Source organism: Streptomyces sp. NPDC090088 (assembly GCF_044747345.1).
Lineage (GTDB): Bacteria > Actinomycetota > Actinomycetes > Streptomycetales > Streptomycetaceae > Streptomyces.
Map to the genome: position 1 here is coordinate 168,007 of NZ_JBIVDZ010000002.1, position 112,814 is coordinate 280,820.

Genomic DNA, 112,814 nt, shown 5'->3' on the forward strand with positions numbered 1-112,814 from the left:
CCCTCTGCTCTGCCAGAGGTCGTGCCGGGGCTGCTGCAGCCAGCCAGCGTGCTCATGACCGCAACTGTTGCGCACGCCCACCGCGTGAACGTGCGTGTGTGTCGGTTGCTGCTCACTGTTCCCCCGGACGGACACATCGGTAAACGGTAGGAAATGACTTCAGAGGCTGCCCTGAACGATGACACCCCGGGGCGCTGGCGAACTCGATCGCTGGCTTCCTCGCTGTCAGTGGACACCCTGGATCAGTGGCTCAGTTCGGAAGCTTGGACGGGAGGTCGCACTTCGCGTCCTTGTGGGCCTGGCGGGCGAAGGAAGTGGCCAGGTCGATGAGCGCCTGGCGTGCTTCCTTGTCCGAGGCTACGAGTGGTTTCAGGGCGTCGGCGAAGACGGTCATGTTGTACTGGGCTTTGCTTGTCTTCTCGTGGGCGTAACAGGGAACCCAGATCGCGGCCACCTCGGTATTGGAGACGCCCTTGACCCCGGCATCGAAATAGGTGATCTTACCTCCGTTGTTCGGTGGGATATGCGTCTTTGCCCACTGTTGCCAAGGTGTGGCGGGACCTGCCTTGGCGTCGAGGGAGAAGAGGACTTGGTCGTTGTCTCCAGTGGTGATGCAGGAACTCCGGTAGCGCCAGTCCGGGTCCGGATTCCAGTTCTGGGTGAAGTCGTAATGGGCTGACCGGGCAAGTTTGGAGTTGAAGAGCCGAGCAGTCGCCTTCCGGTCGGGCACGTTTCGGCAGATGTCGTCAGCGCCGATGTGTCCGCGCTTCTCGAAGGCTCCGAGGAGGTAGGCGGTGAGCAGGGAAATAGCGGCAAGCGCAGCCACGCCTCCGTAGACGAAGGATTTTCGAAAACGCCTGCGTTGGGTCGGTTCCGTCAAGGCCGATCACCTCATCTCTGTTGAACTGAATGGAGAACTACTGGGCAGCACTGCTGTTTTTGATGAGACTGCTGGCGCTGTTGAAGCCCTTCCCTGCCTCGTCCCCCGCCCTGGACGCGGCTGCTTCGTCGCCGGTGGCGGCCTTGACGGACTCCTGGGTCGTCAGGATCGCCGAGTGCTGGATCTCATCCATGCGCTTTACGTTCTTGTAGACCTGCTCCTTCTCCTCGGAACCGTCGCCATCGAAGCCGTCGAGGATTCCGTTGAAGACCTCGCCCGCCGCCGTGCCGGCAAGCCCGCCCGCATAGACACCCGCCGGGCCGGTGAACGGCTCCATCGCAATGGATGTGGCGCTGCCGACCAATGAACCGCCCCACAGACTCACGTGATCCTTCCAGGCACCGTCCCGTGCGTTCGCGTCCGCGTCGTTCTTGTCGGCCTGGAAACGCTGACCATCGCCGATAACACCCTGGAACAGGCCGGTTTCATAGGCGATTTTGTCGATTGTGTCGCCAGTCGGCTGAGGATACGCATCCGGATGCTTCGCCTGTGCCTCCATCAACGCAGCCGCATATACGTGCTGGGAGACGTTCAGCCGGTCGTACCCTTCCTTGTTGCGGGATACCGCATGCAGGAACCGCGCAGCATCGTAGGTATCGATTTTGGCTGCGGCCCCAGGGGTTGGGTAAAGTTTTTCCCCGTACATGATGTCGCCGTCCAGACTGCGCTGCAGATCCGGCAAGTATTCAGCTGATATGTTCGCGAAGCTGTCCGAGAGGAAGGAATGGTCGAGGAGACGGTCCTGGTCCTCGGATACCGACTTGACCAGGGCGCTGAACAACTCGGCCTGCTGCTTCGAGTGTTTGATGTCCTCGGCCGTGGCCTGTTCGCCCGAGCGGTGGCCGGTGGTGGCGGCCTCCAGGGCGAGGCCCATCGAATTGAGGCCCGTCACGCTCTCCTTGCCCGGCTTGCTGTCGTCGGGCCACTTGCGGTCTTCGAAGAGGTACTTGAAGTTCGTCTCCGGCTTGCCGTCGTCGCCCTTCTGCTGCGCGGTGAAGAACTCGGTCGCGGCGGCGGGACTGTTGGCGAGTGCCTTCATGTAGCCGGTGAGCGGGTCGTTGCCCTCGTCGTTGCCGACGTGGTTGACCGTGCTCGTGGTGCCCCAGCCGGATGCGTAGGGCTGGTCGGCGCCGTCCAGGATCCGTTTGTCCTCCTTGACGAGCGCCGTTCCGTAGTTCACGAGGAACTTGTCGTCGTAGTCGCCGTACCGCATGAGGTTGCTCATGACGATGAAGCCCTCGGGGCCGCCGGAGTCGCCGGCCGGGGCGGGGCCGGGGTCGCGGATCGGCTTGCCGCCGATCGCGACCATGTCCTTCTTCCACTTCTGCATCGCCGGCGAATCGGAGTGGGTGGCCGCCGCCACGGTGAGACTCAGGTTCTTCTGCATCTCGTCGAGGTCGCCGGCGCGTGCGAAGTCGGAGGTCTCGCCGTATCCGGCAGGCCTGTCGAGGTTGCTCATCTCATCCCAGAGCTGAAGCGTCTTCCGCGCTCCGAGCGCCCCTACGACCTTCTCCGCGAAGGGGTACTCGTCGTAGTTCTGAGCGAAGAGTTCGTTCAGCTCGTCGAACTCCTCAGGGCTCAGGTCCTCGGGGTCCTTCTTCGCCAGCTCCGTAGCGCGCTTGGCGGCCTTGGCCGCCGCGGCGTTGGCGGAACGGCTGACCTTCCCCTCGTCGATCTGCACCATGCCCTTGAATCCTGGGTACGGATCGTCGTCCATGTTCATCGCCAGGTGGTAACGCCGCTTGAGCATGGGCAACTCGTCCTGCGCCCAGGACGCCACGCGCAGCACATCGGCCAGTTCCTGGGTGCCGATGCCGTAGTAGGCGAGCTGCGCCTTGTAGTAGGAGGCCCGGTCCTGCAAAGTCTCCTGATCGCGTCTTACGGAGTCGATCGTGCCCTTGAGCTTGTCCGGGTCGATCCCCGAGAAGACTCCGCTGCCGCTTCCCCCGTCGTCCGGGCGCATATCCAGTTCCCCGTTTTCCCTCGTGTCACTTCTGCCGTTCCTGGACGGACCGTCAGTACATGCGTCTGTTCCGGTTCATCGAAGTGGCTTCCTCCTGTGTGACCTTCTCCGGCATGCTGTCGATCTCGCGCTGGATGTCGTCCAGGACCGTGGCGATCCGAGTGCGTACCACCTTGCGGTGGCCGGCCGTGTCGTTGTGCCATTTGTCGGCGTTCTTGCCGACCCAGGACTTCGAGGAGTCCCGGCCGCCTTTGCCTACGTCCGTCACCGCCCTCTTGAAGGCGTCGACGAAGTCACCGCGCTCCTTCTCCAGCTGCGTCTTCAGCTTCTGCAACCGCTCCCGTTCCGGGTTGTCCACCTTTGGCTTGTCGCCGTCGGTTCCCATGCCCCTGCCCATCGCTGTGTCAGTGGTTGACGGCCTGGATCTCCTGGACCGTGATGTCCTGAGTGCTGCCGAAGGTGCCGTTGGGGAATGTTCCGCCGGCGTCTCCGGTGCCGGTCCAGGTGATTTCCCAGGTGATGGTGGCCCGGAGCTTGAAGGTGCCGTTGCCCGAGGAGCGGAGGTACTTGAGGCCGCAGGGCGGAATCTCGTCGGACTTGCCCTGGGCGTAGGGCTCGCCGATGGAATGGTCGGCGTTGATGACGCACTCGCCGGAGGTGGGGTAGGTCGCGGCATCCGGCGTGCCGGGTTCGAGCTTGAGGGAGAGGGGCTTCGCGGTGGTCGTGGACTGGAGGCTGAAGCCGGGGACGTTGATGGCCGCCGTGGCCTGGACCTCGTTGAAGACGGCCTTGTCGAGCCAGGCCCATGTCGGCAGGTTCACCTTGGTGACGGTCTCGGGCGCGAGGCTCACCTTGGTGTCGGGCAGCTGCATGTGCTGGTAGGCGAGGGCGGCGAGGATCTTAGGGTTGATGGCCTCTTCGTACCGGGCCGGTGGGGCTTCGCCGTTGTCGACCCAGAAGGGGAGGTCGTTGCACGAGCTCCGCTTGAGTACGTCCGGTTCGTCGGGATTCTCGACGGCGGCCCAGAACATCCCCTCGCCGTCCTTCTCGACGTTGTAGTCCTTGTACCCGGGGGTGTCGGTCCAGCCGTACTCGTCCTCGTAGTGGCGCTGCATCTCACCGATCGCCGCGCCCGCTGTGCCGCCCATGCCGGGCGTGTTCTTGGCGCTCTCGATCTGCTCGGACATCTTCTTCTTGAAGTCCTTGGCACCGAGGTAGGGGGCGTACCAGCAGGGCGGCGGGGTCCAGTTGACGTCGGAGGACGTGACGTTGCCGGTACTGCCGTCCTTGGTCACGGAGCCGGAGTACTGGATCTTGGCGGAGGCGTAGATGCCGGTGTCGTCAGGCCCGCCGGACTGCTCTGTGTCGGCGCCCTTGCCGGTGCCCACGCCCGTTGCCGCGTAGGCGGGCCCGGTGAGGGCGAGGGTGCTGAGAGCCAGCGCCAGTGCTGCGGTGGCGAGGAGCGGACGGCGTACTTCCTTCACCGGCACTTTGTCGCCTCCGTCTCGACGTACACCTTGGACGCCTGCCACAGGTCCGTACCCGTGGGGTACTTGACCATGATGATCTTGAAGTAGTCGAAGTCCTTGATGCTGGGATCGGTCTTGAGGACCTTCCCGCTCTTGGTCTCCTTGCCGTAGAACTTGCTCGAGTCCGAGCAGAACGCCACCTCCACTGACTTGCCGTCTGTGGTGGACCGTGTCGTGGCGTCGTAGTGGCGCCGGGTGCCGATGACCGTCCAGCCGCCTTTGATATAGGCGTTGATCTGCGTATCCGCGTACTTCAGTCCACCGTCGGTGGCATACGTGGCGACGGCTGCGTCCTTGGTCGTGCGCTTGTCGACGCCTCGGTAGATGGCGCGGAGGAAGTTCGCGGCATCGTCCATCGCCGCCGCCTCGTTCTTGTCCTTCGGCTTGCTCCAGTCGAAGACCAGGTTCATGTCCTTGGGCAGCGACACGTCCACACCGTCCGGCTTGTCCTCCGCCGGTGCTCCCGAAGCTGATGCCGATGCCGTCGGTGTCTTCGTTCCCTGGTCGACACCGGCGATCTTGTCCTTGTCGCTGGCCTTGTCGTCGCCGCTTCCGCAGGCGGTCAGCAGCAGTGATGCCGTTGCCGCCAGCGCGGCAGCGGCGGGCAAAGTACGGCGCTTCACAGTGAACTCCCCGTGAGAAAAAAGACCATTCAAGAGAGTCGACGGTATCGGGGAGGTTCTTGGTTTCGCCACAGCGAACTCCGCTGTGAATGGTGATAATTCTGGGCGCATGGGGTGCTTGGGAGTGTGACCTGCGTCCTGATCTTGCCTGAACGGGTGGCGGCCTCGGATGCCTTGAGACGCTGCGTCCGGGCTGTTGTGAGGTTTGAGTTCCGTTTCGCTATCGCGGTGCTGGGGAGGTGCGGTGGCCCTCCAGGCAGGGGGGCGTACGAGCGTGAGGCGGGCGCGCCGGAACGGAGGCCGGTGAGAACGGCAGTCGCTGCCCGCTGCCGGGGCGATGGGGAGGGGTAGCCAGTGGAGGATGCGAGGGGGGATTACGTCATGGGTGTTGACGCTCCTGGCCCGGCGAGGGTTCGTGCTTCGCGCGGTCGGGTGGTTGGCTCCGTTGGGTCCGATTCGCGTTGATGCCGTTGCGGGAAGCGCCGCCGGTGCGCACAAGACTCTCTACCGGGTTGCCTGAGCGAGCTAGGGTCAACTCGCTGCGGCCGTCGGGCGTGGTGGCTCTGCCGCTGTGTCCAAACCACTATCAGGAAGTCTCATGACTGACTCCTCGTTCAGCGACGACGCCCAGGTGGCGTCCTCCTCTGCTCGGTCGGCGCCGGGTGCCGGACAGCAACGCGGTCGAAGGCGGCTGATCGTGGGAGGCGTGGTGGTCGTGGCCGCCCTGCTCGCGGGCGGCGGGACCTGGTTGGCGACGAGGGGCGGTGGTGATGACTCCGGACAGGGTGCTCCGGTGGTGCCGACTGCCTTCGGCGACTATAAGGAGGCTAAGCCTCACGATACTGAATGGACCTCAATCGGCTCAGAATCAGTCAATACCGATATCAGCAAGGGGCAGGTCAACCTGACTTATCGGGGCTCTAGTGGGAAGGCTTTGATAATCCGCGTCAAATATGAGCCAGATGCCGCTTCTGCATCGAATGGGGCGAGTGAGGATTTTTACTCGATCTACGGTACTCGGATCGACCCGAATCAGGTCAAGACGTATCCGGCAGGTGCCGTTGGTGGGGAGATCCAGTGCGCGGACATCATTATTGTCAGGACCAAATTGACCACGTGCGGCTGGCACAACAGCACGACGGACGTCGCCTTGGCCCCCGTGCTCAATCACTACGAGGTTGTATCCGCCGAGGCGCCGTCAGACCTCCGTACTTTTATCAACGCGCTGCACATTGTGCCCTCGAAGTGAGTGCAGTGGACTCGCGCCAGTACAGTGACTTCCGCGAAGGTTAATCCGGGATATTCTGGAACATCTGAGATGTTGCGAATCCGCTGAGTTGCACCTTGGTGACCACTGCGTAATCCTGCAGCCATCGTGAATAAGCGTCCAGTTGCTGGGGGGTCATCTTGTCAAGGTCGTCCATTACCTCGCCTGTGGGCTTCAGGAAGTTTTCGGCGGGGCTCTTGATGTAATTCTTCGGGTCGCCTGTGTAGGTCGTGCCGCCCTTGCCGTGCGGCCCGATAGTGACCGGTTTGGTAAGGGTGGGGTCGAATCCTCCCTTCCAGCCGCTCGCCGGGTCAGCCGCGAGCTGCCCAAGCGCAAGGGACCGGTAACCACTGCGCCACGACGTGTCCAATTGGGCCTCGGACAGACTTTTGTACTTGTCTGCGAGCCCGCCCGGTGCCTCCTCGGGCTTGACACTCATCTGTTCCGCCAGCCAGTCCGTGAGCAGGCCCGTCGCGGAGTCACCGAGCCCGGCGAGCTGTTCCTTGCCCATGTCGGCGACGGCGGTGGTACCGCCGGTCGCGGCTGCCTTCACTCCGTCGACCGCCGTCTCGATCATCTGCTTGCGGAATTCGTTGACGTTCTCCGCCCAGGCCTCGGCGTCCCCCTGGATGGATCCCTTGGCGTAGGTGAAGGCCGTGCCGTACGCCTTCAGCATCAGGCCACGCTTGATGGCCAGGTAGTCGGTCGCATGGCTGTTCGTGCTGTCTGTGCGCACAAGTTGGTTGTCGATCTGCTTCCGGTACGACTCGAAGAGCGCACTCATCTCGCCCGCCGCCCGCGGATCCCTCGCCGCCTCGTTCATCATTGCCTGCCACATCGGCGCCCCCGCCTCCAGACCGAAGCGGGACGGATCCTGGCTGTTGAAGAATGCCTTCTCGTCCCACTTGGACGCCTTCTCGGCGAAGCCGCCTGTGGTCGCGTCGCCCATCCAGAATTTGTCGGCGACCGGGGAGGTGATTCCGTTCTCCAGGTCCTTCCAGTGCGAAGTGATCAGCTGTGAGTAGAAGTAGTCCACCCCCTCGATCGGGTGGAGGCTCTGCTCGTCGCCGTTCATGTGCTTGTAGTTGTCGAACATGAGGTGCGCGGTCAGTTTCTCGGCGAGGGCCTCGTTCGTCTGGCGGAGGTCGATGGTCGCCGAGTGCAGCACCTTGACGAGGGCGGCCGAGCGGGACTTGTCCCAGGAGCCGGCGGGGTTGTAAAGCATGGTCTGGACGGTGTCGTAGTCGTGGCTCATCCATTCGCCGGACGCCTCGGGGTTGGCGGCGATGGCGTTGAACAGCTGGGCGTAGTGGTCGGCTTCCCAGGGGTTCTTTCCGCTGCCGTTCATCCACTCGTTCTCGAAGGTCTTCTGGTCCTTCGAGAAGACCCGGTCGCCGAGTGCTACCAGGAAGTCCTTGTCGTAGGTCCCGCCGGCGAGAAGGGGCATCAGCCGGTCGGGGCGGAAGCCGCGCTGCGGGTCCATGGCGAACTTGTCGAACCACTTGCTCCAGGAAGCCTGCTTCTCCTGGGCGGTCTGACCTTCGAAAGCCACCTGGGTAAAGGTGCCGAGCGTCCTGGCGACGAGATTCCGATCGTGGGTCAACGCGTCCGGGTGCTTGTCGTAGTAGTCGTCGTAGGGATCGTCGTCCATCTCGTTGGACAACCACACCAGTTTGTCGGGTCCGAGCGTGCTGTAGAAGGCCTTGACGAAGTCGGCGTCGTCGGCATTCGCTTCCAGGGCGGCGAAGAGTTCCGCGGAGTCGCTGCCGCTGAAGTCCTTCTTGAACCGCTCCGCCAGCGCCTTGCCGTTGCGTTCGGCGGCCGCCTTCTGGCCGACCATGGCCTCGTCGATCGTCACCATCGCCGTGCCCTTGGGGGCGTTCGGATACGGCTTCCCGCCGTTGCCGTCGCCGGTGACGGCCAGGGCGAGGTGGTAGCGGCGGATCAGCAGGGGCACCTGGTCGTCCAGCCAGCCGCAGATGCCGAGCAGTTGGGACAACGGCTGTGTGTCGATGCCGTGCCGCTCGAAGCTCGACTTGATCCAGGTCACGCTCTGGCGCATCCGCTCCTTGTCCGACTTGACCGAGTCGATCATGCCGTTCAGCGCCTTGGAGTCGATCCCCGAGAACTCGCCCATGCTTCTCTCCCCGTTGGTGGTGCGTGTGCTGTCACCGCATGACCGGCGTCAGAAGCCCTGCAGATCCATGCGCATCATCTTGGCCTCGCCCGGGGTCACCTTCTCCGGGCACTTGGCGATCTCCGCGTCCACTGCCGGGATGAGCTTCTCCACCAGGAGCTTCATGTGCGACCGCCGACCCTCGAGGTCCTTGGTCCAGTCGCTGGCTGCCTTGCCTGCCCAGACCCTCTTGCTGTCCATGTCCTTGGCCGCGGTCTCAAGTTGCTTCTTCAGCATCTCGGTCTCCGCTCCGAGGCTGTTCTTGAGCCTCTTCAGGGAAGCCAGGTACGGATTCTCCACTTTCGGCTGGGCGTCTGGCTCTCCCACGGTCGTCCCTCCCGAAGTCGCTGCCGCACAGGCTGCGTTGCATGATGTCACGCAGGAACCGGGCCGGGCATGCAGCCCGGTGCGGCCGATTCGACCTCGGTGTTCGCCGTCCAGCGCGTGAGGGCCGAACGCACCCTGGTGCGGCCGCGGATCCGCATGCCTGGCCTGCCGCTCTCCGGTGGTTGTTTCAGGCGGTCACAGTCCACCCTGTATCCACTGTCGTCCTCAGGTTTGAGGGTTCGGCCGGGCGGCCGACCGCCCTTGGCGGACACGTCCGGTTTCCGCTTGTGAAGATGTCTTCACGGACTTCACGGACTTCACGGAGTCGCATCGGTCTCTCAAGGGGCTTGGTCCCGCGTCTGTCACTCATGGGATCATCCCTTGGTACGCCGACCATCTACCTCTGAGGACAAGCACTCATGCTGACCACGCGACGGAGGACGGCTGTGGCCGGCCTTCTTGCCGCTCTCGCCGTCTCGGTGACCGGTTGCAGCAGCGACTCCGGCAACAGCTCGGCGAACGACAAGATCAAGGGGGCGGACAGCAGCGAGTCGGCTTCCGTGTCGCCCTCTGCTTCCGCGTCGGCCGACAAGAACGCGCCGGGCTTCGACTTCCCGTCGGACATCACCGTGACCGTCGACCGGAAGGCGACGGGAGATGGTGTCAAGGACGCGGTTCTGCGTGACCTTGCGTACTCGGCCCAGGCTCGACTCGAGGCTTTCGCCAAGGGGAACGGGCAGACCGCCAATCTGAATCGCTACTTTGCCGGTTACGCCCGTACCTACTGGATCAACAGGGTCGCGGAGCTCAAGAAGGAAGGGCTGACCGTGACGGGGCACTATCGGTACTTCGATTTCGAGGTCACCGACATCGCCAACGGCAAGACCGCGGCGGCCCGTTACTGCGAGGACCAGAGCAAGGCGTACGGCAAGGTCATCAAGACTCAGAAGGTGCAGGTCACCAAGCCGAGCGACAAGGACTTCATCCTTAATACATTCCAGGTCGCGAAGGACTCGGCCGGCGACTGGCAGGTCACGCAGGAGAGCTGGAAGAAGGGCGACGCCTCGTGCGTACAGGGGTAGGCGCTCGAGTGGCTCGTCCCCTCCTGCGGGCAGCGGTTGTCAGCCTTGTCATTGCCCTTGGCGTGGGCACTCCGGCGTATGCGGGTGACCCCGTCCTCGGCGGCGACGAGGGCAACATCCAGCCGACGCCGTCCAACTCCGGCTCCGGCTCCGGCTCCGGCTCCGGTGGTAGCTCCGGAACCGGAACCATCGGCGCCCACATCCAGGTCCGTCAGAGCAAGACCGGCGGCTCCTCCAGCTCCACCGCCAAAGCCACGTCCTCGAACGCGAACTGGAAGCCACCGGTCTGCTGGTACGAGCCGATGTACACGCCTGAGGAGTACGAGGAGTTCATCAAGTCCGCGTACAAGGGTGCGCAGGAGCCGGCGGCGAGTTATGCGAAGAAGCGGGAGGAAGAGGACTACCACAAGGGCGACAAGGGCCTGTGGTGGCAGGTGCAGTTCCGTGACGACGCTTACAACGAGGCCTGCCCCGTCACCCCCGACAACTGGGAGATCTGGGTCCCGCAGGCCCAGCCGAAGCAGGACCCGCACCAGCTCACCCCGCAGACGCTCTCCGAACTCGCCTACAACTCGACCAAGTTGCCCACCCCGCCGGTGGAGCTGAGCCCCAAGGGCGACCGGCTCGTCGTGAACCTCGGTACGAGGGTCAAGCTCGACGGCGACTTCGACCGCGTCTGGACGACCGCGAGCATCGACTACAAGGGCGTCCAGATGGCCGCGACCACCGTCGCGACGCCCGTGGCTCTGCGGATCGACGCGGGAACGGCGGACGCGGACCCGCAGACCTGTACGTACGACCTGGTCAAGGGCGACAAGGGGTACACGGTCGACAGCAAGGACGCGGGCTGCAACGTGACGTACCTGAGGTCGTCGGGGAGCGGCACCTATCCCTTCAAGGCCGCCATCACCTGGAAGGTGACCTGGACGGATTCCGCCGACCCCGACGGACCGGCGCAACAGCCGGGCCTGCCGGACGGGTTGTCCACGTTCGAGCAGGATGTGGCGGTCCATGAGATCCAGTCGGTGAACCGGTAGCGGACGCCGGCGGGCGGAGGCGCCCGGAGCGGCCGGGACCCGTCCTGTCGTGGCATGTGTCGGTCACATCGATGTGAGTGATTCGTGCAGGCCTCACGGGCGGCCGGTGAGGGGAGGGAGCGGGGGTGGGGTGTGACGTGGGCGTTCTGGATTCGCCCGCGCACAGTCCAGACCCCGCCGATGTCCCCCTATTCCCAACAGGCCCACCCCACCCCGCCGTTGCAGATCGCAACGACGATTTCGGTGAGGTCAAGGTGTTCGGGCGCGCCTTGAGGGGCTTATGGGTGACTGATACGGTGCGATCGCTTGACACTCGCCCTGCGGCACAGTAATCGGCCGAGTCGGGGTGGTTCGTGTGGAGTGTCCGCTTTCACGGTGCTGAGGGCGTTGACAGTGTTTCAGGGTTCTTGACAGACGAAGTCTGGTTGTAACGGGGAGCGGTTGCGTGAAGATCCAAGAGCGTACGGGGGCGGGCGCCGGTCGTTCCGCCGGTCCGGCTCAGCCTTCGGTCGGTGACCGGCTTCCCACCGCCCCCCGGGAGCGCAAGCCCGCGCTGGCCGCGCTGGCGGTGCTGCTGATCCTGCTCGGCGCGCTGGGCGCGACGACGCTCGTGCTGCAGGCCGGCAACCGGATCGAGGTCGTCAAGGTCACCGAGGAGATCCCCGCCGGGTCCTCGGTGACCAACAGCAACGTGACCTCCGTGATGGTCGCGGCCGACGACAGCATCAACTACGTCAGGTGGTCCCAGCTCGCCGACCTGAAGAAGCTGAAGGCCATCAACACCATCCCGGCCGGGGCCGTCGCCGTCGGCGAGATGTTCGGCAGCGGGAGCGGGCTGGCCACCGGTAAGGCCACCGTCGGACTGGCCCTCAAGGAAGGCCAGTATCCGAACGGCCTCAAGGTCGGCGACACGGTCGCCGCCTACCGCGTCGTCACCAACAACTCCTCCTCGACCAGCGGTTCCTCCTCCTCTTCCTCCTCCGCGGACGACAGCGGCTCGCTGATCGTGGGCCAGGCCAAGGTCACCTCCGTGCCGTCCCCCAAGAGCGGCGACCTCGTCAGCAGCACCAACTACGCCATCACGCTCGCCGTCGACACCGACAAGGCGGCGGACCTGGCCCAGGCCGCGTCCAACGGCCAGGTAGCCCTGGTCAGCGTCCCCGGCAACGGCAACTAGAAGGCGGCCGACACCCCATGGCGCTCATCGCAATCGCCGCCGACAAGGGTTCCCCCGGCGTCACCACCGCGGCCGTCGCGCTGGCCGCGGTCTGGCCGCGTCGCGTGCTGCTGGCCGAGGCCGACCCGGCCGGCGGCGACCTGGTCTACCGCAGTGCCGCCGCGCACGGCGGACCACTGAATCCGAACACCGGGATGCTGTCCATCGCGGCCACGGCCCGGCGCGGGCTCGTGCCCGATCAACTCTGGGACCATGTGCAGCCGTTGAGCGGCGGTCTTGAGGTGCTCGTCGGGCTCGGTATCGCCGAGCACGCCGCCGGGCTCGCGGGGCTGTGGCCCACCCTCGGGCACGCCTTCGCCTCCCTCGCCGACTCCCCGAACGCCCCCGCCGACGTCATCGCCGACTGCGGGCGGATCAGCGGCGACACCCCGGCCGTGGAGATGTTCCCGCACGCCGCGCTCGTCCTGCTGGTCTCGCGCACCGAGCCCGAGGCGCTCGCCCGGGTCCGGGACCGGGCCGGGGCCCTCGCGCAGAAGCTGCACGGCGGTCCGCGCGGCGCCGCCGCCCTCGCCACCCCGCTGATCGGTGTCGTCCTGATCGCCGACCCGGCCGGCTCCGGCAAGCTGGTCAACCAGGTCAACGACATGCTCGTACACGCCCAGACCGGTGCGCGGGTGGTGGGGACCATCGCCGATGATCCGTCCGGCGCCGACCAGTTGGCCGGCCGCAAGCGCGGGCGGCTCGACAAGTCCCTGCTCATCCGCTCGGCCCGCAAGGTCACCGCCGACCTCCACCAGCAGTACGGCGCCGCCTGGTCCGTACCGAACCAGGCGCCCCACGCGGGGGCCGGCCGATGACCGCTGTCGACCACCAGTTGGTCAAGCGGTTCCGGCAGGACGCCGGCGACCGTATCGCCGAGCAGCGCCGCCAGGACCAGGCGTCCGGTGTGACGCCGATGTCCACCGAGGACGAACGGCAGTACGCCCGCGCGGTCATAGCCCAGATTCTGGAGGAGAACGCCCGCGCGGAGATCAACGCCGGGCGGACCCCGCTGGACGCGGAGACCGAGGAGCAGTACGCCGCCGCCGTGCACGCCGCGCTGTTCGGCGTGGGGCGGCTGCAGCCGCTGCTCGACAACCCGGAGGTCGAGAACATCGACATCAACGGGTGCGACCAGGTCTTCGTGGGCTACAGCGACGGCCGTGAGGTCAAGGCGGACCCGGTCGCCGAGACCGACGAGGAGCTCATCGAGCTGATCCAGGTGCTCGGCGCGTACTCGGGGCTGTCGTCCCGCCCGTTCGACTCCGCCAATCCGCAACTCGACCTGCGGCTGCCCGACGGCTCCCGGCTCTCCGCCGTCATGGACGTCACCCGGCGGCCCGCGCTCTCCATCCGTCGCGCCCGCATGGGCAAGGTCTTCATCTCCGACCTGGTCGGCAACGGCACGCTGACGCCCGAGGTCGCGCACTTCATGGCCTGCGCCGTCCGGGCCCGCAAGAACATCATGATCGCGGGGGCCACGAACGCCGGCAAGACGACGCTGCTGCGTGCGCTCGCCAATGAAATCCCGCCGCACGAGCGGCTCATCACCGTGGAGCGGGCCCTGGAGCTCGGGCTCGACACCTTCCACGATCTGCATCCCAACGTGGTGGCGTTCGAGGAGCGGCTGCCCAACTCCGAGGGCCAGGGCACCATCAGCATGGCGGAGCTGGTCCGGCGGTCCCTGCGTATGAACCCCTCCCGGGTCATCGTCGGCGAGGTCCTCGGCGACGAGATCGTCACCATGCTGAACGCGATGTCGCAGGGCAACGACGGGTCGCTGTCGACCATCCACGCCAACAGCTCCAGCGAAGTCTTCAACCGCATCTCGACGTACGCGCTCCAGGCCTCCGAGCGGCTGCCCATCGAGGCCAGCCAGATGCTGATCGCGGGCGCGGTGAACTTCGTCGTCTTCATCCAGCGGCGCAACGACTACCAGACCGGCGGCCGGCTCCAGCGCATGGTCACCTCGGTCCGCGAGGTCAACGGCGTCGACGGCCGGGTGCTGTCCAGCGAGGTCTTCGCGGAGGCACACGACGGCCGGGTCGTACCGCATGCGCCCATAGCCTGCCTGGAGGACCTGATGGCCTACGGCTACCAGCCGCACGGGGCGTGGGGGTGACGTGACATGAACCTGGACTCCCTGGGCTCCATGGGCGGGCTCTTCTCCACGTCGGTCCTCATCGCCCTCGGCTGCGGTGTCGCCGTCGGCGGCGGACTCGCGCTGCTGATCCTGGCGATCCGCGGCCTGCCCGCCAAGCTCGACCACGAGAAGCAGAAGGCCAACGAACGGGCCGCCGAGCTGATCCGGTTCGCCGGTCAGCGCGGTTCCCTCGCGGCCATCATCGGGCTGGTCGTGCTGCTGCTGACCCGCTGGGCGGTGGCCGGCCTCGCCGCCGGTGTCCTCGTCTTCTTCTGGGACAAGCTGTTCGGCGGCGCCGCCGAGGAGCGGGCCGCGATGAAGCGTGTGGAGGCGCTGGCCTCCTGGACGGAGTCGCTGCGCGACACGATCGCCGGCGCGGTCGGCCTGGAGCAGGCCATCCCCGCCTCGGCGCGGGCCGCGGCCCCGATCCTGCGGCCGCACCTCGACGCCCTCGTCGACCGGCTGCGCGCCCGCACCCCGCTGCCCGACGCGCTCCAGCACCTCGCCGACGAGATCAACGACGCGTCCGCCGACATCATCGTCGCCGCGCTCATCCTCAACGCCCGGCTGCGCGGCCCCGGTCTGCGCCAGGTGCTCGGCGCGCTCGCCAAGTCGGCCCGTGAAGAGGTCGACATGCGCCAGCGCGTGATGGCCCAGCGGGCGTCCACCCGGCGGTCGGTGCAGATCGTCGTCGCCGTGTCGGTGGCGTTCGTGCTCGGCCTCGCCGTGTTCAACCGCGACTTCGTGTCGCCGTACGGCACCGCCGTCGGCCAGCTCGTACTCGCCCTGGTCTGCGGGCTGTTCGCCCTCGGCTTCTGGTGGCTGCGCAAGCTGTCCACCATCGAGACCCCGGAACGGTTCCTGGTCCGCGACCAGTCCTCCGTGCAGTTCGTACGACCGCCCCGCACCGCACCCGGCGCGCCGGGCGCACCAGGCGCTCCCGGCGCACCGGGCCAGCAACAGCTCCCCACCGAGGACGGGGCCCGCCGATGAACCTCACGATGCCGATCGTCGTCGGCGTGATCCTGGGGCTGGGCGTCTACGCCCTGATCCGCGCCCTGATGCCGTCCAAGCGCAGCGCGGTCGCGCAGGTCGCCCGGATCGACGCGATGCGGGCGCGCGGCGCCGCCTACGAGTCGGCCCGGCAGACGCGGGACACCGGCCGGCTCGGCTCGCTGCGGGCCGAGGTCGGCGACCGGGTCGCCGAGTTCTACCGGCAGCAGGGCTGGGAACAGCGCTCGCTCCGCGCCGACCTCGCGGTGCTCGACCGCAGCTGGGAGAAGTTCCTGGCGACCAAGGTGCTGCTCGCGGCGGCCGGCCTGATCTTCGGCCCGTTCCTGTTCGCCGTCGTCTACACCATGGGCTTCGGGCACAGCCCGGTCATCCCGGTCTGGCTCTCCCTGGCCTGCGCGGCCCTGTTCTTCTTCCTGCCCGACCTGGAGGTACGACGGGACGCGGCCGAGAAGCGCCGGGACCTCCGGCGGGTCATCGGGGCCTACCTCGACCTGGTGTCGATGAGCCTGGCCGGCGGCCGCGGCCTGCCCGAGGCCCTGATGGCGGCCGCCGAGGTCTCCGACGGCTGGGCCAACCAGCGCATCCGCAACGCCCTCTCCGACGCCCGGATCACCGGCGTCAGCCAGTGGCAGGCGCTCGGCGCGCTCGGCGAGGAACTGGGTGTGGAGGAACTGAAGGACCTGTCGGCCTCGCTGGCCCTGGTCGCGGACGACGGCGCCAAGGTCCGCGAGTCCCTCGCCTCCCGCGCCGAGACCATGCGCCACCGCGAACTCGCCGAGATCGAGGGCAGCGCGGGCGAGAAGTCCCAGTCGATGCTCGTCGCCCAGCTGCTGCTGTGCGCCGGCTTCCTGGTCTTCCTGATCTTCCCGGCGGCGATGCGGGTGTTCCAGGTGAGCTGATGTTCTGTGCCTCGGGACGAGGCGAGAAGAGCTGAGACGAGCTGATTCGAGAACCTTCGCCAACTGCTGTATCGAGAGGACAAGCCATCATGAACCGACGGAACTTCAGCACCGGGATCCCGGCCATGGACTTCCTGGTCACCTTCCTGCAGGCCCGCGTGGAGCGCGCCCGCTCCGGCGAACTCGACCGCGGTGCCTCCGCCGTCGAGTGGGTCATCATCTCGGCGGTCGTGGTCGCGATCGTCGGCGTGGTGGCGGCCATCATCAACGCCGCCCTGAGCGACGGCGCCAACAAGGTCGGCAACTGCATCAAGGGCGCCAACGCCAGCGGAACCTGCTGATCGACGACGTACGTACGACGGGGGTGACGGGGATGCTGGTGGGCGTGAGCAGAGGTCTGCGCGGCTGGGTACGCCGCCGGGCGGCCGCCGCGCGCGGCGACTCGGGCGGCTCGGGAGACTCGGGGATGACCGCCATCGAGTTCGTGCTGCTCACCCCCGTCCTCTTCTTCATGATCTTCGCGACGGTGCAGTTCGCGTTGTACTTCTTCGCCGACCACGTGGCCCAGGCGGCGGCCCAGGCCGGCGCCCGCAAGGCCCGTGCCACCGCCGACGCGGAGCCCGGCGCCTGGCGCGGCGAGGCCCAGGACGTGGTCGACTCCTACATCAGCCAGCTCGGGCCGCAACTGGTCCTGTCGCCCGACGTGAAGACGATCCAGCCGGAGCAGAACACGGTCGGCGTCGAGATCTCGGCCCGCATCCCGACGGTTTTCCCGGGCCTGGACCTGACGGTGCACGCGCAGTCGTCGGGGCCGGTGGAGCGGTTCGTGGAGGATACGAACTAGATGTCCTCCCCGCGGAACGCCTCTCAGGCAAGAACTCCGGACGACCGGGGGCTGTCGACCATCGAGGTCGTCATCCTCGCCCCGGTCATGATCCTGTTCATCCTCGTCCTGGTCGCCTTCGGCCAACTCGTCGACGGGCGGGGCGCGATCGACGGTGCCGCGCGGGACGCGGCGCGCGCCGGGTCCATCCAGAAGGACCACGCCACGGCCATGTCGGAAGCGCAGAAGGCCGCCGATGCGGACCTGTCGGACGTCTGCTCCGGCCCGGTCTCCGTCGTACAGACCAGCCAGGGCTTCGAACCCGACAGCATCTTCACGGTCGAGGTGAGCTGCGAGGTGCGCGGTCTGGCCATGCTGGGCCTGGACATCCCGACGACGCTCACCGCGAGCTTCTCCTCACCGCTCGACCCGTTCCGGAGGGCCGCATGAGCCTTGCCGTGCTGCGTACTTGGTGGGCCGCGCGCCGGCTCCGTCTCGACGACCGGGGCTCGGGCGCCGGCGCGGTCATCATCTTCGCGCTGGTCTTCCTCTCCCTCTCCGCCTTCGTCATCGACGGCGGCCTGTCCATCTCCAAGCGCGAACGGGCCGCCGACATCGCGGAACAGGCCGCGCGTTACGCGGCGCAGGACATCGACACGGCCGCGCTCTACGAGGGGCAGGGCGGCGCGCCCATCAACTACCAGGACTGCGACGCCCGGGTGAAGACCTTCGCCCGCGAGATGGACATGTCCACCGCCGACATCGCCGGCACCCACTGTGTCGCCGCCGACCCTCAACGGGTGCAGGTCGAGGTCCAGTTGACGTACCAGCCGGTCCTCACGGGCATGTTCTACGGCGGTGCGATCGTGGTGCACGGGCAGGCGACCGCCGAGAACGAGGTCGGCTGAGGGTCACCCGTCCTTCTCCGAGGCGTGGTCCCGCTGTGCCGGGATCCGCGCGTCGGACTCGGACTCGGCTCCTCTGCCGCCTTTGCTCTTGCGGCCGTGGCCGTGGCCGTGGCCGTCGGTGTCGCTCGGCGGGGGCGGGGGCGGGCAGTCGTCGTCCGGCGGGGTGACCGGGTCGGTCGGCTCGGCGGGCGGGGTGTCCACGGGAGCCGGATCGGTGGGCTCGGCGGGCGGAGTGGGGTCCGCCGACTCTGCCGGGGGCGACGGAGGGGCCGGTTCGGTGGGTTCCGCCGGGGGAGTGGGATCCACGGGCTGCGACGGCGATGGTGACGGCGACGGCCCGGTCGTCTCGGGCGGCGCCGCGGTGCCGCCCCCGCCACCCGTGGAGGCACTTCCGCCGGGGACCGGCGTGGCCCCGGTCGTCTCCGACGGCCCGGACCCGACCGTACGCACCGGACCGGCCGCGCCCTCGGCCGTCCCCGCGCCGTCGCTCCCCTCCGCGACCGCCGCCGGCTCCGTCGTGGGGACGTCCGTCGGCACCGCCGGTGTCCCGGCCACCGGCACCTGGGCCACCGGCGCGTCCGCGACCGGAGTCCGCTGGGCGGGGACCGAGGAGGACCGGCCCGGGCCGAGGATGAGCACCAGCGCCGCCACGCCGACCACCATGGCGCCCGCCGCGACCACCACGGGCGCCTTCGTACCGCCGACGGTGGTGGCCCGCCGTACACCGTGCAGCAGCCCGCCTCCGCCGCCGCCCGCGCCGGCGTGCGCGCCCGCCGAGGCCCCGGCGGCCGTCAGGGTCAGCAGGAACTTCCCCGCCGCCCCGCCGACCGCGAACACCAGCAGGGCGGGACCGACCAGCGCGGGCAACCGGTCGTTGGCGCTCATCAGGGCCGCGAGCCGGGTCCGGCAGTCCTCGCAGGTGTCGACATGGCCGAGCAGCCGGTCGGACTGACGCTCCGTCGCGGCGCCGCGCACATACGCGGGCATCCGGCTCCAGTGGACCTGGCAGGCGGGATCGTCCGGGGCGCCGGTCTGGGTGCGCAGGAAGGCCTGCCGCATGCCCTCGCGGGCGCGGTGCAGGAGTACGGCGGTGGCGCCCTCCTTGGTGCCCAGCTGCGGCCCGATCTGCGCGAGCGGCTGTCCCTCCGCCTCCGCCAGCCACAGCGCCTTGACCCAGCGTTCGGGGAGTTGGGCCAGCACGCGCACGAGGAGGTCGACCGAGGAGACCTGCTCGGCGGGGTCGTCCCCGTGGCGGCCGGCCTCGGCGGGCTCGTCCTCGTGCGGATCCCGGGGCATCTCGCGGGGCGCCCCGCTCGCCGCGTACGCGAGATGCCGGACCGTCGTCGTCAGGTACGCCGACACGTTGTCGATCTCGTGTCCCTCGGCCAGCCGCCGCCACACCCTGAAGTGCGCCTCGGCGACCAGGTCTTCGGCGAGCCAGGCGTTCCTGGTGAGGGAGCGGGCGTACGCGACGAGACGCGGCTGCTGTTCCTCGTAGATCCGGGCGTAGGCGGTGGTGCTGATCACTGCAGAGGAACCGTCGTGCATGGCGGAACGCTCCAGTTGCCGGGCGTGGGGCGGGGAAAGGGTTTGTCAGGGTAGATGGCAAAACTTTCAAGCACAGTTTCAAGGGCATCAAGAAGTGACACAAGTCACTCAACTCGCGTGCGTTTCCCGCGTAATCAACCGGCCGCCGACTGCTCTCACTTATGCGACCACGCGCACGACCACTCGTATGACCACGCGCACGACCACCTGTAGGACCGCACCCCGGGAGAAGACCCGTGCCCATCACGCTCGAGCAGCCCACCGGCGCCCGCCTGCTCACCGCCGACGAGCAGGAGGTGGCGGTCCCCGCGACCCTCCGCTACACCTCGGCCGACCCGCAGGCCGTGCACTTCGTCTTCCCGCCGTGGATCTCCCTGGACGGCGAGGAGGTCACCTGGACCTTCGCGCGGGCCCTGCTGGAGGAGGGTCTGGAGACCCCCGCCGCCCTCGGCAACGTGCAGGTGCGGCCGTACGGCCCCTCGCGCACGGTCGTCGAACTCCGCGCGGAGGAAGGGGTGGCGGCGATCAGCTTCCCCACGTCGGTCCTCGCCCGTTTCCTGCTGTCGTCGCTGCGGGTCGGCGGCTGACGGGCGTGCGGGGGAGTGTGCGGAGTGTGTGGAGGGGTGGTGTGCGCGCCCGGCGGGACAACTCCTGTCATTCGGGTGTCCATTCGCGAAAGGGGGCAATCGGGGCGGCTGTTGGCCGCTCTCCCCTTCGACGCTGTCAGTCCCAGTCAATAGGATCGTCGGTGGGGGCTCGGTAGGCTCGTTGCGCCCCCGGCCCACCTCCTCCCCACACGACCCAGGACACCCGCCATGGCGCGACGCAGCACATCAAGCTCGACGGGAAGACCGGCGGGGAACCCGTCGGGTCCGCGGAACCGGACCCCGCAGCCGGTGCGGCTGCGTCGGCGTACGTTCGGGGACTTCGTCAAGGCGTTCCTCGCCTTCGTGGCGCTGCTCCTGCTCGTCGTCGGTGTCCCCGGCGCCCTCGCGGTCACCGTCGGCTGGCCCCTGCCGACCAGCGCGCCCAGCATGGACTGGCTGTCGCAGCCGATCGGCGTCGACACCTTCCTCAACACGCTGACGGTCATCGTCTGGCTGGCCTGGGCCCAGTTCACGGCCTGTGTGCTGGTCGAGGTCAAGGCGGCCCTCTCCGGCGTCGGCCTGCCCAGCCGGGTCCCCGGCGCCGGCCCCAGCCAGCTGCTCGCCCGGCAACTCGTCGCCGCGCTGCTGCTCCTCGGCGCCACCGCCGCCAGCTTCACCCCCGGCCTCTCGCAGCTCGGCCACAGCCTGGAGGGCAACCAGAAGGGCACGGTGGCCACCGCCCAGGCGACCCCCGGCATCCTCGCCCAGCAGCAGGAGCAGGCGAAGAGCACCGCCGCCGCCCTCGCCGAACAGGCCGGCCATGTCGCGGCCCAGGCGGAGCAGAGCGGCACCGGCGCGCACGGTGCGACGAAGTACTACCGGATCCAGCCGCCCGAGGGCCGCCACCACGACTCCCTGTGGGAGATAGCGCAGCGCCACCTCGGCGACGGCCGCCGGTACAAGGAGATCTACGAGCTCAACAAGGACCGCGTCCAGCCCGACGGCTCCCGGCTCTCCGAGGCCAGCCTCATCCGCCCCGGCTGGATCATGGAGATGCCCGGCGACGCCCACGGCGGCGAACTCGTCGAGAACCCCGACGCGCATGTCTCGCCGCACGTCCAGCAGCAGATCAGCGACTACGCCCGGACCGGCGACCACGCCCAGCGGCAGGGCGGGCAGCACGCGGGCGGGGACGGCGCCACCGCCCAGATCACCGTGCCCGCCCAGCGCCCCGCGGGCGACGGCGGTACGGCCGCGCACGCCCACGAAGCCGCCCACCAGACCTCCGGCGACTCCTCCTTCGGGCTGCCCGAGGCCCTCCTCGGCGCCCCCCTGCTCGCCGCCGGCCTGCTCGCCGCCCTCGGCCGCCGGCGCCGGCAGGCCCTGTGGCAGTCGGCACTCGGCGCCGTCGGCGGCCGTCGCGGCATGGAGCCGCCCACCCCGACCGGCGACGCCCAGGACGTCCAGGACGCCCTGCTGGTGGGCGCCGACCCGGAGGGCGTACGACTGCTCGACCGGTCGCTGCGCGGACTGGCCGCCGCCCTCGCCGCCGAGTCCCGGCACCTGCCCGTCGTCTACGCGGCCTGGCTCAGCCACGGCGATCTGCACCTCCAGCTCGCCCAGCCGTCCGGGAACCCGCCGGCGCCCTGGCAGCCCGGCCAGGACCCCACGTTCTGGACGCTGTCCCGCGCGGACGCCGCCCGCTACGAGGACACCGACACCGCCGCGCCGTACCCCGGCCTGGTCAGCCTCGGCACCATGGACGACTCACGGCTGCTGCTCAACCTGGAGGCCGTGCCCGGCATCGTCTCGCTGAGCGGCCGCGAGGCCGACCGGGCCGCCCTGTTCGCCTCGGTCGCCGCCGAACTCGCCACCAACGGCTGGTCGGACCGGATGACCATCACCCTCGTCGGCTTCGGCGCCGACCTCACCCCGCTCGCCCCGAACCGGCTGCGCCATCTCGACGACGTGGACGCGCTGTTCGAGACGATGGAGGCGGAGACCCGGCAGCGGCGCGGCGCGCTCGGCGCCGCCGGCCACGACTCGGTCCTCGTCGGCCGCACCGGCCCGGCCCAGCACACCCGTTGGGCTCCGCACCTGGTGCTGCTCGCCGGCCGGCCGTCCGCCGAGGACGCGCTGCGGCTCGCCGAACTCGCGGCCGACGCAAGCCGGCTGGGCATCGGCTACCTGGTCGGCACCGACACCGGCGACCTGCCCGGCGCCGCCTGGGCGATGGAGGTCACCCCGGAGGGCAAGCTCCTCGCCCCGCTCCTCGGCCTCGAACTCGACGCCCAGCTGCTGCCGGCCGTGCAGCAGCGCGCGGTCGTCGAGCTGTTCGTCGAGGCCGACCCCGAGCGCGACCCGGACGGGCCGACCAACGCGCCGCCGTTCCTCGTCGACATCAGCGAACAGGGCCGGCCGGCGGTGTACGCGCGGCTCGTCGGACCGTACGAGATCATCGGCCTCGACACCCCCGACGGCGAGCGCAGCGCCCTGCTCCACGAGGCCCTCGCCCTGCTCCTCCTGCACCGCGAGGGCGTGCACCCGCGCGTGCTGTCGTCCGCGCTGTGGCCGCGCGGGGTGACGGAGGACGTCCGTGACGCCCTCCTGGAGCGGCTGCGCGGCTGGCTGGGCACCGACCCCGACGGCAGCCCGCGGCTGCGGACCGACGCGACCGGCCGGCTCGTGCTCGCCAAGACCGTCGTCTCCGACCTGGACGTGCTGCGCTCCCTCTACCACGAGGCCACCCAGGGCAAGGGCGTCGACAGCCGCGCGGTCCGCGGCCGGCTTCTCACGGACGCGCTCGTCCTGGTCCGCGGTCCGCTGCTCGCCGACCGCGCGGAGGGCCGCTACCGCTGGCTCACCCACGAGATCATCGACGCCCAGCTGCCGCTCCTCGTCGCCGACATCGGCCTCGCCCTCTCCGCGTTCCACCTGGAGAAGGACCGTGCGGAGAAGGCGATCGAGGCGCTCGGCGCGGCCTTGAAGACCGCCGCGGCGGACGAGCGCCTCTGGAACGAGCTGCTGCGCGCCACGCACGCCACCGGCGACCCCGACCGGGTCCGCGCCCTCGCCGCCGACCTCATCGCCCGCAGCGGTGCCCGTGGCCTGCCCCCGCGCACCGAGGCCCTCCTCGACGAACTCCTCCCGACCTGGCGCGACGGCGCCGCCGCGACGGGATGACCGCCCTGGACGCCCTGGACCTCGCCCTGCCCGTCACCGCCGCCCTCTGGGGCGCGGCGACGGGCACCCTCCTGCCCCGCGCCGCCTACCGCTTCTCCACCCCGGCGGGCGAGCCCTGGCACACCCACTGCCCCACCGGCCACCCCCTCCGAAGCTGGCTCGGCCCCACCCCCTGCCCCGCCTGCCCAACCCCCACCCCAACCGAGGGCCCGACACCCACCGAACCCGCAGCCCCCGCCGACGCACCCACCGTCCCCGCACCCGCCGCCGACGAATCCGCTGCTCCCGCCGACGGCGAACCCGCAGCCGACGTCGCCGCACCCGCTGCCCCCACCGCCGCACCCGCCCCCGCCGCACCCGCCCCCGCCACCGCCGAACCCGCAGCCGCCGACGGCGAGGACGCCCCACAGGGGCCACCCGCACCCGACGACGAAAGTCGCACGGGTGGTGCGGGCGGGAAAACAAAAACAGCAACCCCCCACCACCCCGCACCCGCCACTCTCGCCCTGACCACCGCCCTGACCTGCACCGCCCTCGCCCTCGCCACCGGCCCCCGCCCCGAACTCGCCGTCTGGCTCCTCCTCGCCCCCGTCGGCGTACTCCTCGCGGTCGTCGACTTCCGCGTCCAGCGCCTCCCCGACCCCCTCACCCTCCCCCTCGCGGCCGCCGCCCTCGCCCTCCTCGGCCTGGCCGCCCTGCTCCCCGAGCACGCCGGCCACTGGCGCACCTCCCTCTACGCGGCCCTCGCCCTCGGCGCCGGCTACTTCCTGCTCTTCCTCATCAACCCCGGCGGCATGGGCTTCGGCGACGTGAAGCTCGCCCTCGGCACCGGCGCCGCCCTCGGCTGGTACGGCTGGCCCACCGTGCTGCTCGGCACCTTCGCCGGGTTCCTGCTCGGCGCCCTGTACGGCGGCGCGCTCGTCGTCGTACGGCGGGCCGGGCGCAAGACGGCGATCGCGTTCGGGCCGTTCCTGATCGCGGGCGCCTTCGCGGGTCTGCTGGTCGGCGCGTACACAGCCTGAGGTCAGGCGGCGACAGGCCCTGGCGTAGGCTGGTTCGGTCCGCCCACAACCCCTGCCGAAAGGGACGCCCCGGTGACCGAGAAGGCCGACCTCCAGTCCGTTCTCGACCGTGCCGCCGCCGGTGGGCGGATCACCCCGGAAGAGGCGCTCGACCTCTACCGCGACGCGCCCCTGCACGCGCTGGGCGCCGCCGCCGACGCCGTACGCCGCCGCAGGTACGCCGGTACCGAGCACATCGCGACGTACATCATCGAGCGGAACATCAACTACACGAACGTATGCGTCACGGCGTGCAAGTTCTGCGCCTTCTACGCGGCCCCCAAGGACAAGGACAAGGGCTGGACCCGCGACCTCGACGACATCCTGCGCCGCTGCGCGGAGACGGTCGAGCTGGGCGGCACCCAGATCATGTTCCAGGGCGGCCACCACCCCGACTTCGGCGTCGAGTACTACGAGAAGCACTTCAAGGCGATCAAGGACGCGTTCCCGCAGCTGGTCATCCACTCCCTCGGCGCGTCCGAGGTCGAGCACATGGCCCGGATCTCCGGGGTCTCCGTCGAGGAGGCCATCACCCGGATCCACGAGGCCGGCCTGGACTCCTTCGCGGGTGCCGGCGCGGAGCTCCTCCCCGCACGCCCTCGCAAGGCCATCGCGCCCCTCAAGGAGAGCGGCGAGCGCTGGCTGGAGATCATGGAGACGGCCCACAAGCTGGGCGTCGAGTCCACCTCGACCATGCTCATGGGCACCGGCGAGACCAACGCCGAGCGCATCGAGCACCTGCGCATGATCCGGGACGTCCAGGACCGCACCGGCGGCTTCCGGGCCTTCATCCCGTACACGTACCAGCCCGAGAACAACCACCTGAAGGGCCGCACGCAGGCCACGCTCTTCGAGTACCTGCGGATGATCGCGATCGCGCGGATCTTCATGGACAACATCGCCCACATCCAGGGCTCCTGGCTGACGACGGGCAAGGAGGTCGGCCAGCTCTCGCTCCACTACGGCGCGGACGACCTCGGCTCGATCATGCTGGAGGAGAACGTCGTCTCCTCGGCCGGCGCCAAGCACCGCTCCAACCGCCTGGAGATCATCGACCTGATCCGCAAGGCGGACCGGGTCCCGGCGCAGCGCGCCACCACATACGAGCACCTCGTCGTCCACGACGACCCGGCGAACGACCCGGTCGACGAGCGCGTGATGTCCCACATCTCGTCCACGGCGATCGAGGGCGGCACGGCCCACCCGGAGTTGAAGCTCCTCGCCTCCAACTGATCTGCCCGTGGAGACGATTCACACGGCGGACCGGGTCTTCGTCACCTGGGCCGCCGAGCCGATCGAGAACGGCGCCGTGGTGGTCGTACGGGACCGGATCGGCGCCGTCGGCACCTACGACGACCTCCGCGCCCGCTTCCCCCAGGCGCGCCTGCGCACCTGGCCGGGCGGCCTCGGCCCCGCCCGCGTCCACGACGGTCCCCTCCCGGACGCCCCCAGCCCGCGCGAACGCGTCCACGCCGTACTGAAACTGGGGGCGACAGCGATTCTGGACCAGCACGCCGACTCACCCGAACTACGAGCGGCAGCGGAACGCAACGACGTGGTGGTGCTGCCGGGCACGGCCCGGAAGCCTGCGATCGTGCAGGCGGGCCGGGCCGATTTGGCGGTCTTCGACGAGACGGGGGCGTGCATCGCGACGGTGTGCGCTGGGCGCCTTGTTCATAGACGCAAGTAGTGAGCGCCCCGATAGGGGCGCGGGGCTGTATCCGATGTGCGGCTCCGCCGCGTGGGCGCGACCAGCCCCCACCGGCCCGCAGACGACACTCAGCCCGCGAACGCCTTCCCGAACGCCCCCGAACTCTGCGTCACACCACTGCAGTCCGTCGCCGCGTCATCCTGCGAAGCAGACCCGCTCTCACACTGCACATCCCGGAACGTCGACCACATCGACACCCACGCGACCCCCTTCTCCTCCGCGAACGCCCGCACATCAGCCGCGTCCGACAGCGAGAACGTCTCCCCGTCCACGTCGTTCACCCCGATCATCGAGGTCAGCGCCATCCCGCCCCACGCCCCCGCGTCGGACAGCCCGAACACCTTCTTCAGCTGCTTCTGCGTGGCCTTCGCCGAGGTGACCGCGTAGTCGCCCATGTCCTCGTCGTAGGACTCGCCGTAGTTCATGGTCATGATGTTGACCGTCGAGACCTGCACGTCGTACTTGTTCGCGGACTCCAGCAGCGCCAGGCCGTCGGAGTCGAGCCCGGACGGCATCACGGGCAGGGTGAAGGAGACCTCCAGGTCCGGCCGGTCCTTCTGGAGCTGCGCGATCGCCTCCGACCGCAGGGCGACCGAGTCGGAGTCGGTCAGGGTGTCGCCCTCGATGTCGAAGTCGGCCTGGGTGGAGCCCGCGGCGTCCAGCGCGGCCCCGTACGCCGCCGCCAGTTTCGACGCGCTGGAGCACGTCGTCGCCAGCTCCTTCCCGGAGGCCCCGCCGAAGGACACCCGGACCGTCGCGCCGCCCTCCTTCAACGCGGAGATCCGCGACTTGACGGCCGAACTGCCGATCGCCGTCGTCCCGTTCCACTTCGGCGTGCAGCTGCTGCCGCCGGAGATCACGAAGGCCAGGTTGTACGTCGACGGAGACCCCGCGTCGTCCGTGTCGGCCGCCTCCGTCGCGCTGACGTAGGGCGCGTACGCCGTCCCCGACGTGCTCGACGTGTCCGACCCGTCGGACTCGCTCGGCGAGGCCGAGGCCTGCTTGGGCGGCGCGGGAGCCGCGTCCGACGTGCCGTCGGAGCCCGAGGAGCACCCTGTCACTGCCATGGCAAACAGGCAGGTAAGCCCAGCAGCCGGCCTCAGGAAACCCCGCATTAAGATGCACCCGCTCTCGTGATTTGTGTCTCAGGCTCGAAACAAAGCCTGATTCGAAAGGAAAACGTCTCACACGTACATGGTGTTCAACTGTTCGGCGGATACATAGAAAACTCATGGAACGAAGCCGCTGAAACGGATGAATCGGTCATCGCAAAAGGGGTGTTGAGGTAGTTTCCCCACCCCTACCGCTCCCGCAGCTGTTCACAGAATCTCTCAGCCAAAAGACAGGTTAAGGGGATTCTCATGGTCACCTCACAAGAACTCCGAAGGCGGTCACATAAAGACTCCCTAATATCCGAGGAATGCAATCCGAGCCTGCCATCGAAAGCCGCGCCAGCATGCGCGGTCGCCGCCGCAAACAAGGCAACGGGTCTGCCGAGGGGCCCGTCTTCGTCGACTCGTCCGGCCGCCGGTCCAAGGTCCTGCGCCGTGTCGGCCTCCTCCTCGGTGTCGTCTGCCTCGCCTACACGGGAGTGCTCGGCGCCGCCTTCATGGGCTGGGGGACCTCGCTCACCCCGGACTCGCTGATCCCCGACTTCGCACGCGGCGGCAGCGCCCCCGGCGGCGAGCGCCCGCAGGGCGGCATCGGCCGTCAGATCGGCGCACCCAGCGGCCGCCCGTCGGCCCCGCCGTCCGCCACCCCGACCGCCGCCACCCCGTCCGCCTCCGCATCCGCCACCGCCGACTGACCGGAAACGCAGGCCTCTCCCCATGACTACACCGACGTCCTCACGCGGCCGCAGGCGCGCCCCCTCCCGTATCGAGCGGGCGGCGGGCCGGGCCGCGGCGCTGCAGAAACCACGTGTCATCCTCGCGCTGCTGATTCTGCTGGCGCTGACCTGCGTGATGCTGCTCGACGGCTATCTGCGCGCAGAGGTCGGCGGCGACAACCGGGTCCGCAGCGGCGCCAGTTCCAGCAAGGTGCCGGACAAGATCCTCGACGGCGGCCCGATCCTCACCTTCCGGGGCGGCCAGGCGACCACTGTCTCCGTCCCCTCCAAGACCATCGCGCTCACCTTCGACGACGGCCCCAACCCGACCTGGACCCCGCAGGTCCTCAAGATCCTTGAGGAGAACGACGTACCGGGTACGTTCTTCCTGGTCGGCTCGATGGTGTCGCGCTACCCGAGCATCGTGAAGTCGATGGTCCAGCAGGGCAACGAGGTGGGCATCCACACCTTCACGCACGTCGACCTGTCGTACCAGAGCGACGCCCGGGTCAACCGCGAGATGCAGCAGACCCAGCTGGCGCTGGCCGGTGCGGCCGGCATCACGACGACCCTCTTCCGCGCGCCGTACTCCTCCGAGACCGACGCCATCGACAACTACAGCTGGCCCGTCTACCAGAAGCTCGGCAAGGAGGGCTACACCAGCGTCTTCGTCGACACCGACAGCGACGACTGGAAGAAGCCGGGCGTCTCGAAGATCATCAAGTGGGCCACGCCGAAGAAGAACAAGGGCGCCTCGGTGCTCTTCCACGACGCCGGTGGCGAGCGCTCGCAGACGATCAAGGCGCTGCCGACGTACATCAAGAAGATGAAGGCGAAGGGCTACACCTTCACCACCATCAGCGGGGTCATCGAGAAGCGGAACGCCACCAACCGGCAGTCCGCCGCCGCGAGCAACGGCACGAGTGGCACGAGCGGCACCGGTGGTCAGACCGCCACCGGGGTCGCCGAGGCCGGCGCCCTCGCCGGCACCGGCACCGGCACCGGCAACGCACCGACCGGCGAGGGCGGCACCGCCCCGAACGGCGAGAGCGGGGGCACCGGCACCGCGCCGAACGGCCAGAACGGCCAGAACGGTTCCGCCTCCACCACCGCCCGTCTCCAGGCGGCCCACCGCACCGCCACCGGCATGACCCTCTACGAGGGCAAGGCGCTCATCGTGGCGGTCGCGATCGCCGAATGGGCCCTGCCGGTCCTCTCCTACCTGCTGCTCGTCGTCGGCGTCGCGGTCATGGGCCGCTTCGGGATGATGCTGCTCATCGCCCGCCGCCACTACAGACAGCGCAACAAACGCCGCTTCAGCTGGGGTCCGACGGTCACCGGCCCGGTGAGCGTGATCGTCCCGGCGTACAACGAGAAGGAGTGCATCGCCAACACCCTGGAGTCGCTGGCGCAGAGCACCCACCCGATCGAGGTCATCGTCGTCGACGACGGTTCCACGGACGGCACCTCGGAGATCGCCCGCGCCGCCGCCGACAAGCTCGGCATGGCCAACGTCCGGGTCGTCCGGCAGGAGAACGCGGGCAAGCCGGCCGCCCTCAACAACGGTGTCCGCAACGCCACGTACGACATCGTCATCATGATGGACGGCGACACCGTCTTCGAGCCGGACGCGGTGCACCAGCTGGTGCAGCCCTTCGCCGACCCCGAGGTCGGCGCGGTCGCCGGCAACGCCAAGGTCGGCAACCGCAACACGGTCATCGGCGCCTGGCAGCACATCGAGTACGTGATGGGCTTCAACCTGGACCGCCGCATGTACGACCTGCTGCGCTGCATGCCCACCATCCCCGGCGCGATCGGCGCGTTCCGCCGCGACGCGGTCCTCCAGGTCGGCGGGATGAGCGAGGACACCCTCGCCGAGGACACCGACATCACCATCGCCATGCACCGCGCGGGCTGGCGGGTCGTCTACCAGGAGCACGCCAAGGCCTGGACGGAGGCGCCCGGTTCGCTCAAGCAGCTGTGGTCCCAGCGCTACCGCTGGTCCTACGGCACCATGCAGGCGCTGTGGAAGCACCGCAAGTCCCTCACGGACAAGGGCCCCTCGGGCCGCTTCGGCCGGGTCGGCATGCCCCTGGTCGTCCTCTTCCAGATCGTCACGCCGGTCTTCGCGCCCCTCATCGACGTCTTCACGGTCTACTCCATGATCTTCGTCGACTTCGAGGCGGCCCTGCTCGCCTGGCTCGCCGTCCTCGGCATCCAGCTGGCCTGCGCCGCCTACGCGTTCCGCCTCGACAAGGAGCGGTACCGCTACCTGCTGATGATGCCGCTCCAGCAGCTCGCCTACCGTCAGATGATGTACCTGGTCCTCATCCACTCCTGCATCACCGCCCTCACCGGCGGCCGCCTGCGCTGGCAGAAGCTCAAGCGCACGGGCGAGGTCGGCACCCCGGCGGGGGTGAGCGGCTGATGAGCTGGGACCAGCAGCAGAACCCGTACCAGCAGCAGGGCTACGGCTACGACTACAACCCGTACGGCGGCCAGCAGCAGTACGCGCAGCAGCCGTACCCGCAGCAACAGCAGTACGTCGACTACGGCTACACCCCGGCGGCGGACCAGACGGCTCCGCTCCCGCCGGTGGTGGAGCCGGAGCCCGTGCCCGAGCGGGAACCGGCGCCCGTCGTCGAGGAGCCGCAGCCCGCCCCCGCCGCCGCTTCCGGCCCTGCCCCCGACCCGCGGCCCAGGCCCGCCGGGCGCGACCGCTACTTCGACACGCTCCGCGCGGTCGCCCTGATCCGGGTCGTCACCTATCACACCTTCGGGTGGGCCTGGTGCGGGATGATCTTCCCCTCCATGGGCATCATGTTCGGCCTGGCCGGCACGCTGATGGCGAAGTCCCTGGAGCGTCCCGCGCTCAAGGTCGTGAAGAGCCGCCTGCGCCGTCTCCTGCCCCCCTTCTGGTTCTGGGGCGTCTTCGTCGTCCTGGCGATGCTGATCCACGACTGGATGCCCGGCTGGCAGATCGTCTACTGGGTCGTGCCGCTCGGCGACCCGCCGGGCAACGCGTGGGGTGAGCAGGCCTGGGAGATCCTCTGGTACCTGCGGACGTACCTGTGGTTCGTCCTGCTCTCCCCGGCCCTGCTGTGGCTCTTCCGCAAGGCCCCGATCCCGGTGCTGCTGGGCTCGCTGGCCCCGATCCTGGTCCTGAACTTCGTCTGGTCGGGCCCGGACAACCGCTTCGGCAGCGCCCTGTGGGACCTGTCGACGTACCTCTTCTGCTGGATCCTCGGCTTCGCGCACCGCGACGGCGTGCTCCAGCGGATGAAGCCGGCCCTGGTGGTCGTCGCCTCGCTCGCCGCGGTGGCGTACGGCGGCTGGTACGCCTTCTCCCACCAGGCCGACTTCGGGACGTACGACCTGGACGAGAACCCGCTCGCCCAGGCCTTCTGGTCGGCCGGGTTCGTGATGCTGCTGATGTGGGCGAAGGCCTACTTCAAGATCGACTTCGCCTGGCTGACCCGCTTCCGGCGGCTCGACCGGACAGTCACGGTCTTCAACGCCCGCGCGGTGACGATCTACCTCTGGCACGAGATCGCGCTGATCCTGGCGGTCCCGCTGATCGACCAGATGTGGAACGTGCCCGCGTTCGAGAAATGGCTCCCGCTGGACAGCCAGTGGTTCATGTTCGGCGTCGGCTGGATCCTGATCGCGGTCTTCATCGTGCTGTGCGGCTGGGTGGAGGACGTGGCCGCGAAGAAGAAGCCCAAACTTCTTCCGTGACGGCGTGCTGCAAGAATGGTGAGGTGACCCGCGCCTCCCTGAACAAGCAGCCGCACGAAGTCGCCTCGATGTTCGACGACGTGGCGGAACGGTACGACCTGACCAACGACGTGCTGTCGCTCGGCCAGGACCGGCAGTGGCGCAAGGAGGTCGCCAAGGCCGTCGACGCGCGCCCCGCGCAGAAGATCCTGGACCTGGCGGCCGGCACGGGCACCTCCTCCCAGCCGTTCGCCCGGGCCGGCGCCTATGTCGTGCCCTGCGACTTCTCCCAGGGGATGCTCCAGGTCGGCAAGCGGCGCAACCCCTGGATGCCCTTCACCGCGGGGGACGCCACGAAGCTGCCGTTCAAGGACGACACCTTCGATGCCGTGACGATCTCCTTCGGGCTGCGCAACGTCCAGGACACCGACGCGGCCCTGCGCGAGATGTACCGGGTGACCCGGCCGGGCGGACGGGTGGTGATCTGCGAGTTCTCGCACCCCACCTGGGCGCCCTTCCGGACCGTCTACACCGAGTACCTGATGCGGGCGCTGCCGCCGGTCGCCCGCGCGGTCTCCTCCAACCCCGAGGCCTACGTCTACCTCGCCGAGTCCATCCGTGCCTGGCCCGACCAGCCCGCGCTGGCCGGACGGCTGCGCGAGGCGGGCTGGTCGAAGACGGCCTGGCGCAACCTCAGCGGCGGGATCGTCGCCCTGCACCGGGGCTTCAAGGCGGCCTGAGCCCCGACCGGGGACCCGACGACCTACTCACAGGCTGCTCACCTCGAAGGCGTCCCCGGGCCGGTCCAGCTCGCGCTGCAGCCCGCCCGACGGCGGCCGTGGGACGCGTGGCTCGCGCACGCCCCCGCCGCCCTCGCCCTCACCGAAGTCGAACCACACGTACACCATCGAGTCCCGCGGCACCTCGGCACCGGGCTGCGGGAACTGGCGCACGACATAGTCGACGACCGTGAGATGGAAGTCCGGCCGGTCCGGCGCGTTGAGGAACAGACCCCGCGCCTGGGCGGTCTCGCGCGCGTCCACGGCCATCAGCCCGACCAGCCGTGGCACACGCACTTCGGGTGTTTTGGGTGTTATGTGCACAGATGTCACCCCCAGCGGTACTGGAAGGGTAACCCCCGGCATATGGCGGCCGGAAGCGCCAAGTGTCTTTCTGTAACAGATCGTCACTCTGTGTAATTGGTCTACAGGTCGAGCCGGAAGCAGAGCGCCTCCTCCGCGAACCGCGGATGCGGGAAGGTCTCCGCCAGTTCCATTCCGAGGCGGCGGGCGACCGCGACCGACCGCTCGTTCCCGGGCCGGACCATCGCCACCACCTTCGGCACGCCCGCCGCCCGCAGCCGCTCCAGCGTCATCTGTGCCGCCGCCGTCGCGTACCCCTTGCCCCAGTACTCCCGCGCGAGCCGCCAGCCGATCTCGATCTCGCCCCTCGGCCCCCACTCCCGCGGCCACGGCTGGCCGCCGGTGAAGCCGATGACCCGTCCGGCCTCGTCGGTCATCGTCCACAGGCAGAAGCCGAGTTCCGCGTCGTGCCGGCGCTGGCGGGCGGTGAGCTCCTCGTAGACGGACAGCTCCGCGGACCGGCCGCCGTGGAACTCCATCACATCCGGGTCGTCGAAGACCCGGTGCCAGGCCAACGCGTCCTCGTGCGTGGGCACACGCAGCCGTACCGCGGGGAGAGCTCGGTTCACAGGGGCAGCCCTTCAGCCGGGTGATCAGTACCGCTGAATAGACTGCCCATGTCCAGTGCCGGTCGGCACGCAGATTTCGAGCCTTGGGGAGCCCCCGCCGTGACCGAGCCCCTCTCCGAAAACACCGCCGATGTCATCGTCGTCGGCGCGGGGCCAGCCGGCTCCACGACGGCGTACCACCTCGCCAAGTCCGGCCTCGACGTACTCCTGCTGGAGAAGACCGAGTTCCCGCGCGAGAAGGTGTGCGGCGACGGACTCACCCCGCGCGCGGTGAAACAGCTGGTCGCCATGGGCGTCGACATCTCCGAGGAGGCCGGCTGGCTGCGCAACAAGGGCCTGCGCATCATCGGCGGCGGCACCCGCCTCCAGCTGGACTGGCCGGATCTCGCCTCCTTCCCCGACTACGGCCTCGTCCGCAAGCGCGACGACTTCGACGAACAGCTCGCCCGCCAGGCCCAGAAGGCGGGTGCGCGGCTCTTCGAGCGGTGCAACGTCGGCGCCCCGATCATCGACGACCGCACCGGCCGGATCACCGGCGTGCACGCCAAGCTCGGCGAGGAGAAGCGCGAAGTCACCTTCCACGCGCCCCTCGTCGTGGCCGCCGACGGCAACTCCACCCGGCTCTCCCTCGCGATGGGCCTGCACCGCCGCGAGGACCGCCCGATGGGCGTGGCCGTCCGGACCTACTTCACCTCCCCCCGGCACGAGGACGACTACCTGGAGTCCTGGCTGGAACTCTGGGACCGCCGCGGCCCCCAGGACCGCCTCCTTCCCGGCTACGGCTGGATCTTCGGCATGGGCGACGGCACCTCCAACGTGGGCCTCGGTGTCCTGAACACCTCCGACTCCTTCAAGGAACTGGACTGGCGCGAGGTCCTCAAGGCCTGGTGCGCCTCCATGCCCGAGGACTGGGGCTACACCCCGGAGAACATGACCGGCCCGATCCGCGGTGCCGCCCTCCCCATGGCCTTCAACCGCCAGCCCCACTACACGCGCGGCCTGCTCCTCGTCGGCGACGCCGGCGGCCTGGTGAACCCCTTCAACGGCGAGGGCATCGCCTACGCCATGGAGTCCGGCCAGATCGCCGCCGACGTCATCGTCCAGGCCCACGCGCGGGCCACGCCCAGCGGCCGCGAACTCGCCCTGCAGCGCTACCCGCGCGTCCTCAAGGACACCTACGGCGGCTACTACACGCTGGGCCGCGCCTTCGTGAAGCTCATCGGCAACCCGAAGGTCATGCAGATCGCCGCCCAGCGCGGCCTGACCCACCCGATGCTGATGAAGTTCACCCTCAAGCTGCTGGCCAACCTCACCGACCCGACCGGCGGCGACGCGATGGACCGCATCATCAACGGCCTGAGCAAGGTGGCCCCGAAGGCCTGACCGCTCCTAGGAGCCGATCGCCTCGATGTTGGCGGCCCGGCGGGCGTAGACGTCCTCCCGCCGGTCCGCCACCTGCCGCAGTGCTTCCTTCCGCTCCCGCTTGGAGAGCCGGTCGAGATACACGCGCCCGTTCACATGGTCCGTCTCGTGCGCGAGACAGCGGGCGAAATACCCCGTTCCCTCAAGGGTGAGCGGATTGCCTTCCTTGTCCTGCCCGTGGACGACCGCCCGGTCCGGTCGCGGTACGTCCATCGTGGCGCCCGGCACCGACAGGCACCCCTCGCTGTCGTCGAGCAGCCGTCGCGCGGCCGGGTCCAGCGCCTCCAGTACAGGGTTGACAATGTGTCCGACATGTCGGACACCGTCATCGTCGGGGCAGTCGTACACGAACAGGCGCAGATCGACCCCCACTTGGTTGGCGGCGAGGCCGGCTCCGTCGGCGATGTACATCGTGAGGAACATGTCGTCGATCAGCGCGGCGAGGTCGGGGCCGAACTCGGTGACGTCCCGGCACGGCTTGTGCAGGACCTCCTCGCCGGTCTCGGTGATCCGGCGCACCGAACCGTGCCGGGCCTCGGGGGCGTGCCGGGGGTAGTGGTCCATGGGGTTCCCCTGGACGAAGACGCGTGGCATCGCGGTGTCTCCTTCTCGGTTCTCGGGCCGCCGCTCCGTGCGAGCGGCCTGCGTCGAGGATCCCAGGAGGCACCGGGTTCGCGGGGGGCCTGTGGAAAACGTGCGCGGAGGTCTGTGGAAAACGTCCACGGACGTCCAGGGGAGTGCGCGGGCGTCCGCGGGAGTCCGCGGACAGCCGGAAGGGCCGCTGCCCCCGAGCGGCTGCGGCCCTTCCGTGCTGGTGTGTTGCCCTGGTTGTCGCTGTTGCCCTGATTCTCAGAGCACGCGGACCGCGCCGGTCGGCGGGTCGTACGACAGGGGGTGCTCTCCGACGCCGCTGGACGGGTTCTGCGCGCCGACGAACATGCCGTCGCCCACGTACACCGCCACGTGGTACGCGCTGCCCGCGCTGCCCCAGTAGAGGATGTCGCCGGGCTGGAGGTTGCTCAGCGAGACCTGGGTGCCCTGCGTGGACTGGTCCTGCGAGACGCGCGGCAGGCTGACGCCGACCGACTTGAAGGCGGCCTGCACGAGACCCGAGCAGTCCCACGAGTTGGGGCCCGTGCCGCCGGAGACGTAGGCGTCGCCGATCTGCGCCTTCACGAAGGCCACGACGGCGGCGGCCGAACCGGTCGCCGTGGACGTGCTCGTGGAGGCGCTGGAGCTGGACGCGGTGGCGCTGAGGGTGGTCCGCTCGGCGCTGCGCGAGGCGGCCTGCTCCGCCGCGGCCTTGCGGGCCGCCTCGGCCTTCTTCTTGGCCTCGGCCTTCTTCTTCGCGTCAGCGAGGTCCGACTTGGCCTGCTTCGCGGCCTTTGTGGCGGCAGCGTCACGCTCGGCCTGCAGCGAGTAGTTCGCCGCGGCCTGCTGCGTGGCGTCGGCGGACTGCGCCACCTGGGTGGCCACATCGGCCGTCAGGATGGGCAGTTCGAGCGTCTGCGTCACGGGTTCGGCGGCACTCGCCGAGGCCGCGCCCGCCGCTGCCATGCCGAGGACGCCACTGGCAACTCCGGCACGCACGGCGATGTTTGTCGTCGCGCTGCGGCGGGGCTTCCGGTGGCTGCGTATGTGAGCGGTGTGGGACATGAGAACAACGGGTACCAGGGGCTCCTTCATATCTTCAAGAAACGTGTGCTGCGCCACAGTTGCTCAATGGATCCCGTAAATCCCTCGCGTGTCGTTCTTTATTGACGCCGTAACGGACATTGTGGACGCCTGTGATCACGCCCGTGATCACGCCCTTTCGCCATTACGCCCGGATTGCCCCCCGCTTACCATCGGTTGAGATGATTGGCCAAGCCCGGTTCTCAGACGCCTCTCATCGATGTGGCGCAGGTCACGGAACGGTTACCTGGAGGGGTGCGTCTCGCGCGGAACCTCCGCGTGATCCGATGCGTGATCCAATGCGTGATCCGCGCGTGACCCGGGCGTGATCCGCTCGGTGATCGAGTCCGTCCGAGTTCGTGAACGCGTGCACGCGTCCACATCGCGCCCCGCGCCTCCCTCTGATGTGTGAATGCGGTCCACTATCAGCGCGCCCTGTCCATCGCCAATTTGCATGCAGGGGAACCCTCTTGATATAGAGACGCCCACCCAGGACCCCCTCCCGCCTGCGGCGACGATCGAAAATGTCACCTCTGGTGATCAGCTGGACGCTTCGCGTGCGAAGATCACCACTCATCCGACTTCATGATCGATCGTCAGGTGGTGGAGATCACAAAGCTTGTGTAATACCCCGTGTCGCAGATCACAGAGCGGCGGGCATAAGATGCGAGGCAGTTGGGCTTGTGACCTGCTTCACATGTTCGCGATCTTCGCCCGGGACGCGCGGGGTTCGCGGGACGGATGAGGCAGGTGGGGAGCCCGATCCGAACCGCCACCAGTCAGTGCCGACTGAGAGGAGCGAGGAGCGGTGAACGCCTATGCGCCCATCCTCGTACTGGGAGCCCTCGGGGCAGGCTTTGCGATCTTCTCCGTGGTCATGGCCACGCTGATCGGTCCGAAGCGGTACAACCGCGCCAAGCTCGAAGCCTACGAGTGCGGTATCGAGCCGACCCCCACGCCGGCCGGCGGCGGGCGTTTCCCGATCAAGTACTACCTGACGGCGATGCTCTTCATCGTCTTCGACATCGAGATCGTCTTCCTCTACCCCTGGGCCGTCACCTTCGACGCCCTGGGTGTTTTCGGGCTCGTGGAGATGCTGCTCTTCGTGCTCACCGTCTTCGTCGCCTACGCGTACGTCTGGCGGCGCGGCGGCCTGGAATGGGACTGAGGGGCCTTTAGACATGGGACTCGAAGAAAAGCTGCCGAGCGGATTCCTGCTGACCACCGTCGAGCAGGCCGCGGGCTGGGTGCGCAAGGCGTCCGTCTTCCCCGCCACCTTCGGCCTCGCCTGCTGCGCCATCGAGATGATGACCACCGGCGCCGGCCGCTACGACCTGGCCCGCTTCGGCATGGAGGTCTTCCGCGGCTCACCCCGCCAGGCCGACCTCATGATCGTCGCCGGCCGGGTCAGCCAGAAGATGGCGCCGGTGCTGAGGCAGGTCTACGACCAGATGCCCAACCCCAAGTGGGTGATCTCCATGGGCGTCTGCGCCTCCTCGGGCGGCATGTTCAACAACTACGCGATCGTCCAGGGCGTCGACCACGTCGTCCCCGTCGACATCTATCTGCCCGGCTGCCCGCCGCGCCCCGAGATGCTGATGGACGCGATCCTCAAGCTCCACCAGAAGATCCAGTCCTCCAAGCTCGGCGTCAACGCCGAGGAGGCCGCCCGCGAGGCGGAGGAGGCGGCGCTCAAGGCCCTGCCCACGATCGAGATGAAGGGGCTGCTGCGGTGAGCGACGCGAACGGTCACAACGGGGTGAACCCCGAGAAGGACATGGCCGCCGACAACCTCCCCGGCCAGCGCGGCCAGGGTGGTGAGGAGATCCGCGTCCAGCGCGGCATGTTCGGCGCGAACAACGGCGGCGACACCTCCGGCTACGGCGGCCTGGTCCGCTCGGTCCGGCTCCCGGGGCCGGCCGCCCGCCCCTACGGCGGCTGGTTCGACGAGGTCGCCGACGAGCTGGAGGGCGCCCTGGAGGAGCAGGGACTGCTCCCCGGCAACGCCATCGAGAAGACGGTCGTCGACCGCGACGAGATCACCTTCCACATCGAACGCGAGCACCTGCCGCGCGTCGCCCGCACCCTGCGCGACGACCCGGCGCTCCGCTTCGAACTGTGCACCGGGGTCAGCGGCGTCCACTACCTCCACGACAAGGGCCGCGAGCTGCACGCCGTCTACCACCTGCGCTCGATCACCCACAACCGGCTGATCCGCCTGGAGGTCAGCGCCCCGGACGCCGACCCGCACATCCCGTCCCTGGTCTCCGTCTATCCGACCAACGACTGGCACGAGCGCGAGACCTACGACTTCTTCGGGATCGTCTTCGACGGTCACCCGGCCCTGACGCGGATCATGATGCCGGACGACTGGCAGGGCCATCCGCAGCGCAAGGACTACCCCCTCGGCGGCATCCCCGTCGAGTACAAGGGCGCCCAGATCCCGGCTCCGGACCAGCGGAGGTCGTACTCATGAGCACGCAGCACGCAACTCCGCGGGAGACCACCGAGGGCACCGTGTACACGGTCACCGGCGGCGACTGGGACGAGATCGTCCAGTCCGCGGCCCGCGCCGACGACGAACGCATCGTCGTCAACATGGGTCCCCAGCACCCGTCCACCCACGGAGTGCTCCGCCTCATCCTGGAGATCGACGGCGAGACCGTCACCGAGGCCCGCTGCGGCATCGGCTACCTCCACACCGGGATCGAGAAGAACCTCGAGTTCCGCACCTGGACGCAGGGCACCACGTTCGTGACGCGCATGGACTACCTGACGTCCTTCTTCAACGAGACCGCCTACTGTCTCGCCGTCGAGAAGCTCCTCGGCATCGAGGACGAGATCACCGAGCGCGCCAAGATCATCCGGGTGCTCCTGATGGAGCTGAACCGGCTCTCCTCCCACCTGGTGTGCATCGCCACCGGCGGCATGGAACTCGGCGCCACCACGATCATGATCTACGGCTTCCGTGATCGTGAAATGATTCTCGATCTCTACGAGCTCATCACCGGCCTGCGGATGAACCACGCGTACATCCGCCCCGGCGGCCTCGCGCAGGACCTGCCGCCCGGCGCCGTGGACCAGATCCGCGAGTTCGTGAAGAAGATGCGGAAGAACCTCCCGGAGTACGACAAGCTCGCCACCGGGAACCCCATCTTCAAGGCCCGCATGCAGGACGTCGGCTACCTGGACCTGGCCGGCTGCATGGCGCTCGGCGCGACCGGCCCGATCCTGCGCTCCACCGGCCTCCCGCACGACCTGCGCAAGGCCCAGCCGTACTGCGGCTACGAGACCTACGACTTCGAGGTCCCGACCGCCGACACCTGCGACTCCTACGGCCGCTTCCTGATCCGGCTGGAGGAGATGCGCCAGTCGCTCGGGATCGTCGAGCAGTGCCTGGACCGGCTCCAGCCCGGCCCGGTCATGGTCGCCGACAAGAAGATCGCCTGGCCCGCCCAGCTCGCCCTGGGCCCCGACGGGCTCGGCAACTCCCTCGACCACATCAAGAAGATCATGGGCACCTCCATGGAGGCCCTGATCCACCACTTCAAGCTGGTCACCGAGGGCTTCAGGGTCCCGCCCGGCCAGGCCTACGCGGCCGTCGAGTCACCCAAGGGCGAACTCGGCGTGCACGCCGTGTCCGACGGCGGCACCCGCCCCTTCCGGGTCCACTTCCGCGACCCGTCCTTCACCAACCTGCAGGCCATGGCGGCGATGTGCGAGGGCGGCCAGGTCGCCGACGTCATCGTCGCCGTCGCGTCCATCGACCCCGTGATGGGAGGCGTCGACCGGTGACCACCTCTTCCTCGGAGCGCGGTATCAGCCTGGGCATGCCCGAGCTGCCCGCGCCCGCGTACCCCGACGACGTCCGGGCCCGGCTGGAGGCGGACGCGCGCGAGATCATCGCCCGCTACCCCGACTCCCGGTCCGCCCTGCTGCCGCTGCTGCACCTCGTGCAGTCGGAGGAGGGACACGTCACCCGCACCGGGATGCGGTTCTGCGCGGACGTGCTGGAGCTGACCACGGCCGAGGTCACCGCCGTCGCCACCTTCTACACCATGTACCGGCGGCGGCCCTCCGGCGACTACCAGGTGGGCGTCTGCACCAACACGCTGTGCGCGGTGATGGGCGGCGACGCGATCTTCGAGACCCTCCAGGAGCACCTGGGCGTCGGCAACGGCGAGACCACCGCCGACGGCAAGGTCACCCTGGAGCACATCGAGTGCAACGCGGCCTGCGACTACGCCCCGGTCGTGATGGTCAACTGGGAGTTCTTCGACAACCAGACCCCCGCCAGCGCCAAACGGCTCGTCGACGACCTGCGCATGGGCCGGGACGTCGAACCCACCCGCGGCGCCCGCGTCTGCACCTTCAAGGAGACCGCGCGCATCCTGGCCGGCTTCCCCGACGAACGCCCCGGGGCCGTCGAGGAGAGCGGCAGCGCCGGACCCGCCTCGCTGGTGGGCCTGCGCCTGGCCAAGGGCGAGACCGCACCCGCGCGCGTGGTCCACCCGCGCGCCCAGGAATCCCACGAAGCACCGTCCGCAGAGGAGGGGGAGTGATGACGGTGGCACCCGACCTGAAGGACACCAGCCCCGAGAAGCTGCTCGCACCCGTGCTGTCGGCCTTCTGGGACGAGGACCGGTCCTGGACGCTCGACGTCTACCGAAGGCACGAAGGATACGAGGGGCTCCGCAAGGCGCTCGCGATGTCACCGGACGACCTGATCGCCTATGTGAAGGAGTCCGGACTGCGCGGCCGCGGCGGCGCCGGATTCCCCACCGGGATGAAGTGGCAGTTCATTCCGCAGGGAGACGGCAAACCGCACTATCTGGTTGTCAACGCCGACGAGTCGGAACCCGGGACCTGCAAGGACATCCCGCTCCTCTTCGCCAACCCGCACAGCCTCATCGAGGGCATCGTGATCGCGTGCTACGCCATCCGGTCGTCGCATGCCTTCATCTACCTGCGGGGTGAGGTCGTCCCCGTCCTGCGGCGGTTGCACGAGGCCGTGCGCGAGGCCTACGAGGCCGGCTTCCTCGGCGAGAACATCCTCGGCAGCGGACTCGATCTCCAGCTCACCGTGCACGCCGGCGCCGGCGCGTACATCTGCGGTGAGGAGACCGCCCTGCTCGACTCGCTCGAAGGCCGCCGCGGCCAACCGCGACTGCGTCCTCCCTTCCCGGCTGTCGAAGGGCTCTACGCCTGCCCGACTGTTGTGAACAACGTCGAGTCCATCGCCTCGGTTCCCGCCATCCTGCACAAGGGCAAGGACTGGTTCAGGTCGATGGGGAGCGAGAAGTCCCCCGGCTTCACGCTCTACTCCCTCAGCGGCCATGTCGCCAGCCCCGGCCAGTACGAGGCCCCGCTCGGCATCACCCTGCGCCAGCTCCTCGACATGAGCGGCGGGATGCGCGCCGGCCACCGCCTGAAGTTCTGGACACCGGGCGGCTCCTCGACGCCCATGTTCACCGACGAACACCTCGACGTCCCCCTGGACTACGAGGGAGTGGGCGCCGCCGGTTCCATGCTCGGCACCAAAGCACTCCAGTGCTTCGACGAGACCACCTGCGTGGTGCGCGCCGTCACCCGCTGGACCGAGTTCTACGCCCACGAGTCCTGCGGCAAGTGCACCCCCTGCCGCGAAGGCACCTACTGGCTCGTGCAGTTGCTCCGCGACATCGAGGCCGGCAAGGGCGTCATGTCCGACCTCGACAAGCTCAACGACATCGCCGACAACATCAACGGCAAGTCCTTCTGCGCCCTCGGCGACGGCGCGGCGTCCCCGATCTTCTCCTCGCTGAAGTACTTCCGCGAGGAGTACGAGCAGCACATCACGGGCCGGGGCTGCCCCTTCGACCCGGCCAAGTCGACGGCCTGGGCGGACCGCCCGGAGGTGAACGCATGACCGTGACCACGAGTTCCCCCTCCTCGGGGGGAACGGCGGCGGTCCCGCCGCAGGACCTCGTCACGCTGACGATCGACGGCGTCGAGATCAGCGTGCCCAAGGGCACCCTGGTCATCCGCGCCGCCGAACAACTCGGCATCGAGATCCCGCGCTTCTGCGACCACCCCCTGCTGGACCCGGCCGGCGCCTGCCGCCAGTGCATCGTCGAGGTCGAGGGCCAGCGCAAGCCCATGGCCTCCTGCACGATCACCTGTACGGACGGCATGGTGGTGAAGACTCACCTCACCTCCCCGGTCGCCGAAAAGGCCCAGCACGGCGTGATGGAGCTGCTGCTCATCAACCACCCGCTGGACTGCCCGGTCTGCGACAAGGGCGGCGAGTGCCCGCTGCAGAACCAGGCGATGTCGCACGGCAACGCCGAGTCCCGCTTCGACGGCAAGAAGCGCACCTTCGAGAAGCCCGTCCCGATCTCCACCCAGGTACTCCTGGACCGCGAACGGTGCGTGCTCTGCGCCCGCTGCACCCGGTTCTCCAACCAGGTCGCCGGCGACCCGATGATCGAGCTCCTGGAACGCGGCGCGCTCCAGCAGGTCGGCACCGGCGAGGGCGACCCGTTCGAGTCGTACTTCTCCGGCAACACCATCCAGATCTGCCCGGTGGGCGCGCTGACCTCGGCGGCGTACCGGTTCCGCTCCCGCCCCTTCGACCTGATCTCCTCGCCGTCGGTGTGCGAGCACTGCTCGGGCGGCTGCGCCACCCGCACCGACCACCGGCGCGGCAAGGTCATGCGGCGGCTCGCCGCCAACGACCCCGAGGTCAACGAGGAGTGGATCTGCGACAAGGGACGCTTCGGGTTCCGGTACGCGCAGCAGAAGGACCGGCTGGAGACCCCGCTCGTGCGCGGTGCGAACGGCCGGCTGGAGCCCGCCTCCTGGCCCGAGGCCCTGGACGCGGCCGCCCGCGGACTGGCCGCCGCCCGCTCCCGGGCCGGCGTCCTGACCGGCGGCCGGCTCACCGTCGAGGACGCCTACGCGTACAGCAAGTTCGCGCGCGTGGCGCTCGACACCAACGACATCGACTTCCGCGCGCGCGTGCACAGCGGCGAGGAAGCCGACTTCCTGGCCGCCCGGGTAGCCGGCCGAGGCCGTGACCTCGACGGCACGGGCGTCACCTACACCTCCCTGGAGAACGCGCCCGCCGTCCTGCTGGTCGGGTTCGAGTCGGAGGAGGAGGCCCCCGGCGTCTTCCTGCGGCTGCGCAAGGCCTGGCGCAAGCACAAGCAGCGGGTGTTCTCCCTCGCCACGTACGCCACGCGCGGGCTGGAGAAGGCGGGCGGCACCCTGCTGCCGGCCGCGCCCGGCACCGAGACCGAGTGGCTGGACGCGCTCGCGAGCGGCGTCGGCCTGGAGGACTCCGGCACCCGGGCCGCCGAGGCGCTGCGCACCGAGGGCGCGGTGATCGTCGTAGGAGAACGGCTGGCGTCGGTCGCCGGCGGCCTCACCGCCGCCGTACGGGCCGCCACCGCCACCGGCGCCCAGCTGGTGTGGATCCCGCGCCGGGCCGGGGAGCGCGGCGCGATCGAGGCGGGCGCGCTGCCGTCGCTGCTGCCGGGCGGCCGCCCGGCCACCGACCCGCGCGCGCGTGAGGAGGTCGCCGCCGTCTGGGGCCTGTCCGAACTCCCGCTCCGCTACGGCCGCGACACCGGCCAGATCGTCGAGGCCGCCGTCCGCGGCGAACTGTCCGCGCTGGTGGTCGCCGGCGTCGAGGTCGCCGACCTGCCCGACCCGGCACGCGCGCGTGCGGCCCTGGAGGCCGTCGGCTTCCTGGTCTCCCTGGAGCTGCGGCCCAGCGAGGTCACCGAACACGCCGACGTCGTCCTGCCGGTCGCCGCGGTCGCCGAGAAGGCCGGCACCTTCCTCGACTGGGAAGGCCGGGCCCGCTTCTTCGAGGCCGCCCTCAAGCCCGACCAGATGACCCGCAGGCTCCCGCCGACCGACGCGCGCGTGCTGCAGATGCTCGCCGACGCCATGGACGTCCATCTGGGCCTGCCCGATCTGCGCACCGCGCGGACGGAACTGGACCGGCTGGGCGCCTGGGACGGACCGCGGGCCTCCGCACCGACGGAGACCGGGGCCTCGCTGCCCAGGCCCGCCGCCGGAGAGGCCGTGCTCGCCGGACACCGGCTCCTCCTCGACCACGGCGTCCTCCAGGAGGGCGACGAGGCGCTCGCCGGCACCCGGCACGCCGCCCACGCGCGCGTGTCCGCCGCGACCGCCGCCGAGGCCGGCGTCGGCGACGGCGCCCTCATCGCCGTCACCGGAACCTCCGGCACCGTCGAACTCCCGCTCCGCATCACCGAGATGCCCGACCGCGTGGTCTGGCTCCCACTGAACTCGGTCGCCGGCGGCGTCGCCTCCGGCACCGGAGCGCTGCCCGGCTCCCTCGTCCGCATCGGCCCGGCGGCCACCGCCGGTGAGGCACCCAAGGAGGTGGAGGCATGAGCCCGTACCTCGCCGCTGAAGACCTCTCCATGTTCGGCCGCGACCCCTGGTGGCTGGTCGTCATCAAGGCGGTGTTCTGCTTCGCCTTCCTGATGGTGACCGTGCTGTTCTCCATCGTCTGGGAGCGCAAGGTCGTCGCCTGGATGCAGCTGCGCATCGGCCCCAACCGGCACGGCCCCTGGGGCATGCTCCAGTCGCTCGCCGACGGCATCAAGCTGATGCTCAAGGAAGACGTCATCGTCAAACGCGCGGACAAGGCCGTCTACGTCCTCGCACCGATCGTCGCGGCCATCCCGGCCTTCATGGCGATCGCGGTGATCCCCTTCGGCCCCGCCGACAACGAGATCTCCATCTTCGGCACCCGCACCGCGATGCAGCTCACCGACCTGCCGATCGCGATGCTCTACATCCTCGCGGTCGCCTCCGTCGGCATCTACGGCATCGTGCTGGCCGGCTGGAGCTCCGGGTCGACGTACCCGCTCCTGGGCGGCCTGCGCTCCTGCGCGCAGATGATCTCCTACGAGATCGCCATGGGCGCCGCGTTCGCCTCCGTGTTCCTCTACTCGGGCTCCATGTCGACGTCGGCGATCGTCGAACAGCAGCAGGGCCGCTGGTACATCCTGCTGCTGCCGGTCTCGTTCATCATCTACGTCGTCACCATGGTCGGCGAGACCAACCGCGCCCCGTTCGACATGCCCGAGTCCGAGGGCGACCTCGTCGGCGGCTTCAACACCGAGTACTCGTCGATCAAGTTCGCGATGTTCATGCTCGCCGAGTACGTCAACATGGTCACCGTCTCCGCCGTGTCGACCACCCTCTTCCTCGGCGGCTGGCGCGCCCCCTGGCCGATCAGCGCCTTCTGGGAGGGCGCCAACCACGGCTGGTGGCCGCTGCTCTGGTTCGTCATCAAGGTCCAGCTGCTGCTGTTCTTCTTCATCTGGCTGCGCGGCACGCTCCCGCGCGTGCGCTACGACCAGCTGATGAAGCTCGGCTGGAAGGTCCTCATCCCGGTCTCGGTCGTCTGGCTGATGCTCGTCGCGACCGTGCGGACCCTGCGCAACGAGAACTACGACTTCGCCGACATCGCCCTGTACGTCGTCGGCGGCGTCCTCGCCCTGCTGCTCCTGTCCTTCGTCGTCGACGTCTTCCGCGACAAGGGCAAGGAGGCGACCGCGCAGGCCGACGCCGAGCCGGCCGCGTTCGACCCGATGGCGGGCGGATTCCCCGTACCGCCGCTGCCCGGGCAGGAGCTGCCGCCGGTGCCCCGGCGCAGTCCGCGCCGGGAGCGGGAGCTGATTGTCAGTGGCGGGTCGGACACTGTGAGTGACGGATCCACGGATGGAAAGGAGGCGTCCGATGACTGAGGAACCCAAGGAGACCAAACCCGGTTTCCAGAACCCGGTGGCCGGCTTCGGCGTGACCTTCAAGGCCATGTTCAAGAAGCGGCTGACCGAGCAGTACCCGGAGCAGAAGAAGACCACGGCTCCGCGGTTCCACGGACGGCACCAGCTCAACCGCCATCCGGACGGCCTGGAGAAGTGCGTCGGCTGCGAGCTGTGCGCCTGGGCCTGCCCCGCCGACGCCATCTATGTGGAAGGCGCCGACAACACCGACGAGGAGCGTTACTCGCCGGGCGAGCGCTACGGCCGCGTCTACCAGATCAACTACGCCCGCTGCATCCTGTGCGGGCTGTGCATCGAGGCGTGCCCCACGCGCGCGCTCACGATGACCAACGAGTTCGAACTGGCCGACAGCAGCCGCGCCAACCTCATCTACACCAAGGAACAGCTGCTCGCCGGCCTCGACGAGGGCATGGTCGACACCCCGCACGCGATCTTCCCGGGGACCGACGAACAGGACTACTACCGGGGCCTGGTCACCGAGGCCGCGCCGGGGACCGTGCAGCAGGTCGCCGTCTCCAAGGGCGAGAAGCCCGAGGACGAGGAGGTGGAGGCATGAGCCCGCAACTCGCCGCCTACACCACCTCCACCGGCGAGGCCTTCCAGTTCTGGGTCCTCGGCTCCGTCGCCGTGATCGGCGCCCTGTCCACCGTCTTCATGAAGAAGGCCGTGCACAGCGCGCTCTCGCTCGCCGGAACCATGATCATCCTGGCGGTGTTCTACCTCGCCAACGGCGCCTACTTCCTGGGCATCGTGCAGATCGTCGTCTACACCGGCGCGATCATGATGCTGTTCCTCTTCGTGGTGATGCTGGTCGGCGTGACCGCCGCCGACTCCCTGCAGGAGACCATCAAGGGCCAGCGCTGGCTGGCCCTTCTCTGTGGGGTCGGCTTCGGCGTCCTGCTCTTCGCGGGCATCGCCAACGCCTCCCTGAAGCAGTTCAACGGCACCGGCCAGGCCAACGCCAACGGCAACGTCGAGGGCCTCGCCGCCCTCATCTTCACCAAGTACGTGTTCGCCTTCGAAATCACCGGCGCCCTGCTCATCACGGCCGCCGTCGGCGCCATGGTGCTCACCCACCGCGAGCGCACCGAACGCCCCAAGACCCAGCGCGAGCTGTCCGAGCAGCGCGTACGCGACGGCAAGCACGTACCGCCGCTGCCCGCCCCCGGCGTCTACGCCCGCCACAACGCCGTGGACATCGCCGGCCTGCTGCCCGACGGCACCTCCTCCGAGCTCACGGTCAGCAAGACGCTGCGCGACCGCGGCCAGGTCCGTGACGTGTCCGCGGAGGCGCTCAACGACCTGCGGGCCCTGGAACAGCGCGCCGAGGAACGGCTGGAGCGCACCCCGATCGAGCCGGCGAACCTCAAGCGGAGCGAGGAGGCGTCGAAGTGAACCCGGTCTACTACCTCTATCTCGCCGCCCTGTTGTTCACGATCGGTGCCACCGGTGTGCTGATCAGACGGAACGCGATCGTCGTCTTCATGTGCATCGAGCTCATGCTCAACGCCTGCAACCTCGCGTTCGTCGTCTTCTCCCGGATGCACGGCAATCTCGACGGCCAGATCATCGCCTTCTTCACGATGGTCGTCGCCGCCGCGGAGGTCGTGGTCGGGCTCGCGATCATCGTGTCGCTGTTCCGTACCCGCCACTCGGCCTCGGTCGACGACGCCAGCCTGATGAAGTTGTAAGGGGCGCTGGACCGTATGAACGCAGAGAACCTGATCGCGCTGCTGATCGCGGCGCCCCTGCTCGGAGCGGCCGTCCTCCTGGTCGGCGGCCGCCGCCTGGACGCGGTGGGCCACTGGGTCGGCACGCTCCTTTCGACGACGTCCTTCGTGTTCGGCGTGATCCTCTTCGCCGATCTGCTGGGCAAGAACCCCGAACACCGCACCCTGATGCAGCACCTGTACACCTGGGTGCCGGTGGAGGGCTTCCAGGCGGACGTCACCTTCCGCCTCGACCAGCTGTCGATGACGTTCGTCCTGCTGATCACCGGCGTCGGCTCGCTCATCCACGTGTACTCGATCGGGTACATGGAGCACGACGAGCGCCGCCGCCGCTTCTTCGGCTACCTCAACCTGTTCCTCGCGGCGATGCTGCTGCTCGTCCTCGCCGACAACTACCTGCTGCTGTACGTCGGCTGGGAGGGCGTCGGTCTCGCCTCGTACCTGCTGATCGGCTTCTGGCAGCACAAGCCCAGCGCGGCCACGGCGGCCAAGAAGGCCTTCCTGGTCAACCGGGTCGGCGACATGGGCCTGTCGATCGCGATCATGCTGATGTTCACGACGTTCGGCACGTTCGCCTTCGGTCCGGTCCTCGACCACGCCACCGAGGCCTCCGAGGGCAAGCTCACCGCGATCGGCCTGATGCTCCTGCTCGCCGCCTGCGGCAAGTCCGCCCAGGTACCGCTGCAGTCCTGGCTCGGCGACGCCATGGAAGGCCCGACCCCGGTCTCGGCCCTCATCCACGCGGCGACCATGGTGACCGCGGGCGTGTACCTCATCGTCCGCTCCGGAGCGATCTTCAACGCGGCCCCGGACGCGCAACTGGTCGTCACCGTCGTCGGCGCCGTCACCCTCCTGTTCGGTGCGATCGTCGGTTGCGCCAAGGACGACATCAAGAAGGCGCTCGCCGGTTCGACCATGTCGCAGATCGGCTACATGGTCCTCGCCGCCGGCCTCGGCCCGATCGGCTACGTCTTCGCGATCATGCACCTGGTCACGCACGGCTTCTTCAAGGCCGGTCTCTTTCTCGGCGCAGGTTCCGTCATGCACGGCATGAACGACGAGGTCGACATGCGCAGGTACGGCGGCCTGCGGAAGTACATGCCGGTCACCTTCATCACCTTCGGCCTCGGCTACCTCGCCATCATCGGCTTCCCCGGCCTGTCCGGCTTCTTCTCCAAGGACAAGATCATCGAGGCGGCGTTCGCCAAGGGCGGCACCGAGGGCTGGATCCTCGGCACCTGCGCCCTCGTCGGCGCCGCCATCACCGCCTTCTACATGACGCGCGTGATGCTGATGACGTTCTTCGGCGAGAAGCGCTGGCAGCCCGACGAGCACGGCCACGAGCCGCACCCGCACGAGTCCCCGAAGGTCATGACCATCCCGATGATCGTCCTGGCGGTCGGCTCGGTCTTCGCCGGCGGCTTCTTCAGCATCGGCGACCGCTTCCTGCACTGGCTGGAGCCGATCACCGGCCACAGCGAGGGCGACTCCCCGCTCAGCGCCGCCACCGTCACCGGCGCCACCATGGTCTGCCTGGTCATCGGCGTCGGCATCGCCTACCTCCAGTACGGCCGCCGTCCCGTCCCGGCCGTCGCCCCGCGCGGTTCGCTGCTCACCCGCGCGGCCCGCCGCGACCTCCTCCAGGACGACTTCAACCACGTCGTCCTCGTCCGCGGCGGCGAACACCTCACCCGCTCCCTGGTGTACGTCGACCACACCCTGGTCGACGGCGTCGTCAACGGCACCGCGGCGGGCGTCGGCGGACTCTCCGGCCGGCTGCGCAAGCTCCAGAACGGCTACGCGCGCTCGTACGCGGTCTCGATGTTCGGCGGCGCTGCCCTCCTGGTCGCCGCGACCCTGCTGATGAGGGCGGTCTGATACCGATGTCCTTTCCTCTGCTGACAGCGACAGCGGCGCTCCCGGCCGTCGGCGCGGTCGCCACGGCCGCCGTACCGGCCGCGCGGCGCACCGCCGCGAAATGGCTCGCGCTGCTGGTCTCGCTCGCCACCCTGGTCCTCGCGATCGTCGTCCTGGTCCGCTTCGACCCGGACGGCGCCCGCTACCAGCTCACCGAATCACACGCCTGGATCGCGGACTTCGGCGTCAGGTACGAACTGGGCGTCGACGGCATCGCCGTCGCGCTCCTTGCCCTCACGGCCCTGCTGATCCCGTTCATCATCCTGGCGGGCTGGCACGACGCCGACCCGCTGGAGACCGGCAGCAAGCGGTGGCGGCCGACCCAGGGCTTCTTCGCCCTGATCCTGGCCGTCGAGGCGATGGTGATCATCTCCTTCGAGGCCACCGACGTCTTCCTCTTCTACATCTTCTTCGAAGCCATGCTGATCCCGATGTACTTCCTCATCGGCGGCTTCGGCGACCGCGCCCACGAGCACGGCGAGGAGACGGCGTCCACCCAGCGGTCGTACGCAGCCGTGAAGTTCCTCCTCTACAACCTGGTCGGCGGCCTGATCATGCTGGCCGCGGTGATCGGCCTCTATGTCGTCGCCGGGAACTTCTCCCTCGCCGAGATCGCGCAGGCCCGCGCGAACGGCACCCTGCACATGGCCACCAGCACCGAACGCTGGCTGTTCCTCGGCTTCTTCTTCGCCTTTGCGGTGAAGGCGCCGCTGTGGCCGCTGCACACCTGGCTGCCCAACGCGATGCAGGAGTCCACCGCCCCCGTCGCCGTCCTCATCACCGCGGTCGTCGACAAGGTCGGCACCTTCGCGATGCTCCGCTTCTGCCTCCAGCTCTTTCCCGAGGCCAGCAAGTGGGCGACGCCGGTCATCCTCGTCCTCGCCCTGATCAGCATCATCTACGGCGCACTGCTCGCCGTCGGCCAGCGCGACATCAAGCGCCTGGTCGCCTACGCGTCGATCTCGCACTTCGGCTTCATCATCCTGGGCATCTTCGCGATGACCAGCCAGGGCCAGTCCGGCGCCACCCTCTACATGGTCAACCACGGCATCTCCACGGCCGCGCTGATGCTCGTCGCCGGCTTCCTGATCTCCCGGCGCGGCTCGCGGCTCATCGCCGACTACGGCGGTGTGCAGAAGGTCGCCCCGGTCCTCGCCGGCACCTTCCTGATCGGCGGCCTGGCCACGCTCTCCCTGCCCGGCCTCGCCCCGTTCGTCAGCGAGTTCCTGGTCCTGGTCGGTACGTTCACGCGCTACCCGGCCATCGGGATCATCGCCACCTTCGGCATCGTCCTCGCCGCGCTCTACACCCTCGTCCTCTACCAGCGGACGATGACGGGCCCGGTGAAACCGGAGGTCTCCGCGATGCCCGACCTGAAGGCACGCGAACTCGTCGTGGTCGCCCCGCTGATCGTTCTCCTGATCTTCCTGGGCGTCTACCCGAAGCCCGTCACGGACATCGTCAACCCGGCGGTCAAACAGACCATGTCGGACGTACACAAGACCGACCCCAAGCCCGAGGTGGAGGCGGCCAAGTGAGCGCAACAGCCGTCCACAGCCTGTGGACAACCGCGGCCGAGCCGATCTCGAAGATCCCCGCGCCGAAGATCGAATACGGGCAATTGTCGCCCACCCTGATCGTCGTCGGCGCGGCGATCGTCGGAGTGCTGGTAGAGGCGTTCGTCCCGCGCAAGAACCGCTACTACGCACAGGTCTTCGTCTCCGCGGTAGCCCTCTGCGCGGCCTTCGCGGCGGTCGTCGCGCTCGCCGCGGACGGCTACGGCACGACGAAGGCGCACATCGCCGCCATGGGCGCCATCGCCGTCGACGGACCCTCCCTGTTCCTCCAGGGAACGATCCTGCTGTCCGGCCTCGTCGCCCTGTTCACCTTCGCCGAACGCCGCCTCGACCCCGAGGCCCACGGCAACCGCGTCGACTCCTTCGCCGCCCAGGCCGCCTCCGTCCCCGGCAGCGACAGCGAGAAGGCCGCGGTGAAGGCGGGCTTCACCACCACCGAGGTCTTCCCGCTCCTGCTCTTCGCCGTCGCGGGCATGCTGGTGTTCCCCTCGGCCAACGACCTGCTGACGCTCTTCGTGGCCCTGGAGGTCTTCTCCCTCCCGCTCTACCTGATGTGCGCGCTCGCCCGCCGCAAGCGCCTCATGTCCCAGGAAGCCGCCGTCAAGTACTTCCTGCTCGGCGCCTTCGCCTCCGCGTTCACCCTGTTCGGCATCGCCCTGCTGTACGGCTACGCCGGCTCCGTGTCGTACTCCACGATCGCCCAGGTCGTCGACGGCACCGTCACCAACATCGACCCGGCCCTCGCCGACACCATGGGCAACGACGCGCTGCTCCTGGTCGGCACCGCGCTCGTCGTCATGGGCCTGCTCTTCAAGGTCGGCGCGGTCCCCTTCCACATGTGGACGCCCGACGTCTACCAAGGCGCGCCCACCCCGGTCACCGGCTTCATGGCCGCCGCGACCAAGGTGGCCGCCTTCGGCGCGCTGCTGCGGCTCCTGTACGTGGTCCTGCCCGGCCTGCGCTGGGACTGGCGGCCCGTCATGTGGGGCGTCGCGATCATCACCATGCTGGGCGGCGCGATCGTCGCGATCACCCAGACCGACATCAAGCGACTGCTGGCGTACTCGTCGATCGCGCACGCCGGATTCATCCTCGCGGGTGTCATCGCGACCTCCAAGGACGGCGTGTCCTCCGTCCTCTTCTACCTCGCCGCGTACTCCTTCGTGACCATCGGCGCCTTCGCCGTGGTCACCCTGGTGCGCGACGCGGGCGGCGAGGCGACCCACCTGTCCAAGTGGGCGGGGCTCGGCCGCCGGTCACCGCTGGTGGCCGCCGTCTTCGCCGTCTTCCTGCTGGCCTTCGCCGGCATCCCGCTCACCTCCGGCTTCGCCGGGAAGTTCGCCGTGTTCAAGGCGGCGGCCGAAGGCGGAGCGGCCCCGCTGGTCGTCATCGGTGTGATCTCGTCGGCGATCGCCGCGTTCTTCTACATCCGCGTGATCGTCCTGATGTTCTTCAGCGAACCGAGGCCCGAGGGTCCCACCGTCGCCGTGCCGTCACCGCTGACCATGGCGGCGATCGGCCTGGGCGTGGCGGTCACCCTCGTCCTCGGCGTGGCACCGCAGTACTTCCTGGACCTGGCGAGCCAGGCCGGAGTGTTCGTGCGCTGAGTCGTCCGCCACAGCCGTGGGCCCCGGTTCCCCGCACGGGAACCGGGGCCCACGCGCGCGTGCGGCCCAGGCCTACGCGCACGTCACCGTCGGATTCCACGGCGCGAACAGACCGCTCGGATTGTCCTTCCAGATCCAGGCCCGCAGCGTGTACACGGCCCCGTCGACACCGGGAACCGTCCCCGGCCCCTGGAACGTCTGCCCGAACAACGTCGGCGGAGTCGATCCGGTCCCGACCGGCACGATCCACTCCACCGCCACCAGCGCCCGGCCGCCGCCGGCGTCCGTCTCGTAGAGGAGACCCGCGGGCTCCGCCGGATCGAGACCGCCCACGTTGTCCCTCTTGACGTAGTGGTAACCCGCCCCGCCCAGGGCGGCCCGGTCGCAGGTACCGGCACGCGTGTACCCGTCCGTGATCGCGAACGGCTCGTACTGGTAGTCCGCCGTCGCCGTGTACGTCGGGGTCAGATCCGTCCACACGAACGGATCGGGATCGGGTTCGGGGACGGGAGCCGCGCCGGCAGGCACCGCGGCCAGGGCGAACGGCACTGCCAGCGCCAGAACGGCGCCGGCAGTGCGGGACCTGAGAGACATCGTGAAGCTCCTTGGGGCGGACGAGGCACGCGAGCGCGACGCCTCCGTACAGCACGGGCCTCCCCGGTCCCGCCCGTGCAGCATGGCCCCCGCCGTCTCCCGGCCGCCACGCGGAGACCGCCAAAGGGCTGAGGGCACCTCCGGACGAGGGAGACCGGGCCGGAACCCGCGCCACGAGGGACACCGGGCCGGAACCTGCGCCACGAGGGACACCGGGCGCGAACCCGCCCCCACGCCCCTCTCCCGGGCGGGCAGCCTGTGGATAAGTCGGGCGCTGTCGGTCCGGACCCCTATCGTGGAGGCAGTGGTCGAGGGACGACGTACGGGGGACACGACGATGGGCGGGACGGGCGGGACCGACGAGATGCCAGGGACGACCGAGACGCCGGGGGCGCCACAGGCGCACGGACCGGCGGACAGCGAGGCACTGGCCACGCTGCACCGGGTCTTCGGATACGACGCCTTCCGAGGCGAGCAGGAAGCGATCATCGAGCATGTGGTGGCGGGCGGCGACGCCGTCGTCCTCATGCCGACCGGCGGCGGAAAATCACTGTGCTACCAGATCCCCGCCCTGGTCAGAGCGGGTACGGGCATCGTGATCTCACCGCTCATCGCCCTCATGCAGGACCAGGTGGACGCCCTGCGCGCCCTCGGCGTGAACGCCGGCTTCATCAACTCCACCCAGGACTTCGACGAGCGACGCGTGGTCGAGGCCCAGTTCCTGTCCGGCGAGCTCGACCTGCTCTACCTGGCCCCGGAGCGGCTTCGCCTGGACTCCACGCTGGACCTGCTCACCCGCGGCAAGATCGCCGTCTTCGCCATCGACGAGGCACACTGCGTCTCCCAGTGGGGCCACGACTTCCGCCCCGACTACCTCGCCCTCTCCCTGCTCGGCGAGCGCTGGCCGGACGTCCCGCGCATCGCGCTCACGGCCACCGCCACCCGCGCGACCCACCAGGAGATCACCCAGCGACTCCACATGCCGGCCGCCCGGCACTTCGAGGCCAGCTTCGACCGGCCCAACATCCAGTACCGGATCATCCCCAAGGCCGACCCCAAGAAGCAGCTCCTCGCCTTCCTCCGCCAGGAACACGAGGGCGACGCGGGCATCGTCTACTGCCTGTCCCGCAAGTCCGTCGAGTCGACGGCGGAATTCCTCAGCCGCAACGGCGTCGAGGCCGTGCCCTACCACGCCGGCCTCGACGCCGGCACCCGCGCGGCCCACCAGTCCCGCTTCCTGCGCGAGGACGGCCTGGTCGTGGTCGCCACCATCGCCTTCGGCATGGGCATCGACAAACCCGACGTCCGATTCGTCGCCCACCTCGACCTGCCCAAGTCCGTCGAGGGCTACTACCAGGAGACCGGCCGCGCCGGCCGTGACGGACTGTCCTCCACCGCCTGGATGGCCTACGGCCTCAACGACGTCATACAGCAGCGCAAGCTCATCCAGTCAGGTGAGGGCGACGAGGCCTTCCGCCGCCGCGCCCAGGCCCACCTCGACTCCATGCTCGCCCTGTGCGAGACCGCCCAGTGCCGCCGCGGACAGCTGCTGAACTACTTCGGCCAGGACCCCGACCCCGCGGGCTGCGGCAACTGCGACACCTGCCTCACCCCGCCCGAGACCTGGGACGGCACCGTCGCCGCCCAGAAGGTCCTCTCCACAGTGGTACGACTCCAGCGCGAACGCGGGCAGAAGTTCGGCGCCGTCCAGATCGTCGACATCCTGCTCGGCAAGCGCACCGGCAAGGTCATCCAGTTCGACCACGACCAGCTGTCCGTCTTCGGTATCGGCACCGACCTCGAAGAAGGCGAATGGCGGGGCGTCGTCCGGCAACTCCTCGCCCAGGGCCTGCTCGCGGTCGAGGGCGAGTACGGCACCCTCGTACTCACCGAGGCCAGCGGGGCCGTACTGCGGCGCGAACGGGACGTCCCGCTGCGGAAGGAACCCAAGAAGCCGGTGGCCTCCCGGTCCTCCGGGACGTCCGGGTCCTCCGGGTCCGGCAAGGGCAAGGCGAAGGCGGCCGTGGCAGAGCTGCCCGAGGACCTGCTCCCCGCGTTCGAGGCACTGCGCGCCTGGCGTGCCGAGCAGGCCCGCGAACAGGGCGTACCGGCATACGTGATCTTCCACGACGCCACCCTGCGGGAGATCGTCACCCGCGGGCCCGAGTCGATCGCCGAACTGGCCACCGTCGGCGGCGTCGGCGAGAAGAAGCTCATGACCTACGGCGAGGGCGTGCTCGGCGTACTGGCCTCCCAGAACACACCGCCCGCCCCGGCCTCAGCGCCCGCAGCAGCCGGGGACGAGGACCACTGGCCCGAGATGGACGCGGAGCCGGAACCGGAGGACTGGATATAAGGAGCGGGGCGGCCTTCTACAACGGACGGCCGCCTACAGCCCCCTCGCCGCATACGCCCTGACATCCGCGTCCGAGTCCGCCGTCGCCGTGGCCAGGGCCGCGCGGGCCTCCTCGACACCGGCGTGCCGGGTCAGAGCGAGGACGGCAGCCTTGCGGACGTCGGCGTTCGGGTCGGCGAGGACCTTGGCCAGGGCGGGCACCGCCACCGCGGCACCGGCGGCGCCCAGCGCCCTCGCGGCACCCACGCGCACCTGCCAGGCGGAGTCCGCCGACGCGGCCACAGCCGCCTCCGCCAGCGGCGGCGGGCAGCCGACGCCCCCGAGAGCCTCGTACGCCGCACCCCTGACCAGCACATCCGCGTCGCCGGTGAGCGTGGTGAGGGCATCCAGGACGCCGTCCCTCTCCGGAGCGGCCCCGGAGCCGGCGGCTCCTACCGTGCCGAGAGCCTTCGCCACCGTCACCCGCACCTCCCGTGACGGGTCGGCGACGGCGCGGGCCAGAGCAGCGGCCGCGTCCACCGAGACCAGCGCCCGCACCGCCTCGATCCGGACCGCCGGATCGGCGTCGGACAGGGAAGCGGCGAACAAGCCGGGGTCGCCGAGGCGCAGCGCCCGCAGCACGTCCAGCGCGGCCGCGCGGACGACGGGGTCGGACACCGCGAGCGCGGCGGCCAGGGCATCGCGCAGCGCCGGCTCGGGCGGCAGCGTCTCCACCAGCTCACGCAGCGAGGAGGCGGCGGCCGAACGCACCCCGGCGTCCGCGTCGGCGAGCGCACCCGCCAGCGCCTGCCCGGTACCCGGCGGAGCCGTCTCCGTCAGGACCGCCACGGCCGTACGACGCACTGAGGCGTCACGGTCCGCCAAATAGGGCTCAAGGGCGCCGAGTTCGGGCTCCTCCTCGGCGAGGGCGAGGAGCTCCAGCAGACGCGGTGAAGCAGGCTCGGCCCGGTCCGACTCGACGGGCCGCGCGGCAGCGGAGGCCGCCACCGGCCCGGTGGCGACCGGCGGCACGTCACGGGCGCCCGCCGTCGCCACATCCAGCGCACGCACCTCGCCGATGTACCGGGACGGACCGCCGACCGGGGTGAACTCCTCGACCGGCACCAGATACGGAGCCACGGGACGAGCCGTGAACTCCATCGCACCAGAGGGGGACTTGTGCAGATCGAGATGGTGGAACCAGGAGGCGTCATCACGCTCGGGGTGATCGAGCCGGTCGTGGTAGAGACCCCAGCGGGACTCGGTACGGGCCAGGGAGGCACGAGCGGCCATCTCCGCGCAGTCACGGATGAAGTCGACCTCGGCGCACCGCATCAGCTCGTGCGGGGTCCGGGCACCCATGGCGGCGATGTCGTCCCGCATCCGCTCGAAGGACTCCAGAGCGAGGGAGAGCCGGGCCCCGGACTTCGGCGGAGCCACGTAGTCGTTCACGAAGCGGCGCAGCTTGTACTCGACCTGGGGCTGCGGCGGGCCGTCCGGGTTGCGCAGCGGACGGTAGATCAACTCGTGCGCCTCACGCACCTGGCCGGCCGGCAACTCCCCTTCGTACGCCGAGTACTGGGCGGCGTCCGCACCCGCCAGATCACCGAAGACGAACGCGCCGATCATGTAGTTGTGGGGGACGCAGGCCAGGTCACCGGCGGCGTACAACCGGGGGACGGTCGTCCGGGCATGGTCGTCGACCCGGACCCCGGAAGCGGAGTGGCCGCCGCACAGACCGATCTCGGAGATGTGCATCTCGACGTCATGGGTCCGGTAGTCGTGCCCCCGCCCGGAGTGGAACGTGCCACGGGTGGGCCGCTCGGTGGAGTGCAGGATGGACTCCAGAGCGGAGACCGACTCCTCGGGAAGGTGGCTCAGCTTCAGGTAGACCGGGCCGCGGTCGGAGGCGACCTCGGCGGCGAACTCGGCCATCATCTGCCCCGACCAGTAGTCGGAGTCGACGAACCGCTCACCGTGCCGGTTGACCTGGTAACCCCCGAACGGATTGGCGACGTACGCGCAGGCCGGCCCGTTGTAGTCCTTGATCAGGGGATTGATCTGGAAGCACTCGATCCCCGTCAGCTCCGCGCCCGCGTGGTAGGCCATGGCGTAACCGTCACCGGCGTTGGTCGGATTCTCGTACGTCCCGTACAGGTACCCGGAGGCGGGCAGCCCGAGCCGCCCGGCCGCACCCGTCGCGAGAACGACCGCACCCGCGCGGACGACGACAAAGGCCCCCGTACGGGTGTTGAACCCCGCCGCGCCCACCGCGCGCCCCGCCGCCGTCAGCACCCGCACCGGCATCACCCGGTTCTCGATACGGATCCGCTCCCGCATCTCACGACGCCGCAACTGCCGGTACAGGACCTTCTTGACATCCTTGCCTTCCGGCATCGGCAGTACGTACGAACCGGAGCGATGCACCTGGCGGACCGCGTACGCGCCATGCTCATCCTTCTCGAACTTGACCCCGTACGACTCCAGGCGCTGGACCATGGCGAAACCACGCGTCGCCGTCTGCCGGACCGTGGACTGATCGACGATCCCGTCGTTCGCGCGGGTGATCTCGGCGACGTAGTCGTCGGGCTCGGCGCGGCCCGGGACGACCGCGTTGTTGACGCCGTCCATGCCCATGGCGAGCGCCCCGGAGTGCCGGACATGGGCCTTCTCCAGGAGCAGCACGTTCGCACCGCGCTCGGCGGCGGTCAGCGCGGCCATGGTGCCGGCGGTACCGCCCCCGACGACAAGGACGTCACAGACCAGTTCCTCGGCGTCCGCGATGTCGGGAACGGCCAGGGGAGCGGGGGAGGGGGCGTTCGCGGGGGTGGTCACCGGGATGCCTTTCAGATGCCGAGCGAGGAGAGGACAGTACGGCGCAGGGCCGCGCGAGCAGGGTCGTCGAGGGCACCGCGCACACGCGGACGCGGAACGTCCCGCACGGACGCCACCCGGCCGGCGGCGAGCAGGGCGACCCGGTCGCCGAGGAAAAGCGCCTCGTCCACGTCATGGGTGACGAAGACGACGGTCGCGCCCGTACCGCGCAACACCTCCACCAACAGGTCCTGCATGCCGGAACGGGTCTGGGCGTCCAGCGCCCCGAACGGCTCGTCCATCAGCACGACCCGAGGCGAACCGGCCAACGCCCGGGCCAGCTGCGCCCGCTGGCGCTGCCCGCCCGACACCCGGTGCGGCAACTGCCCGGCCTGCGCGGCCAGCCCGACCCGGGCCAGCCAGGACTCGGCCTGCGACCGGCGCTCGGAACGCCCGACCCCCTTGATGGCGAGCGGCAGTTCGACATTGCCGCGCAGCGAGCGCCAAGGCAGCAACGCGTCCTCCTGGAAGACCAGCGCCCGGTCGGCCGACGGACCGGTCACCGCGGCACCGTCCTGGGACACCGCCCCGGCCAGCGGAGCCAGCAACCCGGCGAACGTCCGCAGCAGCGTCGACTTCCCGCACCCCGACGGACCGACGACCGTGAGGATCTCGCCCGGCCGGACATCCAACGCGACATCGTGCAACACCGGGGAATCCGGCCGGCCGAGCACCGCCCCGTCGAACGTGAGCCGGGCGCCCCGCGCGGCCTCCGGCGCCGCGACCTCAGACGAAGTGCTCATCGCGCGCCTCCTGATCGGTGTCGCCGCGGCCCTGCTGCTGGGCATCGGCCTGCTTCTGGGAATCACCCTCGGCCCGCACTGCGACCTGGGGGGCGGGGACGGCGGACACCGGAGTGCGGGGCCGGCCGACGGGCACGTAGGACGTCCGGGGCAACCACCGGGTCAGATGCCGGCCGAGGAGCTCGACAGCCGTGGACGTCACCCAGCCGAGCACCCCGATCGTGACCATCCCGACGAACACCCCGGGGTAGTTGACGATCGTGTAGTCCTGCCAGGTGCGGTAACCGACCCCGTACTGGCCGGAGATCATCTCGGCGGAGATCACACAGATCCACGACACACCGATACCGACCGACAGGCCCCCGAAGATGCCGGGAAGCGCCCCCGGCAGCACCACCGAACCCAGGATCCGCCACCGGCCGCCGCCCATGGTGCGCACCGCCTCCTCCCACACCGGGGTGAGAGCCCGCACCGCGTGCCGGGTGGAGACCATGACCGGGAAGAAGGCGGCGGTGCAGGTGATGAAGACGATGCCCTGCTCATTGGAGGGGAACAGCAGGATCGCGACGGGCACGAGAGCGATCGCCGGGATCGGCCGGACCACCTCCAGGACCGGGCCGAGCAGATCCTCGGCGAGGCGCGAGCGGGCCACGAGCACACCCGTCGCGACACCCAGCACGGCCGCCAGCACGAACCCGGTGAGGATGCGGGTGAGGCTGTCGGTGAGGTCGGTCCAGTAGTCGCCGCCGGAGACCCGGTCCGCGAAAGCGCGGGCGACGTCGACGACGGTCGGGAACTGCGAGAAACGTAGCCACAGGTCGACGTTCAGACTGGTCAGCAACTGCCACACCCCGAGGGCGGCGGCCAGCGACACCACCCGCAGGACGTACCGGCTCACGACGCCCGCCGCAACGCGTCGGCGTAACCGACGACCTGCGCGCCACCGTGCGCTGCCACGTACGCCTTCGCGGTCGCCTGCGTCACGAACGGCAGCAACCGCTCGCCGTCGGCGACCCACACCGCCTTGTCCGCGAACCAGAGGGTGCCGGTGGTGGCGTCGGGGACGTAGGCGGCGCGGATGTCCCCGCTGTGCTGGCCGACGTAGGCGAGCAGTTCCTCGGGGGAGCCGAAGCTCGTCGTCTTCTCGCTGCCCTTGGGCCACACCTCGCTCGCGGCCGCCGGCGGTGCGGTGGCGAGCCGCTTGGCGTAGTCGGAGCTGCCCAGGGCCTTCTTCACGTACTGGTCGTCGACGAACGCGTCCACATCCACATCACCCGTCAGCTTCGCGGCCTTGAGGACCGACACGTCCTGCTTCAGCGCGGAGACCAGCGCGGGCTTGACGGCGGGATCGAAGGTGGCGATGCCGTGGGCGCCGTTGTAGAGGTAGACGACCTCGGCGGGCAGCCCCGTGGCCTCGGCGACCTTCTCCGCGGCGGTCACCGGGTGCGCATTGAGGTAGTCGGTGGCCTCGGCCTGCGCCTTGAGGAAGGCCTCCAGGACGGTGGGCCGCTGCTTGGCGAAGCCTTCGCGTGCGGTGACGCCGTGGAAGGTGGGGAGGTCCAGCTGGGCGCCGTCGTACAGCGCTTTCGCCTTGCCCTGGTAGGCGAGCAGGCCCGGCCAGGCCACGAACTGGGACAGCGCGTCCACGCTGCCCGCCGACAGGGCCGAAGCGCCCACCGCGGGCTGCTGGTTGAGTTTGGAGATGCCCTTGTCCGGGTCGATACCGGCGCGCTGGAGGGCACGGACGAGGGTGCCGTCGGCGGCGGAGCCGATGCTCGTCGAGACCTTCTTGCCCTTCAGGTCCGTCAGCGAGGTGAGCTTGGAGTCGGGCGCGGTGACCACGGTGTTGAGGCCGCCGCGCAGGTTGTAGCCGGTGACCGAGACCAGGCGGGTCGGCTGGCCGAGCTGTTTGCCGCGGGCCGCGTTCAGCAGCAGCGGGAAGTCGCCCATCGAGCCGATGTCGATCTTCCCGGCGGTCATCTGCGCGGTGATCGGGGCGCCGGTGGCGTAGTCCTGCCAGTCGACCTTGTAGGTGTGGCCGTCGTGCAGGGCGTTGAGCTGCCGCTCGAAATAGCCGAGGCTGCGGAGCAGGGTGCCCGCGGTGACGGTGTTGATGGTCTTGGACTGGTAGCCGACGGTGATGGTGACCGTCTTGCCGTCGCCTGCCGCGGCGCTGCCGCCGCAGGCGGACAGGGGCAGCAGGAGGAGGGCCGCCGAGGCGGCGATCGCAGTGCGTTTCATGGGAGTTGTGGGCCTCTCACCGGAGCAGATAGGGCATGTTGACCGTCACGGCTCCGGTGGGACAGCGGGCCGCGCACGGGCCGCAGTACCAGCACTCGTCGACGTGCATGTAGGCCTTGCCGTTGCTCTCGTCGATGGCGAGGGAGTCCAGTGGGCACATGTCCACGCAGAGGGTGCAGCCGTCGATGCACTTCGACTCGTCGATGGTCACGGGCACGTCGGCCCGCTGGGGCGCCAAGGCCATGGCTGTCTCCAGGAAACGGGTCAGGCGGGAGGGGTGGAGGGTCAGAGGGAGCGGTGCAGGAGGCCGCTCATGGTGATGCGGTCGCCGCGGAAGCGGATGAACTCCAGGTCGACGGGGCGGCCGTCGGCGAGGTGGGTGAGCCGTTCCAGCATGAGGACGGCCGCGCCGCGCGGGGCTTGGAGTACGGCGGCGGAGTGGGCGTCCGCGTTCACCGCCTCCAGAGTGATCTCGGCGTGGCCCAGGGGCCGGCCGGTGATCGCCTCGAGGAGCCTGAAGACGTCGTTGTTCTCCAGGTCGGCGCCGAGCAGGGCGGTGCCGATGTCGAGGGGGATGTAGGTGAGGTCGAGGGAGAGGGGGAGGCCGTTCAGGCGGCGCAGGCGTTCGATGTAGAGGACGTCGGCGCCGGGCGGGACGCGGAGGCGTTCGGCGACGGGGGTGGGTGCCGGGGCGGGGCCCATGGTGCGGACCTCGTTGGTGACCTGGCCGTGTTCGCGGAGGGTTTCCGCGAGGCCCATCAGGCGGTCGAGTCCGTGCGGGTATTTCCGGGCGACGACCACGGTGCCCACGCCGGGCAGCCGGTCCACCAGCCCTTCCGCCCGCAGCAGGTCCAGGGCCTGGCGGACGGTGTTGCGGGAGGCGCGGTAGTCGGCGGCGAGGGTGGTCTCGTGGGGGAGGGTGCCGTCCGGGAACGCGTCGGTGAGGATCTGGTGGCGCAGCAGGTCGGCGAGTTGCCGGGCCTGGTCCGCACGCAGCCGGCGACGTGTCCGGTGGGCGGCGACCGTGGTGGCGGCGCCCTGACCGGCGTGGTCTCGGATGCGGTCGGTGGCTGGCATGGCCCGAACCATACCTATGCGGTAGGGAAGGGGGTGTTGCGGGATTGTTGCGCCACCTGAGGCCCTGTCGGACACGTCGTTGAGCTGCGGTTTTTCGGCTTGTAGGGGGAAGATCTGCCACCGGGGCGCCGGTTTGTGTCCCAGGTTCTAGCCGAGTGCCGTCAGCCCCGGCGCGAACGTGATCAGTAGCGGCAGCAGGGGTACCAGCGCCGCCACCGTCGTCGTCAGGGCGCGCTGGTGGCGCAGCAGCCGCGGGGGCGGTTCCAGCAGCCGGTCGACCCGCTCGCCGAGCAGTCGGCGGCTCGACGCGCAGGACAGGACGCCGCGGTGCTGGTTCAGTTCGATCAGGGCCAGCGCGGTCGTGAGGTGGCCGCAGCGGCGGGACGCCGTGTCGTCCGCGGCGAGTTCGACGAGCCGGTGGGTCTGGTCGCAGAAGTGGGAGAAGAGCGGCACGCGCGGGAAGCCCGTGGCCAGTGCGCTGGACAGATGGAGCAGCCAGTCGTGGTGGGCGCGGGCGTGACCGCGCTCGTGGGTGAGTACGGCGTCAAGCTGGTGGTCGGTGAGGCGGTGCAGCGCCCCCGTCGTCACCACCAGCTGCGGCGGGTGGCCCGGCATCCACCAGGCGTCCGGGTACTCGTCCTCCAGCACCAGCATCGGCCCGCGCGCCGCGGGCAGCCCCGCCGGCAGTTCCGGTGCCCGCTCGCGCAGGTGGGCGCGGGTCCGGTCGCGTCGCCGCCGGGCCTCGACCCATTCGCGGGCGAGCATCGCCGTGGTCCAGGCCGCCCCGCACGCCAGCAGCACGGTGAGGGCGACCGCCCACAGGGGCGCGACGGAGAGGTCGTACGCGGCGGTGACCGCCGGTGGCGCCGGCGCGAACACCCGGTCGCGCACGGTGTGGAAGACGGCCGCCGCGCCCAGGACGAGCGCGGCCAGGCAGCACATCAGCACGGTGGCGACCAGGCACTGCCACACCCACAGCGCGACCACCGGTTCCCGTTCCGGCCACGGGGCCCGCACCAGCGCGCGCGGCACCGGCACCGCGGCCGTCAGAGCGACAGCGCTCAGCAGGAGCAGGCAGACGGTCATGCCGGGGCTCCGTTTTCTGGTCGGAGAGACGTGCGGGTGGCGGAGTGCTACGGGGGTGATGCGCCGTTGCGCGACAGAGTGCGTGCGCCGGCGCGTCACGTCCCGTGTACGCCGTCGCCTCGCATGGTGCGCGTGCGGGCGCATCGCATGGTGCGTGTCCCGTCAGTATGACGGTGCCGGGCGCCCCGAGTCAGGTCTCGACGACGATCCGGGCGCCCCTCCCGGCCGCACCCCGGGACTCACAGCTCACCGCTCCCGCAACACCGGCCGCAGCGCCTCCGGATCCGCCTCGCCCGCGGACGCATCCCGCCCGTCCCCGCCGCGACGCATCGCGCCGCAGCCGTTCCTCACCCGGCCACGATCCGCCCGCCGACATCCCCGAGCCCCACCCGGACGCCGCCCGGCCCCGGTGCCCACGCCGACAGGGTGACCACGTCGCCGTCCTCCAGGTACGTCCGCTTGCCTTCGAGGAGTTCGAGCGGGTCCCGCCCGTTCCAGGTGAGTTCCAGCAGCGACCCGAGCTGCCCGGGTTCCGGGCCGCTCACCGTGCCGGAGCCGTAGAGGTCGCCGGTGCGCAGCGAGGCGCCGTTGACGGTCAGGTGGGCGAGTTGCTGGGCGGCGGTCCAGTACATGGTGGAGAACGGCGGCTCGGACACCACCTGCCCGTTGATCGCCACCGACATCCGAAGGTCGTAACCGGCGGGCTCCTCCATGGAGTCGTCGAGGTACGGCAGCAGCGGACGCGTGCGCCGCGGCGGGTCGATCCGCGCGTCCTCCAGCGCCTCCAGCGGGGTGATCCACGCCGCGACGGAGGTGGCGAACGACTTGCCGAGGAACGGGCCGAGCGGGACGTACTCCCACGCCTGAATGTCCCGTGCGGACCAGTCGTTCAGCAGGCACAGGCCGAACACGTGCTCCCGGAAGTCGCCCAGCGCCACCGGCTTTCCCCGCTGCGACGGCGTGCCGACCACGAAGCCGACCTCGGCCTCGATGTCCAGCCGCATCGACGGGCCGAACACGGGTGCGGGATCCGACGGTGCCTTGCGCTGGCCCGACGGCCGTACGACGTCCGTGCCCGACACCACGACCGTGCCCGCGCGGCCGTGGTAACCGATCGGCAGGTGCTTCCAGTTGGGGGTGAGCGGTTCCGGGGCGTCGGGGCGGAAGATGCGGCCGGCGTTGCGGGCGTGGTTCTCGGAGGCGTAGAAGTCCACGTAGTCGGCGACCTCGAAGGGGAGGTGCAGGGTCACCGACGACAGCGGGTGGAAGAGGGGTTCGAGCACCTCGCGGTGCGCGGGCACCGTCACCCAGGCGGTCAGGGCGCGCCGCACGTCCGACCAGGTGGTGCGGCCCGTGGCGAGCAGCGGGTTGAGGGTCGGGCGGGCGAGCAGGGAGGCGTAGGGGGAGCCGAGGGCGAGGGCCGCGGCACCGGCGTCGAGGACGTGGTCACCGAGGCGGACGCCGACCCTCCGTTCGGTGCTCTCGGGGGTCGAGAACACGCCATACGGAAGGTTGTGCGAGCCGAAGGGGTCACCCTCGGGGACCTCGAAGGGGGTCAAGGGGGGCATGGGGTGGCTGCCTCGCTCTCATCCGTGCCGCGCGGTGCCGACCATGTGGCGACGTCACTATGGCGTTGCGCGGCATTCCATGTGGTCGCGCCACACGTTACGGGTGAGTTGGCTGTATGGGCAGTGTCTAAAGAGTTCGCAATGTCCGGATAAGCCTTGTCGGAGGGGTCAATTCCGGCTTAGCGTCCTTTGGGGGACACGGACGGGGTGGGTCCGGTCCGTAGGGGGGACACGTGGGGGGACCCGTGGCCAGGAATGCCGTCAGCGTGCCGTTCGAGGCGGACCGTGACGTGCCCGGCCTGATCGTCAAGTTCGGCGACTATCCGCTGCATCACGGCGGGGTCGGCGCGATCCGCAGTCTGGGCCGCCTGGGCGTTCCCATGTACGCGATAACGGAGGACCCGTACACACCGGCGGCCTCCTCCCGTTATCTCAAACGGGCTTTCGTATGGCCGACAACAGGCGCCGAGGAACCGGATCGTCTCGTCGAGGGACTGCTGCGCATCGGCCGCCGCATCGGCCGCCCGACGGTACTGATCCCCACCGACGAGGAGGCCGCCGTCCTGATCGCCGAGCACCAGGACGCGCTCGGCGACCGTTTCCTCTTCCCGCGCGTGGATCCCGCACTGCCCCGCCGGCTCGCCAGCAAGCAGGGCCTGCACGAACTCTGCGTGGAACACGGCATCCCCAGTCCGACGGCCGCCTTCCCGCAGTCGTACGAGGAGATCGTCGACTTCGCGGAGAAGGCCCGCTTCCCGATCGTCGCCAAGAACCGTGAGGCGTTCGTCCGGCGGAAACAGCCCGCTGTCAACGGCACGACGCGGATTCCCACCCGCGAGGGACTGCTCACGCTCGCCCGTGACTGGGGCACCCATCCGGGTGTCATCCTCCAGGAGTACCTGCCCAGGGAGGAGGCCGAGGACTGGATCGTGCACGCCTACTTCGACGCCGACTCCACCCCGCGCGCGTTGTTCACCGGCGTCAAGGTCCGCTCCTGGCCGCCGCACGCGGGCATGACCGCGAACGCGTACGTCGTCGACAACCCGGAACTCGCCGACCTCGCCGCGCGTTTCATCAAGCAGATCGGCTTCACCGGCGTCATCGACCTCGACCTGCGCTTCGACCGGCGCGACGGGCAGTACAAACTGCTCGACTTCAACCCGCGCATGGGCGCCCAGTTCCGGCTCTTCGAGAGCGAGTCGGGAGTGGACGTGGTCCGCGCGATGCACCTGGACCTGACCGGACGCCGCGTTCCGGAGGGGGAACAGCGCGCCGGCCACCGGTACGTCGTGGAGAACATCGACCTGCCCGCCCTCCTCGCCTACCGCCGCAGCGGCTATACGACGCCGCACGCGCCCAAGAAACCGAGCGGGACCGAGCTGGCCTGGCTCGCGGGTGACGACCCGCTGCCGTTCGTCACGATGCTCGCCCGCTTCGTCCGCCCGGGCGCGAAGCACCTCTATCAGCTGTGGCGCACCAACCGCCGTGGCTCCAGCACCTCCACGAAGTAGGCACCACGTTCCTGGGGAGGGACTTCGTGATCCAGCCGGTAGCAGTCATAGGCGCCGGGCCCTTCGGCCTGTCCACCGCCGCCCATCTGCGAGCGCGCGGCATCCCCGTCCGGGTCTTCGGCGACCCCATGGTCAGCTGGCGCGACCACATGCCCGAGGGCATGCTCCTGAAGTCGACGCCCGCCGCCTCCGACCTCGACTGCCCGCAGCGCGGCCACACCCTCGCCGACTACTGCGACGCGGCCGGCATCCGCAGACTGGTGACCGACGAGGACATCATCCCGGTGGGGACCTTCATCGGCTACGGCGAGTGGTTCCAGCAGAAGCTGGTGCCCGAGCTGGAGCGGGTGCGGGTGGTCTCCGTGGACCGGCACCGGGCGGACGGCTTCGAACTGAAGCTGGACTCGGGAGAGTCGTTCACGGCCCGCGCGGTCGTCGTCGCCACCGGACTGTCGGGGCTCGCCCGGGTCCCGGCGGAACTCGCGAGAGCGGCGGCGGACGGAGAGACGGGACCGGTCTCGCACAGCTCCCGGCACCACGACCTGACCCGCTTCTCCGGCAAGGAGCTGATCGTCGTCGGCGCCGGGCAGTCCGCGCTGGAGACGGCCGCCCTGGCGGCCGAGGCGGGCGCCCAGGTCCGCGTGGTCTCCCGCGGGCACGGCAGGGTCGCCTTCGGCGCCCCGCCCTGGGACCAGCCGAAGCTGCGCCCGGAGTCCCCGTTCGGCCGGGCCTGGTCCCTGTGGGCGCTCAGCTACTACCCGCACCCCTACCGCTACCTCCCGGCGCAGGTCCGCCACTACCTGGTCCGCCGGGTCCTCGGCCCGCTCGGAGCCTGGTGGCTGCGCGACCGCTTCGAGGGCAAGGTCCAGGTCCGCGAGGTCGCCGCGGTCACCGGCGCCGACATCTCCGACGGCGCGCCGGTCCTCACCGTCCGCACCCACGACGGCCGCACCGACCGCCTCGCCGCCGACCACGTCATCGCCGCCACCGGCTACCGCGTGGACGTCGCCGCGATGGACTTCCTCGGCGCCGAACTGCGTACCCGCCTCGCGACCAGCCGCGGCGCCCCGAAACTCGGCGCCGGATACGTCTCCTCAGTGCCCGGGCTGTACTTCACCGGCCTGCCCGCGGCGGCGTCGTACGGCCCGGTGATGCGATTCGTGTGCGGCACGGAGTTCGCCTCGCCGCGCCTGGCCAAGCACCTGGCGGCATCCCACGCCTGACCCGCGGCATCCCACGCCTGACCTGCGGCGGCCCACGCCTGACCCGAGGCAGCGCCAACGGACATGTCCCGGCGTCCAGTTCGGCGCTGCCGTCGTCCCCGTCGAACCGGAGTCCGAGCCAGCGGACCCTCGGCGTACCGCGCGCCACAGACCGGGTCCCCGGGAGACTCGCCTAGCGTCTCGAAGCCACCGAGGAGTCCTCGGGGAGCCCTCGAAGAGCCGGCGCGCCTGGTTCCGGCGGCCTCGCCCAGGTCCGCCGACCGCCTCTCACCGCACCCGCCCCCGTCCGACCGGCGCGGTCACCTCACCCCACCGCAAACGTAACGGGTCCCACTGACAACGCCCCCATCACGGAGGCGGCGGGCGCCACTTGAGGCCGAAACGCACAGTGAGTCTCAGGGCCGTGCTGTCCGTATTCTCTGATCATGGTCGCACCCCTCCCGTACTCACTGATCGCCACCGACCTGGACGGCTCGCTGCTGCGCGCCGACGACACCCTCTCGGACCGGTCGCTCGCCGCGCTCGCGCGGGCCGGCCGGGCCGGCGCCCGGCATCTCGTGGTGACCGGCCGCCCCGCGCCGAGAGTGCGCCCGCTCCTCGACGACCTCGGCAGCACGGGACTCGCGGTGTGCGGCCAGGGCGCGCAGGTGTACGACGCCGGCGCGCACCGTCTGCTGTGGTCGGTCACCCTGGACCGGGAACTGGCGGAGACCGCCCTCGGCAAGATCGAGGCCGAGGTCGGCCAGGTGTACGCGGCGGTCGACCAGGACGGCGTGGACGGGCTCACGCTCATCGAACCGGGCTATCTGATGCCCCACCCCACGCTGCCCGCCCTGCGCGTGGGCCGGCGCGACGACCTGTGGTGCGCGCCCATCAGCAAAGTGCTGCTGCGCCACCACACCCTGTCCGACGACGAGCTGGCGGCGACCGCCCGCGCGGTGGTCGGGTCGCTCGCCACGGTCACCATGTCGGGGCCGGGAACCGTCGAACTCCAGCCGTGCGGGGTGACCAAGGCGACCGGGCTGGCGCTGGCCGCCGACCACCTGGGCCTGCGCCCCGAACAGGCCATCGCCTTCGGGGACATGCCCAACGACATCCCCATGTTCGACTGGGCGGCCTACGGGGTGGCGATGGCCAACGCCCACCCCGAACTCAAGGCGGTGGCCGACCGGATCACCTTGTCGAACGAGGACGACGGAATCGCCGTCGTCCTCGAAGGACTGTTCCCGTAGGGCTGTTGCCCGTAAGGCCACAAGGCCACACAGCGGTTGGACGCCATTGAGCGGCTCGGGCCGTCTCAAACCTCGGTGATCAGTAGGCGCCGTGGACGTTGTCGATCGAGCCGTACCGCGCGGCGGCGTAGTTGCAGGCGGCAGTGATGTTCGCGACCGGGTCGTAGATGTCGAACGACGTGCCGTCCACGTGGTAGGTCTTGAACGTCGGGTCGATCACCTGGAGCAGGCCCTTGGACGGGATGCCCTTGGCCGCGTTGGAGTCCCAGAGGTTGATCGCCTGCGGGTTGCCGGAGGACTCGCGTATCACGTTGCGGTAGATGCCGTTGTAGGTGCCCGGGATGTGCTTCTCCGCCATGATCGCGAGCGACTCCCGGATCCAGCCGTCGAGGTTGTTCGGGTACCCGGCAAGGGTCGTCGAGGGCGTCGTGGCGGTGGGGGCGGAGGCGACGGCCGCCGAGGCGGTGGTCGCCCCGAGGAGCGGGAGGGCGAGTACGGCGGCGCCGGTACCGGCGACGGCGAGTGCGCGGACGATGCGGTTACGGCGGGGACGGCGGTTCTGAGCGGCAGCAGACATGGCGAAGTTCCTCTCCGTCGCCTGCGAGGTGAGCTGTCGGGTTCGGGCCCGGGGAGTGCCCGGCCGCACCGCCCGAAGGCGAGGCGACTTCACCCCTAGCCGTTCCGGTACGACGTCCGTCGATGACGTCGGTCGCCCGGTCCGGCGGCTTACCTGGTTCCCCCGCTCCTGCCGTGCGAATGGACTCGTCAATGGGTCACGACGGGCGGCGGCAGGATTCGGCGTCCGCCCGGCGAGCGGGAACGTATGCGAGAGCACATGTCCGGAACAAGTGTCAGATTCACATAAAGAACCGATTGACCTTGATCTATGACGTATGAGGTACTTGATCCTTTGCGGTTGCCAACCCTCAACTCGCCCACGGGGAAAGGGAAGGAAGGGTCGCCTTACGGGATATGTGGCATCTGACCCCGCGTGACCTACTTCACGAAACCGCAATTAAGTCAAATCGGACATGAGGGATTTCCTGGAATCCCCTCCTCTCTGGGGCGAGTGAGAAGTGGACCTATTGCCATTCGCGCGAAATGCCCCTTTGAGGGGCAAGGAGGTGGCCCGCGTCACGGGTGATTTCGCATGTAGTCTGACTTTTTGTATTGCGGATAATTTGGACTTTAGGGGTGAATGGTCCCGCCGCTCGCGGCCGGTGCCGGGAAGGGTCGCTCTCGACGGGTGCGTGATCCTGGTCACGTCATGCCGGGTGGTGGGCCGACCGCCTGCGGTGCGTGCGTGTCCGTCGTGAGGCGGAACCCCCGCCGCGGGGCCGGTCGTTGTCATGGTGAATTGTCCGCGGTGGTGGGAGGTGCCGAAGATGGCGCCGGTGTCGTCCGTGCGGAGGTCCTCGTGGGTGGTCCCGTGAACGAGGGAGGGTGCCCGGGCGGGCATGATGTGCGCCCGTCGGCTTCGGCCGGCGGCGGAAGGGGTACCCCCGGGCAGGTGATGTCGGCCGGAGAAGGTGCGGCGGTTCCCCGGCGGGGCTCTGCCGCCGGACCCGCCCGACCCGGACCCGGACCCGCCCGACCCGGACCCGGCGGTGCCGCTCAGGGACACGGCCTATGCCGCGGTTCGGGACAACCGCCAGCACTTCCTGTTAAGTCAGTGGATGTCAGGTCGTATCAGCTGATCAAAAACATACCGGTCGTGATCCGATAGCGCCCGGGGTGTAACGGTGGGCGCCCTCGGTGATCGAAACCTGACCGGATACGCTGACTTGAGTGATGGCAGCGACCTATCGACAAACCGTGTAATCGCCAGTGGACACCAGCAGACAGGAGACCCCTCGTGACCGTCGGGCCGTTCGGGCTGAGCGTGCGGGACCAGGCTCTGGAAGCCGATGTCCAGGCCGGATTGACGGCTGTCGAGGAGGGCTTGCTAGAGGCCACCAAAAGTGAGGTCCCCTTCATCACGGAGGCCGCACAGCACCTCGTGCGCGCCGGCGGAAAGCGGTTCCGCCCGCTGCTGGTGATGCTCGCCGCGCAGTTCGGCGACCCGTACGCGCCGGGTGTCGTGCCGTCGGCCGTGGTCGTCGAGCTGACCCACCTGGCCACCCTGTACCACGACGACGTCATGGACGAGGCCTCCGTACGGCGCGGCGTCGACAGCGCCAACACCCGCTGGGGCAACTCGCTCGCCGTTCTCACCGGCGACTTCCTCTTCGCGCGCGCCTCCCAGATCCTCGCCGATCTCGGTCCCGAGGCGGTGCGGGTCCAGGCCCTCGCGTTCGAACGGCTGGTGACCGGCCAGATCCTGGAGACGGCAGGCCCGACGGACGGCCGCGATCCGGTCGACCACTACCTCGACGTGCTCAGCGGCAAGACCGGCTCGCTGGTCGCGGTCTCCTGCCGCTTCGGCGCGATGCTGTCCGGTGCCGACGAGACGGTCGTGGACGTCCTCACCCAGTACGGCGAACGCCTCGGCGTCGCCTTCCAGCTCGCCGACGACGTCCTGGACATCGCCTCCGACTCCCACGAGTCCGGCAAGACCCCGGGGACCGACCTCCGCGAGGGCGTCCCCACGCTGCCGGTGCTGCGGCTGCGGGAGCGGGCGGCACGCCTGGCGCTCGCCGAGGACGTCGCGCTGTGCGAGCTGCTGGACTCCGACCTCACGGACGACGTGCGGCACGCGGAGGCCCTGGCGGCACTGCGGGTGCATCCGGCGCTGGAGCAGGCGCGCCGGGACACGGTCCGGTACGCGGAGGAGGCGCGGGCCGCACTGGCCCCGCTGCCGGAGTGCGACGCCAAGGCGGCCCTCCTGGAGCTGTGCGACGCGGTGGTGCACCGGGCCGGCTGAGCTGACTCCGGCCCGGCTGCCCCTGGTCCGCTGCTCGCCTGACCCGTCCGCCCCGGACTCGGCCGATATGTCTGTGACGCACGTCACATAGCTGGACTGAGTCCAATACCAGATCGGTTCCGTATCCCTCCCCAGAAGCTGACGCAGGGGGCGTCGGCTGACACAGGGGGAGAAAACGGAATCATGGTCATCAACGCAACGCGTCGCAGGGCTCTCGTCGCCGCCGCCGTCGCCGTGACCGCTCTCGGCGGTGTCGCCGTCCCGGCAGCCGCCGCCACCAGCCACCACACCACCGACTCCGTCGTCCTCGCCGCCAGTCTGCGCGGGGCCAACGAGGTGCCCGTCGCCGGTGGGCCCGCCGTCGGCGACAAGGACGGTGCCGCCCTGGAGTTCATCCAGGTCAAGGGGGACAAGGTGACCGTCGCCGTGACCTGGCGCGGCACCGGCAGGCCGACCGACCTGCACATCCACCAGGGCGCCAGGGGCACCAACGGCGGCGTGAAGATCGACTTCGGAAAGCTGCTGAAGAAGGCCAGGGGCCACAGCGTCACGGGAACCGTCAAGGTCACCGACAAGGCCCTGCTCAAGCGGCTCACCACCGACCCCGGTGCCTTCTACGCCAACCTGCACACCGCCCGGTTCCCCGGCGGGGCCGTCCGCGGCCAGCTGCACGCCGTCAGCACCGTCTCCGACCTCAGGAGCGGCGGCTTCCAGGCCTCCGTCGTCACCGGCAAGCAGATCTACGAGTGCAAGCCGACCGCCGACGGCGGCTACGCCTTCGCCCAGCGCGACGTCAGCGCCAAGCTCGGCGGCGGCATCCGGCACTCCTTCGTCGCGCCCGACTCCGGCACCCCGCAGTGGATCGCGCCCGACGGCAGCGCGGTCACCGGAGCCGTCCTGACCAAGACACCCAACGGCGACGGCAACATCCCCGAACTCGACCTCAAGGCCACCCGGTCCGGCAAGAAGCACGGACTGCTCGCGCACACCGGCGAGATCCTGCGCCTGAACACCGTCGGCGGCGTCGCCCCGACCGGCACCTGCACCCCGGGCGCCGTCGTCGGCGTCCCCTACCAGGCGGACTACGTCTTCGTGCAGCACCATTGAGCGCGCGGCTGAGCGCGGGCTGATCAGGCCGAGTACACCACAGAGCACACCACCGGGAACACGGCTGAACGCACGGCTGGAAGCACGGCTGTACGCACCGTGAGCACCATGCCGAACCCACCCCGAGCACACGACTGAGCACACCGCGCAAGCGCAACCGGAGGCGCCTTCGCCGCACGACCCCTACGGGTCGGCGCAGGCGCCTCCACCCTTGTGTCATACCGCAGGACTACGCGGAGTTGGCTCCCGGGTCTGACGCTTCCGAGCCCCCGATTTGGTGAGATGGAAACCACGGAAATCACCACCACTCACCGATTCGGGTGAGAATGGCGGCTCAGGGTGGGAGCACGTGCGAGGACAGCCGCCGCCGACGACGGAGGTAAGGCACACATGGCACCGTACGAATCCGACGACAGCACGGGGGCCGCGCAGGGCGACGACGAGCTGCGCGCCGAGCGGCGGCGCAAGGCCGCGCGGTACGTCGTTCCGGTCGCGGTGATGGGCGTGGCCGCGGCCACGATCGGCCTGGTCCCGGCACTCGCCGACTCCGGTGACCCGAATCTGCCGAAGATCACCGCGCAGGAACTCATCAACAAGATCGCCAAGTCGGACGTGCAGCAGTTGTCCGGCACGGTGAAGATCAGCACCGACCTGGGGCTGCCCGACCTCGGCGGTCTGGAGAGCAGCCTGCTGTCCGGGGCGACACAGGGCAGCGGCGACGGCTCGTCCGCCGACCCGTCCACCAAGCTCACCGAGCTGGCCTCCGGCACGCACACCCTGCGCGTCGCCGCCGACGGCCCCGACAAGCAGAAGGTGTCGCTCCTGGAGAGCGGCGCCGAGTACAGCCTCATCCACAACGGCACGGACGTGTGGGGCTACGACAGCAAGTCCAACGAGGTCTACCACACCACCGCCGCCGACTCCGGCAAGGCCGAGCAGCACGAAACCCCGGCCACGCCCAAGGACTTCGCCGACGAGGTCCTCAAGTCGGTCGACGACACCACGTCGGTCACGGTCGACGGCACCGCCCAGGTGGCCGGCCGCGACGCCTACCGGCTGGTCATCAAGCCCAAGCAGTCCGGTACGACGGTCGGCGCGATCAGCATCGCGGTGGACGCCAAGACCGGCACCCCGCTGAAGTTCACCCTCACCCCGTCGAGCGGCGGCGCGGCCGTCGTGGACGCCGGCTACACCCAGGTCAGCTTCGCGAAGCCGGCCGCCTCGACGTTCGACTTCACCCCGCCCAAGGGCGCGAAGGTCACCGAGGGCGACGAGACCGGCAAGGGCGGCAAGGCCGACGGGTGGGACCAGGGCGGCAAGGCCTCCGAGGCGCCCGACCACGGCTCCGCGAAGGACCTGGGGAAGGAGGGCTTCGACGTCCTCGGCAAGGGCTGGAACTCCATAGCCGTCCTCGACACCGGCAGCAAGGGCGGCCTGCCCACCGGCTCCGCCTCCGGCGGCGGTGACCTGAGCGGCTTCCTCGGCTCGCTCGGCGACCCGGTCTCCGGCAAGTTCGGCAAGGGCACGGTCTTCTCAACCCGCTTGATCAACGCCCTGATCACGGACGACGGCAAGGTGTACGTCGGCGCCGTGGACAAGGCGGCCCTGGTGAAGGCGGCGAACGCGGGGTAGTACAGGCGGCGCGGGTACCGTGCGTACCCGCGCCGCAGGACGAATCGAGGGAGCCGATGGACCAACCGTCCGCCACGGAGCGGGAGTCGGAGAACTCGGGGAACCCGGGGGAACCGGAGCACCCGGTGAATCCGGGAGACCCGGAGGACTCGGGAGACTCGGGGGGCGGCGTCCCGGCGAGCCAAAGCGTCATCGACACCCGTGGTCTCACCAAGCGCTACGGCGGCGGACAGCTCGCCGTGGACGGTCTCGACCTGACCGTCCCGGCGGGCAGCGTCTTCGGCTTCCTCGGTCCGAACGGCTCCGGCAAGACCACCACCATCCGCATGCTGATGGGCCTGATCGCGCCCACCTCGGGCACGGCCCGCGTCCTGGGCCACCCGATGCCCCGGTCCTCCCGCGCCGTACTGCCGCACGTCGGCGCCCTCATCGAGGGCCCGGCGCTGCACGGCTTCCTCTCCGGCCGCGACAACCTGCTCCGGTACGACTCCGCCGACCCGACCGCCGACCCGCGCACCCGGCGCGCCCGCGTCGAGACCGCACTGGACCGGGTGGGCCTGACGGCCGCCGCCGCCAAGAAGGCCAAGGCCTACTCCCTCGGCATGAAACAGCGCCTCGGCCTGGCCGCCGCGCTGCTGCAGCCCCGCAGACTGCTCGTCCTGGACGAGCCCACCAACGGCCTCGATCCGCAGGGCATGCGGGAGATCCGCTCCCTGGTGCGGGAGCTGGCCGGGGACGGTACGACCGTCTTCCTCTCCTCCCACCTCCTCGACGAGATCGAGCAGGTCTGCACCCACGCGGCCGTCATGGCCCAGGGCCGGCTGATCACCCAGGGCGCGGTCGCCGACCTGGCGGCCGGGGCGCGCGGCCGGCTGGCGGTGACCACCCCGGACACCGGGGAGGCGGCCCGGGTGCTCAAGGAACAGGGCGTCGCGGACGTCGTCGTCGCCGAGGACCGGGTGACCGGCGAACCGCCCGAGCGCGACCTCGCCGAGGTGAACGCGGCACTCGTCGCGGCGGGCGTCCGCGTGCGCGGCTTCACCCTCGAACGGGCCTCGCTGGAGGACGCGTTCGTGGCGCTGACCGGGGAGGGCTTCGATGTCGCGGGCTGACGCGGTGGTAGTGGAAGAGGCGGCAGGAACGGCTGTACGGCGGCCCCACCCGCTGTGGACCCTCGGCCTGCTGCGCAGTGAGCTGGTCACCACTCTCCGGCGCTGGCGCACCCTCGCGCTGCTGGGCGTGCTGGCGGCGGTGCCGGTGCTGGTCGGCATCTCCGTGAAGATCGAGACGAGCGGTGACGGGCAGGTCGGCCGGGGCGGCGGCGAGGGTCCGGCGTTCATCTCGCAGATCACCAACAACGGACTGTTCCTGGTGTTCACGGCCCTGGCCGCGACCCTCCCGTTCTTCCTGCCGATGGCCGTCGGCGTGGTGGCCGGCGACGCGATCGCGGGCGAGGCCAACGCGGGCACCCTGCGCTATCTGCTGGTCGCCCCGGCCGGCCGTACCCGTCTCCTGCTCACCAAGTACGCGACGACGATGGCCTTCTGCCTGCTGGCCACGCTGGTGGTGGCCACCTCGGCCCTCGCCGTCGGCGCGCTCCTCTTCCCGCTCGGCGACCTGACGACCATCTCGGGCACCCAGATCTCCTTCGCCGAGGGCCTGGGCCGCGCCCTGCTGATCGCCCTGCTGGTGGCGGCCTCCCTGACCGGCATAGCCGCTCTCGGCCTGTTCGTGTCCACGCTGACCAACAGCGGGATCGCGGCGATGGCGACCACGGTCGGTCTGCTGATCACCGTCCAGATCCTCGACCAGATACCCCAGCTCCACGCGCTCCAGCCGTACTTCTTCTCCCACTACTGGCTGTCCTTCGCCGACCTGATGCGCGACCCGGTCTACTGGGACGACCTGGTCAAGAACCTGGAACTGCAGGCCCTGTACGCGGCGGTGTTCGGTTCGGCGGCCTGGGCGCGGTTCTCGACGAAGGACATCACCGCGTAGCGGAACGCAGGGCCTCGCCCAGCCAGCCCTGGCGTGCTCACACAGACGCGTGGGGGAAGCGGGCCAGGGGCGCCTCCCCGGCGAAGAACTCCTTGGCCCGCGCCAGCGCCTCGGTGTCCTTGAGGACGTCGCCGCGTCCGCTGCCGTTGCCCAGCAGCACCCCGCCGAAGCGCATGCCGAGGTAGGCGGCCGAGTTGTGGAGCAGTCCGGCGTACGGATCGGCGACCGAAGGGTCGTGGTCCGCCAGCACGGCCACTCCCCACAGGGTGCGCCCCGCCAGGGTCGCCCTGAAGTCGACACCGGGCGTGCGCAGCCAGCCCGACCAGTAGTCCAGGTAGCGCTTGGTGAGGCCGGACACCGAGTACCAGTAGACCGGCGAGGCGATCACGATGTCCGTCGCCGCGAGGGTGGCGTCGAGCAGCAGACCGGCGTTGGTGTGGCGGGGTGCGCGCACATGGTCGCTGTCGCGCCGCAGGTCCACGAAGTCCGGCAGCGGATGGTCGGCCAGGCTGATCCACTGCTGTTCGACGTCGTCGGGCAGTTGTTCGGCCGCGCGGCGCGCCAGGAGTTCCGTGTTGCCGTCGAGGCGCGAGCTGCCCAGCACGAACAGGAAACGGCGAGTCATGAGATCCCCCAGGAAAGCGGCGTACAGCAAATAAAGGCGTGTGCATCTTATGTGTGCGCATTCAATTTGGCCAGGGTCTCCGCCTGCGGGGGCGAGCGGCAAGGGTCCGGACGCCCGGCAGCCCCCTTCCTGATGCGAGGCTGTGACGTCGTGGTGACGCGTGAGCGGGGGCGAGCGGCCAGACTTGACGGTACGCACGGGTACGACCGGACGGTGACGCCGGGGGAATGAGGGCCGATGTCCCGACTCAGCCGCGAGACGAACGAGTCGATGCGGGAAGCTCAGCAGACCGGTGAGCCGGCGGAACCGGTCGAGGTCCGTGTGACGGGCGGCGCCGCGACCGTGGACGGCGTACCGCTGTTCCCGGCGCCCGGCGAGGAGCCCCAGCAGGCGGTCCTCAACCACCTCCAGCGCCTCGCCCGCGCCACCGGCCGCCCCGTCCTCGCCACCGTCCACGACACCCGTATCGGCTATGTCGTCCGCCTCCAGGTGAACCTGGACGGCGCCAGCAGCTTCGCGGGCGAGCCGGTACGCATGACTCCGCCCACCGAACCACGCACGGCACCGAGCACGGTTTCGCCCGTGGAACCGCGCACGGCACCGGCCGCGGAGCCGCGCATGGCACCGCCCGTGGAACCGCCGGAGCAGCCCCGCCGGGACAGGCCGGTCCACCTCCTGCGGCCCGTCGGCGAGCCGGTGGCCACGGAGGCGACGCAGGCGCCGGCCTTCCCGCCGCGCGCGGTGCCGGAACCGCCGGCGCCGGGCACGGTCCTGCCGCCGACCGGGGTGTTCGGCCCACCGCCCGCCATGGGCGGGACCGCGGCCCCCGCCGTCGTACCCGCGCAAGCCGTCACCGGACCCGCCCCGGCACCTTGGACCGACCCCCTGAACGCCCCAGCACCCCGCGCGGGAGCACGTACCGAAGCACGCATCGACGAACCACGCACCGCGCCGCGCGCGGAACCACTGACCGGACCGCGCACCGAAGCACGCCCGGAACCACTCGTCGAACCGCTCATCGCACCGCACACGGCTTCGGAATCCTTCCGTGTCCTCGATCCCGACCCCGGGCCGACCCCTGCCCGCGGTTTCGACGCCGTCGCGGAGGAGGTGCTCGGGGACGAGCCCGTGACCGTGACGGTGGAGGGGGCCGCGCTGCTCAGCGAGCCGATGGCGCGGATCAACGAGGCGGTCCGGGCGGGCCGTATCGAAGTGGCGGCCGAGCTCGCGGAGCGCACCGTCGCCGAGGCCTCCGCGGCCCTCGGCGACGGCCACACCGAGGTGCTGCACCTGGGTGAACTGACCGCGTACATCGCCTACCTGGCGGGCGACCCGCTGCGCGCCTTCCACCTCTCCCTCGACCTGGCCCGGCAGCGCCGGCAGGCGCGGGACGGCGAGGGGGCGTACGGGAACGTGCGGAGCGCGGCGACCGCCTGGCGCGCGGTGCGCGACCCGGAGCACGGGCTGCGCCTCGGCCACGACCTGATCGCCCTGTGGACACAGCTCACCACCGAGGACGGCCCGGCCGCCGGCGACCTCGACGAACTGGAGTCGGCCCGCACCCGGATGGGCCGGCTCACGGAACGCGCCCGCCGCGCGGCCGAGAACGCCTGAGCAACGTCACCGAAGGCCCCCCACGGCCGAGACCGCGGCCGTGGGTCCTCACTGCACGCAGAACTCGTTGCCCTCAGGGTCGGCCATCACCGTCCACGCGCCGGCCGGTTCGGACACATGCCGCAGCACCGTCGCGCCCAGCGCCTCCAGCCGCGCCACCTCTTCCGCCCGCTTCCCCTCCCCGGCCCGCAGGTCGACGTGGAGCCGGTTCTTGCCGGACTTCGTCTCCGGCACCCGCTGGAACAGCAGCCGCCGTCCCAGCCCGGTCCCGCGCTCCTCGTCGTAGGGATCGTCGGGATGCCGTACGGCGATCAGGTCGCGGAAGGCGGCACGGCCGTGGTACTCCACGGTGGCCGCGCCGGGCAGGGCGCCCAGCTCCAGCAGGTGTTCGACGAACGCGCTGTTGTCCTCGGCCTCGTAGTGCAGCGCCGCGGCCCAGAAGTCGGCCTGGGCGTGCGGGTCGCGGGCGTCGATGACGAGCTTCCAGTGCAGGGGTGCGGGCGTCTGCGTCATGTCGCCCACTTATAGCCGACGCCCGCGGGCCTCACACCGGAGTTGCGGGAGTCTCCGCGGCCGGCGTCGCGGGCCGTGGTACGGGCGCCGCGGCGAGCGCCCGCGCGGCCCGGTGGGCGGTGCGCAGCGCGTCCCAGGTGAGCAGGGCGAGGGCGAGCCAGACCAGGGCGAAGCCGGCCCAGCGCTCGGCGGGCATGGCCTCGTGGAAGTAGACGATGCCGAGCAGGAACTGGAAGACCGGCGCGAGGTACTGCAGCAGGCCGAGCGTGGAGAGCGGGACGCGGATCGCGGCGGCGCCGAAGCAGACCAGCGGGACGGCGGTGACGATGCCGGTGGAGGCCAGCAGGGCCGCGTGCCCGGCGCCGTCGTCGACGAAGCTGGACTCGCCGTGGGCGACCAGCCACAGCAGATAGCCGAGCGCGGGCAGGAACTGGATCGCGGTCTCCGCCGCGAGTGACTCGACGCCGCCGAGGTTGACCTTCTTCTTGACGAGTCCGTAGGTGGCGAAGGAGAAGGCGAGGACGAGGGAGATCCACGGCGGCTGCCCGTAGCCGACGGTCAGTACGACCACGGCGGTGAAGCCGACGCCCACCGCCGCCCACTGCGCGGGGCGCAGCCGCTCCTTGAGCAGCAGCACGCCCATGGCGATGGTCACCAGCGGGTTGATGAAGTAGCCGAGCGAGGCCTCGACCACGTGTCCGGCGTTCACGGCCCAGATGTAGACGCCCCAGTTGACCGTGATCACGGCGGCGGCGACGGCGACCAGCGCCAGCCGGCGCGGCTGCCGCAGCAGCTCACCGGCCCAGGCCCAGCGCCGTACGAAGGCCAGCGCGACGGCGACGAAGGCCAGGGACCACACCATCCGGTGGGCCAGGATCTCCACCGACCCGGCGGGCTTCAGCAGCGGCCAGAACAGGGGGACCAGCCCCCACATCCCGTAGGCCGCGATGCCGTTCAGCAGCCCTGCCCGCTGCTCGCCCTTCGATATCTCGGCCACCGGCCCTCCTCGTCCCTGGAATCACTACATCTGGACGAAGGTAGCGCCGGAAACCCCGGTCTGTCATGGCCGTATCGGCATACGGTCATGACAGACCGGGGTGGGGGCGTGCACGCGGGCGTCGTGCAGGTCAGCCCTTGAGCGCGACGGCGATGGCCTCCGAGATCGGGGAGGTCGGGCGGCCGGCCAGGCGGGAGAGGTCGCCGGAGTCGACGACCAGCTCGCCCTCGGCGATCGACGCGTCGACCCCGACCAGGATCCCGGCGAACATCTCCGGCACGCCGGCGCCGGTCAGGATGCCGTGGAGCACCTCTCCGGGCACGGAGTTGTAGGCGATGTCCTTGCCGGTCTGCTTCGCGATCTCGGCCGCGTACTCGGCGAAGCCCCAGGCGGTGTCGCCGCCCAGCTCGTACGTCTGGTTCTCGTGGCCCTCACCGGTCAGCACGGCGACCGCGGCGGCCGCGTAGTCGGCGCGGGAGGCCGAGGAGACCCGGCCCTCGCCGGCGGCCGCGACGACGGCGTTGTGCTCCAGGACCGGCGCGAGGTTCTCGGTGTAGTTCTCGTGGTACCAGCCGTTGCGCAGCAGGGTGTACGGCAGCCCGGAGGCGAGCAGCACCTTCTCGGTGGCGCGGTGGTCGTCCACCAGTGAGGCCGTCAGGCTGCCCGGGGCGCTGGTGTACGCCAGCAGGGCCACGCCGGCCGCCTTGGCGGCGTCGATGACGACCTGGTGCTGGGCGGGGCGGCCCTTGTCGAACTCGTTGCCGGAGATCAGCAGCACCTTGTCGCCGGCGGCGAAGACGCCGTCGAAGGTCTCGGGGGCGTTGTAGTCCGCCACGGCGATCTTCACGCCCTTGGCGGCGAAGTCGGCGGCCTTGGCCTCGTCGCGGACGACGGCGGTGATCTGCTCGGCCGGGACCTTCTCCAGCAGCTGCGTCACGACGTGACGCCCGAGGTGTCCGGTGGCTCCGGTGACAACGATGCTCATGGTCTGCGATCTCCTTGTGGGGTTCCGTTGCCACTAACCCTAGGAGGTGCGCTTACCAGAAGAAAGTACCCACTTTGAAGTAAGGTACTTGCATGCCGGTAAGTACCCATGAGGTCGAGCAGCGCGCCAAGTACGACAAGTACGTCGTCGGCGAGGCGATGTGTCCGTACCGCCTGGTCCTGGAGCACGTCACCAGCCGCTGGGGCGTCCTGGTGCTGATCCAGCTGCTCGACCGCCCCTACCGCTTCAGCGAACTGCGCCGCGCGATCGGCCGGGTCAGCGAGAAGATGCTGACCCAGACCCTCCAGACCCTCGAACGCGACGGACTCGTCCACCGCGACGCCCAGCCGGTCATCCCGCCCCGGGTCGACTACTCCCTCACCGACCTCGGCCGGGAGGCCGCCCGGCAGGTACGGGAGCTGGCGCTGTGGACCGAGCGGCGGATGCCGGACGTGGAACGCGCCCGGGAGGCGTACGACGAGGCGAAGCGCGCCTGAGAGGCGAAGGCCCCAGGAACGCGAAGCGGGGCCCGGACGCGCTGTCCGGGCCCCGCTCGCCGTGCCGGGCCGGGGTCAGCCCACGACCGTCCAGGTGTCCCCGCCGGCCAGCAGCGCAGCGAGGTCGCCCTTGCCGTCCTGCTCGACGGCCGTGTCCAGCTGCTCGGTCATCTGGGAGTCGTAGACCGGCCGTTCCACCGCGCGGAACACGCCGATGGGCGTGTTGTGCAGGGTGTCGGGGTCGGCCAGCCGGGACAGGGCGAAGGCCGTGGTCGGGGAGGGGGAGTGGGCGTCGTGGACGAGCAGCTCGGACTCGTTGTCCGCGGTCACGTCGACCACCGTCAGTTCACCGGTCGCGCGGTCGCGTACGACGCCGCGCGCGCCGTCCGCGCCGAAGCGGACGGGCTGCCCGTGCTCCAGTCGGATCACCGCCTCCTCCGCCGACTGGCGGTCCTTGAGGGTGTCGAAGGCGCCGTCGTTGAAGATGTTGCAGTTCTGGTAGATCTCGATCAGGGCCGTGCCCGGGTGGGCGGCGGCCGCGCGCAGCACCTCGGTCAGGTGCTTGCGGTCGGAGTCGATGGTGCGGGCGACGAAGGACGCCTCGGCGCCGATCGCCAGGGACACCGGGTTGAACGGGGCGTCCAGCGAACCCATCGGTGTCGACTTGGTGATTTTCCCGACTTCGGAGGTCGGTGAGTACTGGCCTTTCGTCAACCCGTAGATGCGGTTGTTGAAGAGGAGGATCTTCAGGTTGACGTTGCGGCGCAGCGCGTGGATCAGATGGTTGCCGCCGATGGACAGCGCGTCACCGTCACCGGTGACGACCCACACCGACAGGTCGCGCCGGCTGGTGGCCAGCCCGGTGGCGATGGCGGGGGCGCGGCCATGGATGGAGTGCATCCCGTAGGTGTTCATGTAGTACGGGAAACGGGACGAGCAGCCGATCCCGGAGACGAAGACGACGTTCTCCTTCGCCAGCCCCAGTTCCGGCATGAACCCCTGCACGGCGGCCAGGATCGCGTAGTCGCCGCAGCCGGGGCACCAGCGCACTTCCTGGTCGGTCTTGAAGTCCTTCATGGACTGCCTGGCCTCGGCCTTGGGCACGAGCTGCAGCAGCTGGTTGGTGGCGTCAGTCATCGATGGCCTCCTTGAGCGCCGCGGCGAGCTGCTCGGCCTTGAACGGCATTCCGTTGACCTGGTTGTACGAATGTGCGTCCACCAGGTACTTCGCCCGGATGAGGGTGGCGAGCTGACCGAGGTTCATCTCGGGGATCACGACCTTGTCGTAACCCGCCAGGACGGTGCCGAGATTCCTCGGGAAGGGGTTGAGGTGGCGCAGATGTGCCTGTGCGATCGCCTCGCCGTCCCGGCGCAGGCGTCGTACCGCCGCCGTGATCGGCCCGTACGTCGACCCCCAGCCCAGCACCAGGGTGCGCGCGCCGTCCGGGTCGTCGACCTCGACGTCGGGGACGGCGATGCCGTCGATCTTGGCCTGCCGGGTGCGGACCATGAAGTCGTGGTTGGCGGGGTCGTAGGAGATGTTGCCCGTGCCGTCCTGCTTCTCGATGCCGCCGATGCGGTGTTCGAGGCCGGGAGTGCCGGGGATGGCCCATGGGCGGGCCAGGGTCTGCGGGTCGCGTTTGTACGGCCAGAAGACCTCGGTGCCGTCGTCCAGGGTGTGGTTCGGTCCCTGGGCGAACTGCACCCGCAGGTCGGGGAGCTCCTCCAGCTCCGGGATCCGCCAGGGCTCGCTGCCGTTGGCCAGGTAGCCGTCGGACAGGAGCATCACGGGGGTCCGGTACGTCAGCGCGATCCGGGCCGCCTCCAGGGCGGCGTCGAAGCAGTCGGCCGGGGTGCGTGGGGCGATCACCGGGACGGGTGCCTCGCCGTTGCGGCCGTACATCGCCTGGAGCAGGTCCGCCTGCTCGGTCTTGGTCGGCAAGCCCGTGGACGGGCCGCCGCGCTGGATGTCGACGACCAGCAGCGGCAGCTCCAGTGAGACGGCCAGCCCGACCGTCTCACTCTTCAGGGCGACACCCGGACCCGACGTGGTCGTCACGGCGAGCGAACCGCCGAAGGCCGCGCCCAGTGCCGCGCCGATGCCGGCGATCTCGTCCTCGGCCTGGAAGGTCCGCACGCCGAAGTTCTTGTGCTTCGACAGTTCGTGCAGGATGTCGGAGGCCGGGGTGATCGGGTACGAGCCGAGGAACAGCGGCAGATCGGCCTGCCGGCTCGCGGTGACCAGGCCGTAGGCCAGGGCCAGGTTCCCGGAGATGTTGCGGTAGGTGCCCACCGGGAACGCGGTGGTCGCCGGGGCGATCTCGTACGAGACGGCGAAGTCCTCGGTCGTCTCGCCGAAGTTCCAGCCCGCGCGGAAGGCCGCCAGGTTGGCGTTCATGACCTCGGGCTTCCGGGCGAACTTCTGCTTCAGGAAGCGCTCCGTGCCCTCGGTCGGCCGGTGGTACATCCATGACAAGAGGCCGAGCGCGAACATGTTCTTGCTGCGCTCGGCCTCCTTGCGGGTGAGGTCGAATTCCTTCAGGGCCTCCACGGTCAGCGTGGTCAGCGGCACCGGGTGCAGGCTGTACCCGTCGAGCGACCCGTCCTCCAGGGGCGAGGTGTCGTAGCCGACCTTCTGCATCGCCCGTTTGGTGAACTCGTCCGTGTTGACGATGATCTCCGCACCGCGCGGCAGATCCCCGATGTTGGCTTTCAGCGCCGCCGGGTTCATCGCGACCAGTACGTTCGGCGCGTCGCCCGGGGTGAGGATGTCGTGGTCGGCGAAATGCAGCTGAAAAGACGAAACCCCCGGCAGAGTGCCTGCGGGGGCCCGGATCTCGGCCGGGAAGTTCGGAAGGGTCGAAAGATCGTTGCCGAAGGACGCGGTCTCCGACGTGAACCGGTCGCCGGTGAGCTGCATACCGTCACCCGAGTCCCCCGCGAACCGGATGATCACCCGATCCAGGCGCCGGACGTCTTTCACCCCGCCCGGCTTGCGCTGTTCTCCCACGACGGTTCCGTCGGCCTGTTCCGTTGTCCTGCTGACCTGGCTGGTCACTGAACTGGACCTCCTTCGAGGCGGCTGTCCGGGCCTGGTCGTCCCACAGACCATCCCACGTTCAACCCTACGTCGGTTAGGGTCGCCTTCCCGCGCCTGCTCGCATGTTGGACGGTGTTTTGAGACGACCTGTCGCCCTGACTTGTCACGATTTTCCCTCCCCCTGGCCGCCTTCGGGTGCCGACACGGTGCCGTCGGCCCGTCAGGAGTTCAGATAGGTCAGAACGGCCAGAACGCGCCGGTGATCCCCGTCGCTCTGGGACAGCCCCAGTTTGAGGAAGATGTTGCTGACGTGCTTCTCGACGGCTCCGTCGCTCACGACCAGCTGCCGCGCGATCGCCGAGTTCGTCCGCCCCTCGGCCATCAGCCCCAGCACCTCCCGCTCCCGCGGGGTCAGCCCGGCCAGCACGTCCTGCTTGCGGCTGCGCCCGAGCAGCTGCGCGACCACCTCGGGATCGAGCGCCGTACCGCCCTCGGCGACCCGCACGACGGCGTCCACGAACTCCCGCACGTCGGCGACCCGGTCCTTCAGCAGATAGCCCACGCCACGACTGGAACCGGCCAGCAGTTCGGTGGCGTAGCGCTCCTCCACGTACTGCGACAGCACCAGCACCCCGAGCCGCGGATGCGCCTTCCGCAGCCTTACGGCCGCCCGCACGCCCTCGTCGGTGTGCGTCGGCGGCATCCGTACGTCCGCCACCACCACGTCCGGCATCGCGCCCTGCGCGTCCAGATCGGCGATGGTCTTGACCAGCGCGTCCGCGTCGCCGACGCCCGCGACGACGTCATGTCCCCGGTCGGTCAGCAGCCGGGTCAGCCCCTCTCGGAGCAGCACGGAATCCTCGGCGATGACCACCCGCACCCTGTCCTCCACGATCTTCCGGCCCCCCACACCCCGTCCGGCGTACATGCCTGCCCTGTCCGGAAGTCCAGCATTCCAGCATTCGGATCGGCGTGCGTCGGAGTACGGCGAGCCGGCGAGTCAATTCAGGCCGTCCGGCGTGGGAGGACGAGCTGTCCGGGCCGAAGCCGGGGCCAGGGGCGACGGCCCCCCGAACAGGGGAGGAGGGCCTGCGGGGGACGGGACGGAGAAGCGGGCCAGAGGCCTGGTCGGCGGGCCAAGGGCCCGGGGACGGACGGCGGCCCGCGCGTCCCGGCCTCAGCGCCGCCAGGGCAGCTCCGCCGTCACCCGGGTCGGGCCGCCCGCCGGTGAGTCCACCACGAGGATCCCGTCGACCGCGTCCAGCCGCTCGGCCAGCCCCGCGAGCCCCGACCCCTTGGCCGTGTCCGCGCCGCCCACGCCGTCGTCCGTGACCTGCAGCATCAGCCGGTCCTCGCTGCGCCACACGTCCACGGCCGCCACAGTCGCCCGCGCGTGCTTGCTGATGTTCTGCAGCAGCTCGGACACGGTGAAGTACGCGATCCCCTCGATCGCCGCCGCCGGCCGCTCCACCAGGTCGACCTCCACCTGCACCGGCACCGTGCAGCGCGAGGCCACCGAGGAGAGCGCCGCGTCCAGCCCTCGGTCGGTCAGCACGGCGGGATGGATGCCCCGGGCCAGGTCCCGCAGCTCCTGCAGCGCGGTCTTCACCTCGCCGTGCGCCTCGTCCACCATCCGCGCGGCGGCCTGCGGATCCTCCTGCAGCTTCTCCTTCGCCAGGCCGAGCCCCATCGCCAGGTTGACGAGACGGGCCTGCGCACCGTCGTGCAGATCCCGTTCGATCCGGCGCAGATCGGCGGCGGCCGTGTCGACGACGACCCCCCGGTCCGACTCCAGCTCCACCACCCGCGACGCCAGCTTCGACGGCCCGAGCAGCCCCTGCACCATCACCCGGTCCACCAGCGTCAGCGCCCGTACGATCCACGGCGTGGCCAGCGTGAACAGCAGCCCCACCAGCGCGGTCACGGTGATCTCGAAGGGGTTGTCGAGGTAGACGCTGTGGTGGGCGTCGCCGTACAGCTGGATGCCGCCCTGCCCGGCCCACATCGGGAAGACCCAGAACCACAGCGGGTACGTCAGCAGCGCCCAGCCGTACGCCCAGAAGTTCAGCGCGACCACGAAGGAGAACGCCGACCAGGGGAACTGCAGGACCGCGTAGAGCAGATGCCGCCAGGACGTGCCGCTCTTCAGCACCGCCCCCATCCAGGCGAAGAAACCCGGCTTGCGCATCCGCAACGGCTCCGGGTCGGCCACCTCCAGCTTCAGCAGCCCACGCGCGCGTGCCCGCTCCAGCGCCCCGAAGCCCCGGCACCCGGCGAGGGCCACCGCCAGCAACGGGATCCCGATGAAGGTCACCAGCAGACCGACACCGAGGGACAGCATCGTCACCGTCCACACGAACAGCGTGACGCCGATCGGAAAGCCCAGCAGCACATAGCCGAACTCACGCCAGCTGCGCGCCTCGAACGGCGCCCGCAACACGGCGGGCACCCGGTGCCGACGCTCGCCGTACGGCTCGTACAGCCCGTGGTCGTACCCGTGGTCCTGCCCGTACCCGTGTCCGTACTCCGTGGCCATCGGCGTCGTCCCGTCCTGTCCTGTCCCGGCTCGCCCCATCGGCGTCATCCCGTCCTGCCGTACCTCCACCCTGCTGCGTCGCAGGTCCACGGACCATGGAGGCCGTCGGCGTCTTGGAAGGGGGGTTTTCCCCACCCCTCCTTTCCGTCCCCTTCCGTCCTGCGGGTCCGTTCTACGAGCGGTCGCGCCAGGGCAGCTCGGCGGTGACCGTCGTAGGACCGCCGGCCGGCGAGTCGACGACGAACAGGCCGTCCACCGCGCCCAGCCGGTCCGCGAGCCCGCGCATGCCGCTGCCGCCGTCCAGGTTCGCGCCGCCGTGCCCGTCGTCCCGCACCTGGATCAGCAGCCGGTCCTCGGTCCGCCACACCTCGACCGAGGCCGTACGGGCCCCGCTGTGCTTGCTGATGTTCTGCAGCAGCTCGGAGACGGTGAAGTAGGCGATGCCCTCGATCGCGGGCGCCGGTCTGGACGGCAGGTCGGCGGTCACCTGCACCGGCACCGTGCAGCGCGAGGCCACCGAGGACAGCGCCGCGTCCAGCCCCCGGTCGGTCAGCACCGCCGGATGGATGCCCCGGGCGAGGTCCCTGAGCTCCTGGAGGGCGAGCTTCACCTCGCCGTGCGCCTCCTCGACCATCGCGGCGGCCGAGTCGGGATCCTCCAGCAGCTTCTCCTTCGCCAGGCCGAGCCCCATCGCCAGGTTGACGAGACGGGCCTGCGCACCGTCGTGCAGATCCCGTTCGATCCGGCGCAGATCGGCGGCCGCCGTGTCGACGACGACCCCCCGGTCCGACTCCAGCTCCGCGATCCGGCGCTCCAGCTCGTCGGAGGGCGACAGCAGCCCGCGGACCATGGCCCGGTCCGCGTTCGACAGCCCGCGCGCGATGAACGGCAGCACCGGCCACAGCACGAACAACGAGGTCAGCGTGGTACAGAACGTGAGGATGCCCCACGGCAGCCGGATGAAGTCGTACAGCAGCGTCCGCCAGGCCACCGGATCCTTCAGCGTCATCCACAGCCGCTGCGTGCCCGCGCCGCGCTTGGCCAACGGCAGCGGAGTCGGCTCCTCCACCCGCACCCCGAGCAGCGCACGCGCGCGTGCCCGCTCCAGCTTCCCCAGCTGCCGGGCCCCCAGCAGGGTCGCGGCGAGCAGGGGTATGCCGATCACCGTCAGCGTCAGCACGCCGCTCACCCACAGCGTCGTGCTGACGTAGACGAAGCCGAGCAGCGCCATCGGCAGGTTCAGCAGAAGGTGCGCGATCTCCTTCCAGGTGTGGCCCTCGTAGGCGAAACGCACGGGCGGCAGCCGCTCGGGGTCTTCTCTCCCGTCGACGCCGTCGACGGAGCCGGGGGATCGTGGTGCTGGTGCGGTCATATGCGCCAGCGTGCCGTGTGCCGTGGCGCCGCGCCATGGAGTTCGCCGCCCGGCTCGGACGGGGGAAAACCCCACCACCGGCTCCGGTGCCGAGTCCCACCGTGTGACGGCCTGCTTACCGTGTCTTTATCAGGGCCTAGACTCCCGTGCGTACAGATCGTCGAATCAAGAGTTGACTGAGGTCACGACAGCGGACCGGGTCAGGTCTGCTGTCTGTCGAGGGAGCGAGGGACGGGCAATGCGGGAGACGGTGGGTGGTGAGCCGACCGTGGTCGTCGCGGCGGGCTACTTCGCGTCCTACTCGGTCGTGGGACTGCTGGCACTCGTCGGCGTGCTCTTCGTCGCCGTCGCCTTCGGGGCCGGCCGGCTGCTGCGCCCGGTGGTCCCCACGCCCGAGAAACTCCTCACCTACGAGTGCGGAGTCGATCCCGTAGGCGAGGGCTGGGCCCACACCCAGGTCCGCTACTACGTCTACGCCTTCCTCTACGTCATCTTCGCCGTCGACTCGATCTTCCTGTTCCCCTGGGCGACGGTCTTCGCCGCCCCCGGCTACGGCGGCACCACGCTCGTGGAGATGTTCGTCTTCCTCGGCTTCCTCGCCGTCGGCCTGCTGTACGCATACAAGAAGGGCGTCCTGACATGGACGTGACGCCGGAGCCTCTGCCGACACCGGAACCCGTGCCGCTGCCGGAGCCGAAGCGGCTGGGCACCCTCGCCCGCCTCGCCCCCGAGCCGATGAAGGTCGTCCTCAACTGGGGCCGCCGCTACTCGCTGTGGGTCTTCAACTTCGGCCTCGCCTGCTGCGCGATCGAGTTCATCGCCGCGTCGATGGCCCGCCACGACTTCATCCGCCTCGGCGTGATCCCCTTCGCGCCGGGCCCCCGCCAGGCCGACCTGATGGTGGTCTCGGGCACGGTCACCGACAAGATGGCCCCGGCGGTCAAGCGCCTGTACGAGCAGATGCCCGAGCCGAAGTACGTCATCTCCTTCGGCGCCTGCTCGAACTGCGGCGGCCCCTACTGGGACTCCTACTCGGTCACCAAGGGCGTCGACCAGATCATCCCCGTCGACGTCTACGTCCCCGGCTGCCCGCCCCGCCCCGAGGCCCTCCTCCAGGGCATCCTCAAACTCCAGGAGAAGATCGCCGCCGAGTCCCTGGGCGAGCGGTACGGCACCTCCCGTCCCTCCACCGCGGCCCTCCAGAGCGGCCTGGTGCTCCCGCCGGCTCCCGCGGGAGAGGGGGACGCGCGATGACGGCCCCGACCGGCTGGCTGCCGGCCCCCGTCGAGGAACTCTTCGGCACGGACGCGACCGCGGAGGAGTCCTACGAGATCCTGACGGTCGACGTCCCTCCCGCCTCCTGGCTCACCGCCCTGGAGACCGCCCGTACGACCCTCACCTGCACCTACTTCGACTGGCTGAGCGCGGTCGACGAACCCGGCACCGGCTTCCGCGTCTCCGCCCACGTCGTCGCCCTCGCCCCGGTCCGCCGGCTGCTCCTGCGCACCACGGTGCCGCACGCCGCCCCCGAACTCCCGTCCGCCGTCGGCGTCTACGCGGGCGCCCGCTGGCACGAACGCGAGACCCACGAGATGTTCGGCGTCCGCTTCACCGGGCACCCCGGCCTCGACCACCTCCTTCTCCCGGAGACCTTCGAAGGCCACCCCCTGCGCAAGGACTTCGTCCTCGCCGCCCGCGTCGCCAAGGCCTGGCCCGGCGCCAAGGAGCCCGGCGAGTCCGACCATGGCGGCCCCAGGCGCCGCCAGATGCTCCCCCCGGGCGTCCCCGACCCCAACGAGTGGGGCCCCTTGAAGGGCCAACTCCCCCCTGCCCCCGCCCGCCCGGCACGAGCCGCGGCAGGACGCGCCGCCGGCGAACGCCCGGCCCGCGCGGCCGCTGCGGCCGGTGACCGTCCGGTACGGCGTACGCGCACGGCCGCGGAAGGCTCGGTCGGTCAGGCGCCCGCCGCGGCGGAAGCGGCTGAGGGCGCACAGTCGGCGGCGGCACCGGCGCGCCGGGCCCGCAGCGCGAGCGAGGGATCCGCGACGCAGCGGACCGCTCCCGGGGACCAGCCACCGGCGGCTCCGCGCCGGGCGCGCAGTGCCGGTGAGGGGTCCGCTTCGCAGCGGGAGGCATCCCCCGCCGAGGAGACCGGCCCGCAGGCCGAGGAGACCGGCCCGCAGGAGGAGCCGTCGGCCGCCCCCCGGGGCCCGCGCCGGGCACGCACCGCCTCGGGCGGCTCCGCTTCCCAGCGCGCCCAGGAGACGGCACATACGGCACCACCGACGGAACCGGCCACCCCGGCCACGCCCCAGGGCACCCCGGCCGGCCCCTCGGCCCCGCGCGGCTCGGACGCCCCGTGGCACCACGCCCGCCCCGCCTTCGACGAACCGGAGGCGGGAGACCGGCCGGGGACTGCCACCCCCGAGCTGACGGAGACAGACGAGGCCGGGCCCACCTCGGACGAGGCCGGACCGACCTCGGAGGAACCGCGCCCGGCCCCCGACAACCCCGACGCCGACCCCGGGCAACCTTCCGCTCCTCGCGACGACCACCGCCCAGGAGGCCCGCAGTGAACGACGCCCTGGACGTCGCCCTGCGACTTCTCGTCGTGTTCGTCGTCTTCCTCACCTTCCCCCTGATCGTCGGTCAGACCGAGCACAAGGTGATGGCCCATATGCAGGGCCGCCTCGGCCCGATGTACGCCGGTGGCTTCCACGGCTGGGCCCAGCTCATCGCCGACGGTGTGAAGTTCGCGCAGAAGGAGGACGTGGTCCCGGCGGGCGCGGACCGGCGTATCTTCCAGCTGGCCCCCGCCGTGGCGCTCCTCCCGTATCTGCTCGTGCTGCTCGCCATCCCGATCGGCCCGGGCGAGGGCGCCGTCGGCCAGGTCCTGGACGCCGGTGTCTTCTTCGTACTGGCCGTGATGGGCGTCGGCGTCCTCGGCTCGCTCATGGCCGGCTGGGCCAGTGCCAACAAGTTCTCCCTCCTCGGCGGTCTGCGTACCGCCGCCCAGCTCCTCGCCTACGAACTCCCCATGCTGCTCACCGCCGCCTCCGTGGCGATGGCGGCCGGCACGGTCTCCCTGCCCGGCATCGTCGCCGCCTTCCACTGGTGGTGGCTGCCCTGGCAGATCACCGGCGGACTGGTCTTCTTCATCGCCGGCCTCGCGGAGCTCCAGCGGCCCCCGTTCGACATGCCCGTCGCCGACTCGGAGATCATCTTCGGCGCGTACACCGAGTACACCGGCCTGCGCTTCGCGCTGTTCCTGCTCGCCGAGTACGCCGGGATCGTCGTCCTGTGCGGACTGACCACCGTCCTGTTCCTCGGCGGCTGGCACGGACCGTGGGGCGCCGACGGCCTCGGCTGGCTGTGGACCCTGCTGAAGACGGCGATCCTCGCCTTCGTCGTGATCTGGCTCCGCGTGACCTACCCCCGGCTGCGCGAGGACCAGTTGCAGAAGTTCTCCTGGACCCTCCTCGTCCCCCTCTCTCTCGCCCAGATCGCCCTCACCGGCATCGTCAAGGTGGTGATCTCCTAACCGTGGCTCCCCTTCCTGGCAGCGGCCTCGCCAAGGGCCTGGCCGTCACCCTGCGCACGATGACCCGGAAGTCGGTCACCGAGCAGTACCCGGACGTCCTCCCCGAACTCCCGCCCCGCTCCCGGGGCGTCATCGGCCTGTTCGAGGAGAACTGCACGGTCTGCATGCTCTGCGCCCGTGAGTGCCCCGACTGGTGCATCTACATCGACTCCCACAAGGAGACCGTCCCGGCGGCGACCCCGGGCGGCCGTGAACGCAGCCGCAACGTCCTGGACCGCTTCGCCATCGACTTCTCCCTGTGCATGTACTGCGGTATCTGCATCGAGGTCTGTCCTTTCGACGCGCTGTTCTGGTCCCCGGAGTTCGAGTACGCCGAGACCGACATCCACGAACTCACCCACGAGCGGGACAAGCTCCGCGAGTGGATGTGGACGGTCCCGGCCCCACCCGCCCTCGACCCCGGCGCGGAGGAACCGAAGGAGATCTCCGCCGCCCGCAAGACCGCGGAGAAGCTCGCGACCGCGCAGGCCGAGCAGAGCGCGCGGGCCGAACAAGCCGCGCAGGCCGCGCCAGTCGATTCGGCCGCCGACCGTGCCGAGCCGGGGGAGGGGGAGTCGTGAGCCCTCTCGCCCAAGCGCCGCACGGCTTCCTGTCGCCGACCGGTGTGGAGGTCGCCTTCGTGCTCGTCGGGCTGGTCACCTTCGGCGCCGCGCTGATCACGGTCACCACTCGCCAGCTGGTGCACGCCGCCCTGTGGCTGGTGGTCGCCCTCGGCGGTCTCGCCGTCGAGTACCTGCTGCTCACCGCCGAGTTCATCGCCTGGGTGCAGGTCCTCATCTACGTGGGTTCCGTCGTCGTCCTCCTTCTCTTCGGTCTGATGCTCACCAGGGCCCCGATCGGCCGCTCCCCGGACGCCGACTCCGAGAACCGCTGGGTCGCCCTCGCCGTGGCCGTGTCCGCCGCGGCCGCCCTGGTCTGGGTGGTCGTGGACGCCTTCCGCGCCACCTGGATCGACCTGGGCGGTGCCGCGGCCGGCTCGACGAAGGTCACCGGTGCGAGCCTCTTCCAGAACTGGGTCCTGCCCTTCGAGGCCCTCTCCGTCCTCCTCCTCGCGGCCCTGGTCGGCGCGATCGTCCTGTCCCGGAAGGCGAAGGCGGAGTCGGCCCCGCCCCCTGTGAACGGCCCGGCCGTCACGCAGAGTTCCCCTTCGGTCACGGATTCCGGGATTCACCCGATCGAGCAGGAAGGCGCCCGCTGATGCACCTCGCCTATCCCGCCGTCCTCTCCGCTCTCCTCTTCTGCACCGGCCTGTACGGCGTCCTCGCCCGCCGCAACGCGATCCTGGTCCTGATGTCGGTCGAGCTGATGCTCAACGCCGTCAACCTCAACCTGGTCGCCTTCGACGTGTGGCTGAGCAAGGCGGCCCGGGACACCCTGCACTCCGGCCAGGCGCTGACCCTGTTCACCATCGCCATCGCCGCCGCCGAGATCGGCATCGGCCTGGCGATCGTCCTCGCCGTCTACCGCAACCGCGGCACCTCCGACATCGACCGGCTCCGCGACACCGCCGAGGGCCACGAGCACGGCTCGCCCACGGACGGGACGGCCGACGAGAAGGCTGAGGCCACCGCGTGACCACGACCACCCTCGCCGTCCTCGTCCCCCTCCTTCCCTTCCTGGCCGCCGTGGCCGGCCTGCTCCTGGGCCGTACGGCTCCCGGGTTCGTCCGCCCGCTCGCGATCCTGCCGACCCTCGCCGCGCTGGCGCTGGCCATCGCGGTCGCCGTCGACCAGGGCGGCGGCCGGGCCGTCCAGGGCCACACCGAGCTCACCCCGACCGGCTCGGTGCCGATCGAACTCGCCCTGTACATCGACGGCTTCGCCGCCCTCGTCGCCGTCCTGGTCACCTTCGTCGCCACCTGTGTGCAGATCTACTCGACCGGCTATCTGCGCGACGACCCGCGCTACCCCTCGTACGCCGCCCTCGTCTCGCTCTTCACCTCCGCGATGCTGCTGGTCGTCTACTCGGGCGACCTGATCGTGCTGCTGGTCGGCTGGGAAGTCATGGGCATCTGCTCCTACTTCCTCGTCGGCCACTACTGGGAGACCCCCGAGGCGCGCGCCGCCTCCCTCAAGGCCTTCCTGGTCACCAAGCTCGGCGACGTGCCGTTCCTGATCGGCCTGTTCGCGCTGGCCACCGACGCCGGGTCGTTCCGCATCACCACGGTCCTCGCGACCGTCGCGAACGGCGGACTGCACCACCCTGCCCTGGTCGGACTGCTGCTCCTGTGCGGTGTGGCGGGCAAGTCGGCGCAGTTCCCGCTGCACACCTGGCTCCCCGACGCGATGGCTGGCCCGACCCCCGTCTCCGCGCTGATCCACGCGGCGACGATGGTCGCCGCCGGCGTCTACTTCGTCGCCCGGCTCCTCCCGGTCTTCGAGGCCTGTGCGGCCGTGATGGTCGTCCTCGCCGCCATGGGCGCCGTCACGATGGTCGGTTCGGGCCTCGCCGCGCTCGCCCAGGACGACATCAAACGCGTCCTCGCCTATTCGACGATCGGCCAGCTCGGTTACATGACCGGCGCCCTCGCCGTCGGCGACCGCGGTGCCGCCGTCTTCCACCTCCTGTCGCACGGCGCCTTCAAGGCGCTGCTGTTCCTCGCGGCCGGTGTGGTCATCCACGCCGCCGGAACCAACTCGCTGGCCGTCATGTCCCGCACCTCCGGCCTGCGCGACCGCGTCCCGGACGCCTACTGGACGATGACCGTGGCACTGCTCGCGCTCGCCGCGATCCCGCCCTTCAGCGGCTTCTTCTCCAAGGAGTCCGTCCTCGGCGCCGCCGAACACGTCGCCACCGGCCACACCGAGCACGCCCCTGGCGCCGCTGGCTGGATCGTCCTCGTCGCGGGCCTGGTCACCGCCCTGCTCACGGCCGCGTACGCGACCCGGCTGTGGCTGCTGGCCTTCCGGGGCCGCGGAGCCGAGGCCCCGGACCACGGCCGGCAGCCGCTGTCGATGACCGTGGTGCTGTGGGTCCTGGCCGTCCCCTCCCTGGCCTTCGGCGGGCTGGCCTACCGCTCGCTGCCCGGCTGGTTCGACGGCCGTGCCCTCGCCCCGACGCTCACCACCTCGATCCTCGGCACCGGCCTCGCGCTGGTCGGCGGGCTCGTCACCTACGGCGCCTGGCAGCGCACCAGCGCGCTGGCCGCCCGCACCCCGCTGGGTGCCGTGGCGGCCCACCCGGAGGGCGACGCCGGACTAGTCGAGGCCGAGGCCATCGCCGCCCACGAACCGGCGTTCGGTGACGTGGCCTACGCACCCGACCCGGCGGACCCCGGCCGGCTGCTGCTGGGCCCGCTGCACCGGCACGCCGCCGAGGGCTTCCACCTGGACGCCGTCTACGACGCGCTGTTCGTCCGCCCGGTCCTGGCCGCGGCGAGCCTCGTCCAGTTCCTCGACCGCGAGGTCGTCGACACCTATGTGCGCGGCGCGGGCGCCCTTCCCCGCCTGCTGGGTGCCGCCGTACGGCGCGCCCAGACCGGCAACGTCCAGACCTATGTGAGCGCGCTGCTCGCCGGCACCGTCGTCCTGGCGGTCGCCGTCCTCCTCGTCGCCACGGGAGCGTGAGCAGGCGTGATCGATATCAGCGAGTCCGTGATGCAGTTCCTTCTGGCATTGATCGTCGTCGGCCCGCTCCTCGGTGCCGTCGCCGCCCTGCTCCCCGCCCCGCCCGGGCTGAAGGGGAAGTCGCCCGAGCAGGCCGTGCTCCGGCACGGCGTGACCGTGACCGGCGCGATCCTCATCGCCGCGATCGTCCTCGCGCTCGGCTTCGACCACGACCATCCGTCGAGGATGCAGGCCACGACCGACATCAGCTGGATCCCCGCGCTCGACGTGCGCATCCACCTCGGCATCGACGGCATCTCCCTCCCTCTGGTGGTCCTGACCGCGCTGCTGAGCTTCCTCTGCGCGCTCTACTCGTACTTCAACATGCCCGCGGGCCCGTCCCCGAAGGCCTTCGTCGCCCTGCTGCTCGTGCTGGAGGCCGGCACCCTCGCGAGCTTCGCCGTCCTCGACCTGCTGCTGTTCTTCCTCGCGTTCGAGACGGTGCTCATCCCGATGTACTTCCTCATCGCCCGCTGGGGCGGCGAGGGCCGGACCCGGGCCGCCTGGAAGTTCATCCTCTTCACCCTGCTCGGGTCCGTCGTGATGCTGCTGGGCCTGCTCCTGATCGGAATCAAGGCGGGCACCTTCGACATGGTGGCACTCGCCACTGACAACGGCCGGTCGCTGACCACATCCGTGCAGGTCATCGCCGTTCTGGCGATCGGGATCGGGCTCGCGGTCAAGACCCCGATGTGGCCCCTGCACAGCTGGCTGCCGGACGCCCACACCGCCGCGCCGACCGTCGGCTCGGTGCTGCTGGCAGGCGTGCTGCTGAAGATGGGCACCTACGGGTTCGTCCGGATCCTGCTGCCGGTCGCACCGGACGGATTCCGCACCTTCGCGCCCTACCTCGCCGCCTTCGCCGTCGTCGGGATCATCTACGGATCCCTGGCCTGCCTGAACCTGGCGAAGCGCGGCGCGCGGGGCGACCTCAAACGCCTGATCGCCTACTCCTCCGTCGGCCACATGGGCTTCGTCCTGCTCGGCATCGCCACCATGACCCCGACCGGCGTCAACGGCGCCCTGTTCGCCAACATCGCCCACGGCCTCATCACAGGCCTGCTGTTCTTCCTGGTCGGCGGCCTGAAGGACCGCACCGGCACCACCGACCTCGACACCCTCGCCGAGGAGACCGGCGCCGCGCTCTACGGCAGGGCGCCGCGCCTCGGCGGCCTGCTCGCGTTCGCCGCCGTCGCCTCGCTCGGACTGCCCGGCCTCGCCGGGTTCTGGGGCGAGATGCTGGCCCTGTTCGGCGCGTTCGAGCCGGCCGCCGCCCTGAGCCGCCCGGCCTTCCTGACCTTCATGGCGATCGCGGCCTTCGGAACCCTGCTGACCGCCGCGTACATGCTGGCCGTGGTCCGCCGCGTCTGCATGGGCGCCGCATCGCGGGAGGTGCCGAAGCTCGCCGACGTCCGTACGTACGAGTTCGCTGCCTGGACCCCGCTCGTCGTCCTCACCGTCGTCGCCGGACTGTGGCCGAAGGCCCTGCTCGGCCTGACCGACCCGGCCGTGCAGCAGCTCCTCTCAGGAGGCACCCGATGAGCGTCCTGGCCCAGCCGCCGGCCGTGAACCTCGTCCAGTCCGTCGACTGGCTCGCCGTCGCGCCGCCCACTCTCACCGCGGTCGTCGCACTCGCCGTCCTGGTCGCCGACCTCTTCGTGCCCGAGGCCAGGAAGCCGCTCCTCGGCTGGGTCTCGGTCGCCGGACTCGCCGCCTCCGCCCTCCTGCTGCTGCCGCTCCTCGACCACGACCGCAGCACCTTCTGCCTGCCGGGCGCCACGCGCGCGTGCAGCTACACGGCCGACCGGTTCACCCTCGTCGTGCAGCTCCTCGTGCTCGGCGGCGCCCTGCTCACGGCCCTGCTGTCCGTCACCACCCTCAAGGACGGCAACCGCCGCTACCCCCAGGGCGAGTTCTGGTTCCTGCTGCTCTCCTCGGCCGCCGGCGCCGCCCTGCTGCCCGCCTCCCGCGACCTCGCCACCCTGATCGTCGCCCTGGAGGTCGCCTCCCTGCCCGCCTTCGCCCTCGTCGGCATCCGGCACGGCGACGCGAGGTCCTCCGAAGCGGCCCTGAAGTTCTTCCTGTCCTCGGTGACCGCGACCGCCGTCAGCCTCCTGGGCGTCAGCTTCGTGTACGCCACCACCGGCAGCCTCTACCTCACCCAGGTCGCCGACCGCATCCAGCACGTCGACGGACAACTGCACACCCTCGCCCAGGCGGGCGTCGTCCTCACCCTCGTGGGTTTCGCGTTCAAGACGGCCGCCGTCCCCTTCCACTTCTGGGTGCCCGACACCTACGTCGGCGCCCCGCTCCCCATCGCCGCCTACCTGTCGGTCGTCGGCAAGGCCGTCGGCTTCTCCGGCCTGATCCTGGTCACCGTCGTCGCCTTCCCGTCGTACGCCGACGTCTGGGGCCCCGCACTCGCCGCCCTGGCCGCCCTCACCATGACCGTCGGCAACGTGGCCGCCCTGCGCCAGCAGGCCACGCGCGCGTACAGCGCGGTACGGCTGCTCGCCTGGTCGTCGGTCGGGCAGGCCGGCTACCTGCTGGTACCGATCGCCGCCGCCGCGTACACCAAGGACGCCCAGCAGGCCATCGGCTCCACCGTCGCGTACGCCCTCATGTACGCGGCCGTGAACCTCGGCGCCTTCGCGGTGGCCGCCCTGGTGGGCCGTACGAGGGAACTCAACCGGATCACCGACTACCGCGGCCTGTACGCCAGGAACCCGCTCACCGCGCTGCTCCTGGCGTTCTTCCTGCTCTGCCTGGCCGGACTCCCACCCGGCATCATCGGCCTGTTCGCGAAGGTCACCGTCTTCTCGGCCGCCGTCGACGCGGGCCTGGGCTGGCTGGCCGTCGTCATGGCCGTCAACGTCGTGATCGCCCTCTTCTACTACCTCCAGTGGGCGGCCCTGCTGTTCCGCACCCCCGAGGGCGAGCCCGCGCGGCACCACCTCCCGGCGCCGCTCACGGTCGCGCTCGCCCTCACCGGCGCCCTGGGCGTCGCCCTCTCCGGGGCACCGCAGCTGGTACTCCGCTTCGCCGCCATCGGCCTGTTCTGACCCCCGTCCACGCGCGCGCGTGAAGCCCTTCACGCGCGCGAGCGACCGCCCGCGTCCACCCCGCACCCGCCCTCACCCGGACGGCTCACGCGGCGCACAGCGGACACAAGGGAACTAGCGGCCGCCGCCTGGCGTTGACCAGTGCGGGAGGGTCCACTGGACGTGACACCACGACACACCGGTGGCATCACCGATCGGAAGGCAGCAGCGCAGGCAAAGGGTTCCCCTGCCGCACGACTTGGAGGGCGTACCGTGCACCGCCGGCACAACGGACTCAGGACCGCAGTTCTCCTCGGGGGACTGTCGGCACTCATCATCGTCATCGGCAGTTTCTTCGGCCGGACGGGTCTGATCGTCGCGGTCCTCGTCGCCCTCGGCACGAACGCGTACGCGTACTGGAACAGCGACAAACTCGCGCTACGCGCGATGCGCGCGCGCCCGGTGAGCGAGTTCGAGGCCCCGGCCCTGTACCGGATGGTCCGCGAGCTCTCCACCCAGGCCCGCCAGCCCATGCCCCGCCTCTACATCTCCCCGACGGAGGCACCGAACGCCTTCGCGACGGGCCGCAACCCCCGCAACGCCGCCGTGTGCTGCACGGAGGGCATCCTGCGGATCCTGGACGAGCGGGAACTGCGCGGCGTCATCGGCCACGAGCTCAGCCACGTCTACAACCGCGACATCCTCATCTCGTCGGTCGCCGGCGCCCTCGCCTCGGTGATCATGTTCCTGGTCAACTTCGCCTGGCTGATCCCGGTCGGCCGTTCGGACGACGACGACGGCCCCGGCTTCCTCGGCCTGCTGCTGATCATGATCCTGGGCCCGCTCGCCGCCACCGTCATCCAGCTGGCCATCAGCCGTTCCCGGGAGTACGAGGCGGACGCGTCCGGCGCCCAGCTCACCGGCGACCCGCTCGCCCTCGCCGGCGCCCTGCGCAAGCTGGACGCCGGCACCAAGCAGCTCCCGCTGCCGCCCGAGCCCCGGATCGAGACCGCGAGCCACATGATGATCGCGAACCCCTTCCGTCCGGGCCAGGGACTGTCCAAGATGTTCTCGACGCATCCGCCCATGGCGGAACGGATCGCCCGGCTAGAGAAGATGGCAGGTCGCCCGCAGTGAAGACCATCCTGAACATCATTTGGCTCGTCCTGAGCGGCTTCTGGCTGTTCCTCGGCTACCTGCTGGCGGGCGTGATCCTCTGCGTCACGATCATCGGCATTCCCTTCGGCATAGCGGCCTTTCGTATCGGCGTGTACGCCCTGTGGCCCTTCGGGTACACGACCGTCGAGCGGCGCGACGCGGGCGCGCCCTCCTGCGTCGGCAACGTCCTGTGGCTGGTCCTCGCCGGCTGGTGGCTGGCGCTCGCCCACATCGTCACCGGCGTCGCCATGTGCCTCACGATCATCGGGATCCCGTTCGGTATCGCCAACTTCAAGCTGATCCCGGTCTCCCTGCTCCCGCTCGGACGCGAGATCGTGCCCACGGACCAGCCGTTCGCCACCCGCTGACCGCACCTCATCCGGCGCTCCCGGCACCCGAGTTGTCCACAGGCCGGAGCGCCGGCCGAGGTTGTCCACAGGCCGCCCCGATTGTCGGTGGCGGCCTGCATCATGAAGCCATGACCGAGATCGAGCAGTTGCTGACACGGGTGACCGCGCAGGCCGACGACTCCCGCCCGTGGGGCTGGCCCACGCTTCCCGCGCCCGTCGACGCGGCCACGCTCGACCGTGCCCGGGAGGCCCTGGGCTTCCCTCTGCCGCCCCTGCTCGCCGCGCTCTACACACGGGTGGGCGACGGCGGCTTCGGCCCGTCGTACGGCCTGCTGCCCCTGCTCGACGCCGCTCCCTCCGGCGAACCGGCCGCCGTCGTCCAGTACCTCACCAACCGCGAGTACGGCCGCAAGAACCCGGAGTGGGCCTGGCCCGAGGGTGTCCTGCCGATATCGCACTGGGGCTGCGGCATGTACGCGTGCGTGGACTGCAGAACCCCGCAGGCCACGGTCCTGCTATACGAGCCGAACGCCGACGACGCGGACGGCGCCTGGTTCGTGGACGCGCCCGCTCTCACCGACTGGCTGCGCGTCTGGCTGGACGGCACGGGCTGGTACGAGGAGGCCGACGAGGGCACCGATCTGGCGCCCTGGGCCGACTTCCGGGCACGCACCACCGCGGAACAGGCCCCCTGAGAGACCGACCGGGGCTCCACGGGACGCGGCTGCTCCGACACCGGGAGCGGCGTCTACCGAGCGGCGGCCCACCGTCGTACGGCGTACGCCGCCGCGCCCACCACCAGGACGGCCGCCCCGGCGGCCACCGACGTCAGCGGCAGCGCGAACGCGAGGACCGCGCAGCCCAGCAGCCCCACCAGCGGAACCACGCGCGCACGCGGTGCCGGATCGAGTGTCCACGCCGAGGCGTTGGCCACCGCGTAGTACGCCAGCACGCCGAAGGAGGAGAAACCGATGGCACCCCGGAGGTCCGCCGTCGCCGCCGCCACGGCGACCACCGCGCCCACGGCCAGCTCCGCGCGGTGCGGGACCTGGAAACGCGGATGCACGGCGGCCAGCGCCGGAGGCAGATGGCCGTCGCGGGCCATGGCGAGCGTGGTCCGTGACACCCCGAGGATCAACGCCAGCAGCGAGCCGAGCGCGGCCACCGCGGCCCCCACCCGCACCACGGGAACCAGCCCCGGCACCCCGGCCGCCCGCACCGCGTCGGCCAGCGGCGCGGCTGCCCGCCCGAGCCCGTCCGCGCCCAGCACCGAGAGCACGGCCACCGCCACGCACACGTACACCACCAAGGTGATACCGAGGGCCAGCGGAATCGCCCGCGGGATGGTGCGTGCCGGGTCCCGCACCTCCTCGCCGAGGGTCGCGATCCGCGCGTAGCCGGCGAACGCGAAGAACAGCAGGCCGGCCGCTTGAAGCAGCCCGCCGATGCCCGCCGACAGCCCGATGTGCAGCCGTCCGGCGTCCGCCTGCCCGGACGTCAGGCAGACGACCACCACGGCGGCGAGGACCGCCAGCACCACGGCCACGATCAGCCGGGTCAGCCACGCGGACTTCTGGATTCCGCCGTAGTTCACGGCGGTCAGCGCCACCACGGCCGCGACCGCCACCGCGTGCGCCTGTCCGGGCCAGACGTAGGCGCCCACGGTCAGTGCCATCGCGGCGCAGGACGCCGTCTTCCCGACGACGAAGGCCCAGCCCGCGAGGTACCCCCAGAAGGCGCCGAGACGCTCCCGCCCGTACACGTAGGTGCCGCCCGACTGCGGATACCGGGCGGCGAGGCGGGCCGAGGACATGGCGTTGCAGTAGGCGACCAGGGCGGCGACGGTGAGCGCGGGCAGCAGTGCCGACCCGGCCGCGCGGGCCGCCGGGCCCAGGGCGGAGAAGACGCCGGCGCCGACCATCGAGCCGAGGCCGACGAGCACGGCATCCCGCACACCGAGCGTGCGCCGCAGAACGGGTGGGGAGGCAGTCATGCGGCGAACCCTACTGATCCACGCAACCGTGCGGCATCGCCCGGTCGTCCTCGTCATCGACAGGACACGAACAGACGCGCGACGGCCCTGTGCGGACGGCTCGGGCATCTGGTCCGGCACAGCCGGACCAGACCGAAATCACAGGGCCGGATCAGTGCGAACACAGCGCGGAAGGGCAGGTTCAGGACATGGGCATCATCAGCTGGATCATCCTGGGACTGTTGGCCGGCGCCATCGCCAAATTCCTGCTGCCGGGGCGGGACCCCGGCGGCTTCATCGGCACGACCCTCATCGGCATCGTGGGTGCGTTCCTCGGCGGCTGGATATCGGCCCGCTGGCTGGACCACCCGATCACCAAGAACTTCTACGACGGCGCGACCTGGGTGGCGGCGATCGGCGGCTCGCTGGTCCTGCTGATCGCCTACCGCCTGCTGTTCGGCAACTCGCGCGACTGAGCGCGCCGCGACCACCGGCCGGCGACGACTACCGGTAGTTCACGAACTGGAGGGCGAAGTCGAAGTCCTGGCCCTTCAGGAGGGTGATCACGGCCTGGAGGTCGTCGCGGCTCTTGGAGCTGACCCGCAGTTCGTCGCCCTGGACCTGGGCCTTCACGCCCTTGGGGCCCTCGTCGCGGATGATCTTCGCGACCTTCTTCGCGTTCTCCTGGGAGATGCCCTCCTCGATCGACGCGAAGAGCTTGTACTCCTTGCCGGAGAGCTGCGGCTCACCGGCGTCCAGCGCCTTCAGCGAGATACCGCGCTTGATCAGCTTCGACTGGAAGACGTCGAGGATCGCCTTGACCCGCTCCTCGGAGTTCGCCTCCATCAGGATCTTCTCGCCGGACCAGGCGATCGAGGCGCCCACGCCCTTGAAGTCGTACCGCTGCGAGACCTCCTTCGCGGCCTGGTTGAGGGCGTTGTCGACCTCCTGCCGCTCGACCTTCGAGACGATGTCGAAACTGGAGTCGGCCATGTCCTGTGGCTCCTTGTATCGGGGGGCGTAACGGGGTGCGTTCCGGTACGGGGCGGCGGTCGCCGCGCCCGGTGTGGGGACCGGGCCGCATCCGCACCAGCCTAGCCACCCCGCGTCCCTCGGGCGGCGATCAATCGGGTGGCGAAGCACCCCATGGGATCGGGTATTGTTTACGTCGTTGCCAGGGAGCACCGCCGAAAAGCGGTTCGACTTGGTGGCAAACCCCCGGCGGTGTGCCCGAGCGGCCAAAGGGAGCAGACTGTAAATCTGCCGGCTCAGCCTTCCCAGGTTCGAATCCTGGCGCCGCCACTTTGGGGAAGACCCCCTCCGGACTGTGGAAACACAGTCCGGAGGGGGTCTCTTCGTTGTGCCGAGGGTTGTGCCCAGTGGGTGCGTGAGGTGTTCCACACCGAAGACGCCGGGACCGGCCGCACGGCCCTGGACCCCCACGGTCCCCGATACGTGCGCCCCGCCCCGGGGCACACTGAACGTATGTCCTCCCGACGCAGAACCTGTCCGGTGTGCCACCGCGAAATCGCCGTCGTCGCGGGCCGCTTCGCGCGGCACGACCCGCCCGGGGCGCGGGAGAGCGGCGACCTGGTCTCCTGCGCCGGCTCGCGACGGCACGCACAACTCGGGGCGGTCCAGGCGTCGTTGGACGGCTACGCCGTGCCGGACTTCCCCGGACAACTGCCGCTGTTCTGAGAACGCCCGTGCGGCTGCCGACCGCTGTCACTGCCAGCGGCTGTCACAAGCCCCAACGGCCGGGCGCCGGGTTCAGTTCCCGGCCACCGACTTCACGGCCACCGTGACCGGCGTAGACCCCCCGATCAGCTCCAGGGTCAGACCGGCCGTCGCCGAGGTGTCCACCAACTCCGCCAGCACGGCGGCCACGTCGTCACGGGTCACCGGCCCCCGGCCCGTGTGCGCCTCCAGCCGCACCAGGCCGGTGCCGGGCTCGTCCGTCAGCGCACCGGGGCGCAGGATCGTCCAGTCGAGGGCGTCCTGCCGGGTGACATGGGCGTCGGCCTCGCCCTTGGCCCGCAGATACACGTCGAAGACGTCGTCGCCCTGGTGCGTCGGATCCGCGCCCATCGAGGAGACGACCACGAAACGGCGCACGCCCGCGCGCACGGCCGCGTCCGCGAACACCACCGCCGCGCCCTTGTCCACGGTCTCCTTACGGGCCGTACCGCTGCCCGGGCCCGCGCCCGCCGCGAACACCGCCGCGTCCGCTCCCCGCAGCTGTGCCGCGACCTCCTCGGCCGAGGCCGACTCCAGGTCGAGCAGCACCGGTTCGGCACCGGCCGCCCGCAGGTCGTCGCCCTGCTCGGCCCTCCGGATGATCCCCGCGACCTCGTCCCCGCGCGCGGAGAGCAGGCGCTCCAACCGCAACGCGATCTGACCATGACCACCAGCGATGACAATGCGCATGGTTCCGACCGTACGCCCGAAGCCCCGCGTCCGCCGTACGACTTCATGCGCCCCACCCGCCCGGGTGGTTCCGCCGAGGCGCCCTACCGGGCTCGGCCCTTTCACGGGTACCCGCCGTGTGCGCCGTATGCTCCCCGCGCCCTCGCCCGCACACCGGCGCCCGCGGGCTTGTCACACGCTCCGGCGTGCCTCCGGGTTCAGGACACCTCTCCCCGGCCCTGGCGCGGCAGCCCCAGTTCGGCCGCCACCGCCGAGTTGCAGTACTCGCGGACCGCGCTGGTACGTGCCACCACGCGCCCCCGGTGCACCACGATCCGGCTGTAGGCGAGCGAGAGGGCGCCGGCCAGATGATCGCCGCGCACCGCGAGGAGTTCGGCGGGGAAACCGGCCTCCACGCGGACCTCGGGGAGGCCGAGGGCAGCGCGGGAGGAGGTGCTCACGGTGTCGTAGGCGTCCTTGGGGCGCAGACCGTGACGGGAGGCCAGGAGGTAGGCCGCCTCCAGGGGGTCGCCGCGGCCGACGGGGTTCGACAGGTCGCGCAGGGCACCGCTGCCGGCGGCGACCCGCACCCCGGCCGCGCGCAGCAGCCGTACCGGAGCCGTGCCGCGGCGGTCGACGGAGCCACAGCCGCCCTGGGGCAGGCACACCACCGTGACGCCGGCCGCGGCGAGCTGGTCCGCGACCCGGGCGGCCGCTTCGGCGGGCAGGCGCGAGAGCCCGGCGCACGGGCCGAGTGTCACGCCGGGGCGCATGCCGCCCGCCATCGCCGCGAGCCTGGCCAGCCGGGCCGGATCGACGGCGTCCGTGTGCAGATCGACCGGGCAGCCGTGCTCGGAGGCCACCTCCAGGACCGCCTCCGCGTACCCCGTGGGGTCGGGATCCAGGTCGGGGCAGCCGCCCATCACGGACGCGCCCATCTTCGCGGCGTCCCGCAGCATGGCGAGCCCGTCGGCGCCGGCGATCCCGGTCAGCACGCGCGGCATCGCGACCGCCGTCAGCTCCGCGAGCCCGCGTAGCGAGCGGCGCGCCTGGAGGACGGCGGCGAGGGCGCCGAGCCCCTGGACGTCGCCCACGCGCACGTGCGCGCGTACGGCCGTCGAACCGTGCCCGAGCTGCAGCAGGGCCGCCTCGGTGGCGCGGCGCTGGACGTCCTCCGGGTCGTACGGGACAGGGCCGTCGCGATCGGCGGAGAGGGCGGTGTCGCCGTGGGCGTGCGGTTCGGCCGGGGCCGGCAGGAGCAGGTAGCCGTTCAGGTCCACGCGCGCGCCGCCCGCGCCGCCCGCTGCGCCCGCGCGGGCCGGGCCCGGCGCCAGACTGCCGGCCGTACCGACCGCCTCGATGCGTCCGCCGCCCAGCCGTACGTCCACCGTCCTGCCGTCGGTGAGCCGCGCTCCGCACAGCAGGAGCACGGAGTGGTCGGACTGGCCCGAGGAACCTGAGGAACCGGAGGAACCCGAGGAGTTGGACGACGACGAGGGCGGCTGCGGCTGGCTGTCGGGCATCGCGCTCCAGGTAGGTCGGTCCAGGCAATGGACTCAAGATCACGCAGAGTGAGTCGAGCCTAGGGTGGCGAGCCGCGCGGGGCGGGGAGGAGCGCAATAGTCGTACCGGAGCCGTCGGACCTGCGGGGAACCGGTTCGAGGCGCGCGCGTGGGGAGCGCCGGAAGGGGTCCGAGAGGCTGCCGGGAGCCGTGCGGAAGGGGCCGGGAACGGCGGCGGGAAACGGATTTGGGTGAACGGCGGCCGAGCGTGTAATGTCTTCATCGCTCGCCCCAATAGCTCAGTCGGCAGAGCGTCTCCATGGTAAGGAGAAGGTCTACGGTTCGATTCCGTATTGGGGCTCTGGTGTGAGAGGTCCCGTCGCGAGGCGGGACTGATCTCATCAAAGCGGTGTAGCTCAGTCGGTAGAGCAAGCGGCTCATAATCGCTGTGTCACCGGTTCAAGTCCGGTCACCGCTACTGACAGTAGCCGATTGCGGGGTCGGTCCTTCGATCGGCTACTCTTTTGTGCGTTGAATCAGTCCATCCGTTCGTCTTAGGAGCACTCACGTGGCTGCCACCGACGTCCGCCCGAAGATCACGCTGGCCTGCGTGGAGTGCAAGGAGCGGAACTACATCACCAAGAAGAACCGGCGTAACAACCCGGACCGACTTGAGATGAAGAAGCACTGCCCGCGTTGCAACGCGCACACTGCGCACCGCGAAACGCGATAAGAAACAGGCTCGTTCGTGAGGCCGTCCCCGCTCGGGGGCGGCCTCACGGCGTTTCGGCAGACGGCTTTCCCGCTAGCTTGTGGGGCATCACAGCAGATATCAGGAGGTACCGGGCCAATGGCGCTCGACCAGTCCTTCGTGGGACGGACCTACCCACCCACCGAGCCCTACGAGGTGGGCCGGGAGAAGATCCGTGAGTTCGCCGAGGCGGTGGGCGACGCCAACCCGGTGTACACGGACCCGGAGGCCGCCAAGGCGCTCGGCTATTCCGATGTGATCGCCCCGCCGACTTTTGTCTTCTCGATCACTTTCCGCGCGGCCGGACAGGTCGTCGAGGACCCGCAGCTCGGCCTGGACTACAGCCGGGTGGTGCACGGCGACCAGAAGTTCGCCTACAAGCGCCCGGTCCGCGCCGGTGACCGGCTGAGCGTCACCTCGACCATCGAGGCCATCAAGTCCCTCGCCGGCAACGACATCATCGACATCCGCGGTGACGTCCACGACGAGGCGGGCGAACTCGTGGTGAGCGCCCTGACCAAGCTGGTGGCCCGCGCGGCGGACGTGGAAGAGGGGGCGTGAGGATCCGATGACGTCGAAGATCGCGTACACGGACGTCGAGGTCGGCACCGAACTGCCGGCGCAGACCTTCCCCGTGACCCGCGCCACGCTCGTGCAGTACGCGGGCGCCTCCGGGGACTTCAACCCCATCCACTGGAACGAGAAGTTCGCCAAGGAGGTGGGCCTGCCGGACGTCATCGCGCACGGCATGTTCACCATGGCCGAGGCGGTCCGGGTGGTCACCGACTGGATCGGCGACCCGGGCGCCGTCGTCGAGTACGGCGTCCGCTTCACCAAGCCCGTCGTCGTCCCGAACGACGACCAGGGCGCCCTCATCGAGGTCAGCGGCAAGGTCGCCGCCAAGCTCGACGACAACACCGTGCGCGTCGACCTGACGGCGATGAGCGCCGGGCAGAAGGTGCTGGGCATGTCGCGGGCGGTCGTACGACTGGGCTGAGCGACAGCCGACGGACCGCGCGGGCCTGCCGGTGAGGCGGGTTCGCGCGTACTCGTGAGCAGTAAGGGGCGTTCTCCATTGCGGGACGCCCCTTACGCGTTGTGGCTCCCGGAGGAGTCCGCGGATGCCCCTTGACTTAGTTAGTGATTGAGTACTAACTTCGTCGCATGGTCAGGATGAGTGCTGAGGAGCGGCGCGAGAGTGTCGTCCGCGCGGCGATCGCCGAGTTCTCGCAGAGGGGCTACTACGGCACCTCCACCGAGGCGATCGCCAAGCGGGTCGGGGTCTCGCAGCCGTATCTCTTCCGGCTCTTCCCGGGCAAGAAGGCGATGTTCGCCGCCGCCTCGCTGCGCTGCATCGACGAGATGCGCCAGGTCTTCGAGGAGGCGGCCCAGGGGCTTGAGGGCGCGGAAGCCCTGCAGGCCATGGGTGAGGCGTATGTGCGGCTGATCCAGGAGCGGCCGGAGCGGCTCCAGATGCAGATGCAGACGTACATCACCGTCGCCGCCGCGGAGGCGGAGGGCGAGCACGAGTTCGGTGAGCTCGTGCGGGCCGGCTGGCTGCGGTTGTGGGACACCGTGCACCTGCTGTCCGGGGCCGACGTGGACGTCACCACGGCCTTCCTGGCCAAGGGGATGCTCATCAACACCTACGCGGCCATGGGGTTTCCGCCCGAGCACCGGGTCTGGCGGGGGATGTACTCCGAAGCCGAGGCCGCTGGGGAGCTGGGGAAGTGTGTGTGAGGGAGGGGCGGTCCGCCGTCCTCGGCCCGGGCTTTTTCATGGGGTCGAAAGTTAGTGACTCATAACTAATCAACTGGTGAAACCACGCTCAGGGGGAGCGATGTCAGAACAGACCGCACAACCGACAGCACAGCAGCCCGCACGTCGCGGGAGCGTCGCATGGGCGCTCGTCATCACGGGTGCCGCCGGGTTCATGGCGTCCCTCGACAACCTCGTCGTCACCACCGCACTGCCCTCCATCCGCAGGGACCTCGGCGGTGCGCTGGACGACCTCGAATGGACCGTGAGCGCCTACACGCTCACCTTCGCCGTGCTGCTGATGTTCGGCGCCGCCCTCGGCGACCGCTTCGGCCGCCGTCGGCTCTTCCTGGCCGGGCTCGCCGTCTTCACCGGCGCCTCCGCCGCCGCGGCCATGGCGCCCGGCATCGACTCCCTGATCGCCGCCCGCGCGGTCCAGGGCGTCGGCGCGGCCATCATGATGCCGCTCACCCTCACCCTGCTGACGGCCGCGGTGCCGGAGGCCAGGCGGGGGATGGCGTACGGCATCTGGGGTGCCGTCAACGGGCTCGCGGTCGCCTCAGGACCGCTCATCGGCGGCAGTCTCACCGAACACGTGTCCTGGCATTGGATCTTCTGGCTGAACGTGCCGCTCGGCATAGCACTGCTGCCGCTCGCCCGGCTCCGTCTCGCCGAGTCGTACGGCACCGGCGCCCCGCTCGACGTCCCCGGCACCCTGCTCGCCAGCGGCGGCCTCTTCGGGATCGTCTACGGCCTGGTGCGCGGCCCCGCCGACGGCTGGGCCAGCCCCCTCGTGCTCACCGGACTGTCCGCGGGCGCCGCCCTGCTCGCCGGATTCGTCCTGCACGGCAGCCGCGCCAAGAACCCCATGCTGCCGATGCGGCTCTTCCGCTCCCGCGCCTTCTCCGGGATCAACGCCGCGAGCCTGCTGATGTTCCTCGGGATGTTCGGCTCGATCTTCCTGCTCAGCCAGTACATGCAGGGCGTCCTCGGCTACTCGCCCACCGAGGCCGGCCTCAGGATGCTGCCCTGGACGGGCATGCCGATGCTCGTCGCGCCGATCGCCGGGATCCTCTCCGACCGGATCGGCGGCCGGCCCGTCGTCGCCGCCGGACTCTTCCTGCAGGCCGCCGGGCTCGCCTACCTGGCGTCGGTCGTCACCGCGGACGCCTCCTACGGCGCGCAGCTGCCCGGGCTGATCGTCAGCGGCATCGGCATGGCGCTGTACTTCGCCCCGGCCGCCAACCTGGTGATGTCCGCCGTGCGTCCGCAGGAACAGGGCATCGCCTCCGGCGCCAACAACGCGCTGCGCGAGGTCGGCGGCGCGCTCGGTGTCGCCGTCATGTCGTCGATCTTCTCCGCGCAGGGCGGCTACGAGAGCGCCCAGAACTTCGTGGACGGCCTGCGGCCCGCCCTGGTCACCGGGGCCGCCGTGGTCGCCCTCGCCGGGATCGCCGCGCTGCTGATCCCCGGCCGGCGCCGCGCCGCGCGGATCGTCGCCGAGGGGGAGCTCACCCCGGAGCCGGCCACCGTCGGCGGCTGAAGGCGACCGAAGGCGGTTGAAGGCGGTCGAAGTCGGTGGAAGACGACCGGCCGCGATTGACGGCACGCGCGCGTGGGGCCCCGTTCCGACCGGACGGGGCCCCACGCGCGCGTGCGGCTCGTGGCGGCGGGTGCGCCGGTGGCGTCTCGTAGTCTTGGGCGCGTGCAGGAACTCCACGACGCCCCCCTCGCCCCCCTCACCACCTTCCGGCTCGGCGGCCCCGCCGCGCGGCTGGTCACCGCGACCACCGACGCCGAGGTGATCGCCGCGGTCCGTGAGGCCGACGACAGCCGGACCCCGCTGCTGGTCATCGGCGGCGGCTCCAACCTGGTCATCGGCGACAAGGGCTTCGACGGCACCGCCCTGCGCATCGCCACCACCGGGTTCGAACTGCGCGGCACGACGCTGGAGCTGGCGGCAGGCGAGGTGTGGACCGACGCCGTCGCCTGCACGGTCGAGGCGGGCCTCGCGGGCGTCGAGTGCCTCGCCGGCATCCCGGGGTCCGCGGGGGCCACGCCCATCCAGAACGTGGGGGCGTACGGGCAGGAGGTCTCCGCCACCATCACCGAGGTCATCGCCTACGACCGGCGGGCCGGCGAGACGGTGACGCTGACCGACGAGGAGTGCGCCTTCTCGTACCGGCACAGCCGCTTCAAGGCCGACCCCGAGCGGTACGTCGTCCTGCGCGTGCGCTTCGAGCTGGAGGACGCGGACGGGCTGTCGGCGCCGGTGCGGTACGCCGAGGCCGCGCGGGCGCTCGGGGTCGAGCCGGGGGAGCGGGTGCCGCTGGCCGCCGCCCGCGAGACCGTGCTCAAACTGCGGGCCGGGAAGGGGATGGTGCTCGACCCGGAGGACCACGACACCTGGTCGGCGGGGTCCTTCTTCACCAACCCGATCCTCACGCAGGAGCAGTTCGCCGTCTTCCACGCGCGCGTGCGGGAGCGGCTGGGCGACGCGGCCGAGCCGCCCGCCTACCCGGCGGGGGTCGGTCGTACCAAGACCTCGGCGGCCTGGCTGATCGACAAGGCCGGCTTCGGCAAGGGATACGGCAGTGGGCCGGCCCGGATCTCCACGAAGCACACGCTGGCGCTGACCAACCGGGGCGGGGCGACGACCGAGGATCTGCTGGAGCTGGCGCGGGAGGTCGTGGCCGGGGTGCGGGAGGCCTTCGGCGTGACCCTGGTCAACGAGCCGGTGACCGTCGGCGTGAGCCTCTAGAGGTCTTCGGAAGCCCCCCCGCGACCCCACAATCCGCGGGATCTCGGGGGCGTTCAGTACGCCGCCCCGCGTTCAGTACGCCACCCCCACCCCCTGCTTCACCGTCCCCTCGTCCGTGATCATCGCCAGCATCGCGTGGGCCACGTCCGCGCGCCCGATGAAGCGGCCCTTGGGCGGGAAGCCGCCGATCACCGACCGGTAGGTGCCGGTCAGGGGCTTGTTCTGGAGGCGGGGCGGGCGGACCGACGTCCAGTCCGTGCCGCTGCGCGACAGCTCCGCCTCCATCTCGCCCAGATCGACGTAGATGTCCTTGAGGATCGCGCTGACCACGCCGAGCGCCGCGCGGTCCAGCAGGCCCGCCTGCGGCTGGGGGCCGACCGGCGCGGCGCTGACCACCAGCAGTCGGCGCACCTGCTCGGCCTCCATCGCGGCCAGGACGGTACGGGTCAGGCGGGTCGCCACCCCGGCGTCCTTGCGGACCCGCGCGCCCAGGCCGGACAGGACCGCGTCGCGGCCGGTCAACGCCGGGCGGATCGTCTCGGGGTCGGTGAGGTCCGCGCGGACGACCTGAAGGCCGGAACCGGTCACGGTCAGGCCGGCCGGGTCCCGTACGA

General features: G+C 70.2%; 106 protein-coding genes, 3 tRNA genes and 1 riboswitch (2 of these 110 only partly in view). Of the genes, 71 read left to right on the plus strand and 38 right to left on the minus strand.

Translation table 11 applies throughout. The annotated features are described in order from the left end of the window. From ACIPSJ_RS09395 to ACIPSJ_RS09420, 6 genes are all read right to left on the minus strand, one after another. Window positions 1–56 carry the start of a hypothetical protein gene (locus tag ACIPSJ_RS09395; protein ID WP_401344822.1) on the minus strand. It extends 580 nt beyond the left edge of the window, so the window shows 56 of its 636 coding nt (coding positions 1–56); its start codon is at window positions 54–56; its stop codon lies off the left edge, out of view. A gap of 194 nt (window positions 57–250) precedes the next feature. After that, on the minus strand, window positions 251–880 hold the full coding sequence (locus ACIPSJ_RS09400; RefSeq protein WP_401344824.1) for a hypothetical protein: 630 nt from the start codon (window positions 878–880) through the stop codon (window positions 251–253). A gap of 37 nt (window positions 881–917) precedes the next feature. Further along, window positions 918–2,903 (minus strand): hypothetical protein, encoded by a 1,986-nt coding sequence (locus ACIPSJ_RS09405; RefSeq protein ID WP_401344826.1) that lies wholly within the window; start codon window positions 2,901–2,903, stop codon window positions 918–920. A 52-nt stretch (window positions 2,904–2,955) separates the two neighbouring features. Next, window positions 2,956–3,288 (minus strand): hypothetical protein, encoded by a 333-nt coding sequence (locus tag ACIPSJ_RS09410; protein WP_390968449.1) that lies wholly within the window; start codon window positions 3,286–3,288, stop codon window positions 2,956–2,958. A gap of 19 nt (window positions 3,289–3,307) precedes the next feature. Further along, window positions 3,308–4,387, minus strand: coding sequence for a hypothetical protein (locus ACIPSJ_RS09415; RefSeq protein ID WP_401344828.1), 1,080 nt, complete (start codon window positions 4,385–4,387; stop codon window positions 3,308–3,310). Beyond that, a complete protein-coding gene (locus ACIPSJ_RS09420; protein WP_401346196.1) occupies window positions 4,384–5,055 on the minus strand; it encodes a hypothetical protein in 672 nt (223 codons plus the stop codon). The genes ACIPSJ_RS09415 and ACIPSJ_RS09420 overlap by 4 nt, the downstream gene beginning before the upstream one ends. A 598-nt stretch (window positions 5,056–5,653) precedes the next feature. Here ACIPSJ_RS09420 and ACIPSJ_RS09425 point away from each other — a divergent pair. Then, a complete protein-coding gene (locus ACIPSJ_RS09425) occupies window positions 5,654–6,304 on the plus strand; it encodes a hypothetical protein (protein WP_401344830.1) in 651 nt (216 codons plus the stop codon). 40 nt (window positions 6,305–6,344) lie between these two features. Here ACIPSJ_RS09425 and ACIPSJ_RS09430 read toward each other — a convergent pair whose 3' ends face one another. Together ACIPSJ_RS09430 and ACIPSJ_RS09435 are read right to left on the minus strand one after the other, a co-directional pair. Continuing rightward, window positions 6,345–8,459: a hypothetical protein gene (locus tag ACIPSJ_RS09430; RefSeq protein ID WP_401344832.1), complete on the minus strand. Its 2,115-nt coding sequence runs from the start codon at window positions 8,457–8,459 to the stop codon at window positions 6,345–6,347. Window positions 8,460–8,507: 48 nt separating this feature from the next. Beyond that, entirely contained in the window at window positions 8,508–8,825 is a 318-nt protein-coding gene (locus tag ACIPSJ_RS09435) for a hypothetical protein (RefSeq protein ID WP_355709672.1), read from the minus strand. 419 nt (window positions 8,826–9,244) lie between these two features. Between ACIPSJ_RS09435 and ACIPSJ_RS09440 the strand changes: the two genes are divergently transcribed. From ACIPSJ_RS09440 to ACIPSJ_RS09490, 11 genes are all read left to right on the plus strand, one after another. Continuing rightward, a complete protein-coding gene (locus ACIPSJ_RS09440) occupies window positions 9,245–9,907 on the plus strand; it encodes a hypothetical protein (protein WP_401346272.1) in 663 nt (220 codons plus the stop codon). 62 nt (window positions 9,908–9,969) lie between these two features. After that, the gene (locus ACIPSJ_RS09445; protein ID WP_401344834.1) at window positions 9,970–10,944 is read left to right on the plus strand and encodes a hypothetical protein; all 975 of its coding nucleotides are present in this window, start codon (window positions 9,970–9,972) and stop codon (window positions 10,942–10,944) included. 445 nt (window positions 10,945–11,389) lie between these two features. Further along, window positions 11,390–12,121, plus strand: coding sequence for a hypothetical protein (locus ACIPSJ_RS09450; RefSeq protein WP_359210254.1), 732 nt, complete (start codon window positions 11,390–11,392; stop codon window positions 12,119–12,121). 17 nt (window positions 12,122–12,138) lie between these two features. Then, a complete protein-coding gene (locus tag ACIPSJ_RS09455; RefSeq protein WP_355709665.1) occupies window positions 12,139–12,978 on the plus strand; it encodes a hypothetical protein in 840 nt (279 codons plus the stop codon). Continuing rightward, the gene (locus tag ACIPSJ_RS09460; protein ID WP_401344837.1) at window positions 12,975–14,282 is read left to right on the plus strand and encodes a CpaF family protein; all 1,308 of its coding nucleotides are present in this window, start codon (window positions 12,975–12,977) and stop codon (window positions 14,280–14,282) included. Before ACIPSJ_RS09455 ends, ACIPSJ_RS09460 begins: the two co-directional genes overlap by 4 nt. Before the next feature lie 6 nt (window positions 14,283–14,288). Continuing rightward, window positions 14,289–15,296, plus strand: coding sequence for a type II secretion system F family protein (locus ACIPSJ_RS09465; protein WP_401344839.1), 1,008 nt, complete (start codon window positions 14,289–14,291; stop codon window positions 15,294–15,296). Further along, window positions 15,293–16,216 carry a type II secretion system F family protein gene (locus ACIPSJ_RS09470; protein ID WP_359210263.1) on the plus strand — a complete coding sequence of 308 codons (924 nt, stop codon included), beginning with the start codon at window positions 15,293–15,295 and terminating at the stop codon, window positions 16,214–16,216. The genes ACIPSJ_RS09465 and ACIPSJ_RS09470 overlap by 4 nt, the downstream gene beginning before the upstream one ends. An 89-nt stretch (window positions 16,217–16,305) precedes the next feature. Then, complete coding sequence (locus ACIPSJ_RS09475; RefSeq protein ID WP_355709657.1) at window positions 16,306–16,557, plus strand: hypothetical protein; 252 nt, start codon at window positions 16,306–16,308, stop codon at window positions 16,555–16,557. A gap of 32 nt (window positions 16,558–16,589) precedes the next feature. Continuing rightward, window positions 16,590–17,060, plus strand: coding sequence for a TadE family protein (locus tag ACIPSJ_RS09480; RefSeq protein ID WP_393538199.1), 471 nt, complete (start codon window positions 16,590–16,592; stop codon window positions 17,058–17,060). After that, the gene (locus ACIPSJ_RS09485; RefSeq protein ID WP_359210266.1) at window positions 17,061–17,489 is read left to right on the plus strand and encodes a TadE/TadG family type IV pilus assembly protein; all 429 of its coding nucleotides are present in this window, start codon (window positions 17,061–17,063) and stop codon (window positions 17,487–17,489) included. Beyond that, entirely contained in the window at window positions 17,486–17,947 is a 462-nt protein-coding gene (locus ACIPSJ_RS09490; protein WP_359210267.1) for a pilus assembly protein TadG-related protein, read from the plus strand. Before ACIPSJ_RS09485 ends, ACIPSJ_RS09490 begins: the two co-directional genes overlap by 4 nt. A gap of 3 nt (window positions 17,948–17,950) precedes the next feature. On the opposite strand, the gene ACIPSJ_RS09495 is transcribed toward ACIPSJ_RS09490, so the two are convergent. Beyond that, complete coding sequence (locus ACIPSJ_RS09495; protein WP_401344843.1) at window positions 17,951–19,495, minus strand: sigma-70 family RNA polymerase sigma factor; 1,545 nt, start codon at window positions 19,493–19,495, stop codon at window positions 17,951–17,953. Window positions 19,496–19,731: 236 nt separating this feature from the next. Between ACIPSJ_RS09495 and ACIPSJ_RS09500 the strand changes: the two genes are divergently transcribed. From ACIPSJ_RS09500 to ACIPSJ_RS09520, 5 genes are all read left to right on the plus strand, one after another. Further along, complete coding sequence (locus ACIPSJ_RS09500) at window positions 19,732–20,082, plus strand: SsgA family sporulation/cell division regulator (RefSeq protein ID WP_359210273.1); 351 nt, start codon at window positions 19,732–19,734, stop codon at window positions 20,080–20,082. Window positions 20,083–20,310: 228 nt separating this feature from the next. Next, window positions 20,311–23,265: a hypothetical protein gene (locus tag ACIPSJ_RS09505; RefSeq protein ID WP_401344845.1), complete on the plus strand. Its 2,955-nt coding sequence runs from the start codon at window positions 20,311–20,313 to the stop codon at window positions 23,263–23,265. Continuing rightward, window positions 23,262–24,287 carry a prepilin peptidase gene (locus ACIPSJ_RS09510; RefSeq protein ID WP_401344847.1) on the plus strand — a complete coding sequence of 342 codons (1,026 nt, stop codon included), beginning with the start codon at window positions 23,262–23,264 and terminating at the stop codon, window positions 24,285–24,287. The genes ACIPSJ_RS09505 and ACIPSJ_RS09510 overlap by 4 nt, the downstream gene beginning before the upstream one ends. 72 nt (window positions 24,288–24,359) lie before the next feature. After that, entirely contained in the window at window positions 24,360–25,559 is a 1,200-nt protein-coding gene (gene mqnC, locus ACIPSJ_RS09515) for a cyclic dehypoxanthinyl futalosine synthase (RefSeq protein ID WP_359210281.1), read from the plus strand. Between the two features lie 7 nt (window positions 25,560–25,566). Continuing rightward, entirely contained in the window at window positions 25,567–26,016 is a 450-nt protein-coding gene (locus ACIPSJ_RS09520) for an imidazolonepropionase-like domain-containing protein (protein WP_401344849.1), read from the plus strand. Window positions 26,017–26,105: 89 nt separating this feature from the next. Here the strand turns inward: ACIPSJ_RS09520 and ACIPSJ_RS09525 are convergent, their stop codons facing one another. Next, the gene (locus tag ACIPSJ_RS09525; protein ID WP_401344851.1) at window positions 26,106–27,152 is read right to left on the minus strand and encodes a chitinase; all 1,047 of its coding nucleotides are present in this window, start codon (window positions 27,150–27,152) and stop codon (window positions 26,106–26,108) included. Window positions 27,153–27,457: 305 nt separating this feature from the next. On the opposite strand from ACIPSJ_RS09525, the gene ACIPSJ_RS09530 reads away from it, so the two are divergent. From ACIPSJ_RS09530 to ACIPSJ_RS09545, 4 genes are read left to right on the plus strand one after another with little or no spacing between them, the layout of a single operon-like run. Beyond that, window positions 27,458–27,844 (plus strand): hypothetical protein, encoded by a 387-nt coding sequence (locus ACIPSJ_RS09530; protein WP_355709641.1) that lies wholly within the window; start codon window positions 27,458–27,460, stop codon window positions 27,842–27,844. Window positions 27,845–27,866: 22 nt separating this feature from the next. Then, a complete protein-coding gene (locus tag ACIPSJ_RS09535) occupies window positions 27,867–30,293 on the plus strand; it encodes a bifunctional polysaccharide deacetylase/glycosyltransferase family 2 protein (protein WP_401344853.1) in 2,427 nt (808 codons plus the stop codon). Beyond that, window positions 30,293–31,603, plus strand: coding sequence for an acyltransferase (locus ACIPSJ_RS09540; protein ID WP_401344855.1), 1,311 nt, complete (start codon window positions 30,293–30,295; stop codon window positions 31,601–31,603). The genes ACIPSJ_RS09535 and ACIPSJ_RS09540 overlap by 1 nt, the downstream gene beginning before the upstream one ends. A 23-nt stretch (window positions 31,604–31,626) precedes the next feature. Then, window positions 31,627–32,322 (plus strand): demethylmenaquinone methyltransferase, encoded by a 696-nt coding sequence (locus ACIPSJ_RS09545; RefSeq protein ID WP_359210295.1) that lies wholly within the window; start codon window positions 31,627–31,629, stop codon window positions 32,320–32,322. Window positions 32,323–32,349: 27 nt separating this feature from the next. Here ACIPSJ_RS09545 and ACIPSJ_RS09550 read toward each other — a convergent pair whose 3' ends face one another. After that, window positions 32,350–32,631, minus strand: a complete 282-nt coding sequence (locus tag ACIPSJ_RS09550) for a PASTA domain protein (protein WP_393538503.1) — start codon at window positions 32,629–32,631, stop codon at window positions 32,350–32,352. Window positions 32,632–32,786: 155 nt separating this feature from the next. Further along, window positions 32,787–33,293, minus strand: coding sequence for a GNAT family N-acetyltransferase (locus ACIPSJ_RS09555; RefSeq protein ID WP_401344858.1), 507 nt, complete (start codon window positions 33,291–33,293; stop codon window positions 32,787–32,789). Between the two features lie 48 nt (window positions 33,294–33,341). On the opposite strand from ACIPSJ_RS09555, the gene ACIPSJ_RS09560 reads away from it, so the two are divergent. Then, window positions 33,342–34,676, plus strand: a complete 1,335-nt coding sequence (locus ACIPSJ_RS09560; protein ID WP_401344860.1) for a geranylgeranyl reductase family protein — start codon at window positions 33,342–33,344, stop codon at window positions 34,674–34,676. Window positions 34,677–34,682: 6 nt separating this feature from the next. On the opposite strand, the gene def is transcribed toward ACIPSJ_RS09560, so the two are convergent. Both def and ACIPSJ_RS09570 read right to left on the minus strand, forming a co-directional pair. After that, a complete protein-coding gene (gene def / locus ACIPSJ_RS09565) occupies window positions 34,683–35,309 on the minus strand; it encodes a peptide deformylase (protein WP_359210304.1) in 627 nt (208 codons plus the stop codon). A gap of 255 nt (window positions 35,310–35,564) precedes the next feature. Continuing rightward, entirely contained in the window at window positions 35,565–36,371 is an 807-nt protein-coding gene (locus tag ACIPSJ_RS09570) for a C40 family peptidase (RefSeq protein ID WP_359210307.1), read from the minus strand. A gap of 826 nt (window positions 36,372–37,197) precedes the next feature. On the opposite strand from ACIPSJ_RS09570, the gene ACIPSJ_RS09575 reads away from it, so the two are divergent. The 14 genes from ACIPSJ_RS09575 to nuoN are packed head-to-tail and all read left to right on the plus strand — an operon-like array spanning window position 37,198 to window position 53,032. Continuing rightward, window positions 37,198–37,557: an NADH-quinone oxidoreductase subunit A gene (locus tag ACIPSJ_RS09575; protein ID WP_007383963.1), complete on the plus strand. Its 360-nt coding sequence runs from the start codon at window positions 37,198–37,200 to the stop codon at window positions 37,555–37,557. Window positions 37,558–37,570: 13 nt separating this feature from the next. Further along, the gene (locus tag ACIPSJ_RS09580) at window positions 37,571–38,125 is read left to right on the plus strand and encodes an NADH-quinone oxidoreductase subunit B family protein (RefSeq protein ID WP_030174336.1); all 555 of its coding nucleotides are present in this window, start codon (window positions 37,571–37,573) and stop codon (window positions 38,123–38,125) included. Next, the gene (locus ACIPSJ_RS09585) at window positions 38,122–38,865 is read left to right on the plus strand and encodes an NADH-quinone oxidoreductase subunit C (RefSeq protein ID WP_355709624.1); all 744 of its coding nucleotides are present in this window, start codon (window positions 38,122–38,124) and stop codon (window positions 38,863–38,865) included. Before ACIPSJ_RS09580 ends, ACIPSJ_RS09585 begins: the two co-directional genes overlap by 4 nt. Continuing rightward, a complete protein-coding gene (locus tag ACIPSJ_RS09590) occupies window positions 38,862–40,184 on the plus strand; it encodes an NADH-quinone oxidoreductase subunit D (protein WP_359210311.1) in 1,323 nt (440 codons plus the stop codon). The genes ACIPSJ_RS09585 and ACIPSJ_RS09590 overlap by 4 nt, the downstream gene beginning before the upstream one ends. Then, window positions 40,181–40,951 carry an NADH-quinone oxidoreductase subunit NuoE gene (gene nuoE / locus ACIPSJ_RS09595; protein ID WP_359210314.1) on the plus strand — a complete coding sequence of 257 codons (771 nt, stop codon included), beginning with the start codon at window positions 40,181–40,183 and terminating at the stop codon, window positions 40,949–40,951. Before ACIPSJ_RS09590 ends, nuoE begins: the two co-directional genes overlap by 4 nt. Further along, window positions 40,951–42,297, plus strand: a complete 1,347-nt coding sequence (nuoF, locus tag ACIPSJ_RS09600; protein ID WP_401344864.1) for an NADH-quinone oxidoreductase subunit NuoF — start codon at window positions 40,951–40,953, stop codon at window positions 42,295–42,297. The genes nuoE and nuoF overlap by 1 nt, the downstream gene beginning before the upstream one ends. Beyond that, a complete protein-coding gene (locus tag ACIPSJ_RS09605; protein WP_401344866.1) occupies window positions 42,294–44,798 on the plus strand; it encodes an NADH-quinone oxidoreductase subunit G in 2,505 nt (834 codons plus the stop codon). Before nuoF ends, ACIPSJ_RS09605 begins: the two co-directional genes overlap by 4 nt. Then, window positions 44,795–46,162, plus strand: coding sequence for an NADH-quinone oxidoreductase subunit NuoH (nuoH, locus tag ACIPSJ_RS09610; protein WP_365692478.1), 1,368 nt, complete (start codon window positions 44,795–44,797; stop codon window positions 46,160–46,162). Before ACIPSJ_RS09605 ends, nuoH begins: the two co-directional genes overlap by 4 nt. Then, complete coding sequence (gene nuoI, locus ACIPSJ_RS09615; RefSeq protein ID WP_359210324.1) at window positions 46,155–46,757, plus strand: NADH-quinone oxidoreductase subunit NuoI; 603 nt, start codon at window positions 46,155–46,157, stop codon at window positions 46,755–46,757. The genes nuoH and nuoI overlap by 8 nt, the downstream gene beginning before the upstream one ends. Continuing rightward, window positions 46,754–47,596, plus strand: coding sequence for an NADH-quinone oxidoreductase subunit J (locus ACIPSJ_RS09620; RefSeq protein ID WP_365692477.1), 843 nt, complete (start codon window positions 46,754–46,756; stop codon window positions 47,594–47,596). The genes nuoI and ACIPSJ_RS09620 overlap by 4 nt, the downstream gene beginning before the upstream one ends. Continuing rightward, on the plus strand, window positions 47,593–47,892 hold the full coding sequence (gene nuoK / locus ACIPSJ_RS09625; protein ID WP_046726439.1) for an NADH-quinone oxidoreductase subunit NuoK: 300 nt from the start codon (window positions 47,593–47,595) through the stop codon (window positions 47,890–47,892). The genes ACIPSJ_RS09620 and nuoK (ACIPSJ_RS09625) overlap by 4 nt, the downstream gene beginning before the upstream one ends. A gap of 15 nt (window positions 47,893–47,907) precedes the next feature. After that, window positions 47,908–49,809, plus strand: a complete 1,902-nt coding sequence (nuoL, locus tag ACIPSJ_RS09630) for an NADH-quinone oxidoreductase subunit L (RefSeq protein WP_359210330.1) — start codon at window positions 47,908–47,910, stop codon at window positions 49,807–49,809. Between the two features lie 5 nt (window positions 49,810–49,814). Continuing rightward, a complete protein-coding gene (locus tag ACIPSJ_RS09635; protein WP_359210333.1) occupies window positions 49,815–51,386 on the plus strand; it encodes an NADH-quinone oxidoreductase subunit M in 1,572 nt (523 codons plus the stop codon). Continuing rightward, window positions 51,383–53,032: an NADH-quinone oxidoreductase subunit NuoN gene (gene nuoN, locus ACIPSJ_RS09640; RefSeq protein ID WP_359210336.1), complete on the plus strand. Its 1,650-nt coding sequence runs from the start codon at window positions 51,383–51,385 to the stop codon at window positions 53,030–53,032. The genes ACIPSJ_RS09635 and nuoN overlap by 4 nt, the downstream gene beginning before the upstream one ends. A gap of 72 nt (window positions 53,033–53,104) precedes the next feature. Here the strand turns inward: nuoN and ACIPSJ_RS09645 are convergent, their stop codons facing one another. Then, the gene (locus tag ACIPSJ_RS09645; protein ID WP_359210339.1) at window positions 53,105–53,626 is read right to left on the minus strand and encodes a hypothetical protein; all 522 of its coding nucleotides are present in this window, start codon (window positions 53,624–53,626) and stop codon (window positions 53,105–53,107) included. Window positions 53,627–53,963: 337 nt separating this feature from the next. Between ACIPSJ_RS09645 and recQ the strand changes: the two genes are divergently transcribed. Next, window positions 53,964–55,982: a DNA helicase RecQ gene (gene recQ / locus ACIPSJ_RS09650; RefSeq protein WP_401346199.1), complete on the plus strand. Its 2,019-nt coding sequence runs from the start codon at window positions 53,964–53,966 to the stop codon at window positions 55,980–55,982. Between the two features lie 33 nt (window positions 55,983–56,015). On the opposite strand, the gene ACIPSJ_RS09655 is transcribed toward recQ, so the two are convergent. The 8 genes from ACIPSJ_RS09655 to fahA all read right to left on the minus strand — a co-directional run bounded on the left by ACIPSJ_RS09655 (window position 56,016) and on the right by fahA (window position 65,541). After that, the gene (locus tag ACIPSJ_RS09655) at window positions 56,016–58,796 is read right to left on the minus strand and encodes a fumarate reductase/succinate dehydrogenase flavoprotein subunit (RefSeq protein WP_401344870.1); all 2,781 of its coding nucleotides are present in this window, start codon (window positions 58,794–58,796) and stop codon (window positions 56,016–56,018) included. A gap of 11 nt (window positions 58,797–58,807) precedes the next feature. Next, complete coding sequence (locus ACIPSJ_RS09660; protein WP_359210345.1) at window positions 58,808–59,578, minus strand: ABC transporter ATP-binding protein; 771 nt, start codon at window positions 59,576–59,578, stop codon at window positions 58,808–58,810. Further along, window positions 59,562–60,476, minus strand: a complete 915-nt coding sequence (locus ACIPSJ_RS09665) for an ABC transporter permease (protein ID WP_401344873.1) — start codon at window positions 60,474–60,476, stop codon at window positions 59,562–59,564. The genes ACIPSJ_RS09660 and ACIPSJ_RS09665 overlap by 17 nt, the downstream gene beginning before the upstream one ends. After that, window positions 60,473–61,819 (minus strand): ABC transporter substrate-binding protein, encoded by a 1,347-nt coding sequence (locus ACIPSJ_RS09670; RefSeq protein ID WP_401344875.1) that lies wholly within the window; start codon window positions 61,817–61,819, stop codon window positions 60,473–60,475. The genes ACIPSJ_RS09665 and ACIPSJ_RS09670 overlap by 4 nt, the downstream gene beginning before the upstream one ends. Before the next feature lie 16 nt (window positions 61,820–61,835). Then, window positions 61,836–62,063, minus strand: a complete 228-nt coding sequence (locus ACIPSJ_RS09675; RefSeq protein ID WP_030379773.1) for a ferredoxin family protein — start codon at window positions 62,061–62,063, stop codon at window positions 61,836–61,838. Window positions 62,064–62,104: 41 nt separating this feature from the next. Beyond that, window positions 62,105–62,896, minus strand: coding sequence for a GntR family transcriptional regulator (locus ACIPSJ_RS09680; RefSeq protein WP_401344877.1), 792 nt, complete (start codon window positions 62,894–62,896; stop codon window positions 62,105–62,107). A 147-nt stretch (window positions 62,897–63,043) separates the two neighbouring features. Beyond that, complete coding sequence (locus tag ACIPSJ_RS09685) at window positions 63,044–63,982, minus strand: M48 family metalloprotease (RefSeq protein WP_390968543.1); 939 nt, start codon at window positions 63,980–63,982, stop codon at window positions 63,044–63,046. 347 nt (window positions 63,983–64,329) lie between these two features. After that, window positions 64,330–65,541: a fumarylacetoacetase gene (gene fahA / locus ACIPSJ_RS09690; protein WP_401346200.1), complete on the minus strand. Its 1,212-nt coding sequence runs from the start codon at window positions 65,539–65,541 to the stop codon at window positions 64,330–64,332. A gap of 275 nt (window positions 65,542–65,816) precedes the next feature. Between fahA and ACIPSJ_RS09695 the strand changes: the two genes are divergently transcribed. The 3 genes from ACIPSJ_RS09695 to ACIPSJ_RS09705 all read left to right on the plus strand — a co-directional run bounded on the left by ACIPSJ_RS09695 (window position 65,817) and on the right by ACIPSJ_RS09705 (window position 69,516). After that, the gene (locus ACIPSJ_RS09695) at window positions 65,817–67,061 is read left to right on the plus strand and encodes an ATP-grasp domain-containing protein (RefSeq protein ID WP_401346202.1); all 1,245 of its coding nucleotides are present in this window, start codon (window positions 65,817–65,819) and stop codon (window positions 67,059–67,061) included. 26 nt (window positions 67,062–67,087) lie between these two features. Beyond that, on the plus strand, window positions 67,088–68,284 hold the full coding sequence (locus ACIPSJ_RS09700) for an FAD-dependent oxidoreductase (RefSeq protein WP_401344879.1): 1,197 nt from the start codon (window positions 67,088–67,090) through the stop codon (window positions 68,282–68,284). A gap of 425 nt (window positions 68,285–68,709) precedes the next feature. Next, window positions 68,710–69,516, plus strand: coding sequence for an HAD family hydrolase (locus ACIPSJ_RS09705; RefSeq protein WP_401344881.1), 807 nt, complete (start codon window positions 68,710–68,712; stop codon window positions 69,514–69,516). Window positions 69,517–69,595: 79 nt separating this feature from the next. Here the strand turns inward: ACIPSJ_RS09705 and ACIPSJ_RS09710 are convergent, their stop codons facing one another. Next, on the minus strand, window positions 69,596–70,093 hold the full coding sequence (locus ACIPSJ_RS09710) for a transglycosylase SLT domain-containing protein (protein ID WP_401344883.1): 498 nt from the start codon (window positions 70,091–70,093) through the stop codon (window positions 69,596–69,598). Between the two features lie 5 nt (window positions 70,094–70,098). After that, window positions 70,099–70,294: riboswitch (cyclic di-AMP (ydaO/yuaA leader) on the minus strand. 1,077 nt (window positions 70,295–71,371) lie between these two features. Here ACIPSJ_RS09710 and ACIPSJ_RS09715 point away from each other — a divergent pair. From ACIPSJ_RS09715 to ACIPSJ_RS09735, 5 genes are all read left to right on the plus strand, one after another. After that, entirely contained in the window at window positions 71,372–72,379 is a 1,008-nt protein-coding gene (locus ACIPSJ_RS09715; protein WP_359210369.1) for a polyprenyl synthetase family protein, read from the plus strand. A gap of 183 nt (window positions 72,380–72,562) precedes the next feature. Continuing rightward, entirely contained in the window at window positions 72,563–73,486 is a 924-nt protein-coding gene (locus ACIPSJ_RS09720) for a CHRD domain-containing protein (protein ID WP_401344885.1), read from the plus strand. A 390-nt stretch (window positions 73,487–73,876) separates the two neighbouring features. Further along, window positions 73,877–75,118 (plus strand): DUF2092 domain-containing protein, encoded by a 1,242-nt coding sequence (locus ACIPSJ_RS09725; RefSeq protein WP_359210375.1) that lies wholly within the window; start codon window positions 73,877–73,879, stop codon window positions 75,116–75,118. 56 nt (window positions 75,119–75,174) lie between these two features. Beyond that, window positions 75,175–76,230: an ABC transporter ATP-binding protein gene (locus tag ACIPSJ_RS09730; RefSeq protein WP_401344888.1), complete on the plus strand. Its 1,056-nt coding sequence runs from the start codon at window positions 75,175–75,177 to the stop codon at window positions 76,228–76,230. After that, window positions 76,217–77,116, plus strand: coding sequence for an ABC transporter permease (locus ACIPSJ_RS09735; protein ID WP_401344890.1), 900 nt, complete (start codon window positions 76,217–76,219; stop codon window positions 77,114–77,116). Before ACIPSJ_RS09730 ends, ACIPSJ_RS09735 begins: the two co-directional genes overlap by 14 nt. Before the next feature lie 37 nt (window positions 77,117–77,153). Here ACIPSJ_RS09735 and ACIPSJ_RS09740 read toward each other — a convergent pair whose 3' ends face one another. Beyond that, window positions 77,154–77,741 (minus strand): flavodoxin family protein, encoded by a 588-nt coding sequence (locus ACIPSJ_RS09740; protein WP_401344892.1) that lies wholly within the window; start codon window positions 77,739–77,741, stop codon window positions 77,154–77,156. 237 nt (window positions 77,742–77,978) lie between these two features. Here ACIPSJ_RS09740 and ACIPSJ_RS09745 point away from each other — a divergent pair, with 237 nt between their 5' ends. Continuing rightward, on the plus strand, window positions 77,979–79,355 hold the full coding sequence (locus ACIPSJ_RS09745) for a tetratricopeptide repeat protein (RefSeq protein ID WP_401344894.1): 1,377 nt from the start codon (window positions 77,979–77,981) through the stop codon (window positions 79,353–79,355). Between the two features lie 48 nt (window positions 79,356–79,403). Here the strand turns inward: ACIPSJ_RS09745 and ACIPSJ_RS09750 are convergent, their stop codons facing one another. The 3 genes from ACIPSJ_RS09750 to ACIPSJ_RS09760 all read right to left on the minus strand — a co-directional run bounded on the left by ACIPSJ_RS09750 (window position 79,404) and on the right by ACIPSJ_RS09760 (window position 81,850). After that, the gene (locus ACIPSJ_RS09750) at window positions 79,404–79,868 is read right to left on the minus strand and encodes a VOC family protein (RefSeq protein ID WP_359210390.1); all 465 of its coding nucleotides are present in this window, start codon (window positions 79,866–79,868) and stop codon (window positions 79,404–79,406) included. A 31-nt stretch (window positions 79,869–79,899) separates the two neighbouring features. Beyond that, window positions 79,900–80,865, minus strand: coding sequence for an EamA family transporter RarD (rarD, locus tag ACIPSJ_RS09755; RefSeq protein ID WP_355709570.1), 966 nt, complete (start codon window positions 80,863–80,865; stop codon window positions 79,900–79,902). A 130-nt stretch (window positions 80,866–80,995) separates the two neighbouring features. After that, on the minus strand, window positions 80,996–81,850 hold the full coding sequence (locus tag ACIPSJ_RS09760; protein ID WP_401344897.1) for an SDR family oxidoreductase: 855 nt from the start codon (window positions 81,848–81,850) through the stop codon (window positions 80,996–80,998). Window positions 81,851–81,942: 92 nt separating this feature from the next. Between ACIPSJ_RS09760 and ACIPSJ_RS09765 the strand changes: the two genes are divergently transcribed. Next, window positions 81,943–82,347 carry a helix-turn-helix domain-containing protein gene (locus ACIPSJ_RS09765; RefSeq protein ID WP_359210396.1) on the plus strand — a complete coding sequence of 135 codons (405 nt, stop codon included), beginning with the start codon at window positions 81,943–81,945 and terminating at the stop codon, window positions 82,345–82,347. Window positions 82,348–82,422: 75 nt separating this feature from the next. On the opposite strand, the gene ACIPSJ_RS09770 is transcribed toward ACIPSJ_RS09765, so the two are convergent. From ACIPSJ_RS09770 to ACIPSJ_RS09790, 5 genes are all read right to left on the minus strand, one after another. Then, entirely contained in the window at window positions 82,423–83,484 is a 1,062-nt protein-coding gene (locus ACIPSJ_RS09770) for a 2-oxoacid:ferredoxin oxidoreductase subunit beta (protein WP_401344899.1), read from the minus strand. Then, on the minus strand, window positions 83,477–85,405 hold the full coding sequence (locus ACIPSJ_RS09775; protein WP_359210402.1) for a 2-oxoacid:acceptor oxidoreductase subunit alpha: 1,929 nt from the start codon (window positions 85,403–85,405) through the stop codon (window positions 83,477–83,479). Before ACIPSJ_RS09775 ends, ACIPSJ_RS09770 begins: the two co-directional genes overlap by 8 nt. Window positions 85,406–85,607: 202 nt before the next feature. Then, window positions 85,608–86,315 (minus strand): response regulator transcription factor, encoded by a 708-nt coding sequence (locus tag ACIPSJ_RS09780; protein WP_359210405.1) that lies wholly within the window; start codon window positions 86,313–86,315, stop codon window positions 85,608–85,610. 249 nt (window positions 86,316–86,564) lie between these two features. Beyond that, window positions 86,565–87,923 (minus strand): sensor histidine kinase, encoded by a 1,359-nt coding sequence (locus ACIPSJ_RS09785; protein ID WP_401344902.1) that lies wholly within the window; start codon window positions 87,921–87,923, stop codon window positions 86,565–86,567. 172 nt (window positions 87,924–88,095) lie between these two features. Then, window positions 88,096–89,295: a sensor domain-containing protein gene (locus ACIPSJ_RS09790; RefSeq protein ID WP_359210411.1), complete on the minus strand. Its 1,200-nt coding sequence runs from the start codon at window positions 89,293–89,295 to the stop codon at window positions 88,096–88,098. A 238-nt stretch (window positions 89,296–89,533) separates the two neighbouring features. On the opposite strand from ACIPSJ_RS09790, the gene ACIPSJ_RS09795 reads away from it, so the two are divergent. The 13 genes from ACIPSJ_RS09795 to ACIPSJ_RS09855 all read left to right on the plus strand — a co-directional run bounded on the left by ACIPSJ_RS09795 (window position 89,534) and on the right by ACIPSJ_RS09855 (window position 101,745). Further along, complete coding sequence (locus tag ACIPSJ_RS09795; protein WP_359210414.1) at window positions 89,534–89,944, plus strand: NADH-quinone oxidoreductase subunit A; 411 nt, start codon at window positions 89,534–89,536, stop codon at window positions 89,942–89,944. After that, window positions 89,935–90,549 (plus strand): NADH-quinone oxidoreductase subunit B, encoded by a 615-nt coding sequence (locus ACIPSJ_RS09800; protein WP_401344904.1) that lies wholly within the window; start codon window positions 89,935–89,937, stop codon window positions 90,547–90,549. Before ACIPSJ_RS09795 ends, ACIPSJ_RS09800 begins: the two co-directional genes overlap by 10 nt. After that, window positions 90,546–91,871, plus strand: coding sequence for an NADH-quinone oxidoreductase subunit C (locus tag ACIPSJ_RS09805; RefSeq protein WP_401344906.1), 1,326 nt, complete (start codon window positions 90,546–90,548; stop codon window positions 91,869–91,871). The genes ACIPSJ_RS09800 and ACIPSJ_RS09805 overlap by 4 nt, the downstream gene beginning before the upstream one ends. Beyond that, a complete protein-coding gene (locus ACIPSJ_RS09810; protein WP_401344908.1) occupies window positions 91,868–92,836 on the plus strand; it encodes an NADH-quinone oxidoreductase subunit H in 969 nt (322 codons plus the stop codon). Before ACIPSJ_RS09805 ends, ACIPSJ_RS09810 begins: the two co-directional genes overlap by 4 nt. A gap of 2 nt (window positions 92,837–92,838) precedes the next feature. Continuing rightward, window positions 92,839–93,456, plus strand: coding sequence for a NuoI/complex I 23 kDa subunit family protein (locus ACIPSJ_RS09815; RefSeq protein WP_401344910.1), 618 nt, complete (start codon window positions 92,839–92,841; stop codon window positions 93,454–93,456). Beyond that, the gene (locus ACIPSJ_RS09820; protein WP_401344912.1) at window positions 93,453–94,094 is read left to right on the plus strand and encodes an NADH-quinone oxidoreductase subunit J; all 642 of its coding nucleotides are present in this window, start codon (window positions 93,453–93,455) and stop codon (window positions 94,092–94,094) included. Before ACIPSJ_RS09815 ends, ACIPSJ_RS09820 begins: the two co-directional genes overlap by 4 nt. Further along, the gene (gene nuoK / locus ACIPSJ_RS09825; RefSeq protein WP_359210432.1) at window positions 94,094–94,471 is read left to right on the plus strand and encodes an NADH-quinone oxidoreductase subunit NuoK; all 378 of its coding nucleotides are present in this window, start codon (window positions 94,094–94,096) and stop codon (window positions 94,469–94,471) included. Before ACIPSJ_RS09820 ends, nuoK (ACIPSJ_RS09825) begins: the two co-directional genes overlap by 1 nt. Beyond that, window positions 94,468–96,462, plus strand: coding sequence for an NADH-quinone oxidoreductase subunit L (locus ACIPSJ_RS09830; protein ID WP_401344914.1), 1,995 nt, complete (start codon window positions 94,468–94,470; stop codon window positions 96,460–96,462). The genes nuoK (ACIPSJ_RS09825) and ACIPSJ_RS09830 overlap by 4 nt, the downstream gene beginning before the upstream one ends. A gap of 6 nt (window positions 96,463–96,468) precedes the next feature. Beyond that, entirely contained in the window at window positions 96,469–98,043 is a 1,575-nt protein-coding gene (locus ACIPSJ_RS09835) for an NADH-quinone oxidoreductase subunit M (RefSeq protein WP_401344916.1), read from the plus strand. Then, a complete protein-coding gene (locus ACIPSJ_RS09840; RefSeq protein WP_401344918.1) occupies window positions 98,040–99,563 on the plus strand; it encodes an NADH-quinone oxidoreductase subunit N in 1,524 nt (507 codons plus the stop codon). Before ACIPSJ_RS09835 ends, ACIPSJ_RS09840 begins: the two co-directional genes overlap by 4 nt. Window positions 99,564–99,815: 252 nt before the next feature. Further along, window positions 99,816–100,679 carry a zinc metalloprotease HtpX gene (gene htpX, locus ACIPSJ_RS09845; RefSeq protein WP_355709537.1) on the plus strand — a complete coding sequence of 288 codons (864 nt, stop codon included), beginning with the start codon at window positions 99,816–99,818 and terminating at the stop codon, window positions 100,677–100,679. Next, complete coding sequence (locus tag ACIPSJ_RS09850) at window positions 100,676–101,068, plus strand: YccF domain-containing protein (protein ID WP_355709535.1); 393 nt, start codon at window positions 100,676–100,678, stop codon at window positions 101,066–101,068. The genes htpX and ACIPSJ_RS09850 overlap by 4 nt, the downstream gene beginning before the upstream one ends. Window positions 101,069–101,178: 110 nt before the next feature. Beyond that, window positions 101,179–101,745 (plus strand): SMI1/KNR4 family protein, encoded by a 567-nt coding sequence (locus ACIPSJ_RS09855; RefSeq protein WP_401344921.1) that lies wholly within the window; start codon window positions 101,179–101,181, stop codon window positions 101,743–101,745. 53 nt (window positions 101,746–101,798) lie between these two features. On the opposite strand, the gene ACIPSJ_RS09860 is transcribed toward ACIPSJ_RS09855, so the two are convergent. Continuing rightward, the gene (locus ACIPSJ_RS09860) at window positions 101,799–103,043 is read right to left on the minus strand and encodes an APC family permease (protein ID WP_401344923.1); all 1,245 of its coding nucleotides are present in this window, start codon (window positions 103,041–103,043) and stop codon (window positions 101,799–101,801) included. 188 nt (window positions 103,044–103,231) lie between these two features. On the opposite strand from ACIPSJ_RS09860, the gene ACIPSJ_RS09865 reads away from it, so the two are divergent. After that, window positions 103,232–103,498 (plus strand): GlsB/YeaQ/YmgE family stress response membrane protein, encoded by a 267-nt coding sequence (locus ACIPSJ_RS09865; RefSeq protein WP_355709529.1) that lies wholly within the window; start codon window positions 103,232–103,234, stop codon window positions 103,496–103,498. Between the two features lie 28 nt (window positions 103,499–103,526). Here ACIPSJ_RS09865 and ACIPSJ_RS09870 read toward each other — a convergent pair whose 3' ends face one another. Beyond that, window positions 103,527–104,015: a YajQ family cyclic di-GMP-binding protein gene (locus ACIPSJ_RS09870; RefSeq protein WP_355729577.1), complete on the minus strand. Its 489-nt coding sequence runs from the start codon at window positions 104,013–104,015 to the stop codon at window positions 103,527–103,529. Between the two features lie 227 nt (window positions 104,016–104,242). Here ACIPSJ_RS09870 and ACIPSJ_RS09875 point away from each other — a divergent pair. After that, window positions 104,243–104,324, plus strand: a tRNA-Tyr gene (locus ACIPSJ_RS09875). A gap of 183 nt (window positions 104,325–104,507) precedes the next feature. After that, window positions 104,508–104,720: a hypothetical protein gene (locus ACIPSJ_RS09880; protein ID WP_401344926.1), complete on the plus strand. Its 213-nt coding sequence runs from the start codon at window positions 104,508–104,510 to the stop codon at window positions 104,718–104,720. Between the two features lie 72 nt (window positions 104,721–104,792). Here the strand turns inward: ACIPSJ_RS09880 and ACIPSJ_RS09885 are convergent, their stop codons facing one another. After that, window positions 104,793–105,449 (minus strand): NAD(P)H-binding protein, encoded by a 657-nt coding sequence (locus ACIPSJ_RS09885; RefSeq protein WP_359210476.1) that lies wholly within the window; start codon window positions 105,447–105,449, stop codon window positions 104,793–104,795. 197 nt (window positions 105,450–105,646) lie between these two features. Further along, window positions 105,647–106,951 (minus strand): amidohydrolase family protein, encoded by a 1,305-nt coding sequence (locus ACIPSJ_RS09890; protein ID WP_401344928.1) that lies wholly within the window; start codon window positions 106,949–106,951, stop codon window positions 105,647–105,649. Window positions 106,952–107,218: 267 nt separating this feature from the next. On the opposite strand from ACIPSJ_RS09890, the gene ACIPSJ_RS09895 reads away from it, so the two are divergent. The 8 genes from ACIPSJ_RS09895 to ACIPSJ_RS09930 all read left to right on the plus strand — a co-directional run bounded on the left by ACIPSJ_RS09895 (window position 107,219) and on the right by ACIPSJ_RS09930 (window position 112,200). Further along, a tRNA-Thr gene (locus tag ACIPSJ_RS09895) sits at window positions 107,219–107,291 on the plus strand. 44 nt (window positions 107,292–107,335) lie between these two features. Beyond that, window positions 107,336–107,408 (plus strand) — tRNA-Met (locus ACIPSJ_RS09900). Between the two features lie 90 nt (window positions 107,409–107,498). Continuing rightward, window positions 107,499–107,663, plus strand: coding sequence for a 50S ribosomal protein L33 (gene rpmG, locus ACIPSJ_RS09905; protein WP_003948671.1), 165 nt, complete (start codon window positions 107,499–107,501; stop codon window positions 107,661–107,663). A gap of 117 nt (window positions 107,664–107,780) precedes the next feature. Further along, window positions 107,781–108,242 (plus strand): MaoC family dehydratase N-terminal domain-containing protein, encoded by a 462-nt coding sequence (locus ACIPSJ_RS09910; RefSeq protein ID WP_359210482.1) that lies wholly within the window; start codon window positions 107,781–107,783, stop codon window positions 108,240–108,242. A 7-nt stretch (window positions 108,243–108,249) separates the two neighbouring features. Next, window positions 108,250–108,678, plus strand: a complete 429-nt coding sequence (locus ACIPSJ_RS09915; RefSeq protein WP_359210485.1) for a MaoC family dehydratase — start codon at window positions 108,250–108,252, stop codon at window positions 108,676–108,678. A gap of 167 nt (window positions 108,679–108,845) precedes the next feature. Continuing rightward, window positions 108,846–109,421, plus strand: coding sequence for a helix-turn-helix domain-containing protein (locus tag ACIPSJ_RS09920; RefSeq protein ID WP_359210488.1), 576 nt, complete (start codon window positions 108,846–108,848; stop codon window positions 109,419–109,421). A 100-nt stretch (window positions 109,422–109,521) separates the two neighbouring features. Then, window positions 109,522–110,982 carry an MFS transporter gene (locus tag ACIPSJ_RS09925; protein ID WP_401344931.1) on the plus strand — a complete coding sequence of 487 codons (1,461 nt, stop codon included), beginning with the start codon at window positions 109,522–109,524 and terminating at the stop codon, window positions 110,980–110,982. A 162-nt stretch (window positions 110,983–111,144) separates the two neighbouring features. Next, window positions 111,145–112,200 (plus strand): UDP-N-acetylmuramate dehydrogenase, encoded by a 1,056-nt coding sequence (locus ACIPSJ_RS09930; RefSeq protein WP_401344933.1) that lies wholly within the window; start codon window positions 111,145–111,147, stop codon window positions 112,198–112,200. Between the two features lie 72 nt (window positions 112,201–112,272). On the opposite strand, the gene ACIPSJ_RS09935 is transcribed toward ACIPSJ_RS09930, so the two are convergent. Further along, window positions 112,273–112,814, minus strand: partial view of an NAD(P)-dependent oxidoreductase gene (locus ACIPSJ_RS09935; RefSeq protein WP_401344935.1) — the 3' portion only. 88 nt of this gene lie beyond the right edge of the window; the window shows 542 of its 630 coding nt (coding positions 89–630); the start codon falls outside the window, past its right edge; it ends in the stop codon at window positions 112,273–112,275.

Coding starts and splice junctions, on each gene's coding strand:
- ACIPSJ_RS09405 (WP_401344826.1), bottom strand. CDS start 2,903: ATGCGCCCGGACGACGGGGGAAGCGGCAGCGGAGTCTTCTCGGGGATC.
- ACIPSJ_RS09410 (WP_390968449.1), bottom strand. CDS start 3,288: ATGGGAACCGACGGCGACAAGCCAAAGGTGGACAACCCGGAACGGGAG.
- ACIPSJ_RS09425 (WP_401344830.1), top strand. CDS start 5,654: ATGACTGACTCCTCGTTCAGCGACGACGCCCAGGTGGCGTCCTCCTCT.
- ACIPSJ_RS09430 (WP_401344832.1), bottom strand. CDS start 8,459: ATGGGCGAGTTCTCGGGGATCGACTCCAAGGCGCTGAACGGCATGATC.
- ACIPSJ_RS09440 (WP_401346272.1), top strand. CDS start 9,245: ATGCTGACCACGCGACGGAGGACGGCTGTGGCCGGCCTTCTTGCCGCT.
- ACIPSJ_RS09455 (WP_355709665.1), top strand. CDS start 12,139: ATGGCGCTCATCGCAATCGCCGCCGACAAGGGTTCCCCCGGCGTCACC.
- ACIPSJ_RS09460 (WP_401344837.1), top strand. CDS start 12,975: ATGACCGCTGTCGACCACCAGTTGGTCAAGCGGTTCCGGCAGGACGCC.
- ACIPSJ_RS09465 (WP_401344839.1), top strand. CDS start 14,289: ATGAACCTGGACTCCCTGGGCTCCATGGGCGGGCTCTTCTCCACGTCG.
- ACIPSJ_RS09470 (WP_359210263.1), top strand. CDS start 15,293: ATGAACCTCACGATGCCGATCGTCGTCGGCGTGATCCTGGGGCTGGGC.
- ACIPSJ_RS09475 (WP_355709657.1), top strand. CDS start 16,306: ATGAACCGACGGAACTTCAGCACCGGGATCCCGGCCATGGACTTCCTG.
- ACIPSJ_RS09480 (WP_393538199.1), top strand. CDS start 16,590: ATGCTGGTGGGCGTGAGCAGAGGTCTGCGCGGCTGGGTACGCCGCCGG.
- ACIPSJ_RS09485 (WP_359210266.1), top strand. CDS start 17,061: ATGTCCTCCCCGCGGAACGCCTCTCAGGCAAGAACTCCGGACGACCGG.
- ACIPSJ_RS09490 (WP_359210267.1), top strand. CDS start 17,486: ATGAGCCTTGCCGTGCTGCGTACTTGGTGGGCCGCGCGCCGGCTCCGT.
- ACIPSJ_RS09495 (WP_401344843.1), bottom strand. CDS start 19,495: ATGCACGACGGTTCCTCTGCAGTGATCAGCACCACCGCCTACGCCCGG.
- ACIPSJ_RS09505 (WP_401344845.1), top strand. CDS start 20,311: ATGGCGCGACGCAGCACATCAAGCTCGACGGGAAGACCGGCGGGGAAC.
- ACIPSJ_RS09510 (WP_401344847.1), top strand. CDS start 23,262: ATGACCGCCCTGGACGCCCTGGACCTCGCCCTGCCCGTCACCGCCGCC.
- ACIPSJ_RS09525 (WP_401344851.1), bottom strand. CDS start 27,152: ATGCGGGGTTTCCTGAGGCCGGCTGCTGGGCTTACCTGCCTGTTTGCC.
- ACIPSJ_RS09530 (WP_355709641.1), top strand. CDS start 27,458: ATGCAATCCGAGCCTGCCATCGAAAGCCGCGCCAGCATGCGCGGTCGC.
- ACIPSJ_RS09535 (WP_401344853.1), top strand. CDS start 27,867: ATGACTACACCGACGTCCTCACGCGGCCGCAGGCGCGCCCCCTCCCGT.
- ACIPSJ_RS09540 (WP_401344855.1), top strand. CDS start 30,293: ATGAGCTGGGACCAGCAGCAGAACCCGTACCAGCAGCAGGGCTACGGC.
- ACIPSJ_RS09550 (WP_393538503.1), bottom strand. CDS start 32,631: ATGGCCGTGGACGCGCGCGAGACCGCCCAGGCGCGGGGTCTGTTCCTC.
- ACIPSJ_RS09560 (WP_401344860.1), top strand. CDS start 33,342: ATGTCCAGTGCCGGTCGGCACGCAGATTTCGAGCCTTGGGGAGCCCCC.
- def (WP_359210304.1), bottom strand. CDS start 35,309: ATGCCACGCGTCTTCGTCCAGGGGAACCCCATGGACCACTACCCCCGG.
- ACIPSJ_RS09570 (WP_359210307.1), bottom strand. CDS start 36,371: ATGTCCCACACCGCTCACATACGCAGCCACCGGAAGCCCCGCCGCAGC.
- ACIPSJ_RS09580 (WP_030174336.1), top strand. CDS start 37,571: ATGGGACTCGAAGAAAAGCTGCCGAGCGGATTCCTGCTGACCACCGTC.
- ACIPSJ_RS09590 (WP_359210311.1), top strand. CDS start 38,862: ATGAGCACGCAGCACGCAACTCCGCGGGAGACCACCGAGGGCACCGTG.
- nuoF (WP_401344864.1), top strand. CDS start 40,951: ATGACGGTGGCACCCGACCTGAAGGACACCAGCCCCGAGAAGCTGCTC.
- ACIPSJ_RS09605 (WP_401344866.1), top strand. CDS start 42,294: ATGACCGTGACCACGAGTTCCCCCTCCTCGGGGGGAACGGCGGCGGTC.
- nuoH (WP_365692478.1), top strand. CDS start 44,795: ATGAGCCCGTACCTCGCCGCTGAAGACCTCTCCATGTTCGGCCGCGAC.
- nuoI (WP_359210324.1), top strand. CDS start 46,155: ATGACTGAGGAACCCAAGGAGACCAAACCCGGTTTCCAGAACCCGGTG.
- ACIPSJ_RS09620 (WP_365692477.1), top strand. CDS start 46,754: ATGAGCCCGCAACTCGCCGCCTACACCACCTCCACCGGCGAGGCCTTC.
- nuoL (WP_359210330.1), top strand. CDS start 47,908: ATGAACGCAGAGAACCTGATCGCGCTGCTGATCGCGGCGCCCCTGCTC.
- ACIPSJ_RS09635 (WP_359210333.1), top strand. CDS start 49,815: ATGTCCTTTCCTCTGCTGACAGCGACAGCGGCGCTCCCGGCCGTCGGC.
- ACIPSJ_RS09645 (WP_359210339.1), bottom strand. CDS start 53,626: ATGTCTCTCAGGTCCCGCACTGCCGGCGCCGTTCTGGCGCTGGCAGTG.
- recQ (WP_401346199.1), top strand. CDS start 53,964: ATGGGCGGGACGGGCGGGACCGACGAGATGCCAGGGACGACCGAGACG.
- ACIPSJ_RS09660 (WP_359210345.1), bottom strand. CDS start 59,578: ATGAGCACTTCGTCTGAGGTCGCGGCGCCGGAGGCCGCGCGGGGCGCC.
- ACIPSJ_RS09670 (WP_401344875.1), bottom strand. CDS start 61,819: ATGAAACGCACTGCGATCGCCGCCTCGGCGGCCCTCCTCCTGCTGCCC.
- ACIPSJ_RS09675 (WP_030379773.1), bottom strand. CDS start 62,063: ATGGCCTTGGCGCCCCAGCGGGCCGACGTGCCCGTGACCATCGACGAG.
- ACIPSJ_RS09680 (WP_401344877.1), bottom strand. CDS start 62,896: ATGCCAGCCACCGACCGCATCCGAGACCACGCCGGTCAGGGCGCCGCC.
- ACIPSJ_RS09685 (WP_390968543.1), bottom strand. CDS start 63,982: ATGACCGTCTGCCTGCTCCTGCTGAGCGCTGTCGCTCTGACGGCCGCG.
- ACIPSJ_RS09705 (WP_401344881.1), top strand. CDS start 68,710: ATGGTCGCACCCCTCCCGTACTCACTGATCGCCACCGACCTGGACGGC.
- ACIPSJ_RS09710 (WP_401344883.1), bottom strand. CDS start 70,093: ATGTCTGCTGCCGCTCAGAACCGCCGTCCCCGCCGTAACCGCATCGTC.
- ACIPSJ_RS09720 (WP_401344885.1), top strand. CDS start 72,563: ATGGTCATCAACGCAACGCGTCGCAGGGCTCTCGTCGCCGCCGCCGTC.
- ACIPSJ_RS09725 (WP_359210375.1), top strand. CDS start 73,877: ATGGCACCGTACGAATCCGACGACAGCACGGGGGCCGCGCAGGGCGAC.
- ACIPSJ_RS09730 (WP_401344888.1), top strand. CDS start 75,175: ATGGACCAACCGTCCGCCACGGAGCGGGAGTCGGAGAACTCGGGGAAC.
- ACIPSJ_RS09735 (WP_401344890.1), top strand. CDS start 76,217: ATGTCGCGGGCTGACGCGGTGGTAGTGGAAGAGGCGGCAGGAACGGCT.
- ACIPSJ_RS09740 (WP_401344892.1), bottom strand. CDS start 77,741: ATGACTCGCCGTTTCCTGTTCGTGCTGGGCAGCTCGCGCCTCGACGGC.
- ACIPSJ_RS09745 (WP_401344894.1), top strand. CDS start 77,979: ATGTCCCGACTCAGCCGCGAGACGAACGAGTCGATGCGGGAAGCTCAG.
- ACIPSJ_RS09750 (WP_359210390.1), bottom strand. CDS start 79,868: ATGACGCAGACGCCCGCACCCCTGCACTGGAAGCTCGTCATCGACGCC.
- ACIPSJ_RS09760 (WP_401344897.1), bottom strand. CDS start 81,850: ATGAGCATCGTTGTCACCGGAGCCACCGGACACCTCGGGCGTCACGTC.
- ACIPSJ_RS09765 (WP_359210396.1), top strand. CDS start 81,943: ATGCCGGTAAGTACCCATGAGGTCGAGCAGCGCGCCAAGTACGACAAG.
- ACIPSJ_RS09770 (WP_401344899.1), bottom strand. CDS start 83,484: ATGACTGACGCCACCAACCAGCTGCTGCAGCTCGTGCCCAAGGCCGAG.
- ACIPSJ_RS09780 (WP_359210405.1), bottom strand. CDS start 86,315: ATGTACGCCGGACGGGGTGTGGGGGGCCGGAAGATCGTGGAGGACAGG.
- ACIPSJ_RS09785 (WP_401344902.1), bottom strand. CDS start 87,923: ATGGCCACGGAGTACGGACACGGGTACGGGCAGGACCACGGGTACGAC.
- ACIPSJ_RS09790 (WP_359210411.1), bottom strand. CDS start 89,295: ATGACCGCACCAGCACCACGATCCCCCGGCTCCGTCGACGGCGTCGAC.
- ACIPSJ_RS09795 (WP_359210414.1), top strand. CDS start 89,534: ATGCGGGAGACGGTGGGTGGTGAGCCGACCGTGGTCGTCGCGGCGGGC.
- ACIPSJ_RS09800 (WP_401344904.1), top strand. CDS start 89,935: ATGGACGTGACGCCGGAGCCTCTGCCGACACCGGAACCCGTGCCGCTG.
- ACIPSJ_RS09805 (WP_401344906.1), top strand. CDS start 90,546: ATGACGGCCCCGACCGGCTGGCTGCCGGCCCCCGTCGAGGAACTCTTC.
- nuoK (WP_359210432.1), top strand. CDS start 94,094: ATGCACCTCGCCTATCCCGCCGTCCTCTCCGCTCTCCTCTTCTGCACC.
- ACIPSJ_RS09840 (WP_401344918.1), top strand. CDS start 98,040: ATGAGCGTCCTGGCCCAGCCGCCGGCCGTGAACCTCGTCCAGTCCGTC.
- ACIPSJ_RS09855 (WP_401344921.1), top strand. CDS start 101,179: ATGACCGAGATCGAGCAGTTGCTGACACGGGTGACCGCGCAGGCCGAC.
- ACIPSJ_RS09860 (WP_401344923.1), bottom strand. CDS start 103,043: ATGACTGCCTCCCCACCCGTTCTGCGGCGCACGCTCGGTGTGCGGGAT.
- ACIPSJ_RS09865 (WP_355709529.1), top strand. CDS start 103,232: ATGGGCATCATCAGCTGGATCATCCTGGGACTGTTGGCCGGCGCCATC.
- ACIPSJ_RS09870 (WP_355729577.1), bottom strand. CDS start 104,015: ATGGCCGACTCCAGTTTCGACATCGTCTCGAAGGTCGAGCGGCAGGAG.
- ACIPSJ_RS09880 (WP_401344926.1), top strand. CDS start 104,508: ATGTCCTCCCGACGCAGAACCTGTCCGGTGTGCCACCGCGAAATCGCC.
- ACIPSJ_RS09885 (WP_359210476.1), bottom strand. CDS start 105,449: ATGCGCATTGTCATCGCTGGTGGTCATGGTCAGATCGCGTTGCGGTTG.
- ACIPSJ_RS09890 (WP_401344928.1), bottom strand. CDS start 106,951: ATGCCCGACAGCCAGCCGCAGCCGCCCTCGTCGTCGTCCAACTCCTCG.
- ACIPSJ_RS09910 (WP_359210482.1), top strand. CDS start 107,781: ATGGCGCTCGACCAGTCCTTCGTGGGACGGACCTACCCACCCACCGAG.
- ACIPSJ_RS09915 (WP_359210485.1), top strand. CDS start 108,250: ATGACGTCGAAGATCGCGTACACGGACGTCGAGGTCGGCACCGAACTG.
- ACIPSJ_RS09920 (WP_359210488.1), top strand. CDS start 108,846: ATGGTCAGGATGAGTGCTGAGGAGCGGCGCGAGAGTGTCGTCCGCGCG.
- ACIPSJ_RS09925 (WP_401344931.1), top strand. CDS start 109,522: ATGTCAGAACAGACCGCACAACCGACAGCACAGCAGCCCGCACGTCGC.